Origin of the sequence: Bradyrhizobium sp. WSM1417 (assembly GCF_000515415.1) — a bacterium.
Taxonomy (GTDB): Bacteria; Pseudomonadota; Alphaproteobacteria; order Rhizobiales; family Xanthobacteraceae; genus Bradyrhizobium.
Genome location: NZ_KI911783.1, coordinates 7,962,712 through 8,048,963 on the forward strand (window position 1 = coordinate 7,962,712; position 86,252 = coordinate 8,048,963).

General features: G+C 64.0%; 77 protein-coding genes. 37 read left to right on the top strand and 40 right to left on the bottom strand.

Translation table 11 applies throughout. The annotated features are described in order from the left end of the window. Positions 1-9 precede the first annotated feature (9 nt). Complete coding sequence (locus BRA1417_RS0139035; protein WP_027520437.1) at positions 10-1,674, bottom strand: L-lactate permease; 1,665 nt, start codon at positions 1,672-1,674, stop codon at positions 10-12. A gap of 313 nt (positions 1,675-1,987) precedes the next feature. Between BRA1417_RS0139035 and BRA1417_RS0139040 the strand changes: the two genes are divergently transcribed. Beyond that, positions 1,988-3,751 (top strand): ABC transporter ATP-binding protein/permease, encoded by a 1,764-nt coding sequence (locus BRA1417_RS0139040; protein WP_027520438.1) that lies wholly within the window; start codon positions 1,988-1,990, stop codon positions 3,749-3,751. Positions 3,752-3,994: 243 nt separating this feature from the next. Here the strand turns inward: BRA1417_RS0139040 and BRA1417_RS0139045 are convergent, their stop codons facing one another. The 5 genes from BRA1417_RS0139045 to BRA1417_RS0139070 all read right to left on the bottom strand — a co-directional run bounded on the left by BRA1417_RS0139045 (position 3,995) and on the right by BRA1417_RS0139070 (position 10,029). Next, entirely contained in the window at positions 3,995-4,999 is a 1,005-nt protein-coding gene (locus BRA1417_RS0139045; RefSeq protein WP_027520439.1) for a TorF family putative porin, read from the bottom strand. A 416-nt stretch (positions 5,000-5,415) separates the two neighbouring features. Further along, positions 5,416-5,799 carry a hypothetical protein gene (locus BRA1417_RS0139055; protein WP_027520440.1) on the bottom strand — a complete coding sequence of 128 codons (384 nt, stop codon included), beginning with the start codon at positions 5,797-5,799 and terminating at the stop codon, positions 5,416-5,418. A gap of 114 nt (positions 5,800-5,913) precedes the next feature. After that, complete coding sequence (gene glcF / locus BRA1417_RS0139060) at positions 5,914-7,236, bottom strand: glycolate oxidase subunit GlcF (RefSeq protein ID WP_027520441.1); 1,323 nt, start codon at positions 7,234-7,236, stop codon at positions 5,914-5,916. Then, on the bottom strand, positions 7,237-8,472 hold the full coding sequence (locus BRA1417_RS0139065) for an FAD-binding protein (RefSeq protein WP_027520442.1): 1,236 nt from the start codon (positions 8,470-8,472) through the stop codon (positions 7,237-7,239). Between the two features lie 63 nt (positions 8,473-8,535). Next, entirely contained in the window at positions 8,536-10,029 is a 1,494-nt protein-coding gene (locus tag BRA1417_RS0139070; RefSeq protein ID WP_027520443.1) for an FAD-linked oxidase C-terminal domain-containing protein, read from the bottom strand. Between the two features lie 272 nt (positions 10,030-10,301). On the opposite strand from BRA1417_RS0139070, the gene cycA reads away from it, so the two are divergent. Continuing rightward, the gene (gene cycA / locus BRA1417_RS0139075; protein ID WP_027520444.1) at positions 10,302-10,697 is read left to right on the top strand and encodes a cytochrome c-550 CycA; all 396 of its coding nucleotides are present in this window, start codon (positions 10,302-10,304) and stop codon (positions 10,695-10,697) included. Positions 10,698-10,803: 106 nt separating this feature from the next. Here cycA and BRA1417_RS0139080 read toward each other — a convergent pair whose 3' ends face one another. Further along, a complete protein-coding gene (locus BRA1417_RS0139080; protein WP_027520445.1) occupies positions 10,804-11,760 on the bottom strand; it encodes an alpha/beta fold hydrolase in 957 nt (318 codons plus the stop codon). 325 nt (positions 11,761-12,085) lie between these two features. On the opposite strand from BRA1417_RS0139080, the gene BRA1417_RS0139085 reads away from it, so the two are divergent. Next, positions 12,086-12,268: a hypothetical protein gene (locus BRA1417_RS0139085; RefSeq protein WP_007596968.1), complete on the top strand. Its 183-nt coding sequence runs from the start codon at positions 12,086-12,088 to the stop codon at positions 12,266-12,268. 12 nt (positions 12,269-12,280) lie between these two features. On the opposite strand, the gene BRA1417_RS0139090 is transcribed toward BRA1417_RS0139085, so the two are convergent. The 3 genes from BRA1417_RS0139090 to ykgO form a co-directional block, all read right to left on the bottom strand. Further along, on the bottom strand, positions 12,281-12,541 hold the full coding sequence (locus BRA1417_RS0139090; RefSeq protein ID WP_027520446.1) for a hypothetical protein: 261 nt from the start codon (positions 12,539-12,541) through the stop codon (positions 12,281-12,283). A 124-nt stretch (positions 12,542-12,665) separates the two neighbouring features. Beyond that, entirely contained in the window at positions 12,666-13,304 is a 639-nt protein-coding gene (locus BRA1417_RS0139095; RefSeq protein ID WP_027520447.1) for a tetratricopeptide repeat protein, read from the bottom strand. 107 nt (positions 13,305-13,411) lie between these two features. Beyond that, the gene (ykgO, locus tag BRA1417_RS0139100) at positions 13,412-13,537 is read right to left on the bottom strand and encodes a type B 50S ribosomal protein L36 (RefSeq protein ID WP_006611362.1); all 126 of its coding nucleotides are present in this window, start codon (positions 13,535-13,537) and stop codon (positions 13,412-13,414) included. A 321-nt stretch (positions 13,538-13,858) separates the two neighbouring features. Here ykgO and BRA1417_RS0139105 point away from each other — a divergent pair, with 321 nt between their 5' ends. Next, positions 13,859-14,743, top strand: coding sequence for an amidohydrolase family protein (locus BRA1417_RS0139105; RefSeq protein ID WP_027520448.1), 885 nt, complete (start codon positions 13,859-13,861; stop codon positions 14,741-14,743). Between the two features lie 114 nt (positions 14,744-14,857). On the opposite strand, the gene BRA1417_RS0139110 is transcribed toward BRA1417_RS0139105, so the two are convergent. Then, complete coding sequence (locus BRA1417_RS0139110) at positions 14,858-15,205, bottom strand: MerR family transcriptional regulator (RefSeq protein ID WP_027520449.1); 348 nt, start codon at positions 15,203-15,205, stop codon at positions 14,858-14,860. Between the two features lie 84 nt (positions 15,206-15,289). On the opposite strand from BRA1417_RS0139110, the gene BRA1417_RS0139115 reads away from it, so the two are divergent. The 4 genes from BRA1417_RS0139115 (at position 15,290) to BRA1417_RS0139130 (ending at position 18,543) form a co-directional block, all read left to right on the top strand. Continuing rightward, the gene (locus BRA1417_RS0139115) at positions 15,290-16,300 is read left to right on the top strand and encodes an NAD(P)-dependent alcohol dehydrogenase (protein WP_027520450.1); all 1,011 of its coding nucleotides are present in this window, start codon (positions 15,290-15,292) and stop codon (positions 16,298-16,300) included. Between the two features lie 93 nt (positions 16,301-16,393). Continuing rightward, a complete protein-coding gene (locus tag BRA1417_RS0139120; RefSeq protein WP_027520451.1) occupies positions 16,394-17,125 on the top strand; it encodes a haloacid dehalogenase type II in 732 nt (243 codons plus the stop codon). Between the two features lie 55 nt (positions 17,126-17,180). Next, complete coding sequence (locus tag BRA1417_RS0139125) at positions 17,181-17,648, top strand: YbaK/EbsC family protein (RefSeq protein WP_027520452.1); 468 nt, start codon at positions 17,181-17,183, stop codon at positions 17,646-17,648. A 55-nt stretch (positions 17,649-17,703) separates the two neighbouring features. After that, positions 17,704-18,543 (top strand): adenylate/guanylate cyclase domain-containing protein, encoded by an 840-nt coding sequence (locus tag BRA1417_RS0139130; protein WP_027520453.1) that lies wholly within the window; start codon positions 17,704-17,706, stop codon positions 18,541-18,543. A 68-nt stretch (positions 18,544-18,611) separates the two neighbouring features. On the opposite strand, the gene BRA1417_RS0139135 is transcribed toward BRA1417_RS0139130, so the two are convergent. Continuing rightward, complete coding sequence (locus BRA1417_RS0139135) at positions 18,612-18,965, bottom strand: hypothetical protein (RefSeq protein WP_027520454.1); 354 nt, start codon at positions 18,963-18,965, stop codon at positions 18,612-18,614. A gap of 95 nt (positions 18,966-19,060) precedes the next feature. Then, positions 19,061-20,044 (bottom strand): tripartite tricarboxylate transporter substrate binding protein, encoded by a 984-nt coding sequence (locus BRA1417_RS0139140; protein WP_027520455.1) that lies wholly within the window; start codon positions 20,042-20,044, stop codon positions 19,061-19,063. Positions 20,045-20,197: 153 nt separating this feature from the next. On the opposite strand from BRA1417_RS0139140, the gene BRA1417_RS0139145 reads away from it, so the two are divergent. Beyond that, positions 20,198-20,455 carry a hypothetical protein gene (locus tag BRA1417_RS0139145; protein ID WP_027520456.1) on the top strand — a complete coding sequence of 86 codons (258 nt, stop codon included), beginning with the start codon at positions 20,198-20,200 and terminating at the stop codon, positions 20,453-20,455. An 81-nt stretch (positions 20,456-20,536) separates the two neighbouring features. Here BRA1417_RS0139145 and BRA1417_RS0139150 read toward each other — a convergent pair whose 3' ends face one another. Next, positions 20,537-21,472 (bottom strand): LysR family transcriptional regulator, encoded by a 936-nt coding sequence (locus tag BRA1417_RS0139150; RefSeq protein ID WP_027520457.1) that lies wholly within the window; start codon positions 21,470-21,472, stop codon positions 20,537-20,539. 117 nt (positions 21,473-21,589) lie between these two features. Between BRA1417_RS0139150 and BRA1417_RS0139155 the strand changes: the two genes are divergently transcribed. From BRA1417_RS0139155 to wrbA, 3 genes are all read left to right on the top strand, one after another. Continuing rightward, complete coding sequence (locus BRA1417_RS0139155) at positions 21,590-22,342, top strand: SDR family NAD(P)-dependent oxidoreductase (RefSeq protein ID WP_027520458.1); 753 nt, start codon at positions 21,590-21,592, stop codon at positions 22,340-22,342. A 36-nt stretch (positions 22,343-22,378) separates the two neighbouring features. Further along, positions 22,379-23,077: a pirin family protein gene (locus BRA1417_RS0139160; RefSeq protein ID WP_027520459.1), complete on the top strand. Its 699-nt coding sequence runs from the start codon at positions 22,379-22,381 to the stop codon at positions 23,075-23,077. An 83-nt stretch (positions 23,078-23,160) separates the two neighbouring features. Continuing rightward, positions 23,161-23,760, top strand: a complete 600-nt coding sequence (gene wrbA / locus BRA1417_RS0139165; RefSeq protein ID WP_027520460.1) for an NAD(P)H:quinone oxidoreductase — start codon at positions 23,161-23,163, stop codon at positions 23,758-23,760. Positions 23,761-23,803: 43 nt separating this feature from the next. Here the strand turns inward: wrbA and BRA1417_RS45210 are convergent, their stop codons facing one another. The 3 genes from BRA1417_RS45210 to BRA1417_RS0139180 form a co-directional block, all read right to left on the bottom strand. Beyond that, entirely contained in the window at positions 23,804-24,949 is a 1,146-nt protein-coding gene (locus BRA1417_RS45210) for a GNAT family N-acetyltransferase (protein ID WP_027520461.1), read from the bottom strand. A gap of 65 nt (positions 24,950-25,014) precedes the next feature. Continuing rightward, positions 25,015-26,421: an O-antigen ligase gene (locus BRA1417_RS0139175; RefSeq protein WP_027520462.1), complete on the bottom strand. Its 1,407-nt coding sequence runs from the start codon at positions 26,419-26,421 to the stop codon at positions 25,015-25,017. Between the two features lie 40 nt (positions 26,422-26,461). Next, a complete protein-coding gene (locus BRA1417_RS0139180) occupies positions 26,462-27,526 on the bottom strand; it encodes a glycosyltransferase (RefSeq protein WP_035969818.1) in 1,065 nt (354 codons plus the stop codon). Between the two features lie 245 nt (positions 27,527-27,771). Between BRA1417_RS0139180 and BRA1417_RS0139185 the strand changes: the two genes are divergently transcribed. Continuing rightward, positions 27,772-28,758, top strand: a complete 987-nt coding sequence (locus tag BRA1417_RS0139185) for a glycosyltransferase (RefSeq protein WP_027520464.1) — start codon at positions 27,772-27,774, stop codon at positions 28,756-28,758. Positions 28,759-28,773: 15 nt separating this feature from the next. On the opposite strand, the gene BRA1417_RS0139190 is transcribed toward BRA1417_RS0139185, so the two are convergent. After that, positions 28,774-29,802: a glycosyltransferase family 2 protein gene (locus BRA1417_RS0139190; RefSeq protein WP_027520465.1), complete on the bottom strand. Its 1,029-nt coding sequence runs from the start codon at positions 29,800-29,802 to the stop codon at positions 28,774-28,776. A gap of 395 nt (positions 29,803-30,197) precedes the next feature. Between BRA1417_RS0139190 and BRA1417_RS0139195 the strand changes: the two genes are divergently transcribed. The 4 genes from BRA1417_RS0139195 to BRA1417_RS0139210 all read left to right on the top strand — a co-directional run bounded on the left by BRA1417_RS0139195 (position 30,198) and on the right by BRA1417_RS0139210 (position 35,078). Then, on the top strand, positions 30,198-30,998 hold the full coding sequence (locus BRA1417_RS0139195) for a bifunctional 2-polyprenyl-6-hydroxyphenol methylase/3-demethylubiquinol 3-O-methyltransferase UbiG (RefSeq protein WP_027520466.1): 801 nt from the start codon (positions 30,198-30,200) through the stop codon (positions 30,996-30,998). A 291-nt stretch (positions 30,999-31,289) separates the two neighbouring features. After that, complete coding sequence (locus tag BRA1417_RS0139200) at positions 31,290-33,659, top strand: exopolysaccharide transport family protein (RefSeq protein ID WP_027520467.1); 2,370 nt, start codon at positions 31,290-31,292, stop codon at positions 33,657-33,659. Beyond that, positions 33,652-34,458: a WecB/TagA/CpsF family glycosyltransferase gene (locus BRA1417_RS0139205; protein WP_027520468.1), complete on the top strand. Its 807-nt coding sequence runs from the start codon at positions 33,652-33,654 to the stop codon at positions 34,456-34,458. The genes BRA1417_RS0139200 and BRA1417_RS0139205 overlap by 8 nt, the downstream gene beginning before the upstream one ends. Positions 34,459-34,736: 278 nt before the next feature. After that, positions 34,737-35,078, top strand: a complete 342-nt coding sequence (locus BRA1417_RS0139210) for a hypothetical protein (protein ID WP_027520469.1) — start codon at positions 34,737-34,739, stop codon at positions 35,076-35,078. Here BRA1417_RS0139210 and BRA1417_RS0139215 read toward each other — a convergent pair. Continuing rightward, positions 35,052-39,167 (bottom strand): GAF domain-containing protein, encoded by a 4,116-nt coding sequence (locus BRA1417_RS0139215; protein ID WP_027520470.1) that lies wholly within the window; start codon positions 39,165-39,167, stop codon positions 35,052-35,054. The two genes, BRA1417_RS0139210 and BRA1417_RS0139215, sit on opposite strands and share 27 nt — an antisense overlap. A gap of 296 nt (positions 39,168-39,463) precedes the next feature. On the opposite strand from BRA1417_RS0139215, the gene BRA1417_RS0139220 reads away from it, so the two are divergent. The 3 genes from BRA1417_RS0139220 to BRA1417_RS0139230 are packed head-to-tail and all read left to right on the top strand — an operon-like array spanning position 39,464 to position 42,721. Beyond that, the gene (locus BRA1417_RS0139220; protein WP_027520471.1) at positions 39,464-40,516 is read left to right on the top strand and encodes an Ldh family oxidoreductase; all 1,053 of its coding nucleotides are present in this window, start codon (positions 39,464-39,466) and stop codon (positions 40,514-40,516) included. 36 nt (positions 40,517-40,552) lie between these two features. Continuing rightward, positions 40,553-41,920: an LLM class flavin-dependent oxidoreductase gene (locus BRA1417_RS0139225; RefSeq protein ID WP_027520472.1), complete on the top strand. Its 1,368-nt coding sequence runs from the start codon at positions 40,553-40,555 to the stop codon at positions 41,918-41,920. Between the two features lie 15 nt (positions 41,921-41,935). Further along, entirely contained in the window at positions 41,936-42,721 is a 786-nt protein-coding gene (locus BRA1417_RS0139230) for a fumarylacetoacetate hydrolase family protein (protein WP_027520473.1), read from the top strand. 155 nt (positions 42,722-42,876) lie between these two features. Here the strand turns inward: BRA1417_RS0139230 and BRA1417_RS0139235 are convergent, their stop codons facing one another. Next, a complete protein-coding gene (locus BRA1417_RS0139235) occupies positions 42,877-43,332 on the bottom strand; it encodes an Lrp/AsnC family transcriptional regulator (RefSeq protein ID WP_027520474.1) in 456 nt (151 codons plus the stop codon). A 153-nt stretch (positions 43,333-43,485) separates the two neighbouring features. Here BRA1417_RS0139235 and BRA1417_RS0139240 point away from each other — a divergent pair, with 153 nt between their 5' ends. Then, on the top strand, positions 43,486-46,938 hold the full coding sequence (locus tag BRA1417_RS0139240) for an indolepyruvate ferredoxin oxidoreductase family protein (protein ID WP_027520475.1): 3,453 nt from the start codon (positions 43,486-43,488) through the stop codon (positions 46,936-46,938). 69 nt (positions 46,939-47,007) lie between these two features. Further along, on the top strand, positions 47,008-48,432 hold the full coding sequence (iaaH, locus tag BRA1417_RS0139245; protein WP_027520476.1) for an indoleacetamide hydrolase: 1,425 nt from the start codon (positions 47,008-47,010) through the stop codon (positions 48,430-48,432). Here iaaH and BRA1417_RS0139250 read toward each other — a convergent pair. After that, the gene (locus tag BRA1417_RS0139250; RefSeq protein ID WP_027520477.1) at positions 48,427-49,338 is read right to left on the bottom strand and encodes a LysR family transcriptional regulator; all 912 of its coding nucleotides are present in this window, start codon (positions 49,336-49,338) and stop codon (positions 48,427-48,429) included. The two genes, iaaH and BRA1417_RS0139250, sit on opposite strands and share 6 nt — an antisense overlap. Positions 49,339-49,614: 276 nt before the next feature. On the opposite strand from BRA1417_RS0139250, the gene BRA1417_RS0139255 reads away from it, so the two are divergent. The 3 genes from BRA1417_RS0139255 to BRA1417_RS0139265 all read left to right on the top strand — a co-directional run bounded on the left by BRA1417_RS0139255 (position 49,615) and on the right by BRA1417_RS0139265 (position 53,023). Beyond that, on the top strand, positions 49,615-50,796 hold the full coding sequence (locus BRA1417_RS0139255; RefSeq protein ID WP_027520478.1) for an HlyD family secretion protein: 1,182 nt from the start codon (positions 49,615-49,617) through the stop codon (positions 50,794-50,796). 116 nt (positions 50,797-50,912) lie between these two features. Next, the gene (locus BRA1417_RS0139260; protein ID WP_027520479.1) at positions 50,913-52,532 is read left to right on the top strand and encodes an MDR family MFS transporter; all 1,620 of its coding nucleotides are present in this window, start codon (positions 50,913-50,915) and stop codon (positions 52,530-52,532) included. 29 nt (positions 52,533-52,561) lie between these two features. After that, positions 52,562-53,023, top strand: a complete 462-nt coding sequence (locus BRA1417_RS0139265; RefSeq protein ID WP_027520480.1) for a carboxymuconolactone decarboxylase family protein — start codon at positions 52,562-52,564, stop codon at positions 53,021-53,023. Positions 53,024-53,181: 158 nt separating this feature from the next. Here BRA1417_RS0139265 and BRA1417_RS0139270 read toward each other — a convergent pair whose 3' ends face one another. The 6 genes from BRA1417_RS0139270 to BRA1417_RS0139295 form a co-directional block, all read right to left on the bottom strand. Further along, positions 53,182-54,042, bottom strand: coding sequence for a D-amino-acid transaminase (locus tag BRA1417_RS0139270; RefSeq protein WP_027520481.1), 861 nt, complete (start codon positions 54,040-54,042; stop codon positions 53,182-53,184). Positions 54,043-54,140: 98 nt separating this feature from the next. Further along, on the bottom strand, positions 54,141-54,872 hold the full coding sequence (locus BRA1417_RS0139275) for an amino acid ABC transporter ATP-binding protein (RefSeq protein WP_007597027.1): 732 nt from the start codon (positions 54,870-54,872) through the stop codon (positions 54,141-54,143). Positions 54,873-54,880: 8 nt separating this feature from the next. Beyond that, positions 54,881-55,573 carry an amino acid ABC transporter permease gene (locus BRA1417_RS0139280; RefSeq protein WP_007597029.1) on the bottom strand — a complete coding sequence of 231 codons (693 nt, stop codon included), beginning with the start codon at positions 55,571-55,573 and terminating at the stop codon, positions 54,881-54,883. A 4-nt stretch (positions 55,574-55,577) separates the two neighbouring features. Then, a complete protein-coding gene (locus tag BRA1417_RS0139285) occupies positions 55,578-56,309 on the bottom strand; it encodes an amino acid ABC transporter permease (protein WP_027520482.1) in 732 nt (243 codons plus the stop codon). Positions 56,310-56,424: 115 nt separating this feature from the next. Continuing rightward, complete coding sequence (locus BRA1417_RS0139290) at positions 56,425-57,336, bottom strand: amino acid ABC transporter substrate-binding protein (RefSeq protein WP_027520483.1); 912 nt, start codon at positions 57,334-57,336, stop codon at positions 56,425-56,427. 116 nt (positions 57,337-57,452) lie between these two features. Next, a complete protein-coding gene (locus tag BRA1417_RS0139295; RefSeq protein ID WP_027520484.1) occupies positions 57,453-58,841 on the bottom strand; it encodes a M20 family metallopeptidase in 1,389 nt (462 codons plus the stop codon). 241 nt (positions 58,842-59,082) lie between these two features. On the opposite strand from BRA1417_RS0139295, the gene BRA1417_RS0139300 reads away from it, so the two are divergent. Next, positions 59,083-60,462: an LLM class flavin-dependent oxidoreductase gene (locus BRA1417_RS0139300; protein ID WP_027520485.1), complete on the top strand. Its 1,380-nt coding sequence runs from the start codon at positions 59,083-59,085 to the stop codon at positions 60,460-60,462. A gap of 154 nt (positions 60,463-60,616) precedes the next feature. On the opposite strand, the gene BRA1417_RS0139305 is transcribed toward BRA1417_RS0139300, so the two are convergent. The 4 genes from BRA1417_RS0139305 to BRA1417_RS0139320 all read right to left on the bottom strand — a co-directional run bounded on the left by BRA1417_RS0139305 (position 60,617) and on the right by BRA1417_RS0139320 (position 65,811). Further along, on the bottom strand, positions 60,617-62,278 hold the full coding sequence (locus BRA1417_RS0139305; RefSeq protein ID WP_027520486.1) for a thiamine pyrophosphate-binding protein: 1,662 nt from the start codon (positions 62,276-62,278) through the stop codon (positions 60,617-60,619). Positions 62,279-62,383: 105 nt separating this feature from the next. After that, entirely contained in the window at positions 62,384-62,887 is a 504-nt protein-coding gene (locus BRA1417_RS0139310) for a GFA family protein (protein WP_027520487.1), read from the bottom strand. Positions 62,888-63,066: 179 nt separating this feature from the next. Next, positions 63,067-64,194, bottom strand: coding sequence for an alkene reductase (locus BRA1417_RS0139315; RefSeq protein ID WP_027520488.1), 1,128 nt, complete (start codon positions 64,192-64,194; stop codon positions 63,067-63,069). 120 nt (positions 64,195-64,314) lie between these two features. Further along, complete coding sequence (locus BRA1417_RS0139320; protein WP_027520489.1) at positions 64,315-65,811, bottom strand: aldehyde dehydrogenase family protein; 1,497 nt, start codon at positions 65,809-65,811, stop codon at positions 64,315-64,317. Positions 65,812-66,006: 195 nt separating this feature from the next. Here BRA1417_RS0139320 and BRA1417_RS0139325 point away from each other — a divergent pair, with 195 nt between their 5' ends. After that, positions 66,007-66,852, top strand: a complete 846-nt coding sequence (locus BRA1417_RS0139325) for an SDR family oxidoreductase (protein ID WP_027520490.1) — start codon at positions 66,007-66,009, stop codon at positions 66,850-66,852. Between the two features lie 131 nt (positions 66,853-66,983). Here BRA1417_RS0139325 and BRA1417_RS0139330 read toward each other — a convergent pair whose 3' ends face one another. The 6 genes from BRA1417_RS0139330 to BRA1417_RS0139355 form a co-directional block, all read right to left on the bottom strand. Next, a complete protein-coding gene (locus BRA1417_RS0139330) occupies positions 66,984-67,190 on the bottom strand; it encodes a hypothetical protein (protein WP_007615092.1) in 207 nt (68 codons plus the stop codon). 71 nt (positions 67,191-67,261) lie between these two features. Further along, positions 67,262-67,675, bottom strand: coding sequence for a Rieske (2Fe-2S) protein (locus BRA1417_RS0139335; protein WP_027520491.1), 414 nt, complete (start codon positions 67,673-67,675; stop codon positions 67,262-67,264). A 15-nt stretch (positions 67,676-67,690) separates the two neighbouring features. Then, entirely contained in the window at positions 67,691-68,803 is a 1,113-nt protein-coding gene (locus BRA1417_RS0139340; RefSeq protein WP_027520492.1) for an amidohydrolase family protein, read from the bottom strand. 14 nt (positions 68,804-68,817) lie between these two features. Continuing rightward, on the bottom strand, positions 68,818-69,882 hold the full coding sequence (locus BRA1417_RS0139345; RefSeq protein ID WP_027520493.1) for an amidohydrolase family protein: 1,065 nt from the start codon (positions 69,880-69,882) through the stop codon (positions 68,818-68,820). 224 nt (positions 69,883-70,106) lie between these two features. After that, a complete protein-coding gene (locus BRA1417_RS0139350; protein WP_027520494.1) occupies positions 70,107-70,382 on the bottom strand; it encodes a YiaA/YiaB family inner membrane protein in 276 nt (91 codons plus the stop codon). Positions 70,383-70,422: 40 nt separating this feature from the next. Further along, positions 70,423-71,118 (bottom strand): PspA/IM30 family protein, encoded by a 696-nt coding sequence (locus tag BRA1417_RS0139355; RefSeq protein WP_027520495.1) that lies wholly within the window; start codon positions 71,116-71,118, stop codon positions 70,423-70,425. Positions 71,119-71,220: 102 nt separating this feature from the next. On the opposite strand from BRA1417_RS0139355, the gene BRA1417_RS0139360 reads away from it, so the two are divergent. From BRA1417_RS0139360 to BRA1417_RS0139370, 3 genes are all read left to right on the top strand, one after another. Continuing rightward, positions 71,221-71,829: a TetR/AcrR family transcriptional regulator gene (locus tag BRA1417_RS0139360; protein ID WP_027520496.1), complete on the top strand. Its 609-nt coding sequence runs from the start codon at positions 71,221-71,223 to the stop codon at positions 71,827-71,829. Positions 71,830-71,943: 114 nt separating this feature from the next. Next, positions 71,944-73,398 (top strand): dihydropyrimidinase, encoded by a 1,455-nt coding sequence (hydA, locus tag BRA1417_RS0139365; protein WP_027520497.1) that lies wholly within the window; start codon positions 71,944-71,946, stop codon positions 73,396-73,398. A gap of 94 nt (positions 73,399-73,492) precedes the next feature. After that, positions 73,493-75,112, top strand: a complete 1,620-nt coding sequence (locus BRA1417_RS0139370) for an ABC transporter substrate-binding protein (protein ID WP_027520498.1) — start codon at positions 73,493-73,495, stop codon at positions 75,110-75,112. Here the strand turns inward: BRA1417_RS0139370 and BRA1417_RS0139375 are convergent. Further along, a complete protein-coding gene (locus BRA1417_RS0139375; protein ID WP_027520499.1) occupies positions 75,109-76,452 on the bottom strand; it encodes a glycoside hydrolase family 3 N-terminal domain-containing protein in 1,344 nt (447 codons plus the stop codon). The two genes, BRA1417_RS0139370 and BRA1417_RS0139375, sit on opposite strands and share 4 nt — an antisense overlap. 187 nt (positions 76,453-76,639) lie before the next feature. Here BRA1417_RS0139375 and BRA1417_RS0139380 point away from each other — a divergent pair, with 187 nt between their 5' ends. From BRA1417_RS0139380 to BRA1417_RS0139390, 3 genes are read left to right on the top strand one after another with little or no spacing between them, the layout of a single operon-like run. After that, positions 76,640-78,142 (top strand): DUF4173 domain-containing protein, encoded by a 1,503-nt coding sequence (locus tag BRA1417_RS0139380; RefSeq protein ID WP_035969819.1) that lies wholly within the window; start codon positions 76,640-76,642, stop codon positions 78,140-78,142. A 12-nt stretch (positions 78,143-78,154) separates the two neighbouring features. Further along, positions 78,155-78,859, top strand: coding sequence for a response regulator transcription factor (locus BRA1417_RS0139385; RefSeq protein ID WP_027520501.1), 705 nt, complete (start codon positions 78,155-78,157; stop codon positions 78,857-78,859). After that, the gene (locus tag BRA1417_RS0139390; RefSeq protein WP_027520502.1) at positions 78,856-80,442 is read left to right on the top strand and encodes an ATP-binding protein; all 1,587 of its coding nucleotides are present in this window, start codon (positions 78,856-78,858) and stop codon (positions 80,440-80,442) included. Before BRA1417_RS0139385 ends, BRA1417_RS0139390 begins: the two co-directional genes overlap by 4 nt. Here the strand turns inward: BRA1417_RS0139390 and BRA1417_RS45215 are convergent. Beyond that, the gene (locus BRA1417_RS45215) at positions 80,439-80,579 is read right to left on the bottom strand and encodes a hypothetical protein (RefSeq protein ID WP_007597071.1); all 141 of its coding nucleotides are present in this window, start codon (positions 80,577-80,579) and stop codon (positions 80,439-80,441) included. The two genes, BRA1417_RS0139390 and BRA1417_RS45215, sit on opposite strands and share 4 nt — an antisense overlap. A gap of 79 nt (positions 80,580-80,658) precedes the next feature. Between BRA1417_RS45215 and BRA1417_RS0139400 the strand changes: the two genes are divergently transcribed. The 4 genes from BRA1417_RS0139400 (at position 80,659) to BRA1417_RS0139415 (ending at position 84,397) form a co-directional block, all read left to right on the top strand. After that, positions 80,659-81,228 (top strand): alpha-ketoglutarate-dependent dioxygenase AlkB, encoded by a 570-nt coding sequence (locus tag BRA1417_RS0139400; RefSeq protein WP_027520503.1) that lies wholly within the window; start codon positions 80,659-80,661, stop codon positions 81,226-81,228. 228 nt (positions 81,229-81,456) lie between these two features. Beyond that, the gene (locus BRA1417_RS0139405) at positions 81,457-81,951 is read left to right on the top strand and encodes a hypothetical protein (protein ID WP_027520504.1); all 495 of its coding nucleotides are present in this window, start codon (positions 81,457-81,459) and stop codon (positions 81,949-81,951) included. A gap of 134 nt (positions 81,952-82,085) precedes the next feature. Further along, on the top strand, positions 82,086-83,015 hold the full coding sequence (locus BRA1417_RS0139410) for an alpha/beta hydrolase (protein WP_027520505.1): 930 nt from the start codon (positions 82,086-82,088) through the stop codon (positions 83,013-83,015). A gap of 158 nt (positions 83,016-83,173) precedes the next feature. After that, positions 83,174-84,397 (top strand): ABC transporter substrate-binding protein, encoded by a 1,224-nt coding sequence (locus BRA1417_RS0139415; RefSeq protein WP_027520506.1) that lies wholly within the window; start codon positions 83,174-83,176, stop codon positions 84,395-84,397. A gap of 194 nt (positions 84,398-84,591) precedes the next feature. On the opposite strand, the gene BRA1417_RS0139420 is transcribed toward BRA1417_RS0139415, so the two are convergent. Further along, on the bottom strand, positions 84,592-86,142 hold the full coding sequence (locus BRA1417_RS0139420; RefSeq protein ID WP_027520507.1) for an adenylate/guanylate cyclase domain-containing protein: 1,551 nt from the start codon (positions 86,140-86,142) through the stop codon (positions 84,592-84,594). Positions 86,143-86,252 lie beyond the last annotated feature (110 nt).

Consider the following 86,252-nt stretch of genomic DNA (forward strand, 5'->3'; position numbering starts at 1 on the left):
CGTGGCCTGCTACTTCAGGACCATCGCCGTGAACGGATAGACATAGGCCTGCAGCGTCACGAGCACACCGACGAGGCAGGCCAGCACGATCGAGTGCCAGAACACGAAGCGCAGGATCGTGCCCTCGTGGCCGTACCAGTTGGTGGCTGTGGATGCGACCACGATCGATTGCGCGTCGATCATCTTGCCCATCACGCCGCCGGACGAGTTCGCCGCACCCATCAGGATCGGCGACAGGCCGAGTTGCTCGGAGGTGATCTTCTGCAGGTTACCGAACAGCACGTTGGAGGCGGTGTCCGATCCCGTCAGCGCCACGCCCAACCAGCCGAGCAGCGTGCCGAAGAAGGGATAGAGCACGCCGGTTGCGGCGAAGGCGAGGCCGAGCGTCGCGTCGACGCCGGAGAGCCGCGTCAGCGTGCCGATCGCGAGCATCGCCGAGATCGTGATCAGCGAGATCGCGCACAGCCGGATGGTGCGGCCGTACTGGATCAAGAGCTTGCCGGGCCCGACGCCCATCAGGAAGCCGGAGATGATCGCGGCGATCAGCATGCCGGTCCCGGTGAACGAGAGATAGGTGAAGCCGAACACCGCGCTCTCTTTCGTCGGCCCTGGCGCGACCGGCGGCATCTTGTTGATCATCTGATGCAGCTCGGGAACGGGATAGCTCCAGGTGAAGATCGAGTTCGCCCAGGTCTTGAACCCACCATTGCCCCAGATCAGCATCACGATACAGACGATGATCCACGGCAGCAGCGCGCTGAACAGCTCGCTCTGCGTCAGCGGCGTCTTGTCCATCGGTTTCGCCGCCGCCATGGTGGCGGCCGATTCGTCGCGGCCGCGCAGCGCCGGCGACAGCCAGAGCTGCCTGGGCTGCCAGACCTTGAGGAACAGGATCAGCGCCCCCATCGAGATCAGCGAGGCCCCGATGTCGACGATCCAGGGATTGACGTAGTTCGAGATGACGAATTGCGGGACCGCGAACGACACGCCGGTGACCAGGATCGCCGGCCAGACGTCCTTCATGCCTTTCCAGCCCGCGAACGCCCACACCACCCAGAACGGCACGATCAACGAGAAGAACGGCAATTGCCGGCCGACCATCGCGCCGAGGATATAGGGATCAAGCCCGGTGACCGAGGCCAGGCCCTGGATCGGCGTGCCCAGCGCGCCATAGGCGACCGGCGCAGTGTTGGCGATCAGCGACAGGCCGCTTGCTGCAAGGGGCGAGAAGCCGAGGCCGATCAGGACGGCGCCCGTGATCGCGACCGGCGTGCCGAAGCCCGAAGCGCCTTCGAAGAAGGCGCCGAACGAGAACGCGATCAGCAGCAATTGCAGCCGCCGGTCCTCGGTGACGCCGCCGACCGCGCGCTTGAGCAATTCGAAGCGTCCGGTGCTCACCGTCACCTGGTAGAGGAAGATGACGTTGAGAACGATCCAGCCGATCGGGAAGAACCCGGTGACGATGCCCAGCACCGAGGCGCGGATCGACATGTTCGCCGGCATGGTGAAGACGAAGATCGTGATCAAATTGGCCACGATCACGGCGATGACCGCCGCGATATGAGCCTGGACGCGGCCGCTCGCGATCAGGACCAGCAATGTGACGACAGGGACTGCCGCCGCGATCGTCGACAGCACAGGGCTGTGCAACGGGTCATAAACTTGATTCCACATGATCTTCCTCCCCCACGCATGTGTGCTGCAGGCGGCCCGCGTGGACAGCCGATCCTGCTTGACGCTGAAGCGATAACCCCCGAGCTGGACGCGAATTCCTCGCGAATGCAGCGGTTCCCGTCCGCTCACAAGCTCGCGAAATCCCGAAGGCCCCCACCCCGCGCCGATGCGCCCCATGCTAGGGTTGCAAGCTGCGACAAGCCAACGCAAATTGCAGGACTTGCGACTTTAGTCTAAGCGCGCCGATTTCCGCCGTCGTCCCAAGTCTTTGGCCCCGGGCAGTTGTGCACATCCCCTCAGGAGACAGAGCTCTGTGAAGAACATCAGCGCCACGCTCGCGATCGTCTGGCGAATCGCCGCCCCCTATTTCCGGTCGGAGGACAAATGGGCCGGCCGCGGCCTGCTCGCCGCTGTCATCGCGATGGAGCTGGCGCTGGTCGCGATCGACGTGCTGGTCAATCAATGGCAGAACCGGTTCTACAGCTCGCTGCAGGCAAGTGACTGGGATAGTTTCGTCAGGGAGATCTGGATCTTCATCGGCCTCGCCTCCGCCTTCATCGCGCTGGCGGTCTACAAGCTGTACCTGAACCAGTGGCTTCAGATCCGCTGGCGGCAATGGCTGACCCGGCACTATTTGGGCGAGTGGCTGCAAGGCGCCACCCACTACCGCATGCAGCTCAAGGGCGATGCGGCCGACAACCCGGACCAGCGCATCACCGAGGACGTCAAGAATTTCGTCGAGCAGACCCTGACCATCGGTCTCGGCCTGCTCTCGTCGATCGTGACGCTGTTCTCCTTCGTGATCATTCTCTGGGGGCTTTCCAACGCCGCGCCGTTGCACCTGTTCGGCGCCGATCTCATGATCCCCGGCTATCTGTGCTGGGGTGCGCTGGTCTACGCGATCTTCGGCACGGCGCTGACGCACTGGATCGGCGCCCCGCTGGTCAATCTCAATTTCGAGCAGCAGCGCTATGAAGCCGACTTCCGCTTCAACCTCGTCCGCGTCCGCGAAAATTCCGAGCAGATCGCGCTGCTCAAGGGCGAAGGCGCCGAGCGCGGCCGGCTGCTGGAGCGCTTCGGCTTCGTGATCGGCAATTGGTACGCCATCATGAGCCGTACCAAACGCCTCACCGCGTTCACCGCGAGCTATCAGCAGGCCGCCGTGATCTTTCCCTACGTGCTGGTGGCGCCGGCCTTCTTCGCCAAGAAGATCCAGCTCGGCGACATGATGCAGACCGCCTCCGCCTTTTCGAGCGTACAGGGCGCATTGTCGTTCTTCGTCACGGCGTACCGATCGCTGGCGGAATGGCGCTCGATCGTCGCCCGCCTCGACGGCTTCGAGATGTCGGTCGACGCGGCCGCGCACCTGCCGCCGCACGAGCCTGCGATTGCCCTCAAGGCCGGCGGCGGCAATCGCAATATCTCTCTCGAACAGCTCTGCGTGAACCTGCCGAGCGGCACGCCGCTGGTCGCCGCCGACGCCTTCTCCGTCCAGACGCCGGAGCGCGTGCTGGTGACCGGACCGTCGGGCTCCGGCAAGTCGACGCTGTTCCGGGCCATCGCGGGCATCTGGCCGTTCGGCACCGGCAGCATCTTCGTCCCGGAAAAGGCGAGGCTGATGATGCTGCCCCAGCGCCCCTATTTCCCGGTCGGCGTGCTGCGCGACGCGGTGGTCTACCCGGCCGCGCCGGGCGCGTTCGAAACCTCACGCGTCAGGGACGCGTTGATCGCGGTCGGGCTGCCCGACCTCGCCGAGCGGCTTGAGGAGGACGGTCATTGGAACCGGATGCTGTCGCTGGGCGAGCAGCAGCGCCTCGGGCTCGCCCGCGCGCTGCTGCACGCGCCGGACTATCTGTTCCTGGACGAGGCCACGGCCTCGCTGGACGAGCCGTCCGAGGCCCGCCTGTACCGGTTGCTGGCAGAGAAGCTGCCACAGGCCACCCTCGTCTCGATCGGCCACCGCTCGACGCTGGAAGCCTTCCATACCCGCAAGGTGACGATGGTGAAGCACGGCGCGATCCACGTTCTCGGTGATGGTGGTGTGCCGGTCGAGAAAGAGCCGAGCGCGGCACGCTGAGACGGCTCGACCAAGCCCTGAGGCTATGGCCCTTCGTTGCAGCCATCCTTCGAGACGCCCGCCTTTGGCGGGCCCTCAGGATGAGTTCTGTCCTCGCGGTGAAATCTGGGACCCCTCATGGTGAGGAGCCCGCCAGAGGCGGACGTCTCGAACCATGCAGGCCCCGGCCTGCGCCCCACACGCCCAAAGCAAAAGGGCGGCAGGTTGCCCTGCCGCCCTCATCAAGTCGCTTCGGGAAGAAGCTTACTTCAGGTTGCTCATCGCCGTCAGGTCGAAGGACAGCTTGGCAATACCGGCCGCGCCGCACCAGTTGGAGCCAGCGCCGCCCGGATTGATCGCGGTGACGTTGGTGGTGCCGGTGGCGTTGAAGGCGCTGGTGAAGGCGTTGCAATCACCCTTGTTCAGGTCGGTGTCGGAGTAACGCAGGTCCAGCGTGAACACCTTGTAGGTGAAGCCGATGCCGATATTCCAAGTGTTGTAGTCCTTGTAGGGGATGCCGTTGGCGAAAACAGTGCCGACGCCGGTGCCGTAGAAGGCGTCCGAAGTACCGAACCACTGCCGGCCGAACTCACCCGACACGTACATGCCCATGCCGGAGGGACCGAAGGCCGTGCTGGGCGCCGTGTATTTGGCGGTCAACGAAGCGTAGTTGCCCCAGGCACCCGAGTTCAGGAAGTTCGGCGAGTAGTACTCGGTCGCGCCGACCGTGAAGCTGTCGTTGATGGTGTAGTTCACCTTGCCGTAGACTTCGACGAAGCTGACGTCCTTCTTCATGACGTTGCCGTCGGCGAGGAAGATCGTGGTCGTGCTGACGCCGCAGACGTTGCCGCCGGGAATGCCGCCGGTGAGCACGTTGTCGGCGCAGCTGCCGCCCGGATACAGGTAGCCCCAGACACCGATGTCGAACGCGAAGGCGCCGAAGGTCGGGCGGATACCGCCGTAGATGTCGACTTCAGCAGCGGCACGATTGGCGAAGGAGATGCTCTCGGCGGACACGCCGACGTAGAGCTGGAGGTCTTTGTTGACGTTGTAGCGCGGCTCGAAATAGGCCGCGACCGACGGCTTGTGGTTCGACTGCGTGACGCCGCGGAAGATGTAGTCGCTCATGATGGCGCCGCCGAAGGCGATATCCCAGGGGTCAAACGCGACCACCGGCGGGGCCTTCAGTGCCTTCACTCGCATGTCTGCCGCGAAAGCCGAGCCCGTCACCATTGCCAGCGCCGTTGCCAACAAAGCCACTTTTTTCATTTCGATCCCCATCACCAGTTCTAAGACCCCAGCCGGATCCCGGAAGCCCCCGGAACGCACGACCTGATTGCAAATTTCGTAACTGCGGCAATCTGGATGGAGTGGCGTAAACCGAGAAGCAAAAAACGCGGGCATCTGCCGACTTTTTGGGCGTTCTGACGATTCCACGGAAGGTTGTCAGCCTGTGTGTCTTCTCGACCACATTATTTGCATTGCGAAGTGCACTGGCAGGCCCGGGTTAGTACGGGCCCGGCGGTACCGTGCTGGCCGCGCCACGAATCAGGCTGCTCCAGGACAAACGCGCCGTCACGCCGATGCAAAAAGGCCGCAGCATCACCGCTGCGGCCTTCCTGTCATCGATCATGGTCGTCGGATTGGATCCAGCCTTTGGCCTAATCTTGAGCCTAACCTTGGGCCTAACCTTGTCCTTCGGCCGGCGTCGTTTCCGCAGAAGACGAAGGCATCGCCCAGCTTGTCTCGGCGGCGGACTCGGGAGCCGGAGCTGCCGGCGTTGACGGCTTCGGCGCGGGAGCTGCCTTCGCCTTCTTCGGCGCCGCTTTTTTCGCAGCCTTCTTGGCGGCCTTCTTAGGGGCAGCCTGCTTAGCGGCTTTCTTGGCCGATTTCTTGGCCGACTTCTTGGCGGCCTTCTTCGGCGCAGCCTTCTTGGCAGATTTCTTTGTGGCTTTCTTGGCAGACTTCTTCGCGGACTTCTTGGCTGCCTTCTTTGAGGTCTTCTTCGCCGCTACCGCCTTCTTGGCCTTTTTGGCCTTCTTGCTTTTTTTCTTCTTCGCTTTCGCCATCGTGGTCCTCCTGTTGCCGCCGAACAATGGTCGATCGGGCGTCTTCAGCCGTCACCTCCGGACGAAAGCTCAGCCCTCGAAAGCTCAGTCTTCGAAAGCTCAGCCTTCGAAAGCTCAGTCTTGCGCGTTCAATGCCGGCCGCGACCCGCCCGTAGCCCAATCGAGAAGCTCAATCGTGTGTACGACCGGAACTGACGTGCCACTGGCAATCTGCACCATGCAGCCGATATTGCCTGCGGCAATCATGTCCGGCTTGACGCTCGCGATGTTGGCGACCTTGCGATCGCGCAACCGGCCCGCAAGCTCGGGCTGGAGAATGTTGTAAGTCCCCGCCGAACCGCAACACAAATGGCTCTCCGGCACATCTTTCACCACGAATCCATTATTGGAAAGCAATTCTTTCGGAAGGCCCGTGATTTTCTGCCCGTGCTGCAACGAACACGCAGAGTGATAGGCGACGACGATGTTGTCCTGTCGCGCGGTGGCCACGAGTCCAAGGCCGGCGACGTATTCGGTGATGTCCTTGGCGAGTGCAGAGACCTTCGCCGCATCGGCGGCAAACGCAGCGTCCTCGCGCAGAAGATAGCCGTAGTCCTTGATCACGGTGCCGCAGCCTGACGCCGTCACCAGGATGGCGTCGAGCCCCTCGCCGGCCGCTTCCGCGCGCCACGCCGCGACATTGGCGCGAGCCCGCCCCAATGCGTCCTGGTCGTTGCCGAGGTGATGGGTCAGCGCGCCGCAGCACTGCTCGTCCCTGACGAGGACGACCTCGATGCCGTGGCGCGTGAGGAGACTGATGGCGGCCTGGTTGATGCGCGGCGCCAGCACCTGCTGGGCGCAGCCCTGGAGCAGCGCGACCCGGCCGCGCTTTTTGCCGAGTGCCGCAAACACACTGCCGGCGGCGGGCCCCGGCGGCGGCAGCCGGCTCGGTGCAAGCGCCAGCATCGCCTTGAGGCGCAGGATCAGGCCGGGCGTCGCCGATGGCCGGGGCGTCGGCAGGAACGCGGCCAGCGGGCGGGCCAGCCGCGCCAACCGCATGCTGGCGCGGAAACGCTGCGGGTCCGGCAGGACGAAGGCCAGCACCCGGCGCAGCAGCCGCTCGGCCAGCGGCCGCTCGTAACGCTGCTCGATCCTGACCCGGGCCTGATCGACCAGATGCATGTAGTTCACCCCCGAGGGGCAGGTCGTCATGCAGGCCAGGCACGACAGGCAGCGGTCGACATGTTTGACCACTTCGGCGGTCGGCGTCTGGTCCTTCTCCAGCATCTCCTTGATCAGATAGATGCGGCCGCGCGGGCTATCGAGCTCATCGCCAAGCAGCACATAGGTCGGACAGGTTGCGGTGCAGAAGCCGCAATGGACGCAGGCGCGCAGGATCTTGTCGGCTTCCGCGATGTCGGGGTCAGCGAGCTGCGCGAGTGAGAATTCGGTCTTCATTCAGCAAGCGTCCCGCGTCAGCCGGCCCCGGTTGAGGATGGTCTTCGGATCGAAACTGGCGCGGACCCGCTCGCTCAACGCGGCAAGGCCAGGGGCTTGCGGGTGGAATACATCGATCGTGCGCCGGATGTCCTCGGCCGCCCGGATCAGCGTGGCGTGCCCGCCGGCCGCATTCGTACGTTCGCGCACGGTCGGGGCATGCGCGTCCGGCTTCGGTGGCAACGCCGCCCAGATCAGTCCGCCGCCCCAATCGTAGATCAATTCGCCGCCGGTCTCGCGCGCCAGCAGCGTCCCGAGCGCCGCGCCCGACGCCGGCGGACAGACGATCCGCCAGACCGGCCAGGCCCCCAGCGCGCCGTCAGCCGCGAACGGCAGGACGTCGCGGATCGTGGTCCATAGCGCCGCTGACACCGTGTCCTCGACGAGAGTTGCGGTTCCGAACGGCGCCAGCAATTCGCGCAGGGAGCCGGCACGATGGGCGGCCGAGGCGGTAATGCCTTCGAGCCGCAGCACGGTCAGCGCCTCGCTTTGGCCTGCGATATCGCCGAGACCTTCGATCTTGGTCCGGAACGCCGATGTCGGCAGGTGCGCGGCCCCGGAGACGTCGAAGGGCGAGCCGAGCGCCGCCGTCATCGCCTTGTTGGCGGCGGCATCGTCGAGCCCGCGCAGCAACAGCGTCCGCTCGGCCTCCGGCTTCGGCATCACCTTCAGCGTGACCTCCGTCATGACCGACAGCGTGCCCCAGGAACCGGCGAGAAGCTTGCAGAGGTCGTAGCCGGTGACGTTCTTCACCACCTTGCCGCCGGTCTTGAAGCTGTCGCCGAAACCGGAGACGGCATGGGCCCCAAGCAGATGGTCGCGCGCCCCGCCCGCCTTGATCCGGCGCGGACCGGCCAGGCCAGCCGCAATCATGCCGCCGATGGTGCCGAGCGCGGGCGTGCCGAGCAGCGGCGCGGTGTTCATCGGCTCGAAGGCGAATTGCTGGTTCTTGGCATCGATCAGCGACAGCACGTCGGCCAGCGGCGCCCCGGCCTGGAGCGTGACTATGAGTTCGTTGGGCTCGTAGGCGGTGATGGCATTCAGTGCCGAGACGTCGAGCACGGCGTTGGTCGCCATCGCATGGCCGATGCCCCGCTTGGAACCATGGCCGATGATCTCGAGCGGCTGCTCATTGGCAATCGCCGCGCGCACCACCTCTTCGACGTCTTTGGCGTCTCGTACCTTGAGCGTATCCACGCCCGTAGCGGGTAACGAAGTTTGCGGCGAAAATCAAATTTGGCGCGCTGCAGCGAGGTGACGTTAAAATCGCGGGATGTCCGGAAACGCCAGCTTGCCGGCGTGGACGTGCATGCGGCCGAGCTCGGCGCAGCGATGCAGGGTCGGAAACACCTTTCCGGGATTGAGCAGGCCTTGCGCGTCGAAGGCGCATTTCAGGCGCTGCTGCTGGTTGAGGTCGATCTCGCTGAACATCTCAGGCATCAGATCGCGCTTCTCGATTCCGACGCCGTGCTCGCCGGTGAGCACGCCGCCGAACTCGACGCAGGCGCGCAGGATGTCGGCGCCGAAGGCTTCGGCGCGCTCGATTTCGCCGGGCTTGTTGGCGTCATAGAGGATCAGCGGATGCAGGTTACCGTCGCCGGCATGGAACACGTTGGCGCAACCGAGCTGGTATTCTTCCGATAGCTCGCGGATGCGCGCCAGCGCCTTCGGCAGCGCACCGCGTGGGATAGTGCCGTCCATGCAGAGATAGTCCGGCGAGATGCGGCCGACGGCGGGGAACGCGGCTTTCCGGCCGGCCCAGAACAGATTGCGCTCGGCCTCCGAGGTCGAGATCTGGCAGGTGGTCGAGCCGCAAGCGTTCGCAATCGCCTCGACCCGCGTGATCAGTTCGTCGACCTCGATCTTGGGGCCGTCGAGCTCGATGATGAGAAGCGCTTCGACATCGAGCGGATAGCCGGCATGGACGAAGGCCTCCGCGGCGTGGATCGCGGGCTTGTCCATCATCTCCATGCCGCCGGGAATGATGCCGGCGCCGATGATGCGCGCCACGCATTCGCCGGCCGCCTCGACTTGCGCGAATCCGACCATCAGCGCGCGCGCTGTTTCCGGCTTTTGCAGGATGCGCACCGTGATCTCGGTGATGACGCCGAGCAGGCCTTCGGAGCCGGTGATGACACCCATCAGGTCGTAGCCGGAGTTCTCCGCCGATTTGCCGCCGATGCGCAGGATCTCCCCGCTCATCAGCACGATCTCGCAGCCGAGCACGTTGTTGGTGGTCATGCCGTATTTCAGGCAGTGCACGCCGCCGGAATTCTCCGCGACATTGCCGCCGATCGAGCAGGCGATCTGCGAGGACGGATCCGGCGCGTAGTAGAACCCGGCATGAGCGACGGCCTGGCTGATTGCGAGGTTGGTGACGCCGGGTTCGGTGACGACGGCGCGGTTGTCGAAATCGATCTCGCGGATGCGCTTGAACTTGCCGAGCCCCAGGAGCACGCCGTCTTCCAGTGGCAGCGCGCCGCCGGACAGCGAGGTGCCGGAGCCGCGCGGCACCACCTTGATGCCCTGCCCTGCACAATATTTCAGGACGAGCGAAACCTGCTCGGTCGTGTCGGGCAGCACCACGACCATCGGCGGCTGCCGATAGGCCGTCAATCCGTCGGATTCATAGGCCCGCATCTCGGCAGGCGTATCGATCACGCCTTCGCCCGGCACGATTGCACGCAATGCAGCCACGATTTCGGCGCGGCGCGCGAGCACGGCCTGGTCACTCGCGGGCATCATGATGGCCATAATATTTCCTTCACGGCAGATCCTTCGGCCGAGGCCGTACGATCGATTTGTCGCGGTAAATCAACCACGTCCGCGGTGGTTTGGGTAGGCCATCCGAAAGTCGGATCGACGATCTTGCGCGAGTTCGCTCTGGGACAAGTAGGAAATCGTGAAACCTGCCATGGTTTGGCGGCTTGTCCAATCCGAGCAGGCCTGCCAAAACCAGCAGGTCCGACGATTGCCGATCAGGCAAGCAACTGACCAGCCCCCAGGGAAGAGACGAAGAGCACCCGATGACAAAACTGATTTTTGGCGCATTGACCATCCTCACCGCGATTGCCACCGCACCAAGCGCGATGGCGCAGGACGTTGCGGCCGGCAAATCTTCGTTCAACAAATGCCTGGCCTGTCACGCGATCGGCGAAGGCGCCAAGAACAAGGTTGGCCCCGAACTCAACGGCCTTGACGGCCGCAAGTCCGGCACCGCGCCGGACTACAATTATTCCGACGCCAACAAGAATTCCGGCATCACCTGGAACGAGGCCGTGTTCAAGGAATACATCAAGGACCCCAAGGCCAAGATCCCCGGCACCAAGATGGCGTTCGCCGGCATCAAGAACGAGACCGAGATCAACAACCTCTGGGCCTACGTGTCGCAGTTCGACAAGGACGGGAAGATCAAGCAGTAAGCGCGACGGGCGGCCGCTGGAGCTTCGGTTCTGAACCGAAGCTCCAGCTTCTTGTTTTGACGCGTTTTCTTCACGCGAACCGGTATCCACTTCGCTCGCAAACGCTCTAATCGGCGGCCGCCCGCGCCGGGACGATTTTCCCGATCATCGTCTCGATCTCGGTCTTCACGAGATCGGGCACCGCGTTCTGCACCATGTGGCCGAGATCGGGCAGCACGATCAGCTTGGCATTCTGCACGGTGGCGGCGAACGGGCGCGCGTGAATGGCGGTCTTCACGGTCTTGTCGGGCTCGCCGGCGATGATCGTGACCGGCGCCGATATCTCGCCGTAACGCGCGACCTGCGCGGCGACCGCTTCCTTCAGCGTCACCAGATCATAGGCATTTGCGATGAACTCGCGCGGGCGCAGCAGCAGCGGCGTCGCGGAGTCCTGCACGAAACCATCCGGCATCATTTGCGGCAGGAAGACGTTGCGCGCGCCGGGCTCGCTCAGGAAATAGCCCAGCGGCAGGGTTATGGTGTAGGCGAGCAGCGGGCCGATCACGGGCGTTGCGATGATCTCGTTGTAGCGGCCGACGCCGCCGCGCCAGGGATGGGTGACGGGCGCGAGCATCACAAGGCCCGCGACGCGGCCGGGATGATCGAGCGCCAGCCGCGCGCCGAGCGCGCCGCTCCAGGAATGCACCACGAACACCGCGCGATCGATCCCGAGCTTGCCGAGCGCCTCATCGATCATCCGCGCCTGGACCTCGGGCGTCGAATCCTGCCGCCGCGCCCGCGTGCTCCAGCCGTGACCGGGACGGTCGATCAAGATGACGCGATGGTTCCTGGCGAGGAGATCGCCGAGCGGCCGCCGCATCGCTTCGAGGTTGGAGCTCGCGCCGTGCAGCATCACGACCGGCAGGCCCGAATCGCGCGGGCCGATATCGACGAGGTGAAGCACGGCACCATCGACCTCGATCATTCGGCCCTGCGGTGGAAACGCGCGCTGCACGGCGAGGACGCCGGCCTGCGTGACCAGCGCCAGCACAAGCAGCGCGGTCACGACTGACATCACGATCATGGATGGAATCCGGGCGATCCAGGGCACAGGGCAGTTACGTGGCTTGCGGGCGACAGTTTCGCCCGGGGAGCCCCCGCGCTCCACTTGAAATGCCGGGGCTGTGGATATGTGCATAATTCAAGCGGGAAAAACGCAACGAAATCAATACTGCTCCCCGCAGCACGCAGGCTTCGAAACAGCTTCATGCAGTCGTCATCGCGGCTTCCTTATAATCGCCACGGTCGGTTCCGCCATTTAGACGCAGGTGGGCGCCGATCCTGCTCGCAACCTCGGGGATGCGGGAAAGACCGGCAGGATTTATCCTGATTTGAACCGGAGAATTTCGATGAGCCTGAGATCCAAAGACACTGCGATCGACGAGATCGTGGCAAGCTGCCACGGCGACCTGCGCGGTGCCGTGCGCGCGCTGCTGCTGATCAACGAGCATCTCGAGACGGAGCTTGCAAAGGCCTACGCCGCAGCGGTCGATCGCGGCCTCGCCGAGCGCGAAGGCAGCGTTTTGCACTAGGTTGCTGTCGACCTAGTTCGTGCTGTCCTCGTCCTTTTCCTCCTCAGGCGTGGGTGCGGGACAGGCGCGGATGGTCGAACGGGCAAGCTTGGCGTCGGCCTTCGATTTGTAAGGACCGTCACCGAACCAGACATCGCCGATGATCACGGGATTGCTGGTCACGATGTTGCATTTTCCGGTGGCGCGATTGCCGACCACCCAGAACAGTCCGTCGGCGAGGCTCGCCGTGCCCGACGCCAGCAGCAATATACCTGCAAAGATCAAACGCTTCATGGCTGTGCTCCCGCCATGAAGGTAGGCCTGCGGCGGGGCAACCCATATCCCTCGTAACGCGGCGCGTGTCATCGTGGTTAATCGGCTTGCGCCGCATTCGCTCGAGCAATGATCGACTTGCCCGCTAAATATCGCGGCCTTCGACCTTCTCGGTCAGCGCCTTGACCTGGTCGGGGATCTTCTCGAGGTGCGGGTTGACGGCGAGCGCCTTGCGGTAGGCTTCGAGCGCGCGCTTTTCGTCGCCGACCTCCTGCATGATCATGCCGAGGCCTGCGAGCGCGCCGAAATGGCGGGGCTCACGGATCAACACCTCGCGGATGTCGGCGAGCGAGCGGCCATAATCGTTCTGCATGTAGTAGAGCGTCGCGCGACGATTCCAGGCCTCGATGTAGTCGGGCCTGAGCTTGACCACCGAATCCAGCAGCTTGATCGCAACCTCGATCTTCTTTGCGTCGACCGCGGTCTTGGCCCGCGCCATCAATAGCGCCGCGGTGTCGCTCGGGGTCTGGATCCAGATCGCCCAGATCCGCGCCTCGACATGCTTGGCGCTGGCCTCGTCGGGCGCAGCTTTCAGCGCGCCGAACAGGAAATCGAGATTCTTGGTGCGATCGACCTTGGGCAGCTTGGCCGGCGCTTCCGGAAGTTTCTTCTGCTTGCCGGGCGGGGCCGGCGGATCAGCCTGCGCCAGCGCCGGAGCGAAGCCGGCAGCTCCCAGTACGAGGGCCAGACACAGGGTGCGCGCGACGAAGAATCTCACTGCCATGGTCCAAGTCTAAACGCGCAAAGCCGCCCTTGCAAAGCAGGGGCGGCGTCAAACTCGTGTGAGACCGTGGTCTTGCGGGGCGCGCGCGGGCGTCCGGCAGGGCGAAATCAGCCCTGGCGAGCCTTGAAGCGGCGCTGCACCTTGTTGATCACATAGACCCGGCCCTTGCGGCGGACCAGGCGGTTGGCGCGATGGCGACCGCGCAGCGATTTCAGCGAGTTACGGACCTTCATGGCAGAATCCTGAACGTTCGAAAGGCCGTGTTCGGCACTACCGTTTCGGCACGCGCGAATGAGGCAAAATGAGATTTTCCCGCTGGCGGACTGACCGCCCGGGACGGGGCGGTTCTTAAGGCATGGGAGGACCGGATGTCAATGTTAACTGCCCCGATCCCACCCACCAAATTCTGGAAAACAACCCCATGCAAAGTAGAAGCGGCCGGATCGGCCCAATCTGGCTCGGACGATGCCTGTCCTACAACGCCTTGTCCCACAATGCCTTGCCAAATTCGTTATATCATATAATCAATTCGGCAACCCGTCGGGAGGAAACCCATGCCGAAGCTGAAGCTGCCGAACATCGACCACGTCGTCGCCATCGACATCCATACCCACGCCGAGGAGCCCTGCGGCACCCATCCCGACGACGGCTATGACGATTTTCAGGCGCAGATGGCGGACTATTTCAAGTCGCCGCACAAGCATCCGCCGACCGTGCCGGAGACCGCCGCCTACTATCGATCCAAGAACATCGCCGCGGTGATCTTCCCGGTCGACGCCGAGCGCGAGACCGGCTTCCGCCGCTACAAGAATGAGGAGATGCTGGAGATCGCCTCCGACCATCTCGACGTCCTCATCCCCTTCGTCTCGATCGACCCGCACAAGGGCAAGCTCGGGGTGCGCGAGGCGCGCAAGCTGATCGAGGAATACGGGGTGCGCGGCTTCAAATTCCATCCGACCATGCAGGGCTTCTACGCCAACGACCGCATGGCCTATCCGCTCTATGAAGAGATCAACAATGGCGGCGCGATCGCGCTGTTCCACACCGGCCAGACCGGCGTCGGCTCGGGCATGCCCGGCGGCATGGGGATGCGGCTGAAATATTCCAACCCGATGTACATGGATGACGTCGCGGCTGATTTCCCGGACCTGAAGATCATTCTCGCCCATCCCTCCTTCCCCTGGCAGGAAGAAGCGCTGTCGGTCGCGACCCACAAGCCGAACGTCTACATCGACCTCTCGGGCTGGTCGCCGAAATATTTCCCGCCGATCCTGGTGCGCTACATCAACTCGATCCTGCAGGACAAGATGCTGTTCGGTTCGGACTGGCCGGTGATCACGCCCGATCGCTGGCTGTCGGATTTCGCCAAGATCGAGATCCGCGACGAGATCCGGCCGAAGGTGCTGAAGGCCAACGCGCGCAAGCTGCTGGGGATCTAGGCGCGTACTCGTCAGCGCATCGAGGGCTTCGACGCTGCTATCGAAGCCCTCATGCTCAGGCCTTCAAGGCCTAAGACTTTGGCGCGGTGAGTCCGATGGCCGCGTTGCGTGCGATCAGTTCACGCTTGCCAGATAGCCCGCCAAAATTGTCCGGCTTTCGCTGAGCGTCTCGATACGTTCATCGATCAGGCCGACCTGCTGCGTGAGAATTTTTCGCAGCTCGTTGCACGGCGTGAAAGCCGGATCGTTGTTCCGCACGCACGGGAGCAACCGCTTGATGGTTTCGAGCGTCATCCCGGCGCCGCCGAGCATCTTGATGCGCCGTACGGTTTCCTCTTCGGCCATGCCATAGTCGCGATAGCCGGAGTTCGTCCGCAGGGGCGCGAGCAGTCCTTCGCCTTCGTAGTAGCGCAGCATTCGGACGCTGACCCCCGTCCGCCGGGAGAGTTCGCCGATTTTCATCTGAAGCCTCTTGACCCTGACAGTACTGTCAGACCTTACAGACTTTGCTCGTCCAAGTGAACGCCACTTGTGAAGGGAGCAACGATGAAAGCCTACCATTTGAATGGCCATGCTGGTGCTGGCCGCCTTGCGCGCGTCGAAATCAGCAAACCCGAGCCCACCAATGGCGAGGTCCGCATTCGGGTCGAAGCGGCAAGTCTGAATTACCGCGACCTCCTGATCCTCGACCGTGCAGGCCAAGGCGAGCTCAAGGGCCGCGTGCCACTCTCCGACGGCGCGGGTGTCGTCGACGCCATCGGCGCCGACGTCTCGCAATGGCGGCTCGGAGACCGAGTCGCGGCATCGTTCTTCCGCGATTGGATATCGGGGCCGTTCAACTCCAGCTATATTCCGTCATCCCTCGGTGGCAACACGATGGACGGAATGCTGGCTGAGTATGTCGTGCTGCCGGCGACCGCGCTGGTCTCAGTGCCGGCCCATCTGTCCGCGGTGGAGGCAGCGACCCTGCCCTGTGCCGGCGTTACGGCTTTCCATGGCCTCATCGCACGCGGCGGGATGCGCAAAGGCGACACGCTGTTGGTCCAGGGAACAGGCGGCGTCGCGCTGTTCGGGCTTCAATTCGCAGCGGCGCTGGGGGCGCGTGCGATCGTGATATCCTCCTCGGATGAAAAACTCGCCCGCGCCAAGGCGCTGGGCGGCTCGATCCTCATCAACTACCGCGACACGCCTGACTGGGATGTCGCCCTGATGAAGGCGACGAATGGCGCCGGGGCCAGTCATATCCTCGAACTTGGCGGTCCCGGCACCTATGATCGATCTCTGCGATCGGTCGCTTCGGGTGGCAAGATCGTCCAGATTGGCGTCTTGACGGGGTTCGGTCCCAAGCCCGACCTCGCGCGCCTTCAGTGGGAGAATGCCGACATCATCGGTGTCACCGTCGGATCGGTCGAACACTTTGCCGCGATGAATCGCTTCCTGACCGAACACGCGATCCATCCGATCGTGGATCGGGTCTACAGCTTCGACGAGGCACCCGAAGCATATGCGCACCTCCGGACCGGCTCGCATTTCGGCAAGATCGTGATCAGGCTTTAGAAACGAGGGGCCCAGTTCGCGTTTCCGTGTTGGATCGATACCGCGGCGCCTTGTATACTCCCTGGACCGCAACGATCCCGGAGGACAGGTCAATTGAGCTTCAAAGCCGTTGTCTTCGATGCCTACGGAACGCTCTACGACATCCAGTCGGTCGCCGAGATCACTGAGGATGCGTTTCCGGGGTACGGTGAGATCATCACGCAGGTCTGGCGGATCAAGCAGCTCGAATACACTTGGTTGCGCTCGCTGATGCGGCGCTACCAGGACTTTGCAGCCATCACGCGCGACTCGCTTGCCTATACACTGCGCGTGCTCGGGCTCGCTTATGAGAACGAGGCATTCGAGCGCGTGATCGAGAAATACCTGCATCTCGATCTCTATCCGGATGCGACGGCAGCGCTCACGGCTCTGAAACCGCGAAAACTCGCCATCCTCTCCAACGGCAGTCCAGATATGCTGAATGCGCTCGTGCGCAACTCCGGCCTCGACGCCCTGCTCGACGCCACGATCAGCGTCGACGCGAAGAAGATCTTCAAGCCGAGCCCGGAGGCTTATGAGCTGATCGGCGAGGTGCTCGGCACCGCGCCGGACGAGGTGCTGTTCGTCTCCTCCAACCCCTGGGACATCGCGGGCGCGAAAGCGTTCGGGCTGAACGTTGCCTGGATCGAACGGGTGACGCCCGAGGCGATGGCGCTGGCTTGCGTCGAGAACGAACTCGTGGCACCGCTGACGATGTTCAAGGCGATCCGCACCCAAATGGACGAGCTCGGCTTTGCGCCCGATCATCGCGTCCGGGCGCTCTCGGAGCTGCCAAGGATTGCTTAGGCATCGCCGCGCGCCCGCAAGTCTGGAATGACAAGTCTGGAATGAGCTGACTGGAATGAGCCTGGAATCCGTTCGCGCCTTCTTCGCCGAAAAAGCCCCCGACATATCAGTCATCCAATCCCCGATCAGCTCCGCAACTGTGGCGCTGGCCGCCGAAGCCTATGGCGTCGAACCCGGAATGATCGCCAAGACGCTGTCATTGCGGATCGGCGAGCGCGTGATCCTGATCGTCGCGGCCGGCACTTCGCGCATGGACAACAAGAAGGTGAAGGCGGCATTCGGCGGCAAGCCGAAGATGCTCGGGCTGGAAGAGGTCGCCGAGATCACCGGCCACGAGGTCGGCGGCGTCTGCCCGTTCGGATTGAGATCACCGCTGCCGGTCTATTGCGACGTCTCGCTGAAGGCGTTCGATGTGGTGGTGCCGGCGGCCGGCTCCACCCATAGCGCGGTGCGCATCACGCCGGAGCGGTTGGCAGAGCTGACCCGGGCTGAATGGGTCGATGTCTGCGAAGTCAGGCCGTAAGGCAGCTGCGGGATGCTTGATGCATTTGCCGGTCAGGGAGGCTAATGTACGGACCATGCCTGACGATAAGGTCAAACGACGGCTGACCACCGTGCTATGCGCTGATGTGCACGGCTATTCTCGTCTCATGGAAGCAGACGAGGCGGGAACGCTGGAGACACTCCGCCGCTACCGCACGGCCATTGCACGGTTAGTGGAGCGCCATGACGGCCGGATCGTGAATACCTGGGGCGATGCTGTCATCGCCGAATTCGCCAGCGTCGTCGAAGCCGTGCAGTGTGCGGTCGAGATTCAGCAGGAAATTTCCAACCAGGATTCGGGCCCACCTCCCCCGATGCGGTTTCGCATCGGCATCAATCTCGGCGATGTGATGGTGGACGGTTCCGACCTCTATGGAGACGGGGTCAATATCGCGGCGCGTCTGCAAGAACTTGCCGAACCCGGTGGCATCGTGATCTCCAGCTCCGCCTATGATCAGGTGCACAACAAATTATCTGTTGGTTTCGATTGCCTCGGCCAGCGTCCAATGAAAAACATTGCTCCCGTGACCAGCTATCGTGTGACCATGAGCGGCCAAACCGCTCAAGCACGGAGCTTTCCGCCTGGCGAACGCCTGACGTCTCAGACCGCAATTGCGGGCTCGCAAACTGACGCCGCGCACCGCGACAGATCCGAGTCATCCAATTGGATGGGCTTCATTTCAGAGGGGCTGGCGAAGCTGCCCCGCCCGGTTGCGGCGGCCCTCACGGTGTCGGCCTTTCTGATTCTGATCAATATTTTCACCGGCATGCACAAGATCTGGTTCCATTGGCCGGTGGCAGCTTTGCTCTTCGGCGCCATCATGCGGACGGCGCTCCGGGATCGACCTGAGTCGGGCGGCAAGGGCGAGCGCTGAACGAGGCGGCACAACCGCATCTTCGCGCACACTCCTGCGCGCGCGCCCGGATCATGCCTTGGGCAGCACTAATCGTCGCTATCGTCATAAGGCCGGGGCTGGGTCACTGGAGGCGGCGGCGCAGCATTGTATCGTGGCGCCGGCGCGGCGCGATTGCCCGGAACCTGCTGCTGCGGCGGCATCTGATTGTTGGACTGGAACACCGCGCGACAACCGCTGGAGAGCTGGGGCGTGTTCTGCCGCAGGCAAGCCGTGATACGGCTCACATCAGGGATCTGATCGCTGCACAGCCGCCACACATCCGGCGTGCAGGCCATCTGCTGCTCCATGGTTCCGCGATACTCTTCAGCGGATGCAGCGCCCTGCGCGACGATGCCGCCGATCGCAAGCGCCACACCCAGCGCAATCCGCTCTGTTCGCATGTCCGATTCCTTCGCGTGTCTCTCGAATTCTGTTCAATCAATGAGACGCGGAGAGGTTCTGGACCAACAAAAAAATGTGAAAGCGCGCCAGGAACCTATTCGACCTTGCCGATCTTCTTCACCGCCGCAATCAGCCGCGCGCTGTCGACCGCCACGAACTCGGCAAACGCCGGCGCGTCCTGATAGGCAACGAGACTGCCCGAGGTTTCGAAGGCCTTGAGCACGTCGGGGCTCGTCATCACCTGCGCCATCGCTTCGCGCAGGCGAGTCGCGACCGGCGCCGGCAGCGCGCTCTGCGCAAACAGCCCGGCCCAGATGTACATCTCGACGTCCTTGTAGCCGAGCTCCTGGAAGGTCGGTACATCGGGGAAGCTCGCGATGCGCTTGGCGCCGCAATTGCCGAGCACGCGCAGCTTGCCGTCCTCCACTTGCGGCTTCAGCGTCCCTGGTGCGGCGGCGATCGCCTGCACGGTGCCGCTGAGCAGCGCAGTGAGCGCCGGTCCGGCGCCGCGAAACGGCACATGCAGCAGCTTGATATCGGCGCTGCTCGCAAACATCTCCATCGCCACATGCAGCGTGCCGTAAGGCCCCGACGAGCCATAGGTGATCTGGCCGGGACGCTTCCTGGCATCCTCGACGAAATCCTGCGCCGTCTTCCACGGCGCCGAGGCCGGCACGGCGAGCAGCGTGGGATCGGCCAGCACCCGCGCGATCGGCATGAACTGCGAGAGCTCATAGGCGACCGGACGGTCGAACAGCCGGTCGGCCTCGGGCAGCACCGCGAGCGAGGACAGCGTCATCAGCAGCGTGTAGCCGTCGGGCTCGGCGCGTGCCGCCGCGGCATTGCCGACGGATCCACCGCCCCCGCCGGCGCGGTTGTCGACGATGACCGCCTTGCCGAGGATTCGCTCCAGCGCCTGTGCGACCGGGCGCGCCGCGAGGTCCGCCTGGCCGCCGGCCGGAAACGGCACGATCATGGTGACGTTGCGCGCGGGATAGGCTTGCGCGAAAGCCGCGCTCGACAACGCAGGCAACAGCGGCAATGCGGCAGCAGCGCGCAGGACATCGCGTCGATCCATGGCAGATTCCCCCTGTTTTCTTATTTCGCCGCCAGCCTAACGTGACCGTCCGCAAGAACAAGCCGCGCGGCGGGATTAACGAAGCATTATCCATGTTCCGCCCGGTCGGGAACGTCCCCCGGACCCTACCGTTGCCTCCCAGGGAGTGGAGCGATGAATAGACTTCAGACCATTGACGTGGCGCTGGATGAGATGCTGGTGAATCTCGCCGCCATCGTCCTGCGGCTTTCAAAGCCGGACGTGACGCGAACGCCGGAAGCGCGACGCGCCTTGGCGCAATCCGTGCATCAATACGCAGTCTGCGCGAAGCGCTCGCGCGATCCGCGTGTCCATGATTTGAAGTCCCAGCTGGAAGAGACGTTGAAGCCGAATTTGCGCGTGGTCGCGCGTAATGATGTGACAGTGTCGTAGTCCAACTTCGTCATTGCTTCGTCGCTTCGCTTCCTCGCAATGACGGAGATCGCTGAAGCCGCTCGCTCTACGACGGCTTTGCTACGAAGGCTTTGCCTTTCCGCGCACCCGCCGCTTGCACGTCCCCGGCAGCTTCGCCGCGAGAAAGTCGCCGAGCGCCTCGACGCGTGCGGGGCGCGGGCCGCCGGGTGGCGTCACCAGATGCACGGCGCCTTCGACCTGCTTCCAGTCCTTCAGGACCACTTCGACCTCGCCGGAGGAGATGGCTTCACCGACGATGAATTCCGGAAGGTCGGCGATGCCGAGGCCGGCGATCAGCGCCGGCATTACCGCTTCGCCGTTGTTGACGCGGAGCTGTCCGCCCGGACGCACGCTGGCCTGCTCGCCGGCCGCATTGGTGTAGTGCCAGACGTTCGGCGTGGAGAGATAGGCATAGCTGAAGCATTTGTGCGCGGCCAGATGCATCGGATGCGTCGGTCGTCCCTCGCGCTTCAGATAGGACGGCGCGGCCACCGTGAAACGCGGCATGGTGAAGAGCCGGCGGGCGATCAGCGAGGAATCCGGCAGCCGCGCGATCCGCACCGCCATGTCAAAGCCCTCGCCGATCAAATCGATGGTGGCATCGCTCAGGTGCAGATCGACCGAGACTTCCGGATAAGCCTCGAAGAACTCCGGCAGCAACGGCGCCACCGCCTTGATCCCGAACGACATGGGCACGGCGAGCCGCACCAGGCCCCGCGGCGCGACCGACTGCGCCAGCGCCTCGTTCTCCGCCGCCTCGCCGTCGGACAGCAGGCGCGTCGCACGCTCGGCGAGCTTGTGCCCGGCGTCGGTCAGCGCGAGCCGGCGTGAGGTGCGGTTGAACAGCCGGGCGCCGAGCCGCTCTTCGAGGCGCGTGACCGCCTTGGATACCGTCGCCTTGGACATCGCGAGTTCGGTCGCGGCCCCCGCAAACGACCGTAATTCCACGACTTTTGCGAAAATCGCGAGCGCCTCGAAATCGGGAAGTTTGGCCATGACAGCGGATCCAATTGGGGTGTTTAGGGAAACAATGCGTTTCAACAGTTTCTATTTCTATACTACAAACGGAGGCTTATCCAAGGGTCATCAGAAATTCAGCAATGGAGAAATCCAATGACCAAGAAGCTCTCAGGCAAGGTTGCCCTCGTCACCGGCGGCTCGCGCGGCATCGGCGCGGCCTCTGCCCGCGCACTCGCCGATCAAGGCGCGGACGTCGCCATCAGCTACGTCGCCTCTCCCGAAAAGGCGGAAGCGGTCGTCACCGAGTTGAAGGCCCGGGGCGTCAAGGCGCGCGCCTTCCGGGCGGATCAGGCCTCGGCCAAGGACGTGACGCAGCTCGTCAACGACGTCGCGAAGGAGTTCGGCCATCTCGATATCCTCGTCAACAATGCCGGCGTCGCGAGCGGAGGCGCGATCGACGATGCCAATGCCGACACCGAAGCGCTCGCCCGCCAGGATGCCGTCAACGTGCATGGCGTGATCGCGGCGATCCGCGCCGCTTCGCAGTTGATGGGTGAAGGCGGCCGCATCGTCACCGTCGGCTCGATGCTTGCCGACCGCGCCTCGTTCCCGGGACTTGCAGACTACGTCGCCACCAAGGCCGCCGTGGTCGGTTACACCAAGGGCGCAGCCCGCGACCTCGGCCCGCGCGGGATCACCGTGAATGTGGTGCAGCCCGGCTCGATCGACACCGACATGAACCCGAAGGACGGCGGCGAGTTCGCCGAGACCCAGCGCAAGCAGCACGCGCTGCAGCGCTTCGGCCGCCCCGAGGAAGTCGCCGCCGGAATCGTGTTCCTCGCAAGTCCGGAAGCCTCCTTCGTCACCGGCACGGTGCTCAACGTCGACGGCGGTTTCGGCGCCTGATCAAGGCGCCACCCCCTCAAACAAGGAATTACGCAGATGATCGAACTCAGACCCTTCGCAAAGCTCGGCGGCGCCGATCACGGCTGGCTCAATGCCAAGCATCATTTCTCCTTCGCAAGCCATTATGACCCCGACAACATGGGTCACGGCGCCTTGCGGGTGTGGAACGACGACGAGATCGCGCCGAACACCGGCTTCCCCGCCCATCCCCACGCCAACATGGAAATCATCACCTATGTGCGCGAGGGCGCGATCACCCATCAAGACAGCCTCGGCAACGAAGGCCGCACTGAAGCGGGCGACGTGCAGGTGATGAGCGCCGGCAGCGGCATCCGCCACTCCGAGTACAATCTCGAGCCGACCAGGACACGCATCTTCCAGATCTGGATCGAGCCGACCGCTCGCGGGGGACAGCCGACCTGGGGCTCGAAGCCGTTTCCGAAAGGAGACCGCTCGGGCAAGCTCGTCACCATCGCGAGCGGCTTCGAGCATGACACGGACGCGCTGCCGATCCGCGCCGATGCGCGGGTGCTCGCCACCACATTGAAGGCGGGCGAGAGCGCGGAGTACGTGCCGGACAAGTCACGGCACCTTTATCTCGTGCCCGCGGCGGGGTCAGTCGAGATCAACGGCGTGCGCGTCAACGCCCGCGACGGCGCCGCGATCCGCGACGAGGACAGGCTGAAGATCACGGCACTGGAAGATTCCGAGATCGTGCTCGTCGACGCGGCTTAGCAACGCATCCGTCATGGCCGGGTTTGTCCCGGCATGACGTCCCCGGCACCAACCCATCAAATCTGCATCCAACGGAGACCATCATGACCAAAGTTCTCGTCCTTTATTATTCCGCCTATGGCCACATCGAAGCGATGGCCAATGCCGTTGCGGAAGGCGCGCGCGAAGCCGGTGCCACCGTCGACATCAAGCGCGTGCCCGAACTGGTGCCGGCGGAGGTCGCCAAGGCGTCCTATTACAAGCTCGACCAGGCCGCCCCCGTCGCGACGATCGAGGACCTCGCAAACTACGACGCAATCATCGTCGGCACCGGCACCCGCTTCGGCCGCATGGCCTCGCAGATGGCGAACTTTCTGGATCAGGCCGGCGGTCTCTGGGCCAAGGGCGCGCTGCACGGCAAGGTCGGCGGCGCCTTCACGGCGACCGCGACCCAGCATGGCGGCCAGGAGACGACGCTGTTCTCGATCATCACCAACCTCCTGCATTTCGGCATGGTCGTGGTCGGCCTGAACTACGGCTTTGCCGGCCAGATGAAGCTCGACGAGGTCACCGGCGGCGCGCCTTATGGCGCCACCACGATCACCGGCGGCGACGGCAGCCGGCAGCCCAGCGCCAACGAGCTCGCCGGCGCACGCTATCAGGGCCGCCAGATCGCGGAGACAGCCAGGAAGCTGCACGGCTGAGCTACACGGCTGAGCTGCACGTCCGATGCGAGGGGAGCGCCCGTCAGCGCGTCCCCTTGCCAATCGCCTTCGCCGCAAAGGCGGCAAGCCTGGGATGACGGCGCAGGGCCTGGGCGGCGTGGTCACGCCACGCGAAGGGCACGCCGCGCCAAGACAGCGCGACGCTGACATCGGTCAGCGGCACCGGCTCGGCGCCGAAGCGGCGCTTGTAGTCCTGGTTGCCGATGCTGAGGTCGAAACGGCGCACGCCCTCCGCATGCAGCGCCGCCATGGTGCGCTCGGTCACGAGCAGCCCCGGCGAGCAGTTCGACCATGAATCGCCGGCGTGGCTGATGCGCAGCAGAAAATAGGTCGCACCGAATCTGACGCCGAGCGTGGTGGCAACGACGGCCTCGTCGCAGACCAGCGCCGAGATGACGGCATAACCGTCCGCGACACCCTGATGGGCGACTTCGCGGTAGAACTGCGCATGGGTTTCGTCGTTGAGGACGAAGCGCGAACCAAGCTTTCGCATGCGCGCCTGCTGCTGGGCATCCATCACGTCCAGCAGCTCGCGCGCACGCGCGACATCGGTAGCGATCTCGAATCGCGCGCCGTCGTGACGGCTGAAGACGCGCCAGCAGCGCGGCATCTGCATGCGCTTGATCGAGGCCTGGTAATCTTCATAGTCGTCGCCGGTCAGCACGACGTTGCCGTTGAGCGAGCTTGATCCGACCCGGCCGAGCGACACCAGCGGGTTCGGGTTGCCGCCGATCTGGACCGGCATCTTCTTTAGGCGCAGCAGATCGAAGCGATCCGGCAATGCGCGCAATGCGTCGATCAGCGCCTTGCCGATCGCATCCGTCGCCGCCGCGTCCAACGCGGCATCGAGCGCCAGGATCGGCGCGTTGTTGTCGGAGACGCCGAGATCGGCGAATTCGACGATGCGGATGCCGCGCCTGAGGTGGCTGATCATCGGCACGATTGCGATGTCCCTGCCGGTCGTGGCATCGGAGATGAATGCAATCAGCGGCGAGAGATCGTGGAACGCCTCGTACCAGGCGCCGAGCCAGTAGCCGTGCTGGAATGCAGTGCGATGACCTGCGTTCAGCTGCGATGCGGCCCGCTTCCAATCACGCACGAAATCGACCGCGATTCCCGACGCGCTGGACACAAGACCATCTGGTTGCTCGACGCTGAGGATCGTCATCCGCGGGACATGCGATTACTGGGTGTTTCCAGATAGATTATGTTTTGTCGCGGCCACAAGTGACCTCACCGCTTATCGTTAAGCCGATGCCACCGCAGCCGCATCGGCTGCGACAAGTTGTCGGAGTCCGGTTCCGTTTCCGCGACGCATTGGAACCTGGCGAGGAAGTGCAGGCCGGCCACGGCAACGGCGAACATGAACCAGATCGGATTTTGCCGTTCGAGCAGGAAGGTCTCGGTGGCCCCGTAGTACAGGCCGAACAGCCACACGGTCAGGAATAGCTTTGCCAACGCACCGCTGCGATTGTGAGTTCGGGCCGTCTGGAAATTGCCTAGCGGCGCGAGCACGAAGACGAGGATCACCAGCAACAGCCCCGGCAGGCCGATGGTGACCGCAAGGTCGAGATAGCTGTTGTGGCTGTGCGCCGCGCTCGTCGCCCATTCGGCGCCCTGGGCAGTCTGCCGCGCGGTCACGTCGTCCCAGAACGCCGCGTAGCCGTGACCGATGATCGGCTTCTCGGCGACAGCTGCGAGCGCGAATTCCCAGATGGCGGAACGGCCGGTGAAGGTGGGATCGAGCGGAAGCAGCCGCGTCATCGCCCCGAGCGCCGGGCTCAGGACGCTGCCGACCGTCAGGAGATTCATCACGATCAGCGGCACGAAGCAGATGATCCGCTTCAGCCACAGGCTCGGCGTCACGCAGACCAGCGAGGCGAGCGCGTAGATCGCAAGACACAGCACCGACGACGTCTTGCCGCCGGTGAAGATCAGGAAGAGTCCGGCCAGCGCGGCGATGGCCGGGCCCATCACGAACGAGCCGATGGCAGACAGGTAAATGCCGACATAGACCAGGATGGTCATGACCGGCGAGGCGATGTTCTTGTGGCCGAAGCTGCCGCGCCAGTCGCCGGCCAGCTGCGGCTCGGTGACGTCGAGTGCGCTATGGATCGAGTATTGCGGCGTGAGGAAGACGCCGAGATAACAGAGCGTAAGCAGTGCGAGCGCGGCGCCGCCGAGACACAGGTTGAAGCTGCGCTGCGTCGCCGGCAATAACGGCAACAGCACCGCGAGCGACATCACGCTGGCTGCGAGCACGAAGCGCTGAATCGAAACTCCGCGGTTCTCGGAGAAGACGATGTTGATCAACAGCCAGCCGAGCAGGCAGAGATGCAGCGGCGTCACCAGCGTCTTCAGCGCCGGCGCATCCGTTGCGGCGACCAACAGGACCGCGACCGCGGCCAGCAGGCCCCAGGAGACATAAGTGAGCGCCAATCGCCCGCCGATCACGGTGGTGACATCCTCGCTGCGCAGGTCCGGAAACGGATCGAGCGTCACCAGCACGAGGAGCAGCGCTGCGACTGCGACGAGGCAGCGCGCCGCCCGCACGGCGTTGACCCCCGCAAGCCCACCGCGCAGGACGTCGCCGAACGATCGGGCCTCGACGTCGGTCATGTCAGTGGCGCTGCGATCCATGGCTCGAGGTTGGTGGTGAAGCCGGGGGAAGCTCCAAGTCCTAGCCGATCCCTGTTAAGCATCCGTCAACCAGTCCGCCGGAGCTCTGCGGCGCCTGCTGCCGCACGATGCTCCGCGCGATCTCGTAATATTGCAGGGCACGCTGTTCCAGCGTGAGATTGTCGAGCACGAAACCGCGCGGATCGAACGTATCGGCGGCGCACCCGGCCCAGAACTCGTCCCATCCCGCCTCGAACCCGGCGATGTCGACGAACTTGCCGCCGCAACGATGGTCCCAGTACGGCACCGACGACACCGGCGCGAACTGGACGCGATGCGGATAATAGTCGGGGTCCCGCCAAGGGCCGCCGGGATCCCAGGCCAGCACCGGCACGCCGCAAGACAATGCCTGCTGGTAGGCAATGCCCTGGCTCTCGTTCTGGCAGAGGAAGATCATCGCACGCGAGCGCGCGAGCGCGGCCAGATAGTCTTCCTCCTTGTAGCTGCCGTAACGCAGCTCGGTGAACGAGCGGCCTTCCCTCGTGAGCCGGGCGCGGACGGGTTCGATCAGCTCCGCCGCATGGCGATCGCGGTCCCAGTGCACCTTGTCGTAGATCAGGACATCGACGCTGTTTTGCGACGTCGGCGACGGCGCCCAGAGATCCGTGTCGATGCCGATCGGCCAAGCCTCCGTGTCGGGCCAATGCGGCCGATACATGTCGGCGTACCACGGGCCGGGCACCACGACCTTCTTGACCGGCAGGCGCTTGAACAGGTCGGGATCGTCGAGCGGATGATTGTGGGCGGCGACGCCGAGCAGGATCGGATTTTTCCAGGCGAACTTGTCGAGCAGGAAGGTGCGGCCGATGATGCAGGCGAGTTCGTCCGGATGCCGCGCGATGTAGCCATAGTCGTTGACGCGGTAGCGGATACCGAGCCGATCGAGCCCCGCACAGAGATTGAGGAACACGCGGAGCTGCCCGCTCATGCGCGGCTCGCCGAGCAGCATGCGACGCGCCATGCGCCGCAGATGCCGGTCGCCGGGAAACCAGCGATCGTCCTTGTCCTCGTAGAACAGGTTGAGGACCATGTCGTTGGGATCGTAGTCGAATGTCTTTGCGGGCACTGGGGTCCATCCGCGGCGGCTGATGCGCATTCTCGCATGGGACCGGCTGCCGCACTCTTCCAAATTTGCCACAGGCTTAATGCCGGCGGCTTAACGCTAATTGACGAAACCAGCGCTGCGGCAGCCTTCACGGCGACGTTTTTTTCCAATGCGAGTATCATTCGCGACGGCCAAGGTCGCGATCGATCGCATTGCCAACGCGCCAAAGCGCCCTGGTTAACAGACGGTTAAAGGCGAGTCGTATCTTGATCACCGCGGAAGAAATTCTCGAATTGCCGGCGACATCGCGCGTCGTTCCGGCGGCGCGCGTGCCGCTGCAGGTCGGCTCAGCCACGTCGGTTTCCGTCGTCATTCCGGCCAAGAACGTTGCGGCCTATGTCGGCGAAACCCTCGCCAGCGCACTGGCTCAGGCCGAGGTCAGCGAAGTGATCGTCGTGGACGACGGCTCGACCGACGACACCACCGCGATCGTCCGCGCCATTCGTGACCCTCGGCTGCGCCTGATGACCAACGGCGCAGCCGGCGTATCCGCAGCGCGCAATCTCGGCGCACAGCATGCGAGCGGCCAGTGGCTGCTCTTCCTCGATGCCGACGATCGCCTGCGGCCCGGCGCGGTCTCGGCGCTGCTGGCGGCTGCGCGGGGTGCGCCGCGAGCGGTTCTCGTCTACGGCGACTACAACACGATCGACAGCGAGGGACGGCAGATCGGCCGTCGGGATCTGCTGAAAGGACGCCGCAAACCGTCCGGCGACGTGCTGGCGCGGCTCGCGGCCGGCAACTTCATCGTCAATGGCGGCATCGCGCTCGCACGTGCAGAGGCCTTCCGCGCCATCGGCGGATTCGACGTCTCGCTCAGATATTGCGAGGACTGGCACTGCTGGTGCCGTCTTGCCGCGATCGGCGAATTCGAATTTGCGCCAAACCTGCTGCTCGACTACCGCCTGCACACGGCCAACACCATGAACGCGGCGGTGCGGACGCCACAGGATTTCTTTCCGGCGATCGCGCGGGTATTCGACGACGGGCTGATCATGGCGCGACTGCCCGCGGGCATGGCAGCCGGACTGCGCCAGGCTGCCGAGGTTCATCTCGTCACGTATTCGGCCATGCAAGCGGTCCGCTTCGGCAGATACCGCCAGGCCTTCGCCTATCTCGGGATGGTCGGGCGCCGCTCGCTCAAATCGCTGCCACGCTCCGCGGTCAGGGTCGCCCTCGCCTGCTTCGGCATTTAGCCAGCCGCGTCGGCGTCAGGACACGATCTTCGAGGCCTCATAGGGCTTCGGCTCGATGCCGAACGCGGCGAGCGCCGAGCCGAGCGCGACCATCACGGGATGCATCGCGACGACGGCTTCCGACGATTTCAGCAGAGCGGCCGCGCGCACCAGCGACAACGGCAACCTCCCGAGCATCTGCGCAAACACCCACATGCGCGCCGCCGCGCCCTTCGCGGCCTTGGACTGCACACGATAATTGATCGCACCGATGCGCAGGCCTCGCTTCACGATCCAGCCGAAACTGGTGCGGCTTTGCGGCACCGTCTCGGTGATGACTGCTTCCGCCGTCCAATGGAACGTCATGCCGGCATCGCGGCAGCGCACGAAGAAATCGCAGTCACCGCCCCCGAGGAAGTTGAAGCGGGGGTCGAAGGCGGGACGGGCGAAGCTCTCGAACGCCGCACGCGTGATCAGGCAATTGCCGCAGCCGTAGATCAGGGGCACCGCGCCGCTGTAACCATAGGCGGGACAGAAGACGGGGTGGCGCGAAAGCCAGGGCATGCTGTGGTCCTCGAACACCGGCAGCACCGGCCCGCCGACCAGATCGGCGCCGGTCGCCTCCGCGGTGCGGACCATCAGCTCGAGCCAATCGGTTGAGGCGATCTCGTCGTCGTCGATCATCAGGAACCGGGTCGCGGCGGGAAACAGCGCCAGCGCCGTCTCGAACGCGGCGTTGATCGCCTGGACGTTGCCTTGCCGTTTCTCGACCAGGCAGACACCCTGAAGCTTGCCATCGGCGAGATATTCCGCGGCCACCGGCGCGCTTTCGCGCCGAACCGCATCGTTCTCGACCATGACGACGGCGAAGGAGCGCGGGGTGCGCTGGCTGGCGAGTGAGTCCAGCGTCAACCGCAGATGCTGCGGGCGGCGGAAGCAGGGGATGCAGACGACGATACCAACCGACAGGTCGATAATCCGCGAGCTGGCCGCGATCTCCCGGTTGGGATCGCGCACGGCATCCGAGATACGCGTGGCGGACAGGTCTGTCGGAATCAATGTCATGACGTTCTAGATGTCCGAGATAGATTGAAAAAGCCCTGCTTCGATCCCGGGGATCAGTGCCGTCCCGCGACGGCACATCGCCGCGGGACAGATGCGTCCCAAAATGAACGGCCGGTTTGAGCCTCGCGACGCGCCACGCCGCCGATGCTCGGCCATCCATATTTTTAACCGCTTTCGCGGTGTTTCTGCTGCGAAACCTTGCGCGCGTGATACTGCAATTCGCGGTCCACCGCGCCGATGGCGGCTGGCGCGGACGATGCCGTAGTTAACGCACATGCCGATTAACCCGATCGTAAGCACCGTGACGGGTGAAGCGTCGCGGCATCGGATTTGCTCTACGGCTACACGAGATTTTTCCTGTAAATTTAAGTCGAACAAGCGCGGTCAGAAAAAATATGAACAAGCCAGCCACGATCGATTTCGCGACAGCCACGGCGATCCCAAATCCCGCGGCCATCGGACACACTCAAGCGCTGCACGATCTCGTCCCCGGTGAAGCCCGCGACAGCCTGCTCGCCGTCCACGACCTACTGCGCCGCGAACTGCCGCAGGGCCAGCTCGCTATCTATGAAGCCGGAGGCGGCTCGTGCAGTGTCCTGCCACCGGAATTGCTGAGCCGCAGCAAGGTCACCGTCGTCGACATCGACGAGGACCAGGTTCGCAACAACAGCTACGCGGACGAAGCGATCCTCGGCGACGTCCAGACCTACCGCTTCGGGCGCGAGACCTTCGATCTGGTGATCTGCTACAATGTGATCGAACATCTTCCCAACGTCGACGCCGCACTCCTGAATTTCCGCGATGCGCTCAAGCGCGGCGGGATGATCCTGATCGGCGCGCCCAATCCGCGCTCGTTGTCCGGGGTCGTCACCAAATACTCGCCGCACTGGTTCCATGTCTGGTTCTACAGGCAAATTCGAGGCATCAAGGATGCCGGCTTACCGGGCGAGCCGCCGTTCCCGACCTTCTTCCATCCCCTGGTGTCGCTGCCGGCGCTCGAAGCGTTCGCCGCCGCCAACGGCCTCGAGATGATCTACCGCCGTGAGGTCGAGAGCCCGCGCTATCCCGAGATGCGCCGGCGCAAGCCGCTGTTCGCGGCTCTGGTCGACGCCGGCGCCGCCATGCTCAACGCCGTGCTCCCGCGCGGGACCGACGTCCGCCGCGGCGATTATCACGTTATCCTGCGGAAAAGCTGACCGCCATGGAGCGCGTACGGCCGATCGCAAGACCAGCGAAGCCTCGCGGCCACGACGCACGCGGTAACGAACCGTTAATCTCTCAAGGACCCCGCCATCGCACGCGTCACGACGACGCGTCGAAGAGTGGCATGTGTTTAAACGCTTTGTTTGCCATTTCGGTGAATAGTCCCTCAATGAGTATGGTTAATTTTCCCTGTTGCGTTGAGTGGGCACCTATATCCGAGGTGCGTGGCGTAGAGCGAAGAGTACCCCCTCAGCACGCGGCACTTGGAATGAAAGCTGGGGATCATGCTTGACTATAACCAGCCGATAGACCGGGCCAGACCGGAGGCCGCGCAGCAGCGGCCTCTGGCCGGTTTCAACGTGCTGGAGCTCGTCAATCTGCTCTGGCGGCGGAAGATCGCGATTGCCGTCGCCGCGCTGCTCGGTGCAACGGTCGCCGTCACCGTGGGCAAAAGCCTGACGCCCCGCTACACCGCCACCGCACAGCTCTATGTCGACCCGCGCGAACTTCAGCTCGTCGATCGCGAGCTGACGCCTCGCGCGCAGGACGTATCCGGCATGTCGATGGTGGTCGAGAGCCAGGCGCGCCTGATCACCTCCAACAGCGTGCTGCTCCAGGTGATCCAGCAGGCCGACCTGGACAAGGATCCCGAATTCGGCGGCGGCGCCGACGGCAAAGGCGTGATGTCGTCGCTGCTCGGCCTGATCGGCCTTCAGCCCCACGCGCCCTCCGCCACGGAAAAGAAGGAAGTGCAGCTCGCTGCCCTCGAGGCGCTGAACCGGCACATCACGATCCGCAAGACCGAGAAGAGCTTCATCGTCGACATCGAGGTCTGGTCGACCGATCCGGCGAAAGCGGCGATGCTCGCCAACACGCTGACCAGCGCCTACCTCGCGGAATCCCGCAACTCGCAGGCGTCCGCCGCGCGGCGCGCCACCAACGATCTCTCCGGCCGCCTGAAGGAGCTGCGCGAGCGGCTGCGCAACGCCGAGACCGTGCTCGCGACCTACAAGGCCCAGAACAATTTCGTCGGCACGCAAGATGCGCTGATCAGCGACCAGCAGCTTTCCGCCAGCAACCAGCGGCTTTCCGCCGCGCGCGCCGCGACGATGGATGCGCAGGCGCGCCTCGACCAGATCGAGGCGAGCCGACGCACCACGGCAGATGCAGGCGCGAACTCGGAGGCGCTGCAATCGCCGACCATCGCGAACCTGCGCGCGCAATATGCCGACGCACGCAAGAAATATGCGGAGCAGGCCGGCGAACTCGGCCCGCGTCATCCGGCGCTGCGCCAGACCGAGAAGCAGGTCGAGGATCTCAAGCGCACCATCAACGAAGAGATCGACCGCTTCGCCCAGTCCGCCAAGAACGATTTGACGCGCGCCCGCGACTTTGAAGCCTCGCTCAGCCGGGCGCTGGAGGCACAGAAGCGGCAGAGCGTCCAGCTCAGCCAGGCCGCCGTGCGCCTGCGCGAGCTCGAGCGCGAAGCCGATGCCAGCCGTGACGTCTATCAATCCTTCCTCAAGCGTTCGCGCGAGACCGAGGAGCAGGAGACGCTGAACACCTCGGCGGCCCGAATCATCGGCGAAGCGACGGTGCCGCAACGGCGCTCGTTCCCGCCGGCGATGAGCCTGTTCGCCATGATCGGTTTCATCTTCGGCGCAATCGCTGCATCGGGCTGGTTCGTCGCGGCCGAACTGCTGCTCGCCGGTGCGGTCGCGCCGGCGCCGGCCCGTCCCAATCGCACTCCGTTGCCGCAAGCTCCGCGAGTTCCAGAGCCTTCGCGAACGGCGGAGACCGCCCGGGCCCAGCCGGTCTCGCGAGCCCCGGAAGTCGCGGAGGCACTGCCGGAACTCGCCGCCCCGCCGCTGCAACCTTCGATGGTCGAAAAGCCCCTGATCGAAAAGCCGCTGATCGCGCGGCTGCAGGAGGCCGACGTCATCCACACGCTCGGCGCCATTCTCGCCACCGGCGGCGGCATAGATCTCACCCGGCTGGGCTGGCCAACGCTGCGCCCCGGCTTTCCACTGACGACGCTGCTCAACGCCTGGCGCGACATGCGCGCTACGGCGGCCCGGCGCGCCGGCGGAAAGACAATGCCGGTCATCGCGCTCGTCGATGCCAGCGAGACCACCGGGCGCAGCGTGACGGCGCTGAATTTCGCGCTCGCGGCCGCGCGCGACGGCGCCCGGGTGCTGATGATCGACGCCGACCATCAGGCGCACTCGCTCTCGAACAAGGTCAACCGTCCCCGCAAGAGCGAGCCGAGCAAGGTCGGATGGCTTTCGATCGGCAGCAAGGCCGCACGCGAGATCAAGACACTCAACGGCATCTCGGTATTGCCGGCCGTCGAAGGCGACGCTGGCAAGGCCACTGACGCCATCCGCAAGGCCATCGAGCAGGCGCGCTCCGCCGGCGGCTATGATCTCGTGATCCTCGACGGCCCCGCGGCGCCACTCACGGCCGGCAGCCGTAAGCTGCTTGATGATGCCGACGCGCTGGTGGCGGTGCTGCCGACCAGCCTCGACATCAACGACGGCCTGGAAGAGATATTGGGCACGCTCGGCCGCGCCGAACGCAAGCTCGTCGGCGTCGTGCTCGACGAACTCACCCCTATGGCCCAAGCTCGCCAACGAGGCAGACAATATGCTTGAGCGCCGCATCAATCTCGATGGCCGGGCCGCGACCGCCGACGTGCCGCGGATCACCATCGGCGGCCTTCGCATGGCCGCGCTCGACCTGGAAGCGACCGCAGATTTCATGATCGAGGCGACCGATCCGCGCCATCGCATCGGCCGTCCGCTGCACCTGACCTCGGCCAATGGCGAGGTGCTGGCGCGGTGCTCGACCGAACCGGAGACCGAGCGCCTGTTCCGCGGCGCCGACCTCATCAACGCCGACGGCCAGCCGCTGGTGGCGGCGTCCAGGCTGCAATCCTGGTTTCCGCTGCCCGAGCGCGTCGCCACGACGGACCTGTTTCACGTCGTCGCGCGCAAGGCTGAAGCGGTCGGCCGCACCTTCTACATGTTCGGCGCCAGCGAGGACGAGAACGCCGCTGCGGTCGAGAACGTCCGGAAGATGTATCCAAACCTCAAGATCGTCGGCTACAGCCACGGTTATCTCCGAGGCGATGCGCTGCGCGCGAAGGTCGACGAGATCAACGCGCTCGCGCCGGATTATCTCTGGGTTGCGCTGGGCGTGCCAAACGAGCAGGCGTTCGTCGAGGAATTCACCCCGCATCTCACCAATGTCGGCGTCATCAAGACATCCGGCGGCCTGTTCAACTTCTTGTCGGGCAGCCGCGCGCGCGCGCCGCGATGGATGCAGAAGATCGGCCTGGAATGGGCCTGGCGCACCTTGCTCGAGCCCCGCCGCCTGTTCTGGCGTTATTTGACCACCAACCCTCGCGCCATCTATCTGCTGTTCAGCCGCAACCGGCCCTTCAATCGGTGAGTTGAGAACGATACCGCCGCCGGTTATCAGCCCCGCCTGCGCTATGTCAGCGCCAGCGGCGCCGGTATTGCGCCTTGCGGGCCGGGCTCATAAGCGGCTAAAGAGACTGTCACAGTCGGCGTCGGCAACTTTCCCGGCCGCCGCATGTTTTGTATGTCGCTGACACGAGCGGCAAATCAGCTCAGCCAATAGCGCGAGCCAGCTTTTCACAGCGAAGGCCACGATCGAGTCCGCGCATCGGCCTGCTTTCAGGCGCGACCCAAGGGAGCACGGAACGAATGCATCAGGCCGCAAGCCTGCAATTCGAGCGCATGATGGACGAGCTCGTCCTCTGGCATGCCGTGCCGGAGGACGAACGATCGCCGGCCCCTGCCTGGTGGTGGGGTCCAGCGATGGCGGTGCTCGACACGCACGAGCCGATGCGGCAGGCATGGTGTCTTGAGCTCGGCCTTGGCGACGGCGCGAGCTTTGCCGAAGGAGCACATGTCCTTATCACGCTCTTCGCTGAACAAACCTCGCTTCCCTGGCCGGATGATTTTCCACGCAAGACGGAGATCAGGGACGAGGACGTCCGCGAGCTGCACCCGCAGCCATCAGACGACAGCGCTTTTCAGCCGTAGCGCCGCGGCCTCGGTAGCGGCATAGTCCCGCTCCGGCTGCAGCGGCGGCGCGCCGGGCAGCTGCATCGGCCGCAGCAGCTCGGCCATCTGCCGCGCCGGTATCGGCTTGGAGATCAGGAAGCCCTGCATCTCGTCGCAGCCATGGGCGCGCAGGAACGCCTCCTGTTCGGCGTTCTCGACGCCTTCCGCCACGACGGTCATGCCGAGCGCCTTGCCCATGCTGATGATCGCCTGCGCGATCGCCTGATCCTCCGCATCCTGCGGCAAGTCGCGCACGAAGGAGCGGTCGATCTTGATGGTGTCGATCGGAAAATGCTTCATCAGCGACATCGACGAATAGCCGGTGCCGAAATCGTCGATCGCCAGGCGAATGCCGCGGCTCTGGATGGCGTCGAGCACCTTGATCGCACGTCCGACATTGCGCATCATCATGCTCTCGGTGACTTCGAGCTGGAGCAGAACCGGCGACATGCCGCTTGCAGCGAGCGCCTCGTCGACGTCCTGCAAGAGATGCTCGTCGACAAACTGGCGCGGCGACAGGTTCACCGCCATCGACACCGGCAACAAGCCGCGTCGCTGCCAGGCCATGGCCTGAGCGCAGGCCTCCTTCATTACCCAGCGGCCGATCGGCACGATCAGTCCGGTTTCCTCCGCTAGCGGGATGAACTGCGCCGGTGAGATATTGCCGAGATCGGGATGCGTCCAGCGCAGCAGGGCTTCCACGCCCGTGATCTGGCCGGTCACCATGTCCACCTTGGGCTGGTAGTTCAAAGTGAACTGATCCCGCTCCAGCGCCCGGCGCAGCGCGCTCTCCAGCGACAGCCGCTCGATCGACTGCGTCTTCACTTCCTTCGAGAAGAAGCGATAGCCGTTCTTGCCATCCTCCTTGGCGAGATACATCGCCATGTCGGCGTTCTTGGTCAGCGTCAGCGCGTCGGAGCCGTTGGTTGGATACATCGCGATGCCGATCGAGGCCGTGGTGTGGCACTCATGCCCGGCTAGCTGCATGGGTTCGGCAAGCGCCGTCAACAGCTCGTTCGCGATGCGCTGGACGTCATCGATCTCGCCGCATCGATCGAGGATCACCACGAACTCGTCGCCGCCGAGCCGCGCCACCACGTCGCTTGCGCGCAGCGCACCACGCAGCCGGTTGGCCACTTCGAGCAGGAGCAGATCGCCGGCCTCGTGGCCCAGCGAATCGTTGATGACCTTGAAACGATCGAGGTCGATGAACAGCACCGCAAAGCGGTGATCGTGGCGCTGCGCTTCGTCGATCGCCTGATGCAGCAGCGCGTTGAAGGTCTCTCGGTTCGGCAGGTCGGTCAGGCTGTCGTGCGAAGCGAGGTATTCGATCCGCTCGTCGGCCTCGTTTTTCTCGTCGGCCCGGTCGAAATTCTCCATCGCGAAGGAGACGTTGTCGGCGAGGCGCTGCAACAGCTCAACGAACTCGGCCGTGAAGGTGCCCGGCTCGGTGGACATGTAGATCATGACGCCGACGGCCTGATCGTGCGCGACGAGCGGAAAAGCCGCGCCCGACCGAGCGCCGTCGTTGCGGACGATGTTATGAAAGGCGCGGACGCGATCGTCGTTGAGATAATCGTTGCTGATGCAGGGCTGGCGTGTGCGGAACGCCGTGCCGCTCATCCCGCGCCCTTCGGGACGTTCGGGGTCGATTGACAGGCGGACATTGCGCGTGGTGTCAGACGATGGTCCGGCGCTCGACACGATCTCCAGTTGGTCGCTGTCGGCCCTCGCAAGCGCAATGGTTGTCGAGGTGAACTTGGCGCCATTCGAGGCGGCAAGGCAGACGAGGTCGAACAGTTCGGCGCGCGACTTCGCCCGCATGATCGCCTCGTTGGTGGCGCTCAGCGACGCAAACATCCGCGTCAGGCGTTCCTTCTGCGCCTCGGTGCGGGCCTTCTCCTCCGCACGTTCGAAATTGTCGAGGGCGAAAGACACGTTTTCAGCCAAGCGCCCGAGCAGCTCGACCAGATCGGGTGTAAACGTATTCTCTTCGGGTGCGAGGAAAAGCAGGATGCCAATCGGCTCCTGGCCGGCTCTCAGCAGTGGGAAGCTGGCAGCAGCCCGGGTTCCATCCTCGATCGCCTTGGAATGCCAGTGCACCGATCGCGGATCATTCAGATAATCGTTGATGACACTGGCCCGGCGGGTCCGCAGCGAAATCCCTATGATTCCCCGGCCCTCAGGATGGTCAGCTGAAACACGACAGGTGCGTCCCACCATTCGTTCCTGGAGGCGTCCCCTCACGGCGACCACCCGGACGAGTTCACTTTTGTCGTCCAAAATGCCGATTGTCGCGGAGGCGAATACGCCGCCGAGCACGGCTGCCTGGCACGCCCCTTCGAACAGCTCCTCGCGCGTCTTGGCGCGCATGATGGCCTCGTTCGTTGCGCTCAGCGCCTCGAACATGCCGCTCAACCTGTCACGCTGCCTGTCGGCCTTCGCCTTCTCGTCGGCACGGTCGAAGTTCTCCAACGCGAAAGCGACATTGGCCTGGAGCTTGCGCAACAGCTCGACGAATTCGTCCGTGAAAGTGCCGCACTCGGGCGAATTGAACAGGAATACGCCTTCGACGCTGTCGCCGTTGAACAGCGGCATCGCGGTTGAGGACCTAATGCCATTGCGACGCGCGCTGGCGTGCCAAGGCTCGAGGCGGGCGTCTGCCAGGACGTCGTTGCTGACACAGGGCCGCCGCGTCCGGAACGCGGTGCCGGTCAGCCCGCGTCCTTCCGGCTCCTTGTCGCTGACCGAGAGTCTGAAGGATCGCACTTCTTCGGCGTTCGGTCCGAAGGACGCGACAACACGAAGCAGTCCCGCATCGCGGTCAAGCAATGCAATGGAGGTCGAGGCGAACTTGGCGCCGTGCACCGTGGCTTCGCAAACCAGATCCAACAGTTCGCTGCGCGACCTTGCCCGCAGAATGGCTTCGTTGGTCGCGCTTAGCGCCGCGTACATGCGCGCCAGCCGATCCTCCTCCAAGGCGATCTGGGCCTTCTCCTTGTCGCGGTCGAAGTTCTCGAGCGCAAAGCACACGTTTTCGGTCATGCGCAGCAACAATGCGACGATGCCTTCGTCTTTCGCCCAGGCTTTGCTCACGAAGAAAAACAGCACGCCGATGCTGGTGCCACGCTTGATCAAGGGAGCAGCCACGCAGGCGACGGCGCCGGCATTGACGTTGGCCTGCTCCCAGGTGGTCCCCTTGGTACGATTGACGAGGTCGTCCTCGACGATCGCTTGCTGGGTCCGGAACACCTCGCCGGAGATGCCCTTGCCGTAGGGACTCTCCGGATCAATCGAGTAGCGCGACTGTCTGATCAGATCCAGATTATGTCCGGTCGCTGCCACCGGCGTCAGCCATTCGGAATCCGGCTCGTGCAGCAGAACGAAAGTGGCAAGCGATTTGCCGCTATAAACAGCGGCGTCGCAGACCCGCTGGTACAAGTCCAGTTCAGTGCTGGCTTGCAGAATTGCTTCGTTCGTCGCACTGAGCGCGCCGAACATGCGGTTGAGCCGCCGCACTGCCCGCTCGCCATCCAGGCGGGCTCCCTCGGTCGCGAAGCTCTCCAGCGCGTGAGAGATATTGGCCGACATCCGTTCGAACAACGAGACCATCGCCTCGTCGAGCGAGCCGGCGCCCGACCGCGTAACATACAACACCCCAATACTGCGTCCCATGCAGACCAGGGGTAGCGCCGCGGCCGCGCCGACACCCGCCGCCACCGCGCCGTTGCGCCATGCCAGCGAACGCGGATCGTTCAGGAAATCGTTGCTGATGCAGAGCTTCTGGCTGCGGAACGCCTCGCCGCCCACGCCCAGGCCTTCCGGCGTGCCAGCCTGCGTGGTGATCTCGATCGCGCTCAGCCGCGCCACGTCATCGCCGCGACCAGCGGCAAAGCGAAGCTTATGGCCATCCGGCTCCACAAGGAACACGGCCACGGCCATGAAGTCTCCACTCGCAAACCCGGCGTCGCAGACCTTCTGGTACAGCTCATCCGGCGATTTCGCGTAGAGGATCGCTTCGTTGATGGCGCTCAACGCCGCAAAGGTGCGCGCGAGTGTCGTCGGCACGATCTCAGCTCCCGGGCATTTCTGCCTTTTTTTCCCGGATGACGTTATGACCGCCGATCGCCTAAGTGGTCGTTATTGCGCGCTGCAAAACGTCGATCAAAGTGAACGAGCTGCAAACAGCTGTCGCGAAACTGTCAAAAGTCGCTGTACTGGATGGCGGTTTCGGCCAAAGACGCGCTCCCTTTACGAATTTGCAGCCCTGTATTGGTTTACGGGAGATTGATATCGCCCCGGTGCTTTGAGACGATGGCCTCCAACAAGCACAGCCCGCCAAGGGCGAGACCTGAGGAAACGCCATGCCGATCGTCCGGGCCGACCGCCTCACGCGCATCAGTGCCGCGCTGCTTCGTGCCGCCGGGGCTTCCGAGGAAGAGGCCGACGCGGTTGCAAGCGGCTGCGTCAACGCCAATCTCGCCGGCCACGATTCCCACGGCGTGATCGCCATTCCCACCTATGTCGACCGGATCAAGGCCGGCCACATCGTGCCCGGCGCCAAATGGACTATCGTGCAGGAATCGCCGACGACGACCGTAATCGACGGCCAGTGGGGGTTTGGCTTCCACGTTAACGCCAAGGCGATGGCGCTGACGATCGAGAAAGCGAAGACGGCGAATGTCGCCGCCTGCACCGTGTTTCGGCAGAGCCATGTCGGCCGCCTCGCCGCATATCCGCTGATGGCGATGCGCGAAGGCATGATCGGGATCGCAACGGCGGATTCCGGCCGTTCGCCGAAGCATGTGGCGCCGTTCGGTGGCAGGGAGGCACGGCTCGGCACCAATCCGATCTCGATCGCGGTGCCGTCCGACCTCGATGCGCCCTTCTATCTGGACATGGCGACCTCTGCGGTCGCGGCCGGCAAAGTCCAGCTCGCGGTCGCCCGCGACGAGGAGATTCCGAGGGGATGGATCATCGACGCCGAGGGACGACACACCACCGATCCGACCCAATACCGCAAGGGCGGCGCGCTGCTGCCGCTCGGCGGCACCGAGGGCTACAAGGGCAGCGGGCTCGCCGCCATGGTCGAGGTTCTGTGCGGCCTGCTCACCGGCCTCGGTTTCGGCGTCGAGCCCACGGGCCGGCACAATGACGGCTGCTTCATGGCCGTGTTCAACGTCGCCGCGTTTCGCCCGCTGCAGGAGTTCAAGCGCGAGGTCGCCGAGTTCGCACACTATCTCAAATCGACCCCGCCCTCCGAGGGCAGCAAGGGCGTGTTCTATCCTGGTGAGATCGAGGGCGTGCGCGAGCAGCAGCGCCTGCGCGACGGCATCGAGATCGAGGATGCGACCTGGGAAAGACTGCGCGCGCTCGCGCGCGAGTACAGGCTCGATACGGTCCTCGATCTGGCCTGACGGATTTCGGCCTGACGCAATTCGGAGAACAGCAGCATGACGCGGCAGATGGTACTGGTCGGCTTCCTTCAGGCCCAGAACTGCACGAATTTGCCGAGCTCGTGGCGCCATCCGGACTCGCGCGACGATTCGATGTCGGCGGACTATTATCAGGAGATCGCCAAAATCCTCGAAGCCGGCAAGTTCCACATGGCCTTCTTCGACGACCGGCTGGCGATGCCGGACCGCTACGGCAACGATCACACCCACACCGTCGAATACGGCATCCGCTGCGTGAAGATGGACCCGCTGATCGTGCTGACGACGATGGGCATGGTTACGGAGAAGCTCGGGTTGGGGGCGACCGGCTCGACGACCTATTTCGAGCCTTTCGACATCGCCCGCCGCTTCGCAACGCTCGACCTGATGTCCGGCGGACGCGCCGGGTGGAACGTCGTCACCTCGCTCAATGACGGCGAGGCACACAACATGGGGTGCGACTCTCATCCCGAACATGATTCTCGCTACGACAAGGCCGACGAATTCATGGAGGTCGTGCTCGGCCATTGGGACACTTGGGAGGACGGCGCGCTCATCATGGACAAGACGAGCGGCCGCTTCGCCGATCCGGGCAAGGTGAAGCGGCTCGATCACAGGGGCAAATTCTACAAGTCGCGCGGTCCCTTCACCGTGCCGCGCTCGGATCAGGGCCATCCCGTGATCATTCAGGCCGGCGCCTCCGGCCGCGGGCAACGCTTTGCTGGTCGATGGGGCGAGGTGATCTTTACCGCTGCTCGCAACCTCGCCGCCGCCAAGGAAGGCTATGCGTCCGTGCGTAACGAGGCCGCGAAAGCCGGCCGCGATCCGGAAGCGATGTTCCTTTGCAACCTGACGACACCGATCTGCGCGGCGACCAAAGCCGAGGCCGAAGACAAGATGGCGCTGATCAACCAGCTGCCGCTGCAGATCGACGCGCTGTCGCTGCTGGCCGAAGCGCTCAACTACGATTTCGCCTCCAAGGATCTCGACGAGCCGCTCACCACGGAAGAGTTGAAGAGCATGCAGGGCATTCTAGGCATCCGCGACGGCGTGCTCAAGAACTCCGGCAAGAGCAATCCGAGCGCGCGCGACTTCGTCACCTTCTCCGGCCGCGGTCAGGTCCAGGATGCGATGGTTGGCGGCCCCAAGGAGATCGCGGACAAGCTCGAAGAAATGTTCGTCGAGCGCGGCTGCGACGGCTTTGTCATCGCCGCGACCTATGTGCCCGGCTCCTATGCCGATTTCGTGCAACATATCGTCCCGGAATTGCAGCGGCGCGGATTGTTCCAGAAAGAATATCGCGGCAAGACGCTGCGGGAAAATCTCGGGCTGAAGCGGCCGGCTGCCGGCGACTGGAAAGTGCAGCCGCGCGATGCCGCAGAATAACAACGGAGACAGGGCATGCGCTGGCTGAAATTCACCGCCACGAACAAGACGTCCTGGGGAATCGTCGAGGGTGACCAGGTCATCGCGGTCGACGGCGATCCCTTCGTGGAATGGCAACGCACCTCGCGCACGCATCCGCTGTCGCAGGTTAGAATCGAGCTGCCACTAATTCCCCGCACCTTCTACTGCGTCGGGTTAAACTACCTGAAGCACCTGAAGGAGGCAGCCGACAAGCGCGGCGAAGTACCGGCGGTGCCGGACAGACCCGAGATTGGCTATCGCGCCCAGAATGCGCTGATCGCACATGGCGAGGAGGTCGTGATCCCGTCCTTTGCAACGGACAAAATCCACTACGAAGGCGAACTCGTCGTCGTCATCGGCAAAAAGGTCAAGCATCTCACCAAACAGAATGCCATGGATTGCGTGTTCGGCTACACCATCGGCAACGACGTCAGCGAGCGCAGCTGGCAGAAGGCCGACCGCAGCCTGTGGCGGTCGAAGAACGCCGACACGTTCAAGCCGATGGGCCCGTGGATCGAGACCGAGGCCGATCTCGACAAGATGGAAACGATCGTCCGGGTCAATGGTAAGGAGACCAACCGCTTCCGCACCAATGACATGATCTTCGGCGTGGTGCCGTTCCTGGTCGAGCTGACCAAATACTTTACGTTATGGCCTGGCGACGTGATCTGGATGGGCACCGACGGAGCCTCGCCTGACATCAAGCACGGCGACGTCGTGGAGATCGACATCACCGGCATCGGCACGCTGCGGAACAGATTCGTGCGGGAGGAGCGGTGATCCAGGTTGCACCAACAGTGTCGTCCCGGCGAAAGCCGGGACCCATACGCCGCAGCAGATGTTTTGATTAGGACTCGTCGTTACGGCTTCGCAAAGGCAATTGGCATCCGTGGTTATGGGTCCCGGCCTTCGCCGGGACGACGATGCGCGGCCTCTCAAAACGGCAGCGCCACGCCGGTCTTGATCTCCTTCAGCACCACGTTGCTTCTGACATAGCGAATGCCGGGAATTCGGAACATGAAGTCGTCTAGGAATCTGTTGTAGGCCGCCATGTCCTGCACGACGACGCGCAAATGGTAATCGGCATCGCCCGTTGTCGCAAAGCACTCCAGCACCTCACGTCGCGTTGTCACCCGCGCGACGAACTCGTCGACGAATTTTGCGTCGTGCCGTTCCAGCGAGACGTGAAGGATCGCGGACATCGCAAAGCCGGCCTGCTCGCGCGCGACCAGGGCCGCATAGCCCCGGATCGCACCGCTCTCCTCCAGCGCGCGCACCCGGCGCCAGCACGCCGATGTTGACATGCCGACCGCGTCGGCGAGCTGCTGGTTGGTGGCGCGGCCGTCCTTCTGAAGGAAGGCGAGAATCCGCGCATCCTGGTCTTCGATCATGGAAACCACCAAAATGGATTGATCTACCTTTCTGTAGATCATTTTGGTTGCTTCTACCATAATGAGCCAGCTATTCGGAAAGATAGGTAAGACCTACCACTTGCCCAGGCTTACCCTTCTCCCATTCGGCAAGGATGCCGTGGGGAGGTCCGCATGGACGCCATTCCGTCTCTCGATCCTTACGAGCTTTCCGACCGCTACGATCGCGAAGAGGGTCGCGTCTTCCTCACCGGCACGCAGGCCATCGTCCGCATCGCGCTCGACCAGGTGCGGCGCGACCGTGCCGCGGGGCTGAACACGGCGGGCTTCATTTCGGGCTATCGCGGTTCGCCGCTCGGCGGCATCGACCTCGAACTGTGGCGCATCCAGGAGCGGCTGAAGCGGGACCGCATCGAATTCCTCCCCGCAGTGAACGAAGATCTTGCCGCGACTGCGGTGCTCGGCTCACAACAGGTCGAGACGCAAGCCGACCGCGAGGTCGATGGCGTGTTCGGGCTCTGGTATGGCAAGGGCCCCGGTGTCGATCGCTCCGGCGATGCGCTGAAACACGGCAATGCCTACGGCTCCTCGCCGCATGGCGGCGTGCTGGTGGTCGCCGGCGATGACCATGGCTGCGTCTCGTCCTCGATGCCGCACCAGTCCGACGTCGCTTTCATGAGCTGGTTCATGCCGACGCTTCACCCCGCAAGCGTCAGCGAATATCTCGAATTCGGCGAATATGGCTACGCCCTGAGCCGCTTCACCGGCATGTGGGTCGGTTTCAAGGCGATCTCGGAGATCGTGGAATCCGGCGCTTCCGTCGCGCTGCGCCCGCCGCGCGCCTTCCACACGCTGCACTTCACGCCGCCGCTTGGCGGCCTGCACTATCGCTGGCCCGATCTGCCCGGCCCGCAGATCGAGGAGCGGCTGGAGGCGAAGAAACACGCGGTCTACGCCTTCGCAAAGGCCAATCCGATCGATCGTCACATCTACGATATCCCGGGCGCTACCTACGGCATCGTCACCACAGGCAAGGCGCATCTCGATCTGATGGAAGCGCTGCGGCTGATGGGTCTCGACGAAGCAGCCTGCCGCAGCATCGGCATCGACATCTACAAGGTCGGCATGGTCTGGCCGCTGGCGCTGCATGACGCGATGGCGTTCGTGAAGGGCAAGCGCGAGATCCTCGTGGTCGAGGAGAAGCGCGGCATCATCGAAAGCCAGTTCAAGGAATATTTTTACGATTATCCCGGCGCAAAGCCCGAGCGCATGGTCGGAAAGCATGACGAGCAAGGGGCGCGGCTGATCTCCTGGATCGGCGAATTGTCACCGCGCGCGCTCGCGGGGGTGCTCGCACGCCGTCTCGATCCGATGTTCCCAGGCCTCAATCTCGCCGCACGCGTGGCCCCCTTGATGCCTGAAGCCGCGCGCACGATCAACGTCAGCGGTGCGACGCGCACGCCCTATTTCTGCTCGGGATGCCCGCACAATACATCGACAAAGGTGCCCGAGGGATCGAAGGCGCTAGCCGGCATCGGCTGCCATTTCATGGCGAGCTGGATGGACCGCGAGACCTCGTCGCTGATCCAGATGGGCGGCGAAGGCGTGAACTGGGCCGCCTCGTCACGATTCACCGGAAACAAGCACGTCTTCCAGAATCTCGGCGAAGGCACCTACTATCACTCCGGTTCGATGGCGATCCGGCAGGCGATCGCGGCCAAGGCCAACATCACCTACAAGATCCTGTTCAACGATGCCGTCGCGATGACCGGCGGCCAACCCGTCGACGGCCCGATCAGCGTCCACGCCATCGCGCACAGCGTCCGCGCCGAGGGCGTTGCGCGCATCGCGCTGGTGTCGGACGATCCCGCACAGTTTTCGCCGGCGGACCTGCCGATCGGCGTCAGTATCCATCCCCGCGAGGAGATGGACGCCGTGCAACGCGAGCTGCGCGACATCGTCGGCGTCTCGGTGCTGATCTATCAGCAGACCTGCGCGACAGAGAAGCGGCGTCGTCGCAAGCGTGGGCAGATGGCCGAACCCAAACGCTTCGCCTACATCAACGATCTCGTCTGCGAGGGCTGCGGCGACTGCTCGGTTGAATCCAACTGCCTCAGCGTCGAGCCCAAAGAGACGCCCTTTGGCCGGAAGCGCCGGATCAATCTCTCGTCCTGCAACAAGGACTTCTCCTGCCTCAACGGGTTCTGCCCGAGCTTCGTCACCGTTGAGGGCGCGACACGCCGGAAGAAGGGCGCAAGCCGGATCGACGCAGTCGGCCACGCGGCCACGCTTCCCCTGCCCGCGCCCGCAACGCTCGACCGTCCCTATGATCTGCTCGTCACAGGCGTCGGCGGCACCGGCGTGATCACGGTCGGCGCGCTGATCGGCATGGCGGCGCATCTCGAACGAAACGGCGTCTCGGTGTTGGATTTTACCGGCTTTGCGCAGAAATTCGGGCCGGTGCTGAGCTACATCCGATTGGCCGCATCCCCCGATGCGTTGCACCAGGTCCGTATCGACCAGGGCGCGGCCGATGCGCTGATCGGCTGCGACCTCGTCGTCAGCTCCTCGCCGAAGGCGTCCGGCACCTATCGGAAAGGCACGCGGGCCGCGGTCAACACCGCGGAGATGCCGACCGGCGACGTCGTCCGCTTCCGCGACGCAGATCTCGCCTCACCTGCCCGCCTGCGCGCGATCGGCCAGGTGATCGGCGACGGCAATCTCGACACCATCAACGCCAACGCACTGGCCGAACGCCTGCTCGGCGATGCCGTCTATGCCAACATCGTCATGCTGGGCTTTGCCTGGCAGCACGGGCTGCTGCCGGTCTCGCTCTCGGCGCTGTTGCGCGCGATCGAGCTCAACGGCGTCGCGGTCGAAAGCAACAAGCTGGCTTTCGCCTGGGGCCGGATTGCAGCGGCCGATCGTGACTTTCTGCCGAAGACGGACGAGGCGCCGAAAGCCGAGACGCTCGACCAGATCATCGCCCGCCGCGCCGACTTCCTCACCGCCTATCAGAACGAGGCCTATGCGGCGCACTACCGGTCCATTATCGAGAGAGTCCGCCGCACTGAGGCTCTGCTGGGCAGCGAGGCGCTCACCGAGGCAGCCGCGCGCGCCCTGTTCAAGCTGATGGCCTACAAGGACGAGTACGAGGTGGCGCGTCTGCACATGCAGAGCGGCTTCCTCGACGAGCTGAAGCGCGAGTTCGAGGACGGTTTCAGCGTCCGATACCATCTCGCTCCGCCCTTCCTGCCGTCGGAACGCGACGCGCGCGGCCGGTCGCGCAAGCGCGCTTTCGGTCAGTGGATCCAGCTGCCGCTAGCCATGCTGGCGCGATTGAAAGGGTTGCGCGGGACAGTATTCGATCCGTTCGGCTACACCGTCGAACGCCGCACCGAGCGAGAGCTGGTCACCTGGTATGAGGACGTGATCGAACGTATGCTCCGCGAACTCGATGCGGCGCGCCTGCCCGATCTCATCGTGATCGCCAAGGCGCCGATGGAGATCCGCGGTTACGGGCCGGTGAAGAACATCGCGATCGCGAAGGTGAAGCCAGCAGTCGAACGGCTTCTCGCCGATGTGATCGCAGCATCGCAAGCAAAGTTGCGCCCACGGTTGACGTGATGCCGGCGAGGCTTCAGCCTCCCGAATTCGAGGGCTCCATGATGGAGCCGGGCAAGCGGGTGACGCATCATGGATTTCGATCAGTTGACCCTCACCCAGGCCGCCGCCGACCTCCGCGCCGGCAAAGTGACGAGCGCCGCACTCACGACTGAAGCTCTTGCCCGTGCCAAAGCCAATGCCGACCTCAACGCCTTCGTCACCCTGCACGAGGCCGGCGCCCTGAAGGCCGCGGCCGCATTCGACGCGACGGGCGACCGGACAAATCCGCTCGGCGGCGTGCCCATCGTGATCAAAGACAATATCGAGGTCGCCGGGCTGCCCTGTAGCGCGGGCACGCCGGCCCTCAAGGATTACGTTCCCACGGCCGACGCGCCGGTTGCGGCAAAACTGCGGGCCGCAGGCGCGGTCATCATAGGCAAGACCAGCATGCACGAGCTCGCCTTCGGCATCTCCGGCTACAACACCGCATTCAAGACCGGCGCGGAGTTCGGCGTGCGCAACGCCTATGACCGCGCCCTGATCGCGGGCGGCTCCTCCTCCGGAACGGGCGCCGCGATCGGCGCGCGGATCGTCGCGGGCGGGCTCGGCACCGACACTGGCGGATCGGTCCGCGTGCCGGCTGCGCTGAACGGCTGCGCCTCGCTGCGTCCGACGATCGGCCGCTATCCGCAAGACGGAATCGCACCGCTCTCGCACACCCGCGACACCGCGGGTCCCATGGCCGCGACCATGGCGGATGTCGCGCTGCTCGACCGCGTCATTACGAGCGGCGATACTATCGCGCCGGCCGATCTGAACCAGGTGCGGATCGGCATCGTGAAGGCCATACTGACCAATCTCGACGCCGACACCGACGCCGCATTCGAGGCGGCCGTCACGAAAATGAAGGCGCAGGGCGTCACCGTCATCGAAATCGAGATGCCGCTGCTCGCCGAACTCAACAGCCAGGTGAGCTTTCCCGTCGTGCTGTATGAGGCCTATGACGACATGGTCGCGTATCTTAGACACACCGGTACCGGCCTCAGCATCGAGGCGCTGGCAGCGGAGATATCCAGCGCAGACGTGAAGGGCACCTATGATGGGCTGGTGATCCCGCGCAAACTGCCCGCCCCCGATGGCACGCTGGTTGACGCCAAGCCGATCTATGACGCCGCGATCAACACAGCGCGCCCCGCGCTTCAGGCGCTCTACAGCAGGACTTTCGCCGACAACCGGCTCGATGCCATTGCCTTCCCGACCACGCCGCGTGTCGCCATCGCCTCCAATCTCGATTCCAGCAGCCTCGAGAATTTCGGCTTGTTCATCCAGAACACCGATCCCGGCAGCAATGCCGGCATTCCCGGCATCCAGATTCCCATTGCGCTCGGCGCCACCAGCAAATTGCCCGTCGGCCTCGAGCTGGACGGCCCGCCCGGAAGCGATCGCCGGCTGCTCGCGATCGGCATGGCGCTCGACGCAGTGTTCGGGCGGCTGCCGGCGCCGCCCCCATCATGAATAGGGATTGATCAGCTTCTGCTGCTCGGCGCTGTGATGCACGAGCATGTCGATAAAGGTCCTGACCTTCGCCGACAGATGATGCCGGTGCGGATAGACGGCGTTCATCGACATCTCGACGGGACGATATTCAGGCAGCAGGCGAACGAGGCGACCCGCGTCGAGATCGTCCCGAACGAGAAAGCCGGCCATCAGGCAGACGGCAGCGCCTTCCAGCGCCACCTTCCGCAAGGCCTCACCGCTGTTGGTGATGAAGCTGCCGGAGATGCGCACCGATGCGGGCGCGCCCTTGCGATCGAAGAAGCGCCAATCGTCGCCGAACGGATAATTCAAGTGACGGGCGCAATTGTGCGCCGTGAGCTCATCGAGCTTCTGCACGCGACCGTGCCGTTCGAGATAGTCGTGCGAGCAGCACAGCACGTGGCGCCAGGTGGCGAGGCTGCGGACGATCAGGCTCGAATCCGGCGGCGCGGTCATGCGCAGGGCAACGTCGTAGCCTTCTTCGATGAGGTCGATCTCGGCTTCGCCCATGCGTAGATCAATCTTGAGCTCTGGATAGGTCGACAGGAGCTTTGCCACCACTGGCGCGACGAACGGCACCATGTGCGTGGCGACGTGAATTCGTAGCGTGCCACGCGGCACCGACTGCAATTCGCTCGCGATATCGTCGGCCTGTTCGATATCGGCGAGGATCTGGATGCAGCGGTCGTAATAGGCCTTGCCGATCTCGGTGAGGTTGACCTTACGCGTGGTGCGCTGAAGCAGCCTCACCCCGAGCCGGTCTTCCAGCGCCTGGACGTGATTGCTCACCATGGTGGTCGACATGTTGAGCTTGCGGGCTGCTGCAGAGAAGCCGCCGGTCTCGACCACCCGGCTGAAGACTTCGAGACTGGTCAATCGATCCATGCCGACTGATTATCCGCTCTTAGTCAACAATCGCAAGAAATTCCGTCGGATTATCCGTCAGAACATCCGTGTGCGGCATGGCAGTTGCGCTAGCCGCAATCCCTCGACAGAGGCGGCAATCGCTCTGGGGCAGCCGCACCTACGGCTCGGTAGACCCTTACGCGTAGGCGGGAGTCCCGGACTATCCACTCTCAGCGGATAATCCTTCCGGGATTTCGCCGATTATCGATCGAGCGAAGAAGACCGATAGTCTCAACTACCCGACAGGAGACTGCCATGTCCGAGATGCCCCGCAGCGAAAACTTCCAGCAAGCGACTGAGATACTGCAAGCTTCTCCGCCGGTGCCGGTGCGTGGTCCGACCCGGAATATAGTCCGGCGGGCGGCGTTGGCGCTCGCGTTCCTCGCGGGCACAGCAGCGATTGTCCACTACGGACACGACTACTGGGTCAACGGCCGTTATCTCGAGACAACCGACGACGCCTATGTGAAGGCCGATTCCACGATCATCGCGCCAAAAGTCTCGGGCTACATCGCCAAGGTGCTGGTCAGCGACAACGAAAAAGTCAAAGCGGGCCAGCTGCTGGCGAAGATCGACGACCGCGACTTCAAGGCGGCGCTCGACCAGGCCCGCGCCGATGTCGCTGCGGCGGAAGCGTCGGTGCGCAACCTCGACGCCCAGCTCGAACTCCAGCAGCCGATCATCGAGCAGAGCACGGCCGATGTCGCTGCTGCGGACGCGAATCTGAAATTTGCGCAGGAGGAGCGCGCCCGCTACGACGATTTGATGAAGTCGGGCTCCGGCACGATTCAGCGCGCACAACAGACTGACGCTGCGTTGCGCGCCAGCAACGCACAGCTGCAACATGCCAGGTCGGGCCTCGTGGCCGCGCAACGCAAGGTCGACGTGCTCACCACCCAGCGCGCGCAGGCTACGGCCCAGTTCGAACATGCGCGCGCGGTCGCGGAGCAGGCGACGCTGAATCTCTCCTACACCGAGATTACCGCGCCGGTCGACGGCGCCGTCGGCGCCCGCTCCTTGCGCGTGGGACAGTTCGTGCAGGCCGGCACGCAATTGATGGCGGTGGTGCCGCTCGATGCGGTCTATGTCGTGGCGAATTTCAAGGAGACGCAGCTCACCCATGTCCGCGCCGGCCAGCCGGTCGAGCTGCACGTCGACAGCTTCCGCAACCAAACCCTGCGCGGTCACGTCGACAGCCTTTCGCCGGCGAGCGGGCTCGAATTCGCACTGCTGCCGCCCGACAACGCCACCGGAAATTTCACCAAGATCGTGCAACGGGTGCCGGTGAAGATCGTGCTTGACGACCACAGCCTGACCGGCCTGCTGCGCCCCGGCATGTCCGCGGAGCCGACAGTCGACACCAAGGCGACCGTGCTGGCTGAGCGCGAGACGGCCAAGCGCCTCGCCGACAATGCGGCCCGTCCGAACGGCGGCTGAAGCCGGGAAGGTCCGTGGGATTTTCAAATCCTGACGGATGATCCTTCCTGCGCTTCTCCGATTATCGAAACCAACTGCCTGATCCATCCTGTCTCCGTAACCGAGACGAGGCTTCCATGAGCACGCTCCAAACGACCGCCAACGCCGCCTCCGCCGCCAATATCCCCGGTTCAGTCGCGGCCCCCACAACGGCTGCCGTGTCGACCAAGACCTGGATTGCCGTGATCGGCGCGACGCTCGGCGCCTTCATGGCGGTGCTGAACATCCAGATCGTCAATGCCTCGCTCGCCGACATCCAGGGCGCGATCGGCGCCGGCATCGACGACGGCGGCTGGATCTCGACCTCTTATCTGATCGCGGAGATCGTGGTCATCCCGCTCTCGGGCTGGCTGGCGCAGGTGTTCTCGATCCGCATCTATCTGCTCACCAACGCGGTCCTGTTCCTGATCCTGTCGGCCGCCTGTGCGCTGGCGCAGGACCTGCCGCAGATGATCGTGCTGCGGGCAGTGCAAGGTTTTACCGGCGGCGTGCTGATTCCGATGGCGTTCACGCTGATCATCACGCTCTTGCCGCGCGCCAAGCAACCCGTGGGCCTTGCGCTGTTCGCGCTGTCGGCGACGTTCGCACCCGCGATCGGCCCGACCATCGGCGGCTATCTCACCGAGAATTTTGGCTGGCAGTACATCTTCTACGTCAATGTCGTCCCCGGCGCGATCATGGTCGGCATGCTCTGGTACGCCCTCGATGCAAAGCCCATGAAGCTGTCGTTGCTGCGCGACGGCGACTGGGCCGGCATCATCACCATGGCAATCGGACTGTCGGCGCTGCAGACCGTGCTCGAGGAAGGCAACAAGGACGACTGGTTCGGCTCGCCCTTCATCGTCAAGCTGTCCATCATCGCGGCCGTCGCGCTGACCGCCTTCCTGATCATCGAGCTGACCGTGAAGAAGCCGCTCCTCAACCTACGTCTGCTGGTCCGCCGCAATTTCGGCTTCGGCATGCTCGCGAATTTCCTGCTGGGAATAGCGCTCTACGGCTCGGTATTCATCCTGCCGCAATATCTGGCCCGCATCCAGGGCTACAATGCCGAGCAGATCGGCATGGTGCTGGCCTGGACCGGGCTGCCGCAGCTCCTGCTGATCCCCATGGTGCCGCGGCTAATGCAGAAGCTCGATGCGCGGCTCATCATCGGCGTCGGCTTCGTCCTGTTCGCGGCATCCAACTTCATGAACATTTACATGACCGGCAACTATGCCGCCGATCAATTGCTCTGGCCCAACGTGGTTCGTGCGATCGGCCAGGCGCTGGTGATGGCACCGCTGTCTGCGGTGGCGACCTCGGGCATCGAACCGGAGAACGCGGGCTCGGCCTCTGGCCTGTTCAACATGATGCGCAATCTCGGCGGCGCCGTCGGCATCGCGCTGTTGCAGACCCTGCTGACCAAGCGCGAGCAGTATCACTCCAACGTGCTGATGCAGTCAGTCTCGCTGTTCGAGCAGGCGACGCGGACACGGCTGGAGCAGCTCACCCAATACTTCGTCAATCACGGCATTCTCGACCGTGCGGACGCCTCGCATCGCGCCTATGTTGCGATCGGCCATATCGTGCAGAAGCAGGCCTATATCCTCGCCTTCAGCGACACCTTCTATCTGCTCGGCGTGGCACTGATCGTCGCGCTGATCGCCACCCTTTTCCTGAAGAAGGCCGGCCATGCCTCGGCCGGCGGCGCCCACTGACATCAACCCAGCAAGCAAGGAGAACGACCATGAAACCCCGCATGAATTTCTACCAGGCCGCACCCGACACGATGAAGGCGCTGATGGCGCTGGAAGAACAGATCCAGTCGACCGGCCTTGAGAAATCGCTGATCGAGCTCGTCAAGATCCGCGCGTCGCAGATCAACGGCTGCGCCTTCTGCATCAACATGCACACCGAGGACGCCCGCAAGCGCGGCGAGGCCGAGCAGCGCATCTATCTGCTCAACGCTTGGCGCGAATCCCCGCTCTACACCGACCGCGAGCGCGCGGCGCTGGCCTGGACTGAATCGGTGACGCTGATCTCCGAGACGCACGCGCCCGATGACGTCTACGAGCAGGTCCGCGCGCAATTCTCCGATGCGGAGACGGTGAACCTGACCATGCTGATCGGCGCCATCAATGCCTGGAACAGGATCGCGATCGCGTTCCGTGCGGTTCATCCGGTGAAGGTGAAGGCGTCGGTGGCGTGAGATGCTGACGCATGAGGCCAAACCGCCTCAATACATTCGACTGTCATGCCCCGGCTTGACCGGGGCATCCAGTACGCCGCGGCTTGTCGAGTCCAGCACTCCCGTCACGGAGTACTGGATCGCCCGGTCAAGCCGGGCGATGACACCGAGCGTGTGGCCTAAACCGCCGTCGCCTTCGCGAACTCCACGTAGATCTCGCGCAGCCGCATGGCCATCGGGCCGGGCTTGCCATTGCCGACCTTCTTGCCGTCGATCGCAACCACCGGCTGGACGAACAGCGACGCCGAGGTGGCAAAGGCTTCCTTGGCGGCGAGCGCTTCGGCGACCGTGAAGGAACGCTCCTCGAGACGGAGCTGACGCTCTTCCGCCAGCGCCACCACCGCCTTGCGGGTGCAGCCCGGCAGGATCGCGTTGGAGTTCTTGCGGGTCACGATGACGTCGTCCTGGGTCAGGATGAACGCCGAGGACGAACCGCCTTCGGTGACGTAGCCGTCTTCCAGCATCCAGGCCTCGCCCGCACCAGCTTCGGCCGCGGCCTGCTTTGCCAGCACTTGGGCGAGCAGTGCCACGCTCTTGATGTCGCGCCGCTCCCAGCGGATGTCGGGCACGGTGATCACGTTGATGCCGGTCTTGGCCGAGGCGGCGTTGATGATGTCCCTCTCCGACGTGAACATCACCAGGCTCGACTTGACGTCGCTCTTCGGGAAAGCGAAGTCGCGGCCCTTGTCGGCACCGCGGGTGACCTGGAGATAGACTAGGCCGTTCTGGACCTTGTTGCGCGCGATCAGCTCCTTCTGGAGCTCGGTGATGCGCTCGACCGTCTCGGGCAGCTTCAGCTGGATCTCGCCGACCGAGCGCTCCAGCCGCGTCAGATGCGAGGCATTGTCGACCAGCTTGCCGTCGAGCACGGCCGAGACCTCGTAGATGCCGTCGGCAAACAGGAAGCCGCGATCGAGCACCGAAATTTTGGCGTCCGAGAGCGGGACGAATGAGCCGTTGACATAGGCGATCGGATCCAAGGCAGGTCTCCTGGCGGGAAGAGAGATTTGGTGCGGTTATACGGGATTTGGCTGCGCCCTGAAACCCGCCTTCGGCGCATCCGGAATAACGCGAGAAATTAATGCGACAGGATCTTCGACAAGAACTTCTGCGCGCGGTCGCTGCGGGGCTTGCCGAAGAAATCGTCCTTCGGGGCGTCCTCGACGATCTCGCCGCGATCCATGAAGATCACGCGGTTGGCAACCTTGCGGGCAAAGCCCATCTCGTGGGTGACGACCATCATGGTCATGCCCTCATGGGCAAGGTCCACCATGACGTCGAGCACCTCGCTCACCATTTCGGGGTCGAGCGCCGAGGTCGGCTCGTCGAACAGCATGACAATGGGATCCATCGCGAGCGCGCGAGCGATCGCCACCCGCTGCTGCTGGCCACCGGACAGGTTCGCGGGATACTTTTGCGCCTGCTCCTTCAGGCCGACGCGCTCCAGCAGCTGCATGCCTTTTGCCATCGCCTTGTCGCGCGACCGGTCGAGCACCTTCTGCTGTGCGAGACAGAGATTATCGATGATCTTCAGATGCGGAAACAGCTCGAAGTGCTGAAACACCATGCCAACCCGCGAGCGCAGCTTGGGCAGATTGGTCTTGGGATCGTTGACCTTGGTGCCATCGACGCTGATGTCGCCTTTCTGGAACGGCTCCAGCGCGTTGACGCATTTGATCAACGTCGACTTGCCTGATCCCGACGGACCGCAGACCACGACCACCTCGCCCTTGGTGACGCTAGTGGTGCAGTCGGTCAGCACCTGGAAGCTCGGGCTGTACCATTTGTCGACGTGGCTGATCTCGATCATGACAAACTCTATCGAATGATGGCGATGCGCGCCTGCAGGCGGCGAACGCCGAAGGACGCGACACAGGAAATGGTGAAGTAGACGATTGCTGCGAACAGATACATTTCGACCAGACGACCGTCGCGCTGCGCGACCTTGCTCGCCGCACCGAGGAAATCGGTGATCGACAGCACGTAGACCAGCGAGGTGTCCTGGAACAGCACGATGGTTTGCGTGATCAGCACCGGCAGCATGTTACGGAAGGCCTGCGGCAGCACCACGTAGCGCATGGTCTGGGCGTAAGTCAGGCCAAGCGCGTTGGCGGCGGCCGGCTGGCCGCGCGAGATCGACTGGATGCCGGCACGCATGATCTCGGAGAAGTACGCGGCCTCGAACATGATGAAGGTGATGAGCGAGGACGCGAACGCGCCGACGCTGATCGGGCGCGACGCACCGGTCACCCACTGCCCGATATAGGGCACCAGGAAGTAGAACCAGAAGATCACCAGCACCAGCGGCAGCGAGCGCATGAAGTCGACATAGACCCCGGCGATGCGCCCCAGGATCTTGAAGCCTGACAGCCGCATCAGCGCGATTGCCGTGCCGAAGATCAGCCCGCCGAGCGCCGCAAGTCCCGTGAGCATCAGCGTGAACGTCATGCCCTCGTAAAACAGATAGGGCAGTGCGCGACGGATGACCTCGAAATCGAAATTGCTGAACATGGCGTTATTTCCCCGTGATGTAGCCGGGGATCGCGACGTAGCGCTCGAGGAAGCGCATTGCGGTCACGACGACGGCGTTGACGAGGAGATAGAGAAGGGTCGCGGCGGTGAAGGCCTCGAACACCTGGAACGAGAATTCCTGCATCGAGCGCGCCTGTCCGGTCAGCTCAAGCAAACCGATGGTGATGGCCACAGCCGTGTTCTTGATGGTGTTGAGGAACTCGGACGTCAGCGGCGGCAGGATGATGCGGAACGCCATCGGCAACAGGATGTAGCGATAAGCCTGCAAGGTGGTCAGGCCGAGCGCGGTCGCCGCCATCTTCTGCCCGCGCGGGAGCGATCCGATGCCGGCCTGCAACTGCACGGCGACGCGCGCCGACATGAAGAAGCCGATGCCGATCGCCGCTGTCCAGAACGGCGCATTGGGCAGCTGCTTCAGCCAGAGGCCGGCAGATTTCGGCAGCAGTTCCGGCAGCACGAAGAACCACAGGAAGAGCTGCACTAGCAGCGGCATGTTGCGGAAGAATTCGACATAGGCAAAGCCGAACCAGTACGCTCCCTTCGATGGCAGCGTGCGCATCACGCCGACGATCGAACCCATGATCAGCGCGATGATCCAGGCGAGCGCACCCGTCTTGAGGGTCAGCACCAGGCCCGACAACAGCATGTCGAGATAGGTGCCGGTCCCCATCGGGTTCGGCTGGAAAAAGATTCCCCAGTTCCAGTTATAGTTCACGTGTCCCCCGCGCGAACGCGCCAGCCATCGATGTCCCGGCGCCTATGCAAATGTCCGGCCACCTTGGAGTCAAGATGGCCGGACACGATCCCGATCGAAAGATCGCGGTTATAGCTTACTTGTAATCGTCCGGGTTCGGCGAGTCCGTCGGCTTGGCAAACTCGTTCTTCAGCTCGGCCGAGATCGGCGTGTTGAGATTCAGGCCCTTCGGCGGGATCTTCTGCGTGAACCACTTGTCGTAGATCTTCTGGCCCTCGCCGGAGGTGTAGAGCGCAGCGGTCGCCGCGTCGACAACCTTCTTGAAGGCCGCGTCGTCCTTGCGCAGCATGATGCCGTAGGGCTCAGGCTTGGAGAACGCGTCCTTGGAGATGACGTAGTCATCGGGCGACTTCGAGCCGGCAACGAGGCTCGCGAGCAGGATATCATCCATCACGAAGGCGACCGCACGGTCGGTCTCGACCATCAGGAAGGCCTCGGCATGATCCTTGGCCGGGATGATGTTGGCGCCGAGGCTTTTTGCAACGTTGGCCTCGGTGAGCTGCTTGATGTTGGTGGTGCCGGCGGTGGAGACCACCGATCTTCCCTTGAGGTCGTCAATCGCCTTGAGGCCGCTCGACTTCTTGAAGACGTAGCGGCTGGCGGTCAAATAATGGGTGTTGGTGAAGGCAACCTGCTTCTGGCGCTCGGCATTGTTGGTGGTCGAGCCGCATTCGAGGTCGATGGTGCCGTTCGCCATCAGCGGGATCCGGGTCGCCGAGGTCACCGGATTGAGCTTGACCTCGAGCTTGTCGAGCTTGAGCTCCTTCTTCACGGCGTCGACGATCTTGTAGCAGATGTCCATCGCGTAGCCGATGGGCTTCTGGTTGTCGTCGAGATAAGAGAACGGGATCGAGGAGTCGCGGAAACCGAGCGTAATGGCGCCGGTGTCCTTGATGTTCTTGAGCGTGCCGGTCAGCTCCTCGGCCCCGGCCTGGCTGACAGCGAAGGTCGCGGCGAGCGCGAGGCCGATGCTACGGAAATGTTTCACTTTTGGGTCCCCTTTCAGGATGATGCCGGCGGGATGCAAGCACAAATTGGGTTGGAATAGAATGTGACTTTTGGCTGGATCGCGGCTCCGGTTAACGGCTCAGGCGGGCCGGCGCGTTAGCGGGTTAGCGGTCCTGGCAATTCCCCGAGATCCCAGAACAGGCCGGCCATCACCGTCAAGGCCTCTTCGGTCAATGGCAGCAGGATGTGCTCATTGGGCGCATGCTGGGAGCAGCCGGGATAGGAGTGCGGCACCCAGATCGTCGGCAGGTCCAGGATCTCGGAGAACACGTCGTTGGGCAACGAGCCGCCGAAATTGGGCAGCACCGCCGGCACTTTGCCGGTGGTCTGGCGCACCGAATCCGCCGCCCATGTGATCCAGGGGCTGTCGAAATCCGTGCGCGAGGCGGCAAAGCTCTGCGCCGCCCGCACCTCGACCATCGGAAAGCCCTTCTGCGCCAGACGCGCGCGGATCGCCTCGATCAGCCCATCGATCCTGGTGCCGACCACGAAACGCAGTTGCAGCACGGCATTGGCGTGGCCGGGAATGGCGTTGGCCGGCTTCTCGATATTGCCCGACGACATCGCCAGCACTTCGAGCGTGTTCCAGGCATAGAGCCGCTCGGCCGCCGAAAGACCCTCCTCGCCCCAGTCCTCGGCCAACGCCGGCTCGTCCTCGGTCGGCACCACCTGCACGTCCGCAAGATAACTGCGGATCTGGTTGGTGAGGCGCGGCGGCTTCAGCGCCTCCAGCTGAAGGCGGCCGTGGCCGTCGACCAGCGTCGAGATCGCGTTGACCAGAATGGTCGCGGGGTTGGCGAGCACGCCGCCCCAATTGCCGGAGTGATGGCCGCCGTCGCGAAGGTTCACATCGAGATGAATGCGGATGCCGCCACGGCAGCCGAGGAACAGGGTGGGACGGTCGGCGGACAGGCGCGGCCCGTCGGAGGCCATGAACAGATCGGCCTTGAGCGCATCGCGATTGAGATCGCAGACCTTGCCGAGATCCGGCGAACCGATCTCCTCGCCCATCTCGACGATGAACTTGGCGTTGAAGCCGAGCTTGCCGCCGCGGGCCTCGCGCACCGCGCGGAGTGCGGCCATGTTGATGCTGTGCTGGCCCTTGTTGTCGGCCGTGCCGCGACCGTAAAGACGCGTGCCCGAAACCGTGGTGCGCCAGGGATCGCGGCCGTCGCGCCACTCGCCTTCCATGCCGTCGACGACGTCGCCATGGCCGTAGATCAGCACGGTCGGCGCCGTCTCGCTCTCGTGGTGTTCTGCGAACAGGAACGGCGCCTTGCCGCTGGGAGATTCGATCATCCGGCTTTGGAAATCGAGCGCGGCGAAAGCGGGCACCATCTCCCGTTCCAGATAGGCGCGCAGCTCGACGCTCCGGTTCGGATTCTGGCTCTCGGTCCGGTAGGCGACGCGACGGTCGAGTTCAGCGAGGAATGCGCCGGATTTGAAATCGTCACGGGCGCGGGCGATGGCATCGGCTCTGGTCATTATTTTCTTTTTTAGGTTGCGAGACGAAGGAGCATACCCGATACGGGCGGGCCTCCGAAAGTGGCGGGGACTTCGATAGTCTTGGGATTTCGTTCTTGCTCTCTTGAGATTGGCTTGCCAAGCGCGGCAGCGCCGCTGATTTTGGCCTTGCCAACGTCGCGCTATATGCAAGAACTTCGCCAAGTTCGGGCGCAGCTCTATCATTCGAAGAGCGCCCGGTACAGGGCGCCGGGGGACCATCATGGCCAAGCAGATCAGGCTCAATGCATTTGCGATGAATTGCGTCGCACACCAATCACCGGGCTTGTGGACCCATCCGCGCGACCGCACTGCCGAATATAATCGCCTGCCCTACTGGATCGACCTTGCCAGAACACTGGAGCGCGGCCGTTTCGACGGGCTGTTCCTGGCTGACGTGCTCGGCGTCTATGACGTCTACGGCAACAGTCCTGACGCAGCCTTGCGCAATGCAGCCCAGTCGCCCTCGAACGATCCGCTGCTGCTGCTGTCGGCAATGGCGGCGGTGACGCAGAATCTCGGCTTCGGCGTCACCAGCAATCTCTCCTTCGAGCCGCCCTATCCGTTCGCGCGGCGCATGTCGACGCTCGATCATCTCACCGAGGGACGTATCGGCTGGAACGTCGTCACCGGCTATCTCGACAGCGCCGCGCGCGGCGCCGGCAAGGACAAGCAGATCGGGCACGACGACCGCTACGAGATCGCGGACGAATATATGGAGGTCGTCTACAAGCTCTGGGAAGGAAGCTGGGAGGACGACGCCGTGCTGCGCGACCGCACGCGCGGCATTTTCACCGATCCCTCAAAAGTTCATCGCGTCAACCACGAGGGCGCGAACTGGCGCATCAACAACACCATCCATCTCAGCGAGCCGTCGCCGCAGCGCACGCCGGTGCTGTACCAGGCCGGCACCTCGCCGCGCGGACGGAAGTTCGCGGCACAGCACGCCGAATGCGTGTTCATGTCGGGGCCGTCGGCCAAGGTGATCGCGCCGCGGGTGTCGGCGATCCGTCAGGAGGCCGCCGCTTTCGGGCGCAATCCGGCGGAAATCCTGATGTTCTCGATGATGACGATCATCCTCGGGCGGACGGAGGCCGAGGCGAACGAAAAATACGCCGACTATCGCCGCCACATCAGCCCCGAAGGCGCGCTCGCGCTGATGTCGGGATGGACCGGAATCGACTTCTCCGGCTACGAGCTCGATCAGCAGGTGCGCCATGTTCAGAACGATGCCGGCCGCAGCGCACTCGATAACGTCACCCGCGCCGATCCCGATCGCGTCTGGACCGTGCGCGACGTCATCGAGCATGTCGGCGTCGGCGGCGCCGGTCCCGTCGTGGTCGGCACGCCGGAGATGGTCGCTGACAAGATCGAGGCGTGGTTCGAGGCGACCGATGTCGACGGCCTCAATGTCGCCTTCGCGATTTCACCCGGCGATTTCGAGGACATCGCCGACATGCTGGTGCCGGAGCTGACGCGGCGTGGGCGGTACAAGGCCGAGTACGCGCGGGGCACGCTGCGGGAGAAGCTGTTTGGTGACGGGCGGGCGCGGCTGGGTGCGCCGCATCCGGCGGCGAGGTTCAGGGTGGGGAAGACGGGGTAAATTGCGACCACCCCCTCGGTGTCGTCCCGGCGAAGGCCGGGACCCATAACCCCAGGGAGCAGTTTAGCGAAGACTGGTCGTTCTGGACCGGCACCACCCGCAGTCGACAGATCACGCGGTCTGGGTCCTGGCCTTCGCCAGGACGACAGCAGGGCTACACCTTCCCGTCCACCATCACCTCGATCAGCTTCGTCCCCGGCCGGCCAAACGCCGACGCCAGCGCCGCCTTCAGCTCGCGGGGATCGCTGACCTTGATCGCCTCGCATCCCAGCGCCTTCGCCACGCCCGCGAAATCGACCGGCGGATCGACAAAATCCATGCCGACGTAATTGTCGTCGCCGTGGAAGGCGAGCAGACGCTGCTTGATGATGCGGTAGCCGCCATTGTTGGCAATGACCACATTGAGCGGCAGCTTGTGATGCGCGGCTGTCCACAGCGACTGCATCGAATACATCGCGCTGCCGTCGCCGGAGAAGCAGACCACGGGGCGATCGGGATTGGCGATGCTGGCGCCTACGGAAGCCGGCAGGCCCCAGCCGATGCCGCCCGAGGCAAGGCCGTGATAGCCAAAGCGGTCGCGGTGCGCACGCAGCGCCGTGATCTGGCGGCTCGAGGTGAGGCCTTCGTCGACGAGAATGGCATTGGCGGGCATGGCCTCGACCATTTGCAGCACCAGCCAGTCCGGATCGATGGGGCTGCGGTCCGCGGCCTTGCCGATCTGCTCGACCAGCGCGGTACGCCTTGCGGTCCAGTTCTTCGGCGCGAGCTCGGCGAGACGTTGCCTCGCACGTTGCGCCAGGGCAGCGCCGCCCATCTCCTTCAACACCGGGATCAGCGCACGCAGCGTTTCCTTCAAATCCGCCTTCAGCGCGATCTCGGCACCGTAGTTCTTGGCGATCTCCCAATCGCCGAGACCGATCTGCACGATGCCAAGCCCTTCCGGCAGCGCGTCGACCTCGCTGTAGACCGACATCCGCAGGGGATCGCCGCCGAGCGCGATCAAGAGGTCGTACGGCGCAAGCGTGTCGCGCGCGACTTTCTGGACACGAGCCAACGTGCCGACGAAGCTCGGGCTCTCGGAGAGGAAGTGCGAGCCATAGGGCGTCGAGGATTGGTACGCAGCCGCGCCCAAAAGCTCGGCGAGTTCGGCGGCTTCCTTGAGCGCGTCACTCTTCACCACCTCGTCCATGGTGACGATCACGGGACGCTCGGCCTTGAGCAGCCGCGCGGCGAACGCCTTGAGTGCCTCATCCGATGGCCTTGTGCGAGCGTCGATGCGGGTGGAGCGGCCGAGATCGATCCCGGCCTCGCTGTTGAGGATGTCACCGGGCAACGAAATGAATACCGGCCCGGTCGGCGGCGTGGTCGCGACTTTTGCGGCGCGGCGCACGATGCGCGGCAGATCCTCGAGCCGCGTCACCTCGACCGCCCATTTCACCAGCGGCTCCGCCATGCGCACCAGCGGGCCGTAGAGCACCGGCTCCATCAGGCCGTGGCCCTGCTCCTGCTGGCCCGCGGTCAGGATCATCGGCGTGCCGGTGAACTGGGCGTTGTAGAGCGAGCCCATCGCGTTGCCGAGGCCGGGCGCGACATGGACGTTGCAGGCGACGAGCTTTCCGGAGGCGCGGCTGTAGCCATCCGCGATCGCCACCACCAGGCTCTCCTGCATCGCCATCACATAGGTGAGATCAGGGTGGTCCTTCAGCGCATGCATGATCGGCAGTTCGGTGGTGCCGGGATTGCCGAACAGATGCGTGATGCCCTCGTCCTTGAGCAGCGCGAGAAAGGCGGAGCGGCCGGTGATCTTGTTCTTCATGTTTCCTCCAGAGGCGGACGTTGCCGCAAGGCAGGGCGCATGATGGCCGAAATCGCGGGAGGCGCGCAAGGAAGCGCGGTCATGGCTGCGTTGCGGGGGAGAGCGCTACATCTCCTCGCGCCCCAGCTCGAACGGATCCTCGCCGCCTGCCCGCTTCTTCTTTTTCGAGCGCTGCCAGACCACACCGGGAAAACCTTTCAACGGCACCAGCGGCTCGCCGGTATAGGTCCATTCCTGCAGCTCCTCGATCGCGATGTGATAGAGCGGCTGGCGGCCGGTGCGGTCCCTAAACAGCGCACGGGGAATGTTGACCATGTGCGGCCCGCGCGGGCGCTCATATGCGATCGGCGTGCCGCAATGCGCGCAGAAGCTGCGCGAGGTCTTCGTTGCCTTGTCCTCGTAGCGCGTCAGCGCCGTCTTGCCTGCGGTGATGCGAAACCGCTTCTTCCAGCTTCCGACATAGGTCGCATAGGCAGCGCCGTGGGCGCGACGGCTGGCGGCGGAGTGATCGTGCCAGGCCCAGCGTGCGGGGACGTCGATCTCGAAGGTGACCTTGCCGCAGAGGCATTGGCCGGTGGCAACTCCTGCGGCGGCTGCGGCTTTGGCCATGGTGCTTCCCTCCCCGTCGTCATTGCGAGCGCAGCGAAGCAATCCAGAGTCTTTCCGGCGAGGCAGTCTGGATTGCTTCGCTGCGCTCGCAATGACGGAGTTTGTGGTGCGATCACGCGACAAATCAAGCTGGTCATTCCGGGGCGCGACGAAGTCGCGAGCCCGACGGAGGTGAAAGCTTACGCCGGCGTCAGCTCGTCATACACCGGATAGTCCGTATAGCCCTTCTCCTCGCCGCCGTAGAACGTCGCACGGTTATACGGCGTGAGAGGGTAGTCGTGCTGCAGGCGGCGCGGCAGATCGGGGTTGGAGATGAAGATGCGGCCGAAGGCGATGAGGTCGGCGTGTCCCTCTGCGATCGCGGCGTTCGCCGTCTCGCCCGTAAACCCGCCTGCCGTCATCAGCACGCCGCTGTAGAGCGGGCGGAATAGCAGCATCGCCGACGGCACGTTCTGCCAGTTGACTTCGGCGCGGCCCGAACCGCTGGAGCGCGGTTCGATAAAATGCAGATAGGCAAGACCGAGTTCGTCGAGCGCCTTGACCACATGCGTGTAGAGCGGCATCGGATCGGGCTCGTCGGAATCATTGGCGATGCCGTGGGGCGACAGCCGCACGCCGACACGGCCCGCGCCCCAGACGTCGATCGCGGCCTGGGTCACTTCGAGCAGAAGCCGCGCGCGGTTCTCGATCGAGCCGCCATATTGATCGGTGCGCTGGTTGCTGCGTGATTGCAGGAATTGCTCGAGCAGATAGCCGTTGGCGCCGTGGATCTCGACGCCGTCGAAGCCGGCGGCCAGCGCGTTCTTCGCACCCTGCCTGAACGCCTCGACAATGCCCTTGACCTCGTCCGTCTCCAGCGCGCGCGGCGTCTCATAGTCGGAGATCCTGCCGTCGGCGGTCATTGCCTTCATGCCTTCGGCCCTGATCGGGATCGCCGAGGCCGAGACCGGCAACTCCCCGCCGTGGAAGGAGGAATGCGAGACGCGGCCGACATGCCAGAGCTGGAGAAAGATGATGCCGCCCTTGGCGTGCACGGCGTCGACAACCTTGCGCCAGCCCGCGATCTGCGTCTCCGAATAGATGCCGGGCGTCGCCGGATTACCGCGGCCGTGCGAGAGCACAGGCGAGGCCTCGGCGATGATCAGGCCGCCTGACGTGGCGCGCTGACCGTAATATTCGGCATTGAGCGGCCGCGGCGAAAAGCTCTCGCGCTCGGCCCGCATGCGCGTCAACGGCGCCATCGCGACGCGGTGCGCGAGCTTGTACGGACCGAGCTGCAACGGTTGAAACAACGCCTCGAATTTCATGGTGGCCCCAGAATGGCTTAGGAAGGATGCGCATCATATAGCGAGGGGCGGCCACCAGGAAAGGCGCCGCCCCGCAAAACCTGATATTCCCTCCCCGCGGAACGCTGGAGAGAACAGGCCTTACGCCGTCTTGATCCAGACGGCCTTCACGTTGAGATATTCCTCGACGTGCTGCTTGCCGGATTCGCGGCCGTAGCCGCTCATCTTGTAGCCGCCAAAGGGCACGGCCGGATCCATCGCCTGGTAGCAGTTCACCCACACCGAACCGGCACGCAGGCTCTTCGCGACCGCATGCGCCTTGCTGACGTCCCGCGTCCACAGGCCCGAGCCGAGACCGAACGTGGTGGCGTTGGCGCGCTTGACCAACTCGTCCATATCCTTGAACGCGATCGCGGAGATGACCGGACCAAAAATCTCCTCCTGCGCGATGCGCATATTGTCCTGGACACCCGCGAACACCGTCGGCGAGACGAAGAAGCCTTTTGCAAGCGCGCCTTCGGTGACGCGGCCACCGCCGGCGAGCGCCTTGGCGCCTTCCTTCTGGCCGATGTCGAGATAGCTGGTGACGCGCTCGAGCTGCTGCTCGGACACCAGCGGTCCGATCTGGGTGTTGGGATCGAGGCCGTTGCCGACCTGCAGTTTCTTGCCGAACTCGGCGACGCGGCCGACGAATTCCTCGTAGATCGACTGCTCGACGAACAGCCGGGTGCCGGCGCTGCAGATTTGCCCCGAATTGGCAAACACCGCCATCGCGGCGCCCGGCACGGCCGCATCGAGATCGGCATCCGCGAACACGATATCCGGCGACTTGCCGCCGAGCTCGAGCGAAACACGCTTGAGGTTGCCGGCCGAGGCGCGGATGATCGACTGGCCGGTGACATGCGAGCCGGTGAAGGCAACCTTGTCGACGTCGTGGTGCGAGGCAAGCGCCGCGCCCGCGGTCTCGCCATAGCCGGGCACGACGTTGATGACGCCGGGCGGCACGCCCGCTTCCATCGCGAGCTCGGCGATGCGCAGCGAGGTCAGCGGCGCCTCCTCGGCGGGCTTGAGCACGACGGTGCAGCCGGTCGCGATCGCCGGACCGATCTTCCAGATTGTCGCAGTCAGCGGACCATTCCAGGGAATGATGGCGCCGACGACGCCGATCGGCTCCTTCAGCGTGTAGGAAAATATTTCGCCGGGCAGCGAGTTCTCGATGGTCTCGCCGTGGATCGCGGTGGTCTGGCCGGCATAGTAGCGCAACATGCCGACGGCGCGCAGGCGATAGGCGCGGGTGCGGCTGAGCGGCGCGCCCATGTCGAGCGTGTCGAGCTGCGACAATTCGTCGAAATTCTTCTCGACGAGGTCGGCAAGCTTCAGGAGCAGGTTCTGCCGCTCGAACGGCTTGACCTTGCTCCACGGCCCTTCGAAGGCGCGGCGGGCGGCAGCGACCGCACGGTCGATGTCTTCCTTGTCGCCCTCGGCCACGGTTGCGAGCAGTTCGCCGGTCGCCGGGTTGTGGGTCTCGAAGCGCTTGCCTGAGGCAGCATCGACCCACTTCCCGTCGATCAGCATCTGCTTGTAGGACCCGTTGGCGAATGGATGGCGCGTGATCGGAATAGCCTGCGACACAGCCATGGCTGAACTCCCTGTCAATGATTGATTGGCTCGATCTGGGCGGGATCGTTGGTCGATAGAATACTGCGATGCCGGACAGGCGTAAAGGAGAGGCGTAAAGTCGGCACGGAACGAAGACCTCCCATGCCGACTTGTGCAGGGTCGCGCGAGTGCCATGATATAGCACGACCGAGCCCCTCCCCCGGAGACCGATCCATGCCGCACCCCGCGATCGTCAAAGACAATGTTGCCGTGATCACCGGCGGCGCGTCCGGGATCGGATTCGCTGCGGCTTTGGCGTTCGCGCGCGACGGCATGAAGGTGTGTATCGCCGATGTGGATCAGGCGCGGCTGGCGGACGCCGCAACAAGGCTCTCATCCCTCACGGCCGCCACACATGTGATGACCTTCGCGATCGACGTCAGCAAGGCCGAGAGCGTGACCGAACTGGAGCGCGCCGTGCGCGAGCGCTTCGGCGGCACCGACATTCTCATGAACAATGCGGGCATCCAGCCCGGCAGCACACTGTTCGGCGATCCCGACAACTGGCAGCGCATCATCGGCGTCAACATGTGGGGCATCATCAACGGCTCGCGCATTTTCGCGCCCAACATGATCGCGCGCGGCAGGGCGGGCCTCATCATCAACACCGGCTCGAAGCAGGGCATCACCACCCCGCCCGGCGATCCCGCTTACAACGTCTCCAAGGCCGGCGTGAAGGCTTTTACGGAAGCGCTCCAGCACGAGCTGCGCAACACTGCGGGTTGCCGCATCACCGCGCATCTGCTGATTCCCGGCTTCGTCTTCACGAACCTTACCGCGAAGGCCCGGACGGAGAAACCTGCGGGCGCCTGGACAGCCGAGCAGACCGTGGATTTCATGCTGGCGCGGCTGGAGGCCGGCGATTTCTACATCCTGTGCCCCGACAATGACGTCCCGCGCGCGCTCGACGAAAAGCGCATGCTGTGGGCCGCCGGCGACATCGTGGAGAACCGCCCGCCGCTGTCACGCTGGCATCCGGACCATGCGGATGCATTCGCGAAGTTCGTGAAGGGGGATTAGGCTGTTTGATCCTCATGGTGAGGAGCGCGGAACGCGCGTCTCGAACCATGCAGGCCCGGCTGGGGACTCGATCCTTCGAGACGCCCGCTTTCAGCGGGCTCCTCAGGATGAGGGTTTACATAGGGGGCGCTCTACAGCGTCTCTTGCTGATGCCCACAATTCTTGCAGGCGAACTTGATGCGGGTCTGGCCCTTTGGCGCCTGCACACGGTTCGGGGCGCCGCATTTACCGCAGACGGCCTCGATGCGGGTATCACCCTGCTTGACGACGACGGTTTTCTTTTCCATCGATTCGCGGATCAGGCGCTCGGCCTCCTCACGCAGGGATTGTTTCGACAAAGCTCGTCTCCGCCATAAATGCGGGCGAGGCTTATCCCACCTGCGGCGAAATCACAATCCGAAACGGCTACTCAGACCTCGACAATCACGTAGCTGTCCTCGACATGCACCGGAAACGTCTCGGCGACATACGGACCCTTCTGGAGTTCCTCGCCTCGCTCCACCGCGACCGGATATGACCTAATCTTGACGCGCTTCGGGTCGAACCAGGATTGGCCGTTGCGCATGTCGAACTCCCAGCCATGCCAGGGACAGCGCAGCATCTCGCCGACGCGCGAGCGCTGATAGATGCCGGGCTCGGGCGAGGTCAGTCGCGCGACACAGGCCGCCTTCTCCAGCGGCGCGCCTTCGTGCGGACAGCGGTTCAGCAAAGCGAAGAACTCGCCATTGACGTGGAACACGACAATGTCGCGGCCGGCGACATCGACGACCTTGTTGCCACCGCGTGGGATCTCCGAGGTGGACGCGACGATGTGACGGGCCATACCGTGCAGACCTCCTCAGAACTTGTAGACCGCGCGGGCATTGGTGCTGAAGATCTTCTTTCGCTCGGCGTCCGTCAGCGGCGTCTTGAAGGCGAAGCGCGGATCGTCGAAATCCCAGTGGGGATAGTCCGACGAGAACAAGAGACGATCAATGCCGACCCATTCGATCAGCGAGCGCAGGTGCCGGGCTTCGTCAGGTTCGTCGATCGGTTGCGTCGTGAACCAGAAATGCTCGCGGACATATTCCGACGGTTTGCGCTTGAGATGCGGCACCTCGCTGCGGAAGCGCTCGAAATGCTGGTCCATTCGCCACACCGCGGACGGGATCCAACCGAAGCCGCCCTCGATGAAGACGAACTTCAATTTTGGAAAGCGCTCCGGCACGCCTTCGATCACGAGACTGGCAAGCTGCGCCGCAATCGTGTGTGCGTTGGACTGGTGCTCCTCGACATAATAGGACGGCCAGCCGCCACCGGTCGGCGCATGCCCGCCATAGCCGCCAACATGGATGCCGAGCGGCAGACCTAGTTCTTGGGCACGCTCGTAGATCGGCCAGTAGCGGCGACGGCCGAGCGGCTCGTTGGCGCGCGGCGAGACGTTGATCTGGACGTACTCGCCGATTTTCGCGCAGCGTTCGATCTCGGCAATGGCGAGATCGACGCCATCCTGACCGACCAGGATCGAAGCCTTCAGGCGCGGGTCGCGATGCGACCAGAACGCCAGCTGCCAGTCGTTGATGGCACGCTGGATCGCGGCGCCGAATTCGAGGTTCTGCTGCGAGAAGATGAAGAGATCGAGCACCTGCAAAATCCCGAACTCGACGTCGAGCGGATCGAGATGCTGCTTCTGCATGAAGGCGAGATCCGAGCCGGGCGGCCCGCCCGTCGGCGGCCAGGCATCGCGCCGCGCGATCAACGGCGAGGAGCGTGGATAGGGCGTGGTGAAAAGATACGGCGTGCGCAAATGGCTGCCATATTCCTTCAGATGCTGCTGCCAGCGCTTTGGTAGGAACTCGCTGAGATCGTCGGTCGAGCGTAGACTCGGATGCACATCGCAATCAACGATGCGCAGCCGCGTAGCGGCGGGCTTGTCGTCTTCCCGCAGCGGGCGGTCGATGACTTCACTCATGCGAACCTCCAAATTCAGTTGGCGAGCGACAGCCGCGGAAACGTCTCCAGCGGGTTGTCGACGCACATCTTCGAGATGATGCTGCTCGGCAGGTTCGGCGGGACCGGATCGTCGCCGTCGAACTGCCAATGCGGATAGTCGGACGCGAACAGGAACATCTTTTCCGAGCCGATCTGGTCGATGATCTCCTCGACGCTTTTCGCATCCGACGGCGCATCGAACGGCTGCATGGTGACGCGAAAATTATCGCGGATGATCGCAACCGGCTCGCGCTCGACCCAAGGCACCTCGACGCGCACCCCGCGCCAGGTCTTGTTGGCGCGCCACATGAAGGCCGGCAGCCAGCTCACGCCGGATTCCATCAGCACGACCTTGAGGTTCGGAAACTTCCCGAATACGCCCTCATAGATCAGGCTCAAGATCTGCGCCTGAAACGCCTGCGCCTCGACGAAGTAATATTCGTAGCGGTGCGACGGCCAGCCGGCCGAGCTCGGCGCCTGCCGATATTGCGTGCCGGCGTGGATCGCGAGCGGTAGCTTGTATTTCTCGGCGAGCCGATAGACCGGCCAGAAATGCCGCCGACCCAGCAGCGTCTCGCCTTGCGCCAGGACGAGGATCGAGACGAAGCGGTGATCACCGGCGCGGCGCTCGATCTCCTCGATCGCCAGATCCGGGTCCTGCATCGGCACCACGATCGAGGCACGCAAGCGCGGATCGCGCGACAGCCACTCAGTGGCGATCCAGTCGTTGATCGCCTTGCAGAAGTCGGCCGCCATGTAGGGATCGAACACGGCCTGCGCGCCGTAGAGCACGTTGAGAATCGCGTGGCTCGCACCCAACTGCTCGAATGCGCCCTTCTGTACCATCGCAAGATCGGAACCGGGCTTTGCGCCGTTCGCCGGACGCCAGTCGGTACGGCCCGCCAGCGGCATGCTCGGTGGATAGGAGGTGAGATCGAGTCCATCGATGGCGCGGCTCACCACCTGCTCTTTCCAGTGATCGCTGAGATAGGGCAGCAGCGTCGTGCGCGTGCCACCAACCGCCGGGTGGATGTCGCAGTCGATCCGCGTCGCTGCCATCAGGTTCCTCACCGAGATCTTGTAAGCACATCTTATTGGCGGCGTTCTTGTGCGCCGCCTGTGAAGACTGCCCCTGCCCGTGCGATTGCGCAAGAGCGCGCGCCTGCGCGATCCGTCATGGCTCGGTTGCATTTCGCAAGCGCGATATGAAGTTTGGCAGAATGTACTCCGGCGAAGCAGCGGGGCGCATGCTCCGCTGCTTTCTTGCGTATTGCCTATGCCTCTCAAGCCGCCTTGGAGACTTCCATCAGCAGACGTTCCGCCTTGGCATCCTCGATGCGGTTCACCATCCGGCTGCTTTCGTGATTGTCGCGGATGGTCTTGGTCAGGGTGACGCAAGTCTGGATCAGCATCACCACCCCCATGGTGAGATAGCCCTTCATCCAGAAATCGATCGGCAGGAAGAAGATGCCGATGGCGACGAGAAAGGCGGAGGCTGCGAAGGACACGTAAGTGAAGGCCACCCAGGCGCCGCTGTGGGGCTGGCCGTTCTGGTTCATGATGGTCTCCTGTTGGTTCGAATGATGATGGGGATTGGGATCAGACAGTCTGCGTGCGCTTGGACTTCAACCGCGCCAGCACGTCGTCCGCGGTCGTCTTGAGCCGGGGGCCAAAACCCTGCTCGGCGAGTTTTTCGGCAGTGGCGCGCGGGCCGGTGGCAGCATCGAGCTCGACCAGCGCGTCATCTGCGGCCTGGGCCTCCATCTGCCGCTCACGAAGACGCCTCAAAGTGCTCTCCGCCTCCGGCAGCGTGGATTCGTAGGGGCGTGCCGCCTCGATGCCGCTGCGGCGAAGCGAGCGCACCGCTTCCGAGGCACGGGCGACGCGGCGGCCGCGGTCGAGCTCGGTGATGCGGGCCTGCGCGCTTGCGACGTGCCGCTTCAGCCGCGCAATCTCGGTTGCGAACAGCGCGCGTGCCGTCAGCGCCGCATCGCGGTCGGCCTCCAGGCCTGCGATGGCTTCGGCGGCATCGTTGGCGAGATCCTCGCGGCCGCCATCGAGCGCCGCAACCGCGCGGGTCTCGAGATCGGCGATGCGGGCGACGGTCGCCTCGAGCTTGCGGCCTTCCTGCTGGTCCTGCGCGATCGCCAGCGCCAGGGTCCGTTTGCCCCGCTCGAGGGCGGCGGCCGCATCGCGCATCTGTTGATCGAGGATCAGAAGTGCCGTGCAGTCTTCCAGTTCTTCGCCCGCGGCAGCCACGCTGCCGCGGAAAAGCGTCACTACGGTCTTGAACATTGTCGGCTCCCTGTTATGAGCGTTGCTCACAGACGGTTTGTAGCAAGAAACTTGAACATCGTTCAACGAAAACATGAGCGCCGCTCAAATATTTGATTACAGATGACTAAACCATTGGACCGGCGAGACAAACTTCGATCCGATTTGATTCTGGCGGCGGAACGAATGATCGCCGAGAGGGGATTGGCGGGCCTGAAAACCCGCGATCTCGCCCGCGAGATCGGCTGCGCCAACGGCGCGGTCTACAATCTCGTCGCCGACGTGGACGAGCTGATCCTGCGCGTGGGTTCGCGCACTTTGCTTCGGCTCGACCAGGCCCTGAGCACGGCGGAAAGCGCGGGCGAGCCGTCGCCGCAGGAGAGGCTGGTCCGCATCGCCCTCGCCTATTGCGATTTCGCCGCGGAGAATCTCGAACTATGGCGGGCGCTGTTCGAGCACCGCATGGCAGCCGACAAGCCCCTCCCCGACTGGTCCATCGACGACCAGCTGCAGCTGTTTCGCCACGTCTACCAGCCGCTGGCCGCGCTGTTTCCACAACGCAGTCGGGAGGAGCTCGGCATCACCGCGCGCAGCCTGTTCTCGGCGGTGCATGGCATGGTGGCGCTAGGACTGGAGCAGAAGCTGGTCGCGGTACCGCTGCCGGCGCTCCGGAAGGAAATCGCGGGCCTGGTGCGCGCGATGATTGACGGACTGATCGCGCGGGCGGCGTAGAGGCCGAGAGAGCACGGCTCAACTGGCGGCGGCGACTGACTATAATTTCACCTGTCGCATCGCATGCAGCGCGCTTACCTTCGCGAGGTTCATCTTCTTTATCCGGAGCCTCTCATGCCACTCCTCATCCGCGGCGGCACCGTCGTCAATCATGATCATTCGCGCCGCGCGGACGTGCTCATCAACGGCGAGACCATCGTCGCGGTCGGGCAGTCGCTCGATGCTCCGATGGGGTGCGAGATCATCGATGCCGGCGGCGCCTACGTCATCCCGGGCGGCATCGATCCGCATACCCATCTCGAAATGCCGTTCATGGGCACCGTGACCGCAGACGATTTCGAATCGGGAACCAAGGCGGCGCTGGCCGGCGGCACCACCATGGTGGTGGATTTCTGTCTGCCCGATCCCGGCCAGTCGATGCTCGCGGCCTATCAGGAGTGGCGGCGCAAATCCGAGAAGGCGGCCTCCGACTACGGCTTCCACATGGCGGTAACGTCGTGGTCGAAGCAGATCCATGACGAGATGGAGACCGTGGTCAAAACCTACGGCATCAACACCTTCAAGCACTTCATGGCCTACAAGGGCGCGCTGATGGTGAACGACGACGAGCTCTACAACTCGTTCGCCCGCTGCGCCCATCTCGGCGCCATGCCTGTCGTGCATGCGGAGAACGGCGACGTCGTCGCCCTGATGCAGGAGGCGCTGATCGCGCGCGGTGTCACCGGGCCCGAGGGACACGCTTATTCACGACCGCCGGAGGTCGAGGGCGAAGCCACCAACCGCGCCATCATGATCGCCGACATGACGGGGACGCCGGTCTACATCGTGCACACGAGCTGCCGCGAGGCGCATGAGGCGATCGCGCGCGCACGTGCGGCGGGCAAGCGCGTCTATGGCGAGCCGCTGATCCAGCACTTGCTGCTGGACGCGGGTGAATATCAGAACAAGGATTGGGATCATTCCGCGCAGCGCGTGATGTCGCCTCCGTTCCGCGACAGGTCGCATCAGGATAGTCTTTGGGCCGGCCTGCAAGCCGGCTCGCTGCAGGTGGTCGCGACCGACCACTGCGCCTTCACCACCGAGCAGAAGCGATTCGGGCTCGGCGATTTCAGGAAGATCCCGAACGGCACCGGCGGCCTCGAAGATCGCCTTGCGCTGCTGTGGACCGCGGGCGTCGCCACGGGACGGCTGACGAAGGAAGAATTCGTCGCAGTGACCTCGGCGAACATCGCCCGCATCCTCAACATCTATCCGCGCAAAGGCGCGGTCGCTGTCGGCTCGGACGCGGATGTCGTGATTTGGGATCCCAAGGCGAGCAGGACCATCAGCGCGAAGCGACAGATGAGCCGGATCGATTACAACGTGTTCGAGGGCTTTTCCTGCACCGGCGGAGCGGCGGCGACGCTGTCGCGCGGCCGAATCGTCTGGAAGGATGGCGATTTGCGCGCCGAGGCCGGCGACGGCCATTATGTCGAGCGCCCGGCGTTCTCGCCGGTGCATGTCGCCAATTCCACCTGGAAAGAGCTGACTGCCCCGCGGGCCGTGAGCCGCGGAGCGGTGACGCCATAGGATTGAGGTCCGCGCAGCATGCGACGCCGCGAAGCGCGGCCGATGGCATGCGCCTTGCCTCTTTATGGTGCAAATCTCTCAAGAGTGAGGCACCATGAGCGCATCATCTTTCGACCTAAACCGCCGCAGCGTGCTTGGCGGCCTTGGCCTCGCCGGAATAGCGGCCGTTACGCCGCGCTTTGCCTCAGCGCAGGGGCGCAGCGAGACGCTGCTGGTTGTGCAGGAGCTCGGGCCGAACTCACTCGACATGCAGGGCGTCGGCTCCAACCAGACCGTGAACGGGCTGTCCTGGAATTGCTACGACCGCCTGCTGAGCTACGCCTCCAAGACGCTCCCCGACGGCACGCTGTCTTATGATCGCGAGAAGCTCGCGCCTGAACTCGCCGAGAGCTGGGAGGTTGCGGCCGGCGGCATGTCCTGCACTTTCAAATTGCGGAAGGACGCGAAATTCCACGACGGCACGCCGGTCACCGCGAAAGACGTCAAATGGTCGTTCGACCGCGCGGTGAAGGTCGGCGGCTTTCCGACCTTCCAGATGTCGGCGGGATCGCTGGAAACGCCCGAGCAGTTCGTCGTGGTCGATGACCACACCTTCCGCATCGACTATGTGCGCAAGGACAAGATGCTGCTGTTCAACGTCGCGGTGGTCGTGCCCTTCATCATCAACTCGGAGCTCGCGAAAAAGAACGCGACGGCGGAAGACCCGTGGGCACTGGCGTGGCTCAGGAACAACGAGGCCGGCGGCGGCGCTTACAGGATCGAGAGCTGGAAGCCGGGCAGCGAGACCGTGCTGGCGCGCTTCGACGATTGGAAGAGCGGGCCTCTCCCGAAGCTCAAGCGCGTGATCGCGCGCGACGTCCCCTCCGCCGGCACCCGCCGCGCCATGCTGGAGCGGGGTGATGCGGATATCTCCAGCGGCTTTGCGCCGCGTGACTTCGAGCAGATCATTAGGGAGGGCAAGGTCAAGGTCTCGGGCGTGCCGATCCCGAATGCGCTCTGGTCCGTCGCGCTCAACACGGCAAAACCGCCATTCGACAATGTGAAGCTGCGCCAAGCCGTCGCCTGGGCGATGCCGTACGAGCAGATCCAGAACAGCGCTTTCTTTGGGCGTGCCGTTCCCATGTATGGCGGAGCAGCAGAGGTCTCAAAGCCGGTCTGGCCGCAGGCGTTTCCGTACGCCACCGATCTCGACAGGGCCAAGGCGTTGATGAAGGAGGCGGGATTCGAGAGCGGTCTGGAGACGACGCTGTCGCTCGACACGGGCACGGCCACGGTCGGCGAGCCGACGGCCATCCTGATCCAGGAAAGCCTGGCCAAGATCGGAATCAAGGCGGCGATCGACAAGATCCCCGGCGCGAACTGGCGCACCACGCTGAACAAAAAGGAGCTGCCGCTCGCGCTGAATCGTTTCAGCGGCTGGCTCGATTATCCCGAATATTACTTCTACTGGAATTTCCACGGCAATAATTCAATCTTCAACATCTCCTCGTACCAGAACAAGGAAATGGACGCGCTGATCGATAAGGCGCGGTTCACCACGGATGCCGCCGAGTACGACAAGGCCGTTAAGGATTTCATCGCGCTCTGCGTGCGCGATGTTCCCGTCGTCCCGCTCAACCAGCCGATCCACGATGTCGCCATGCAGAAGGCCATCACTGGTTACGAGTTCTGGTTTCATCGCGAGCCTGACTACCGTCAGTTCGCGAAGGGCTAGTTTTGGCGGGCGACGCTGACGGTGCGTGAGGCGGCTCGCGCCAGCTCGGACGGGAAGCCTCGCGCGAGCCGCGCCTCGCTCGCGCGCAGCATCGCTGTATCGAGCTTGCCGTGTCGCGATCCATCCAGGGCGCAAGCGAAAACCCGGTAGAACTGCGCGCCGTCATAGGCGACCAGCAGCAGATCGACGCCGGCGTTGATGGCCTCGACCACGGCCCGGCAGACGTCGTGCTGGTAGATCGCGCCCATCACGAGATCGTCGGTCATGACGACGCCCTGATAGCCCCATTTGTCGCGAATGATCCCCTCGACGACGCGCTTCGAATGCGAGGCGGCTCGGTCGGGATCGACGGCCGTGAGCGTGACATGGCCGACCATGAGCGCGCTGCGCGAATGCGACAGCACCTCGCGGAACGGGAGCCAGTCGGCTGCCTCCAACTCCTTCACCGGCGTGTCGAGGTTGGCGCTGAAATGATGCGTGTCGGTGCGCACGCGCCCGATGCCGGGAAAATGTTTGAGCGTGGCGCCGACGCCGGATTCTTCCAGCCCGCGCACATAGGCGCTCGCGATCGCGCCGACGACGGTCGGATCGGTAGCAATCGCGCGCTGACCGATCAGAGTGTGGAAGTCTAGGCGATTGCGCCGGCCCGGCGGCTTGAGATCGAGCACCGGTGCGAGATTGAGGTTGACACCGAGCCCGGCGAGGTCACGTCCGTGGATGCGGCCGAACTCTGCCGCTTTGGCCTGCTGGTCATCGGGGGCAAGCCCGGCAAGCGTCGCCAGCGCCGGCAGCTTCGTCAGCGGCGGCGCAAGATGCCCGACGATGCCGCCCTCCTGGTCCGCGGCGACGACCAGCGGCGGCAGGCCGGCGGCGCGCCGCTTGTCCTGGAGCGTCGCGATCTCGGCTCGCAGCGCCTCGACGGTCCGGCCGCGGATGTTGTGCCGGGTGACGTAGACACCGCCGATCAAGCCTTGCTCGGCGAGGCCCGCGACCTCCGGGAAGGAGGAATAGCCGACCATGAAGTGAGACCCGAGCTGACGCGCCTCGGCCGCACTGGCGGCAAGAACATCGTGCTTGCGCAGTTCGAATTTCAGGTACGCCGCCGACATCAGGAGCGGCGGAGCGCACCAGAGCATGACGAGCAGCTTGCCGGCGATGCTATGCCAGCGCCCGCAGCGCAGCAGCACGATGACGATCACGATGCTTGTGACGACAAGTGCGATGTTTCCAACGCCGCGCAGCACGAGCAGATAGGGGTCGTTCCTATTCGCGGCCGCGAACGCGACGAGAGGCGCGGCAAGCCAGAGCAGAATGAGGCCGATGCGGTTGAGGGATTGCATGATGCGTCACGCCCAATGTGATGAACACATCGCACCTATCAAAGCGACTTGCGCCGCGTAAGGACCAAAACCGCGCCTGCACATAATCTGCAAAAGACTCCTGAACTCGTGCAGACGACAATCCCGCCTTCTGCACAAACGACGTTCAGACTTCGTGATGCCACCCATCACGAAAGGTCTTCTGGACATGACGAGCCTGGCTACGACGTCGACGACGGAAATCAAACCGATCAGGCCTTCGGCGCTGTCGGCAAAGCTCGCGTTGGCATTGGTGCTCACCGCGCTCGCGGACTTTCTGCTCTACGGGCAGCGATTGGGGCTGTCACTGGTGATCATGGCCATCGCGATCGCCTGCGCCTCGCTGCTCGCCAACCACGCGACGTTGGATCATCGGCGTGCTGCGATTGGCGGCGCGATCATTGCGCTTGGTCTCGTTCCGGCCGCGGAAGAGCTCAACACGCTCTCGTTTCTAATCCTCGTGGCAGCGCTGGTCGTCGCCCTCCTGCTCGCGACCAATCCGGAGACGACCGGGCTCGCCGACCGCACCCGCGCGCTGCGAAACTTTGTCCTGATCAATCCCTTCAGGGTCTTCCCCGATGCACTTCAAATCTTCAACATGTCGGCACTCACCCGGAGCATCGCACTCTGGCTTCTGCCTGCAGCGCTGAGCACGGTCTTCATCGCACTGTTCGCCGCGGCCAATCCATTGATCGAGCAGTGGGTGTTCCTGCTCAATCCAAAGTGCATCCTCGACTATGTCAGCTTCCCGCGCGTGCTGTTCTGGACCATGATGCTGTCGCTGGTCTGGCCGTTCATCCATGTGCGCTGGCGGCGCAGAAAGATTGTCACCACGACCATCGCCGATATCCCCCTGCCGCCGCCGCTGCAGTCGCAAGTCTCAGCTGAGTTCCTAGGCTCCCCCACCATCCTGCGCTCGCTGATCCTGTTCAACTTGCTGTTCGCGGCGCAATCGATCCTCGATGGCATCTATCTCTGGGGGCATGTCGCGCTGCCGACCAATTTGACCTATGCGGCCTATGCCCATCGCGGCGCCTATCCGCTGATCGCGACCGCACTACTCGCCGCCGCCTTCGTGCTGGTGGCCATGCGCCCCGGTGGACCGGCCGAAAAATCAAAGGTGATCCGGCTGCTGGTCTATCTCTGGGTCGGGCAGAATGTGCTTCTGGTCGCGTCCTCCATCCTCCGCCTCGACCTCTACGTCGACAGGTACATGCTGACCTATTGGCGCATCGCCGCTTTCATCTGGATGGGGCTGGTGGCACTCGGGCTGATCCTGATCGTGGCCCGGATCGCGCTCGACCACACCAACCGGTGGCTTGTCGGCGCTAATCTGATGGCGTTAACGATCGTGCTCTATACTGTCTCGCTGGTGAACTTCGACGCGTTCATTTCCGACTACAATCTGGCGCACAGCAGTGAAATGTCGGGCAAGGGCATGATGATCGATACCGACTATCTCCTCACGCTCGGACCGCAGGCGCTGCCCGCGCTCGACAAGGTAATAGCCCATCGCAAGGGCGACGACTGCCTTGCGCGGCGCCGCGATCGGCTTGTAGAAGCTCAGCGGCTGAACATGGTCTGGCGGGCCTGGAGCTTTCGGAGCTGGCGGCTGCAGCGCCGGCTCGATGCTGGGGCCAAAAGCCAGCCCGGCAATCAGCCGGCGGGCTGAGCGGAGAGATTCTTGGCGCATCGCATTCTCATCGTCGACGACGAAGGCCATATCCGCGAGGTCATCCGCGTCGCTTTGAAGAAAGCCGGCATGGACGTGATCGAGGCGCGCGACGGCAAGGAGGCGCTGACCCGCTTTGCCGCCGACAGGCCTGACCTGATCGTGCTCGACATCGGCATGCCCGAATTCGACGGCCTCGACGTCTGCCGCGAGGTGCGCAAAGCCTCCGACGTGCCGATCCTGTTCCTGTCGGCCCGGGACGAGGAGATCGACCGCATCCTCGGCCTCGAGATCGGCGGCGACGACTACGTGACGAAGCCGTTCAGCCCGCGCGAGTTGGTGGCGCGGGTCAACGTCATCCTGCGCCGTCTCGGCCCGCGCAATGGCGAGGCCAAGGCGGGGCCGTCGGCACTCGCGCAAGGCGGCCTCCTGGTCGATCCCGAGCAGCATGTCGCGTCGTTCGCCGGCACGCCGCTGAAGCTGACTGCGATCGAGTTCGGCATCTTGCGCGCGTTCCTGACCCGGCCGACCTCGGTGTTCAATCGCGAGCAGCTGATGCGGGCCGCCTACCAGCTCAACATCCAGGTCTCCGACCGCACCATCGACAGCCACATCCGCAACATCCGCGCCAAGCTCGCGGCGCTGGCCTGCGACAATGTCATCGAGACCATCCACGGCGTCGGCTTCAAGCTCGGCCGCTGCGAGAAAGAGGCATGAGCGCGGCGCCCGACAAATGGCGGCCATCGCTTACCCTCGTGATCTTCACGGTGCTGGCGACGGTCGGCGTGCTGCCGCTGGTCGGCCTGTTCTTCTTCCGTCTCTACGACAACCAGCTGATCCGCCAGACCCAGGCCGAGCTGATCGCGCAGAGCCGCGTGCTCGCGACGATCTACGCGCAGGAGATCACGGCGCGCCTCGACAGCGGCCTGACGCTCGGCGCCGAGGTGCCGACGAACGTGCTGCCTGATCCAGGCGACCAGGTCACCCCGATCCGTCCCGCGCTTGACCTCACCGCCAACGACCTGCTGCGGCGGCGGCCAGAGGCGCAAGCCGCTCCACAGCCGCCGCAGCCCGTCTATGTCGAGATCGGCGCAAGACTGACGCCGATCATCCGCGAGACCCAGAAGGTGACGCTGGCAGGCTTTCGCATCCTCGATCCCCAAGGCGTGGTGATCGCGGGGCGGCAGGAGGTCGGGCAGTCGCTCGCCCATATCGAGGAGGTCGCGGACGCGCTGCATGGGCAATACCGCGCCACCTTGCGCAACCGCGTGCCCGACAAGCCGCCGCCGTCGATCTATTCCTTCAGCCGCGGCCTCGGCGTCCACGTGTTTTCGGCAATGCCTGTCATCGTCAACAACCGCGTCGCGGGGGTGATCTACACGACTCGGACGCCGAGCAACATCTTCGACCATCTCTATCAGGAGCGGGCCAAGTTCGTGCTGGCGGGGCTCGCCGTGGTTTTCGGCACGATCGCGATCGGCCTCGTATTCTCGCGCACCATCACGCTGCCGATGCGCGAACTGATCGATCGCGCCACCAGAATAGGCCGCGGCGACCGTGAGGCGTTCAGGCCGCTCCGACACTACGGTACGCGCGAGTTCGCGCAGCTCTCACACAGCTTCCTCGGCATGGCCGAACAGCTGGCGCGGCGCTCAGACTATATCGCGACCTTCTCGGCCCACCTCACCCACGAGCTGAAGTCGCCGCTAACCTCGATCAAGGGCGCCGCCGAGCTGTTGCAGGATTCGGTTCAGGGCAAAGCGGGCAGCCTGACGCCGGCCGAGCAGGAGACGTTCATCGCCAACATCCTGTCGGACACAAAGCGGCTGGAAGCGATGGCGCAGCGGCTGCGCGAACTCGCGCGTGCCGAAGGCCTGCCGCAAAACGAGCGCACGGAATTGGCGCCCGTGGTTGCCGAACTCAGGAGCCGATTTCCGGCGAGCTCGATCGAAGCCAGCGGCAGCCTCGACCTGATGATCGGCATGTCGGCTGAGAAGGCGCTGATCGTGCTGTCGCACCTCGCCGACAACGCGATGCGGCACAAGGCCGGGACAATCAGGCTGGAAGTGATCGACGAGCGTACGACCCTGCGTCTGACGGTGAGCAATGACGGCGAGCCGATCTCGGCGCCGAACCGCGACAGGATCTTCGACGCGTTCTTCACCACCCGCCGCGACCAGGGCGGCACCGGGATGGGGCTCGCGATCGCGCGCGCGGTGATGGCGAGCCATGGCGGCTCGATCAGGCTCAAGCCGACCGATCAGGGCGCGGCGTTCGAGCTCCAGTTTCCAATGGGCTAGATCGCGAACACCCAGGCGGCGACGATGGTGCCGATGGTGACCAGACCGGCGATGGTCCAGCCGGCGGCGTATTCCAGCTCAGGATGACCGGTCGCCCGCATGATCTCTGCCGGATCGGCGGTATGCTTCTCTGCCATGACAGCCTCGCACGTTACTTTCCGCGTCATATGTAAGTCGCATCAGCCACCATTAGGTTCCATCACGGAAATGCGAGGAATGACGCAGCTTGGTTTGTTCGCCGATCCGCAAACAGGGCCCGCCGGCCTTCGCTATGCCGATGACTTCGTCGAGACCGCCGTCGAGCAGGCGCTCATCGGCCGCATCGCAGCATTGCCGCTCCAGCGCTTCCAGTTCGGCGCCTTCGAGGGCAACCGCCGGGTGGCGTCCTTCGGCTATCGCTATGACTACACATTGCAGCGGCTGGCCGAGGCCGAGCCGATCCCGGACTGGGTGCTTCCTGTCGCGCGGCAGGTCGAGGCATGGGCGGGGCTCGCCGGCGGCAGCGTGCGGCAGGTGCTCTGCACCGAATACGAGGCCGGCGTCGGCATCGGCTGGCATCGCGACAAGCCGCACTTCGACAAAATCCTCGGCCTGTCGCTCGGCTCGTCCTGCAAATTCCGCTTCCGCCGCCGTAGCGGCGACAAATGGGAGCGCCATACGCTCGAAGCCCGGCCGCGCTCGCTTTACATGATGGACGGCGAGGCGCGGTCGCAATGGGAGCACAGCATCCCGCCGGTCGAGGCGCGCCGCTATTCCATCACCTTCCGGACGATGAAGCAGGCCTGACCGGCCGGCCAAACAAAAAACGCGAAAACAATCCCATGCACAGTAGAACGGCCGTGTCGGTGCGAGGCTGGGCCCCGCGGCGTAACCGTTTGACACCTCGGGGCAAAACAGCCGCACCGCGCAAAGGCGCAAGGCCCGGCGAACTTGCCTCCAATTCGCGTTTACATGCTAATCTGGTTCCGCGCGCTGCCCGGAGGGAAGCCGCGATTGCAGGTCCAGGGAGGCAAGATGAAAGCCGGTCGATTGATCCTCGCCTGCACCCTCGTCATCGCGACCGCCTCCGGCGTTGCCGATGCCTCCGACGCGACGCCCGCAAAGGTCTCGGGCTCGACGGCGCTGGCGCTCGCGGGGGTGATCGCGCCGCTGTCATCGGTCCTGTCCGGCGCCGAGAAGAAGGCGATGGCGATGCTGTTCGCCGCCAACAGCGACATTCCCTACAAGAGGCCGATCGTGGTGACCGCTGATCGAATCGTCTGTCGCGCCGGCAATGTCGACATCACCATCCGGAACTGCGAGGTCACCTTCGGCAAGAAGACCAGGACGGTGAACGGCTCCACGGCCGGCGAGATCTTCGCCACCGAAGCCCTGGCCGGGATTCCACCCGACGGCGCCGCAGGATCGAATTTCGAGAGCCTGACCAAGCTGAGTTGCACGATCGACCCCAACGCCATCCGCCGGAAGGACGGGAGCGGCGCGGATTGCACGTTCCAGCCGGGGAATTGAACCACGCGTGGAGGACGCGCCGAGAGAACCATGGGTGCCGTGAAATCGCCTCATGACCAGCTAACTAATAAGGCGAATTGAAAAGACGGGCCAAACGCGCGAGCCCATATCGGGCACGCAGGGCCAACACCGACATGAAGAATTTTCTCGCATTTTTTCTGATTCTGGGCGTGACGGCAGCCTCCGCACACGGTCCGCTACCGATGCGGTCGGCCCCGCCGTCCGATCTCGTCCGGGTCGGCCTCACCGACAACGACACCACCGCGGGCGGCACCGCGCGGCTGTGCGAGCAGGTCACCTTCTCGCGCGGTCTGCGCTACGGCGAGAGCGAAGCCAATGTGCTTGATGTCGCCACCGCCACGACCAAGGCGGATACGCCGCGGCCGGTGCTGCTGTTCGTGACCGGTGACACCTTCACCGGCGACCGCGCCGCGCCGGAGCTGTCGCGCCAGATCCAGGACCAGGCCATGTGCTTTGCCGCCCGCAACGACATGATCGGCGTGCGCGTCAACTACCGGCTGGCGCCCTCGGCGACGTGGCCGGCGGGTGCGACCGACGTGGCGGCGGCGCTGTCCTGGGTCCACGGCAACATCGACCTGTTCAACGGTGATGCCCGCGAAATCGTCGCGGTCGGCTACGGCGCGGGCGCCTTCCATGTCGCCACCCTGCTGGCCCATCCCGAACTCCAGACCGACCGCGCCGATGTCGCGGCGGTCGTGCTGGTGTCCGGGGTCTACCGCGCCGGCAAGGACGCGAGCGACAGCGAGAAGGCCTATCTCGGCAGCGACGCCAGCCAGTACACCAAGCGTTCGGTCTTCCCCGGCATCCTCAATGTCGACGTCCCAATCGTGCTGGCCTGGGCTGCGGATGATTCCGCCGGCATCACGGCGCAAGGCGAAACCCTGAAGAAGACGCTCTGCGGCGCCGGCCATTGTCCGCGTAGCGCGCTGCTGCGCAGCCGCGACGGCATCGCCAGCGCCTTCGGCCTCGACGGCTCCGGCGACAGCCTCGCCGAGCCGACGCTGCTGCTGGTGCATCAGCTCGAGGCGCGCGGGCTGCCGTAGCCGCCCCTCCGTCAGTACGGCTGCCATTTGGCCCGACGCGACGAGCAACTTCGAAGCGAGCCGCCAAGACACACGAATGACAAACGCTTGACGTAGATCAACCGGCCTTGCTGCGGAGTGAGCCGACCTCGTTGGGGGCGAACGACAAGGTGTTGAGCATGGGCGTCACCGGCAGAATGCTGTTCGTTTCGATGATCGCGTTCGCGTCGCTCGGGGCGATGTCCGAGCAACGCGCCGATCAACCCACCGCCGACAACGAAATCCGCATCGGCAATGTCATGCCGTACTCGGGACCGCTCTCGGAGTTCGGCGCCATCGGCCAGGCGGAAGCCGCCTATTTCGACATGATCAACGCGCGCGGCGGTATCAACGGCCGCAAGATCCGCTTCATCACCCGCGACGACAATTCCGACCCGACGACCGCGCTGGAGCTGACGCGCAAGCTGGTCGAGACGGACGACGTGCATTTGATGTTCGGCTCGTTCGGCACGCCGGGCAATCTCGCCGCGCGCTGGTACCTGAACGCGAAGAAGATCCCACAATTGTTCGTCGCCTCCGGCGACGAGGAGCTGAGCCAGGCCAAGGCGTTTCCCTGGACCATGGGCTGGCAGCCATCGTTCCGGTCGGAGGGGCGCATCTACGCCAACTATCTCCAGGCCTATTATCCCAGGAAGAAGATCGTGGTGCTCTGGCAGAACGACCAGTTCGGGCGTGCGCTTCTCAAGGGCATGGAGGAAGGTCTTGGCGATCTGAACCGTCTCGTCCTCGTCGACATCGCCTTCGACATTGCCGATGAGCATCTCGACGGACACGTCTCGATCCTCAAGCGCGCAGGCGCCGATATCTTCGTCTTTCTCGGCGTGCCGTCGACGGCGTCCAAGGTGATCAAGCTGGCGGCATCAATGAAATGGCGCCCGGTCTTCATCGTCAACGACGCCTCCGCCTCGATCGCCAACGCGATGGCGCCCGCAGGCCTGGAGAATTCCTCCGGCGTGATCTCGGCGGCCTTCCTGAAGGATCCAAGCGATCCCGCATGGAAGGACGATCCTGCCATGAAGGACTGGTTCACTTTCATGGACAAGTACCATCACGACGAAAGCACCAACAGCAGCGCTGCACTCTTTGGCTACGCCGCGGCCGAGGCGCTGACGCAGGTGCTGAAGCAATGCGGCGACGATTTATCGCGCGAGAACATCATGCGTCAGGCGGCTTCGCTGAGGAATTATCAGCCCTCGGTCGCCCTGCCGAACATCAGGATGAACACCTCGCCAAACAGCTACCTGCCGATCAGGCAGATGCGGCTGGTCCAGTTCGACGGGCGCTCGTGGCAGCCTTTTGGCGAGGTGATCGAGACGGCGTTTACGGAAGGCGCGGCGCGGTGAGGTGATTTGGGCAGCGGGAGAGGGTTGGGGAGAGGGTGCATCCACAATCGAGAATCCCGAAGAGGAGAAAGCCCTCACCCGGCGCGCGGGACGATGCTTCGCATCGCCCGGACGCGCCGACCTCTCCCGCAAGCGGGAGAGGCGACGCACCTGCATCTTGGCAACATCCGGGAACGACCCGAGCTGAATTCGGCTCACGCCGGCTTCAGTGAGGCCAGCGCGTTCTCCAGCAGCAAGCGCACCCGCGCTGCGTCGCCGGATTTCACCACGGCGGGATCGAGATAGAGCTCCAGCCCCGGTGCGCGCTCGGTGATGATGCCGCTTGTCTCCACTGAAGCGTCGTTCAGCGCATCCACGGAGTACGGAATCACTTCGCGGCTGATGCCCTTCATCGTGATCGCGGGCAGCGCGTGGGCGCTGACCAGCGCGAAGGTTTCATAGCTCAGCACGATGCCGCCGGGCTCGGCGATCGATTGCAGGCGCGCGGCGAGGTTCGCCTCCGCACCGATGATGGTGTAGTCCATGCGGTCGCTGCTGCCGAAATTGCCGACATTGCAATAGCCGGAATTGATGCCCATGCGGGCCTTGAACGGCAGCTCGATGCCGGAGGCGCGCCATTTCGCATTGAGCTCGGTGAGGCGGTGCTGCATGCGCCAGGCCATCCGGAGACAGGCCTGGGCGTCGGCGCGGTCGCCCTTGGTCTCGGGGTCGCCGAAGAAGATCAGCATGGCATCGCCGATGAACTTGTCGATGGTCCCGCCAAATTCGTGGGCGACCGCCGACATCTCGGTGAAATATTCGTTGAGGAGCTGGGTCAGCAACTCCGGCTGGAGCCGCTCCGCCGTCGCGGTGAAGTTCTGGATGTCCGAGAAGAAGATGGTGAGCTTCTTGCGTTCGGTGTGGATGGTGACGTCCTTCTGGCCAGAGAAGATGCTTCGGTAGACCTGCGGCGGAATGTAACGCGAGATCTTCATCGAGAGTGAGGCGAGGAAGTCGTTGGCGGATTCGAGCTCCTTGTTCATGCCCTTGATGCGGCTCGCCTGACGGCGCTGCAGCGAGAGAAACGATAAGCCGCTGCCGGCCGCGATCAGGAAATAGGCCAAGAGGAATTTGAACGAGAAGATGTTGGCGGCGATCGGCTGGGCGATGATCACCTCCTGGATGCCCCTGACGTCACCCACCTTCCAATCCTTCTTCGGACTTTCGGGGTGGCTGTTGTGGCAGCTGACGCAGGCCGGGCCCATCATCACCGGAGCGATCAGCCGGACCTTGTCGTTGAACAGCGAGGTCTCGGTCTCGACGATCTTCTGCTCGGGATCGTTGCGAAGCGATTCGAGCGCATCCTTCTCGAACTTGTCGAGCTGGTGCGGGGCGCGATTCTGGAACGGGAAGTCCGAGACGAAACGGTAGGTGATGTTTTCCTGCTGCGCTCCGATCACCCGCCCGAGCTCCAGCGACAGCGTCGCCGGGATCGGGATCGCGCCGGGGACGGATTCGTAGTTGTGAACGACTTTCGTCGAGCCATTTGGATTGGCGATGATGCGCCCGACTACATTGGTCGCGTAGTAGCTGCGCACGCTCGTGATCACCGAATTCAGGTCGATCGCCTGCCGCCGCAGCGCGGTCTTGCTGAGCTCGGTCAGGTCCAGCCAAACCGCGAGCGGCAAAGCGAGCAGGAGGAAGGCGACCGCGGCACCGGTCAGGATGCCGCTCTTGCGCTGTTCTTCGGAGATCTCTTGCTTCACTCTTTGGCTCCGTGATGAGCGTTCTTGTCTCGAACTCGGGGGATGCGGAACAGAGCCAATAAACGCGCTCCCGCGCAACCCCATTTTATGGTGATCGCGCCAAGCCGCTT

Bases quoted from the DNA above. Each gene is read 5' to 3' on its own strand.
- BRA1417_RS0139035 (WP_027520437.1), bottom strand. From the start codon at position 1,674: ATGTGGAATCAAGTTTATGACCCGTTGCACAGCCCTGTGCTGTCGACG.
- BRA1417_RS0139045 (WP_027520439.1), bottom strand. From the start codon at position 4,999: ATGAAAAAAGTGGCTTTGTTGGCAACGGCGCTGGCAATGGTGACGGGC.
- BRA1417_RS0139055 (WP_027520440.1), bottom strand. From the start codon at position 5,799: ATGGCGAAAGCGAAGAAGAAAAAAAGCAAGAAGGCCAAAAAGGCCAAG.
- glcF (WP_027520441.1), bottom strand. From the start codon at position 7,236: ATGAAGACCGAATTCTCACTCGCGCAGCTCGCTGACCCCGACATCGCG.
- BRA1417_RS0139070 (WP_027520443.1), bottom strand. From the start codon at position 10,029: ATGGCCATCATGATGCCCGCGAGTGACCAGGCCGTGCTCGCGCGCCGC.
- cycA (WP_027520444.1), top strand. From the start codon at position 10,302: ATGACAAAACTGATTTTTGGCGCATTGACCATCCTCACCGCGATTGCC.
- BRA1417_RS0139080 (WP_027520445.1), bottom strand. From the start codon at position 11,760: ATGATCGTGATGTCAGTCGTGACCGCGCTGCTTGTGCTGGCGCTGGTC.
- BRA1417_RS0139085 (WP_007596968.1), top strand. From the start codon at position 12,086: ATGAGCCTGAGATCCAAAGACACTGCGATCGACGAGATCGTGGCAAGC.
- BRA1417_RS0139090 (WP_027520446.1), bottom strand. From the start codon at position 12,541: ATGAAGCGTTTGATCTTTGCAGGTATATTGCTGCTGGCGTCGGGCACG.
- BRA1417_RS0139095 (WP_027520447.1), bottom strand. From the start codon at position 13,304: ATGGCAGTGAGATTCTTCGTCGCGCGCACCCTGTGTCTGGCCCTCGTA.
- ykgO (WP_006611362.1), bottom strand. From the start codon at position 13,537: ATGAAGGTCCGTAACTCGCTGAAATCGCTGCGCGGTCGCCATCGCGCC.
- BRA1417_RS0139105 (WP_027520448.1), top strand. From the start codon at position 13,859: ATGCCGAAGCTGAAGCTGCCGAACATCGACCACGTCGTCGCCATCGAC.
- BRA1417_RS0139110 (WP_027520449.1), bottom strand. From the start codon at position 15,205: ATGAAAATCGGCGAACTCTCCCGGCGGACGGGGGTCAGCGTCCGAATG.
- BRA1417_RS0139115 (WP_027520450.1), top strand. From the start codon at position 15,290: ATGAAAGCCTACCATTTGAATGGCCATGCTGGTGCTGGCCGCCTTGCG.
- BRA1417_RS0139125 (WP_027520452.1), top strand. From the start codon at position 17,181: ATGAGCCTGGAATCCGTTCGCGCCTTCTTCGCCGAAAAAGCCCCCGAC.
- BRA1417_RS0139130 (WP_027520453.1), top strand. From the start codon at position 17,704: ATGCCTGACGATAAGGTCAAACGACGGCTGACCACCGTGCTATGCGCT.
- BRA1417_RS0139135 (WP_027520454.1), bottom strand. From the start codon at position 18,965: ATGCGAACAGAGCGGATTGCGCTGGGTGTGGCGCTTGCGATCGGCGGC.
- BRA1417_RS0139140 (WP_027520455.1), bottom strand. From the start codon at position 20,044: ATGGATCGACGCGATGTCCTGCGCGCTGCTGCCGCATTGCCGCTGTTG.
- BRA1417_RS0139145 (WP_027520456.1), top strand. From the start codon at position 20,198: ATGAATAGACTTCAGACCATTGACGTGGCGCTGGATGAGATGCTGGTG.
- BRA1417_RS0139150 (WP_027520457.1), bottom strand. From the start codon at position 21,472: ATGGCCAAACTTCCCGATTTCGAGGCGCTCGCGATTTTCGCAAAAGTC.
- BRA1417_RS0139155 (WP_027520458.1), top strand. From the start codon at position 21,590: ATGACCAAGAAGCTCTCAGGCAAGGTTGCCCTCGTCACCGGCGGCTCG.
- BRA1417_RS0139160 (WP_027520459.1), top strand. From the start codon at position 22,379: ATGATCGAACTCAGACCCTTCGCAAAGCTCGGCGGCGCCGATCACGGC.
- wrbA (WP_027520460.1), top strand. From the start codon at position 23,161: ATGACCAAAGTTCTCGTCCTTTATTATTCCGCCTATGGCCACATCGAA.
- BRA1417_RS45210 (WP_027520461.1), bottom strand. From the start codon at position 24,949: ATGACGATCCTCAGCGTCGAGCAACCAGATGGTCTTGTGTCCAGCGCG.
- BRA1417_RS0139175 (WP_027520462.1), bottom strand. From the start codon at position 26,421: ATGGATCGCAGCGCCACTGACATGACCGACGTCGAGGCCCGATCGTTC.
- BRA1417_RS0139190 (WP_027520465.1), bottom strand. From the start codon at position 29,802: ATGACATTGATTCCGACAGACCTGTCCGCCACGCGTATCTCGGATGCC.
- BRA1417_RS0139195 (WP_027520466.1), top strand. From the start codon at position 30,198: ATGAACAAGCCAGCCACGATCGATTTCGCGACAGCCACGGCGATCCCA.
- BRA1417_RS0139200 (WP_027520467.1), top strand. From the start codon at position 31,290: ATGCTTGACTATAACCAGCCGATAGACCGGGCCAGACCGGAGGCCGCG.
- BRA1417_RS0139205 (WP_027520468.1), top strand. From the start codon at position 33,652: ATGCTTGAGCGCCGCATCAATCTCGATGGCCGGGCCGCGACCGCCGAC.
- BRA1417_RS0139210 (WP_027520469.1), top strand. From the start codon at position 34,737: ATGCATCAGGCCGCAAGCCTGCAATTCGAGCGCATGATGGACGAGCTC.
- BRA1417_RS0139220 (WP_027520471.1), top strand. From the start codon at position 39,464: ATGCCGATCGTCCGGGCCGACCGCCTCACGCGCATCAGTGCCGCGCTG.
- BRA1417_RS0139225 (WP_027520472.1), top strand. From the start codon at position 40,553: ATGACGCGGCAGATGGTACTGGTCGGCTTCCTTCAGGCCCAGAACTGC.
- BRA1417_RS0139230 (WP_027520473.1), top strand. From the start codon at position 41,936: ATGCGCTGGCTGAAATTCACCGCCACGAACAAGACGTCCTGGGGAATC.
- BRA1417_RS0139235 (WP_027520474.1), bottom strand. From the start codon at position 43,332: ATGATCGAAGACCAGGATGCGCGGATTCTCGCCTTCCTTCAGAAGGAC.
- BRA1417_RS0139240 (WP_027520475.1), top strand. From the start codon at position 43,486: ATGGACGCCATTCCGTCTCTCGATCCTTACGAGCTTTCCGACCGCTAC.
- iaaH (WP_027520476.1), top strand. From the start codon at position 47,008: ATGGATTTCGATCAGTTGACCCTCACCCAGGCCGCCGCCGACCTCCGC.
- BRA1417_RS0139250 (WP_027520477.1), bottom strand. From the start codon at position 49,338: ATGGATCGATTGACCAGTCTCGAAGTCTTCAGCCGGGTGGTCGAGACC.
- BRA1417_RS0139255 (WP_027520478.1), top strand. From the start codon at position 49,615: ATGTCCGAGATGCCCCGCAGCGAAAACTTCCAGCAAGCGACTGAGATA.
- BRA1417_RS0139260 (WP_027520479.1), top strand. From the start codon at position 50,913: ATGAGCACGCTCCAAACGACCGCCAACGCCGCCTCCGCCGCCAATATC.
- BRA1417_RS0139265 (WP_027520480.1), top strand. From the start codon at position 52,562: ATGAAACCCCGCATGAATTTCTACCAGGCCGCACCCGACACGATGAAG.
- BRA1417_RS0139275 (WP_007597027.1), bottom strand. From the start codon at position 54,872: ATGATCGAGATCAGCCACGTCGACAAATGGTACAGCCCGAGCTTCCAG.
- BRA1417_RS0139280 (WP_007597029.1), bottom strand. From the start codon at position 55,573: ATGTTCAGCAATTTCGATTTCGAGGTCATCCGTCGCGCACTGCCCTAT.
- BRA1417_RS0139295 (WP_027520484.1), bottom strand. From the start codon at position 58,841: ATGACCAGAGCCGATGCCATCGCCCGCGCCCGTGACGATTTCAAATCC.
- BRA1417_RS0139300 (WP_027520485.1), top strand. From the start codon at position 59,083: ATGGCCAAGCAGATCAGGCTCAATGCATTTGCGATGAATTGCGTCGCA.
- BRA1417_RS0139305 (WP_027520486.1), bottom strand. From the start codon at position 62,278: ATGAAGAACAAGATCACCGGCCGCTCCGCCTTTCTCGCGCTGCTCAAG.
- BRA1417_RS0139310 (WP_027520487.1), bottom strand. From the start codon at position 62,887: ATGGCCAAAGCCGCAGCCGCCGCAGGAGTTGCCACCGGCCAATGCCTC.
- BRA1417_RS0139315 (WP_027520488.1), bottom strand. From the start codon at position 64,194: ATGAAATTCGAGGCGTTGTTTCAACCGTTGCAGCTCGGTCCGTACAAG.
- BRA1417_RS0139320 (WP_027520489.1), bottom strand. From the start codon at position 65,811: ATGGCTGTGTCGCAGGCTATTCCGATCACGCGCCATCCATTCGCCAAC.
- BRA1417_RS0139325 (WP_027520490.1), top strand. From the start codon at position 66,007: ATGCCGCACCCCGCGATCGTCAAAGACAATGTTGCCGTGATCACCGGC.
- BRA1417_RS0139335 (WP_027520491.1), bottom strand. From the start codon at position 67,675: ATGGCCCGTCACATCGTCGCGTCCACCTCGGAGATCCCACGCGGTGGC.
- BRA1417_RS0139340 (WP_027520492.1), bottom strand. From the start codon at position 68,803: ATGAGTGAAGTCATCGACCGCCCGCTGCGGGAAGACGACAAGCCCGCC.
- BRA1417_RS0139345 (WP_027520493.1), bottom strand. From the start codon at position 69,882: ATGGCAGCGACGCGGATCGACTGCGACATCCACCCGGCGGTTGGTGGC.
- BRA1417_RS0139350 (WP_027520494.1), bottom strand. From the start codon at position 70,382: ATGAACCAGAACGGCCAGCCCCACAGCGGCGCCTGGGTGGCCTTCACT.
- BRA1417_RS0139355 (WP_027520495.1), bottom strand. From the start codon at position 71,118: ATGTTCAAGACCGTAGTGACGCTTTTCCGCGGCAGCGTGGCTGCCGCG.
- BRA1417_RS0139360 (WP_027520496.1), top strand. From the start codon at position 71,221: ATGACTAAACCATTGGACCGGCGAGACAAACTTCGATCCGATTTGATT.
- hydA (WP_027520497.1), top strand. From the start codon at position 71,944: ATGCCACTCCTCATCCGCGGCGGCACCGTCGTCAATCATGATCATTCG.
- BRA1417_RS0139370 (WP_027520498.1), top strand. From the start codon at position 73,493: ATGAGCGCATCATCTTTCGACCTAAACCGCCGCAGCGTGCTTGGCGGC.
- BRA1417_RS0139375 (WP_027520499.1), bottom strand. From the start codon at position 76,452: ATGCAATCCCTCAACCGCATCGGCCTCATTCTGCTCTGGCTTGCCGCG.
- BRA1417_RS0139380 (WP_035969819.1), top strand. From the start codon at position 76,640: ATGACGAGCCTGGCTACGACGTCGACGACGGAAATCAAACCGATCAGG.
- BRA1417_RS0139390 (WP_027520502.1), top strand. From the start codon at position 78,856: ATGAGCGCGGCGCCCGACAAATGGCGGCCATCGCTTACCCTCGTGATC.
- BRA1417_RS45215 (WP_007597071.1), bottom strand. From the start codon at position 80,579: ATGGCAGAGAAGCATACCGCCGATCCGGCAGAGATCATGCGGGCGACC.
- BRA1417_RS0139400 (WP_027520503.1), top strand. From the start codon at position 80,659: ATGACGCAGCTTGGTTTGTTCGCCGATCCGCAAACAGGGCCCGCCGGC.
- BRA1417_RS0139405 (WP_027520504.1), top strand. From the start codon at position 81,457: ATGAAAGCCGGTCGATTGATCCTCGCCTGCACCCTCGTCATCGCGACC.
- BRA1417_RS0139410 (WP_027520505.1), top strand. From the start codon at position 82,086: ATGAAGAATTTTCTCGCATTTTTTCTGATTCTGGGCGTGACGGCAGCC.
- BRA1417_RS0139415 (WP_027520506.1), top strand. From the start codon at position 83,174: ATGGGCGTCACCGGCAGAATGCTGTTCGTTTCGATGATCGCGTTCGCG.